Annotated in this window: 113 protein-coding genes, 3 tRNA genes and 1 pseudogene (1 of these 117 running past the window's edge); 97 read left to right on the top strand and 20 right to left on the bottom strand. The window is 71.2% G+C overall.

Going from position 1 to position 106,625, the window contains the following annotated elements:
* A partial coding sequence (locus ABZ801_RS26560; protein WP_360702527.1) for a transposase family protein occupies nucleotides 1–436 on the top strand: 436 nt, incomplete at its 5' end.
* Between the two features lie 353 nt (nucleotides 437–789).
* Here the strand turns inward: ABZ801_RS26560 and ABZ801_RS26555 are convergent.
* Nucleotides 790–957, bottom strand: coding sequence for a hypothetical protein (locus ABZ801_RS26555; protein ID WP_360702524.1), 168 nt, complete (start codon nucleotides 955–957; stop codon nucleotides 790–792).
* Nucleotides 958–1,165: 208 nt separating this feature from the next.
* On the opposite strand from ABZ801_RS26555, the gene ABZ801_RS26550 reads away from it, so the two are divergent.
* Both ABZ801_RS26550 and ABZ801_RS26545 read left to right on the top strand, forming a co-directional pair.
* Nucleotides 1,166–2,659, top strand: coding sequence for an alpha/beta hydrolase (locus ABZ801_RS26550; protein ID WP_360702521.1), 1,494 nt, complete (start codon nucleotides 1,166–1,168; stop codon nucleotides 2,657–2,659).
* Between the two features lie 83 nt (nucleotides 2,660–2,742).
* A pseudogene (locus ABZ801_RS26545) lies at nucleotides 2,743–3,226 on the top strand (transposase); the annotation flags it as partial.
* Between the two features lie 9 nt (nucleotides 3,227–3,235).
* On the opposite strand, the gene ABZ801_RS26540 reads toward ABZ801_RS26545, so the two are convergent.
* Nucleotides 3,236–3,796 carry a TetR/AcrR family transcriptional regulator gene (locus tag ABZ801_RS26540; RefSeq protein ID WP_360702518.1) on the bottom strand — a complete coding sequence of 187 codons (561 nt, stop codon included), beginning with the start codon at nucleotides 3,794–3,796 and terminating at the stop codon, nucleotides 3,236–3,238.
* An 85-nt stretch (nucleotides 3,797–3,881) separates the two neighbouring features.
* Here ABZ801_RS26540 and ABZ801_RS26535 point away from each other — a divergent pair, with 85 nt between their 5' ends.
* Entirely contained in the window at nucleotides 3,882–4,730 is an 849-nt protein-coding gene (locus ABZ801_RS26535; RefSeq protein WP_360702555.1) for a patatin-like phospholipase family protein, read from the top strand.
* Between the two features lie 170 nt (nucleotides 4,731–4,900).
* Here ABZ801_RS26535 and ABZ801_RS26530 read toward each other — a convergent pair whose 3' ends face one another.
* Nucleotides 4,901–5,251, bottom strand: a complete 351-nt coding sequence (locus ABZ801_RS26530; RefSeq protein WP_360702515.1) for a hypothetical protein — start codon at nucleotides 5,249–5,251, stop codon at nucleotides 4,901–4,903.
* A gap of 168 nt (nucleotides 5,252–5,419) precedes the next feature.
* Here ABZ801_RS26530 and ABZ801_RS26525 point away from each other — a divergent pair, with 168 nt between their 5' ends.
* The 9 genes from ABZ801_RS26525 (at nucleotide 5,420) to ABZ801_RS26485 (ending at nucleotide 11,101) form a co-directional block, all read left to right on the top strand.
* On the top strand, nucleotides 5,420–5,758 hold the full coding sequence (locus ABZ801_RS26525; RefSeq protein WP_360702512.1) for a hypothetical protein: 339 nt from the start codon (nucleotides 5,420–5,422) through the stop codon (nucleotides 5,756–5,758).
* A 58-nt stretch (nucleotides 5,759–5,816) separates the two neighbouring features.
* On the top strand, nucleotides 5,817–6,557 hold the full coding sequence (locus ABZ801_RS26520) for a protein phosphatase 2C domain-containing protein (RefSeq protein WP_360702509.1): 741 nt from the start codon (nucleotides 5,817–5,819) through the stop codon (nucleotides 6,555–6,557).
* 32 nt (nucleotides 6,558–6,589) lie between these two features.
* Nucleotides 6,590–7,717 (top strand): acyl-CoA dehydrogenase family protein, encoded by a 1,128-nt coding sequence (locus tag ABZ801_RS26515; RefSeq protein ID WP_344948823.1) that lies wholly within the window; start codon nucleotides 6,590–6,592, stop codon nucleotides 7,715–7,717.
* 129 nt (nucleotides 7,718–7,846) lie between these two features.
* Nucleotides 7,847–7,922: transfer RNA gene (locus ABZ801_RS26510), tRNA-Thr, on the top strand.
* 260 nt (nucleotides 7,923–8,182) lie between these two features.
* Nucleotides 8,183–8,256 (top strand) — tRNA-Met (locus tag ABZ801_RS26505).
* Nucleotides 8,257–8,395: 139 nt separating this feature from the next.
* Nucleotides 8,396–8,560, top strand: a complete 165-nt coding sequence (gene rpmG / locus ABZ801_RS26500; protein ID WP_285494312.1) for a 50S ribosomal protein L33 — start codon at nucleotides 8,396–8,398, stop codon at nucleotides 8,558–8,560.
* Between the two features lie 303 nt (nucleotides 8,561–8,863).
* A complete protein-coding gene (locus tag ABZ801_RS26495; RefSeq protein WP_344948827.1) occupies nucleotides 8,864–9,301 on the top strand; it encodes a MaoC family dehydratase N-terminal domain-containing protein in 438 nt (145 codons plus the stop codon).
* Nucleotides 9,301–9,726, top strand: a complete 426-nt coding sequence (locus tag ABZ801_RS26490; protein WP_344948828.1) for a MaoC family dehydratase — start codon at nucleotides 9,301–9,303, stop codon at nucleotides 9,724–9,726. Before ABZ801_RS26495 ends, ABZ801_RS26490 begins: the two co-directional genes overlap by 1 nt.
* Before the next feature lie 292 nt (nucleotides 9,727–10,018).
* Nucleotides 10,019–11,101, top strand: a complete 1,083-nt coding sequence (locus tag ABZ801_RS26485; RefSeq protein ID WP_360702504.1) for a UDP-N-acetylmuramate dehydrogenase — start codon at nucleotides 10,019–10,021, stop codon at nucleotides 11,099–11,101.
* Between the two features lie 140 nt (nucleotides 11,102–11,241).
* On the opposite strand, the gene ABZ801_RS26480 is transcribed toward ABZ801_RS26485, so the two are convergent.
* Nucleotides 11,242–12,393 (bottom strand): EamA family transporter, encoded by a 1,152-nt coding sequence (locus ABZ801_RS26480; RefSeq protein ID WP_360702501.1) that lies wholly within the window; start codon nucleotides 12,391–12,393, stop codon nucleotides 11,242–11,244.
* A gap of 620 nt (nucleotides 12,394–13,013) precedes the next feature.
* Here ABZ801_RS26480 and ABZ801_RS26475 point away from each other — a divergent pair.
* Nucleotides 13,014–13,736: a GntR family transcriptional regulator gene (locus ABZ801_RS26475; protein ID WP_360702498.1), complete on the top strand. Its 723-nt coding sequence runs from the start codon at nucleotides 13,014–13,016 to the stop codon at nucleotides 13,734–13,736.
* Nucleotides 13,737–13,869: 133 nt separating this feature from the next.
* On the opposite strand, the gene ABZ801_RS26470 is transcribed toward ABZ801_RS26475, so the two are convergent.
* On the bottom strand, nucleotides 13,870–14,976 hold the full coding sequence (locus tag ABZ801_RS26470; RefSeq protein ID WP_360702495.1) for an adenosine deaminase: 1,107 nt from the start codon (nucleotides 14,974–14,976) through the stop codon (nucleotides 13,870–13,872).
* A gap of 227 nt (nucleotides 14,977–15,203) precedes the next feature.
* Here ABZ801_RS26470 and ABZ801_RS26465 point away from each other — a divergent pair, with 227 nt between their 5' ends.
* From ABZ801_RS26465 to ABZ801_RS26455, 3 genes are all read left to right on the top strand, one after another.
* Entirely contained in the window at nucleotides 15,204–16,175 is a 972-nt protein-coding gene (locus tag ABZ801_RS26465) for a hypothetical protein (protein ID WP_360702492.1), read from the top strand.
* A 79-nt stretch (nucleotides 16,176–16,254) separates the two neighbouring features.
* Complete coding sequence (locus ABZ801_RS26460; RefSeq protein ID WP_344948843.1) at nucleotides 16,255–16,764, top strand: SigE family RNA polymerase sigma factor; 510 nt, start codon at nucleotides 16,255–16,257, stop codon at nucleotides 16,762–16,764.
* Nucleotides 16,765–16,767: 3 nt separating this feature from the next.
* Complete coding sequence (locus ABZ801_RS26455; protein ID WP_360702489.1) at nucleotides 16,768–17,529, top strand: hypothetical protein; 762 nt, start codon at nucleotides 16,768–16,770, stop codon at nucleotides 17,527–17,529.
* Nucleotides 17,530–17,651: 122 nt separating this feature from the next.
* Here ABZ801_RS26455 and ABZ801_RS26450 read toward each other — a convergent pair whose 3' ends face one another.
* The gene (locus tag ABZ801_RS26450; protein WP_344948848.1) at nucleotides 17,652–18,863 is read right to left on the bottom strand and encodes a pyridoxal phosphate-dependent aminotransferase; all 1,212 of its coding nucleotides are present in this window, start codon (nucleotides 18,861–18,863) and stop codon (nucleotides 17,652–17,654) included.
* A gap of 262 nt (nucleotides 18,864–19,125) precedes the next feature.
* Here ABZ801_RS26450 and ABZ801_RS26445 point away from each other — a divergent pair.
* From ABZ801_RS26445 to ABZ801_RS26185, 53 genes are all read left to right on the top strand, one after another.
* Nucleotides 19,126–19,198: transfer RNA gene (locus ABZ801_RS26445), tRNA-Trp, on the top strand.
* 111 nt (nucleotides 19,199–19,309) lie between these two features.
* Nucleotides 19,310–19,558 carry a preprotein translocase subunit SecE gene (secE, locus tag ABZ801_RS26440; protein ID WP_344948851.1) on the top strand — a complete coding sequence of 83 codons (249 nt, stop codon included), beginning with the start codon at nucleotides 19,310–19,312 and terminating at the stop codon, nucleotides 19,556–19,558.
* A 136-nt stretch (nucleotides 19,559–19,694) separates the two neighbouring features.
* The gene (gene nusG, locus ABZ801_RS26435; protein ID WP_344948854.1) at nucleotides 19,695–20,489 is read left to right on the top strand and encodes a transcription termination/antitermination protein NusG; all 795 of its coding nucleotides are present in this window, start codon (nucleotides 19,695–19,697) and stop codon (nucleotides 20,487–20,489) included.
* A 409-nt stretch (nucleotides 20,490–20,898) separates the two neighbouring features.
* Nucleotides 20,899–21,327 (top strand): 50S ribosomal protein L11, encoded by a 429-nt coding sequence (gene rplK / locus ABZ801_RS26430; protein WP_344948856.1) that lies wholly within the window; start codon nucleotides 20,899–20,901, stop codon nucleotides 21,325–21,327.
* 85 nt (nucleotides 21,328–21,412) lie between these two features.
* The gene (gene rplA, locus ABZ801_RS26425; protein WP_360702484.1) at nucleotides 21,413–22,129 is read left to right on the top strand and encodes a 50S ribosomal protein L1; all 717 of its coding nucleotides are present in this window, start codon (nucleotides 21,413–21,415) and stop codon (nucleotides 22,127–22,129) included.
* A gap of 161 nt (nucleotides 22,130–22,290) precedes the next feature.
* Entirely contained in the window at nucleotides 22,291–23,178 is an 888-nt protein-coding gene (locus ABZ801_RS26420; RefSeq protein ID WP_360702481.1) for a hypothetical protein, read from the top strand.
* 150 nt (nucleotides 23,179–23,328) lie between these two features.
* Nucleotides 23,329–24,171: an LppX_LprAFG lipoprotein gene (locus tag ABZ801_RS26415; protein ID WP_360702478.1), complete on the top strand. Its 843-nt coding sequence runs from the start codon at nucleotides 23,329–23,331 to the stop codon at nucleotides 24,169–24,171.
* A 189-nt stretch (nucleotides 24,172–24,360) separates the two neighbouring features.
* Complete coding sequence (locus ABZ801_RS26410) at nucleotides 24,361–25,257, top strand: LppX_LprAFG lipoprotein (RefSeq protein ID WP_360702475.1); 897 nt, start codon at nucleotides 24,361–24,363, stop codon at nucleotides 25,255–25,257.
* 364 nt (nucleotides 25,258–25,621) lie between these two features.
* Nucleotides 25,622–26,230: a 50S ribosomal protein L10 gene (rplJ, locus tag ABZ801_RS26405; protein ID WP_344948869.1), complete on the top strand. Its 609-nt coding sequence runs from the start codon at nucleotides 25,622–25,624 to the stop codon at nucleotides 26,228–26,230.
* Between the two features lie 76 nt (nucleotides 26,231–26,306).
* A complete protein-coding gene (gene rplL, locus ABZ801_RS26400; protein ID WP_360702472.1) occupies nucleotides 26,307–26,696 on the top strand; it encodes a 50S ribosomal protein L7/L12 in 390 nt (129 codons plus the stop codon).
* Between the two features lie 416 nt (nucleotides 26,697–27,112).
* On the top strand, nucleotides 27,113–28,249 hold the full coding sequence (locus ABZ801_RS26395) for an ABC transporter ATP-binding protein (protein ID WP_360702469.1): 1,137 nt from the start codon (nucleotides 27,113–27,115) through the stop codon (nucleotides 28,247–28,249).
* A 152-nt stretch (nucleotides 28,250–28,401) separates the two neighbouring features.
* The gene (locus ABZ801_RS26390) at nucleotides 28,402–29,100 is read left to right on the top strand and encodes an ABC transporter permease (RefSeq protein WP_344948022.1); all 699 of its coding nucleotides are present in this window, start codon (nucleotides 28,402–28,404) and stop codon (nucleotides 29,098–29,100) included.
* A gap of 3 nt (nucleotides 29,101–29,103) precedes the next feature.
* Nucleotides 29,104–29,952 carry an ABC transporter permease gene (locus ABZ801_RS26385; RefSeq protein WP_344947490.1) on the top strand — a complete coding sequence of 283 codons (849 nt, stop codon included), beginning with the start codon at nucleotides 29,104–29,106 and terminating at the stop codon, nucleotides 29,950–29,952.
* A 7-nt stretch (nucleotides 29,953–29,959) separates the two neighbouring features.
* On the top strand, nucleotides 29,960–31,318 hold the full coding sequence (locus ABZ801_RS26380; protein WP_344947493.1) for an MCE family protein: 1,359 nt from the start codon (nucleotides 29,960–29,962) through the stop codon (nucleotides 31,316–31,318).
* Complete coding sequence (locus ABZ801_RS26375) at nucleotides 31,315–32,382, top strand: MCE family protein (protein WP_360702467.1); 1,068 nt, start codon at nucleotides 31,315–31,317, stop codon at nucleotides 32,380–32,382. Before ABZ801_RS26380 ends, ABZ801_RS26375 begins: the two co-directional genes overlap by 4 nt.
* Complete coding sequence (locus tag ABZ801_RS26370; protein WP_360702464.1) at nucleotides 32,383–33,459, top strand: MCE family protein; 1,077 nt, start codon at nucleotides 32,383–32,385, stop codon at nucleotides 33,457–33,459.
* A gap of 33 nt (nucleotides 33,460–33,492) precedes the next feature.
* Entirely contained in the window at nucleotides 33,493–34,836 is a 1,344-nt protein-coding gene (locus tag ABZ801_RS26365) for an MCE family protein (RefSeq protein ID WP_360702461.1), read from the top strand.
* The gene (locus ABZ801_RS26360; RefSeq protein ID WP_360702458.1) at nucleotides 34,833–36,218 is read left to right on the top strand and encodes an MCE family protein; all 1,386 of its coding nucleotides are present in this window, start codon (nucleotides 34,833–34,835) and stop codon (nucleotides 36,216–36,218) included. Before ABZ801_RS26365 ends, ABZ801_RS26360 begins: the two co-directional genes overlap by 4 nt.
* Nucleotides 36,215–37,702, top strand: coding sequence for an MlaD family protein (locus ABZ801_RS26355; RefSeq protein ID WP_360702455.1), 1,488 nt, complete (start codon nucleotides 36,215–36,217; stop codon nucleotides 37,700–37,702). The genes ABZ801_RS26360 and ABZ801_RS26355 overlap by 4 nt, the downstream gene beginning before the upstream one ends.
* A 58-nt stretch (nucleotides 37,703–37,760) precedes the next feature.
* Complete coding sequence (locus ABZ801_RS26350; protein ID WP_344947510.1) at nucleotides 37,761–38,282, top strand: hypothetical protein; 522 nt, start codon at nucleotides 37,761–37,763, stop codon at nucleotides 38,280–38,282.
* Entirely contained in the window at nucleotides 38,279–39,370 is a 1,092-nt protein-coding gene (locus ABZ801_RS26345; protein WP_360702451.1) for a hypothetical protein, read from the top strand. The genes ABZ801_RS26350 and ABZ801_RS26345 overlap by 4 nt, the downstream gene beginning before the upstream one ends.
* Before the next feature lie 479 nt (nucleotides 39,371–39,849).
* The gene (rpoB, locus tag ABZ801_RS26340; protein ID WP_344947516.1) at nucleotides 39,850–43,317 is read left to right on the top strand and encodes a DNA-directed RNA polymerase subunit beta; all 3,468 of its coding nucleotides are present in this window, start codon (nucleotides 39,850–39,852) and stop codon (nucleotides 43,315–43,317) included.
* Nucleotides 43,318–43,337: 20 nt separating this feature from the next.
* A complete protein-coding gene (locus tag ABZ801_RS26335; RefSeq protein ID WP_344947519.1) occupies nucleotides 43,338–47,210 on the top strand; it encodes a DNA-directed RNA polymerase subunit beta' in 3,873 nt (1,290 codons plus the stop codon).
* A 446-nt stretch (nucleotides 47,211–47,656) separates the two neighbouring features.
* Nucleotides 47,657–49,225 (top strand): hypothetical protein, encoded by a 1,569-nt coding sequence (locus tag ABZ801_RS26330; RefSeq protein ID WP_360702447.1) that lies wholly within the window; start codon nucleotides 47,657–47,659, stop codon nucleotides 49,223–49,225.
* A 567-nt stretch (nucleotides 49,226–49,792) separates the two neighbouring features.
* Nucleotides 49,793–50,167: a 30S ribosomal protein S12 gene (gene rpsL / locus ABZ801_RS26325; protein ID WP_019632621.1), complete on the top strand. Its 375-nt coding sequence runs from the start codon at nucleotides 49,793–49,795 to the stop codon at nucleotides 50,165–50,167.
* Nucleotides 50,167–50,637, top strand: a complete 471-nt coding sequence (rpsG, locus tag ABZ801_RS26320; RefSeq protein WP_344947525.1) for a 30S ribosomal protein S7 — start codon at nucleotides 50,167–50,169, stop codon at nucleotides 50,635–50,637. The genes rpsL and rpsG overlap by 1 nt, the downstream gene beginning before the upstream one ends.
* 40 nt (nucleotides 50,638–50,677) lie before the next feature.
* Nucleotides 50,678–52,789 (top strand): elongation factor G, encoded by a 2,112-nt coding sequence (gene fusA, locus ABZ801_RS26315; RefSeq protein ID WP_344947528.1) that lies wholly within the window; start codon nucleotides 50,678–50,680, stop codon nucleotides 52,787–52,789.
* Between the two features lie 78 nt (nucleotides 52,790–52,867).
* On the top strand, nucleotides 52,868–54,061 hold the full coding sequence (gene tuf, locus ABZ801_RS26310) for an elongation factor Tu (RefSeq protein WP_344947531.1): 1,194 nt from the start codon (nucleotides 52,868–52,870) through the stop codon (nucleotides 54,059–54,061).
* Nucleotides 54,062–54,193: 132 nt separating this feature from the next.
* On the top strand, nucleotides 54,194–54,502 hold the full coding sequence (gene rpsJ, locus ABZ801_RS26305) for a 30S ribosomal protein S10 (protein ID WP_018657599.1): 309 nt from the start codon (nucleotides 54,194–54,196) through the stop codon (nucleotides 54,500–54,502).
* 14 nt (nucleotides 54,503–54,516) lie between these two features.
* Nucleotides 54,517–55,167 carry a 50S ribosomal protein L3 gene (gene rplC, locus ABZ801_RS26300; protein WP_344947534.1) on the top strand — a complete coding sequence of 217 codons (651 nt, stop codon included), beginning with the start codon at nucleotides 54,517–54,519 and terminating at the stop codon, nucleotides 55,165–55,167.
* Nucleotides 55,164–55,814: a 50S ribosomal protein L4 gene (gene rplD / locus ABZ801_RS26295; RefSeq protein WP_360702441.1), complete on the top strand. Its 651-nt coding sequence runs from the start codon at nucleotides 55,164–55,166 to the stop codon at nucleotides 55,812–55,814. The genes rplC and rplD overlap by 4 nt, the downstream gene beginning before the upstream one ends.
* Nucleotides 55,811–56,110, top strand: a complete 300-nt coding sequence (gene rplW, locus ABZ801_RS26290) for a 50S ribosomal protein L23 (RefSeq protein WP_344947540.1) — start codon at nucleotides 55,811–55,813, stop codon at nucleotides 56,108–56,110. Before rplD ends, rplW begins: the two co-directional genes overlap by 4 nt.
* A gap of 41 nt (nucleotides 56,111–56,151) precedes the next feature.
* Nucleotides 56,152–56,985 (top strand): 50S ribosomal protein L2, encoded by an 834-nt coding sequence (gene rplB / locus ABZ801_RS26285; RefSeq protein ID WP_344947544.1) that lies wholly within the window; start codon nucleotides 56,152–56,154, stop codon nucleotides 56,983–56,985.
* 12 nt (nucleotides 56,986–56,997) lie between these two features.
* A complete protein-coding gene (gene rpsS / locus ABZ801_RS26280) occupies nucleotides 56,998–57,279 on the top strand; it encodes a 30S ribosomal protein S19 (protein WP_344947547.1) in 282 nt (93 codons plus the stop codon).
* 32 nt (nucleotides 57,280–57,311) lie between these two features.
* Nucleotides 57,312–57,689: a 50S ribosomal protein L22 gene (gene rplV, locus ABZ801_RS26275; RefSeq protein WP_344947550.1), complete on the top strand. Its 378-nt coding sequence runs from the start codon at nucleotides 57,312–57,314 to the stop codon at nucleotides 57,687–57,689.
* On the top strand, nucleotides 57,689–58,528 hold the full coding sequence (rpsC, locus tag ABZ801_RS26270) for a 30S ribosomal protein S3 (protein ID WP_344947553.1): 840 nt from the start codon (nucleotides 57,689–57,691) through the stop codon (nucleotides 58,526–58,528). The genes rplV and rpsC overlap by 1 nt, the downstream gene beginning before the upstream one ends.
* Nucleotides 58,529–58,534: 6 nt before the next feature.
* Nucleotides 58,535–58,954, top strand: coding sequence for a 50S ribosomal protein L16 (gene rplP / locus ABZ801_RS26265; RefSeq protein WP_344947556.1), 420 nt, complete (start codon nucleotides 58,535–58,537; stop codon nucleotides 58,952–58,954).
* Nucleotides 58,954–59,211 (top strand): 50S ribosomal protein L29, encoded by a 258-nt coding sequence (gene rpmC, locus ABZ801_RS26260; protein WP_344947559.1) that lies wholly within the window; start codon nucleotides 58,954–58,956, stop codon nucleotides 59,209–59,211. The genes rplP and rpmC overlap by 1 nt, the downstream gene beginning before the upstream one ends.
* Nucleotides 59,204–59,482, top strand: a complete 279-nt coding sequence (rpsQ, locus tag ABZ801_RS26255) for a 30S ribosomal protein S17 (protein ID WP_344947562.1) — start codon at nucleotides 59,204–59,206, stop codon at nucleotides 59,480–59,482. The genes rpmC and rpsQ overlap by 8 nt, the downstream gene beginning before the upstream one ends.
* Before the next feature lie 84 nt (nucleotides 59,483–59,566).
* Nucleotides 59,567–59,935, top strand: coding sequence for a 50S ribosomal protein L14 (rplN, locus tag ABZ801_RS26250; RefSeq protein ID WP_067912161.1), 369 nt, complete (start codon nucleotides 59,567–59,569; stop codon nucleotides 59,933–59,935).
* Nucleotides 59,935–60,243, top strand: coding sequence for a 50S ribosomal protein L24 (rplX, locus tag ABZ801_RS26245; RefSeq protein ID WP_344947566.1), 309 nt, complete (start codon nucleotides 59,935–59,937; stop codon nucleotides 60,241–60,243). The genes rplN and rplX overlap by 1 nt, the downstream gene beginning before the upstream one ends.
* Before the next feature lie 5 nt (nucleotides 60,244–60,248).
* On the top strand, nucleotides 60,249–60,824 hold the full coding sequence (rplE, locus tag ABZ801_RS26240; RefSeq protein ID WP_344947569.1) for a 50S ribosomal protein L5: 576 nt from the start codon (nucleotides 60,249–60,251) through the stop codon (nucleotides 60,822–60,824).
* 2 nt (nucleotides 60,825–60,826) lie between these two features.
* Nucleotides 60,827–61,012: a type Z 30S ribosomal protein S14 gene (locus tag ABZ801_RS26235; protein WP_344947572.1), complete on the top strand. Its 186-nt coding sequence runs from the start codon at nucleotides 60,827–60,829 to the stop codon at nucleotides 61,010–61,012.
* Nucleotides 61,013–61,132: 120 nt separating this feature from the next.
* Nucleotides 61,133–61,531 carry a 30S ribosomal protein S8 gene (rpsH, locus tag ABZ801_RS26230; protein ID WP_344947575.1) on the top strand — a complete coding sequence of 133 codons (399 nt, stop codon included), beginning with the start codon at nucleotides 61,133–61,135 and terminating at the stop codon, nucleotides 61,529–61,531.
* 15 nt (nucleotides 61,532–61,546) lie between these two features.
* Complete coding sequence (rplF, locus tag ABZ801_RS26225; RefSeq protein WP_344947578.1) at nucleotides 61,547–62,083, top strand: 50S ribosomal protein L6; 537 nt, start codon at nucleotides 61,547–61,549, stop codon at nucleotides 62,081–62,083.
* Nucleotides 62,084–62,085: 2 nt separating this feature from the next.
* Entirely contained in the window at nucleotides 62,086–62,472 is a 387-nt protein-coding gene (rplR, locus tag ABZ801_RS26220; protein WP_344947581.1) for a 50S ribosomal protein L18, read from the top strand.
* Between the two features lie 40 nt (nucleotides 62,473–62,512).
* The gene (gene rpsE / locus ABZ801_RS26215) at nucleotides 62,513–63,136 is read left to right on the top strand and encodes a 30S ribosomal protein S5 (RefSeq protein ID WP_344948025.1); all 624 of its coding nucleotides are present in this window, start codon (nucleotides 62,513–62,515) and stop codon (nucleotides 63,134–63,136) included.
* Nucleotides 63,136–63,318, top strand: coding sequence for a 50S ribosomal protein L30 (gene rpmD / locus ABZ801_RS26210; protein WP_344947584.1), 183 nt, complete (start codon nucleotides 63,136–63,138; stop codon nucleotides 63,316–63,318). The genes rpsE and rpmD overlap by 1 nt, the downstream gene beginning before the upstream one ends.
* Before the next feature lie 2 nt (nucleotides 63,319–63,320).
* Nucleotides 63,321–63,803 (top strand): 50S ribosomal protein L15, encoded by a 483-nt coding sequence (gene rplO / locus ABZ801_RS26205; protein ID WP_344947587.1) that lies wholly within the window; start codon nucleotides 63,321–63,323, stop codon nucleotides 63,801–63,803.
* A 252-nt stretch (nucleotides 63,804–64,055) separates the two neighbouring features.
* A complete protein-coding gene (gene secY, locus ABZ801_RS26200) occupies nucleotides 64,056–65,363 on the top strand; it encodes a preprotein translocase subunit SecY (RefSeq protein ID WP_344948028.1) in 1,308 nt (435 codons plus the stop codon).
* Complete coding sequence (locus ABZ801_RS26195) at nucleotides 65,363–66,013, top strand: adenylate kinase (RefSeq protein ID WP_344947590.1); 651 nt, start codon at nucleotides 65,363–65,365, stop codon at nucleotides 66,011–66,013. The genes secY and ABZ801_RS26195 overlap by 1 nt, the downstream gene beginning before the upstream one ends.
* A 201-nt stretch (nucleotides 66,014–66,214) precedes the next feature.
* Nucleotides 66,215–67,036: a type I methionyl aminopeptidase gene (gene map / locus ABZ801_RS26190; protein WP_360702428.1), complete on the top strand. Its 822-nt coding sequence runs from the start codon at nucleotides 66,215–66,217 to the stop codon at nucleotides 67,034–67,036.
* A gap of 19 nt (nucleotides 67,037–67,055) precedes the next feature.
* On the top strand, nucleotides 67,056–67,487 hold the full coding sequence (locus ABZ801_RS26185) for a DUF1707 domain-containing protein (RefSeq protein WP_360702425.1): 432 nt from the start codon (nucleotides 67,056–67,058) through the stop codon (nucleotides 67,485–67,487).
* A gap of 46 nt (nucleotides 67,488–67,533) precedes the next feature.
* On the opposite strand, the gene ABZ801_RS26180 is transcribed toward ABZ801_RS26185, so the two are convergent.
* Together ABZ801_RS26180 and ABZ801_RS26175 are read right to left on the bottom strand one after the other, a co-directional pair.
* A complete protein-coding gene (locus ABZ801_RS26180) occupies nucleotides 67,534–68,346 on the bottom strand; it encodes a phosphodiesterase (protein WP_360702422.1) in 813 nt (270 codons plus the stop codon).
* A 295-nt stretch (nucleotides 68,347–68,641) separates the two neighbouring features.
* The gene (locus tag ABZ801_RS26175) at nucleotides 68,642–69,199 is read right to left on the bottom strand and encodes a hypothetical protein (protein ID WP_344947602.1); all 558 of its coding nucleotides are present in this window, start codon (nucleotides 69,197–69,199) and stop codon (nucleotides 68,642–68,644) included.
* Between the two features lie 343 nt (nucleotides 69,200–69,542).
* Here ABZ801_RS26175 and infA point away from each other — a divergent pair, with 343 nt between their 5' ends.
* The 8 genes from infA to truA all read left to right on the top strand — a co-directional run bounded on the left by infA (nucleotide 69,543) and on the right by truA (nucleotide 74,618).
* Nucleotides 69,543–69,764 carry a translation initiation factor IF-1 gene (gene infA / locus ABZ801_RS26170; RefSeq protein WP_067912209.1) on the top strand — a complete coding sequence of 74 codons (222 nt, stop codon included), beginning with the start codon at nucleotides 69,543–69,545 and terminating at the stop codon, nucleotides 69,762–69,764.
* Nucleotides 69,765–69,833: 69 nt separating this feature from the next.
* The gene (gene rpmJ, locus ABZ801_RS26165) at nucleotides 69,834–69,947 is read left to right on the top strand and encodes a 50S ribosomal protein L36 (protein ID WP_021596712.1); all 114 of its coding nucleotides are present in this window, start codon (nucleotides 69,834–69,836) and stop codon (nucleotides 69,945–69,947) included.
* 260 nt (nucleotides 69,948–70,207) lie between these two features.
* Nucleotides 70,208–70,588 (top strand): 30S ribosomal protein S13, encoded by a 381-nt coding sequence (gene rpsM / locus ABZ801_RS26160; RefSeq protein ID WP_344947607.1) that lies wholly within the window; start codon nucleotides 70,208–70,210, stop codon nucleotides 70,586–70,588.
* Nucleotides 70,589–70,660: 72 nt separating this feature from the next.
* Nucleotides 70,661–71,062, top strand: a complete 402-nt coding sequence (gene rpsK / locus ABZ801_RS26155) for a 30S ribosomal protein S11 (protein WP_067912217.1) — start codon at nucleotides 70,661–70,663, stop codon at nucleotides 71,060–71,062.
* 23 nt (nucleotides 71,063–71,085) lie between these two features.
* Nucleotides 71,086–71,715: a 30S ribosomal protein S4 gene (rpsD, locus tag ABZ801_RS26150; protein ID WP_360702417.1), complete on the top strand. Its 630-nt coding sequence runs from the start codon at nucleotides 71,086–71,088 to the stop codon at nucleotides 71,713–71,715.
* A 113-nt stretch (nucleotides 71,716–71,828) separates the two neighbouring features.
* A complete protein-coding gene (locus ABZ801_RS26145) occupies nucleotides 71,829–72,842 on the top strand; it encodes a DNA-directed RNA polymerase subunit alpha (protein ID WP_344947613.1) in 1,014 nt (337 codons plus the stop codon).
* Nucleotides 72,843–73,009: 167 nt separating this feature from the next.
* The gene (gene rplQ, locus ABZ801_RS26140) at nucleotides 73,010–73,525 is read left to right on the top strand and encodes a 50S ribosomal protein L17 (RefSeq protein ID WP_344947616.1); all 516 of its coding nucleotides are present in this window, start codon (nucleotides 73,010–73,012) and stop codon (nucleotides 73,523–73,525) included.
* Nucleotides 73,526–73,697: 172 nt separating this feature from the next.
* Nucleotides 73,698–74,618 (top strand): tRNA pseudouridine(38-40) synthase TruA, encoded by a 921-nt coding sequence (truA, locus tag ABZ801_RS26135; protein WP_360702413.1) that lies wholly within the window; start codon nucleotides 73,698–73,700, stop codon nucleotides 74,616–74,618.
* A 15-nt stretch (nucleotides 74,619–74,633) separates the two neighbouring features.
* On the opposite strand, the gene ABZ801_RS26130 is transcribed toward truA, so the two are convergent.
* The 3 genes from ABZ801_RS26130 to ABZ801_RS26120 form a co-directional block, all read right to left on the bottom strand.
* Complete coding sequence (locus ABZ801_RS26130; protein ID WP_360702411.1) at nucleotides 74,634–76,244, bottom strand: hypothetical protein; 1,611 nt, start codon at nucleotides 76,242–76,244, stop codon at nucleotides 74,634–74,636.
* Nucleotides 76,245–76,259: 15 nt separating this feature from the next.
* On the bottom strand, nucleotides 76,260–77,324 hold the full coding sequence (locus ABZ801_RS26125) for a hypothetical protein (protein WP_360702408.1): 1,065 nt from the start codon (nucleotides 77,322–77,324) through the stop codon (nucleotides 76,260–76,262).
* Between the two features lie 261 nt (nucleotides 77,325–77,585).
* A complete protein-coding gene (locus ABZ801_RS26120) occupies nucleotides 77,586–78,629 on the bottom strand; it encodes a CAP domain-containing protein (RefSeq protein WP_360702405.1) in 1,044 nt (347 codons plus the stop codon).
* Between the two features lie 478 nt (nucleotides 78,630–79,107).
* On the opposite strand from ABZ801_RS26120, the gene rplM reads away from it, so the two are divergent.
* The 3 genes from rplM (at nucleotide 79,108) to glmM (ending at nucleotide 81,862) form a co-directional block, all read left to right on the top strand.
* Entirely contained in the window at nucleotides 79,108–79,551 is a 444-nt protein-coding gene (gene rplM / locus ABZ801_RS26115) for a 50S ribosomal protein L13 (RefSeq protein ID WP_360702403.1), read from the top strand.
* Nucleotides 79,552–79,718: 167 nt separating this feature from the next.
* On the top strand, nucleotides 79,719–80,240 hold the full coding sequence (gene rpsI, locus ABZ801_RS26110) for a 30S ribosomal protein S9 (protein WP_344947634.1): 522 nt from the start codon (nucleotides 79,719–79,721) through the stop codon (nucleotides 80,238–80,240).
* Nucleotides 80,241–80,518: 278 nt separating this feature from the next.
* Nucleotides 80,519–81,862, top strand: coding sequence for a phosphoglucosamine mutase (glmM, locus tag ABZ801_RS26105; protein ID WP_360702399.1), 1,344 nt, complete (start codon nucleotides 80,519–80,521; stop codon nucleotides 81,860–81,862).
* 149 nt (nucleotides 81,863–82,011) lie between these two features.
* Here glmM and ABZ801_RS26100 read toward each other — a convergent pair whose 3' ends face one another.
* Together ABZ801_RS26100 and ABZ801_RS26095 are read right to left on the bottom strand one after the other, a co-directional pair.
* Nucleotides 82,012–82,356: a hypothetical protein gene (locus ABZ801_RS26100; protein WP_344947641.1), complete on the bottom strand. Its 345-nt coding sequence runs from the start codon at nucleotides 82,354–82,356 to the stop codon at nucleotides 82,012–82,014.
* Nucleotides 82,357–82,403: 47 nt separating this feature from the next.
* Nucleotides 82,404–83,102: an HNH endonuclease family protein gene (locus ABZ801_RS26095; protein WP_360702396.1), complete on the bottom strand. Its 699-nt coding sequence runs from the start codon at nucleotides 83,100–83,102 to the stop codon at nucleotides 82,404–82,406.
* Nucleotides 83,103–83,213: 111 nt separating this feature from the next.
* On the opposite strand from ABZ801_RS26095, the gene ABZ801_RS26090 reads away from it, so the two are divergent.
* The 5 genes from ABZ801_RS26090 to ABZ801_RS26070 are packed head-to-tail and all read left to right on the top strand — an operon-like array spanning nucleotide 83,214 to nucleotide 87,709.
* Nucleotides 83,214–84,167 carry a DUF389 domain-containing protein gene (locus tag ABZ801_RS26090; RefSeq protein ID WP_344947647.1) on the top strand — a complete coding sequence of 318 codons (954 nt, stop codon included), beginning with the start codon at nucleotides 83,214–83,216 and terminating at the stop codon, nucleotides 84,165–84,167.
* 41 nt (nucleotides 84,168–84,208) lie between these two features.
* Nucleotides 84,209–85,213, top strand: a complete 1,005-nt coding sequence (locus ABZ801_RS26085) for an ABC transporter ATP-binding protein (protein ID WP_360702393.1) — start codon at nucleotides 84,209–84,211, stop codon at nucleotides 85,211–85,213.
* Nucleotides 85,210–86,088, top strand: a complete 879-nt coding sequence (locus ABZ801_RS26080) for an ABC transporter permease (RefSeq protein ID WP_360702391.1) — start codon at nucleotides 85,210–85,212, stop codon at nucleotides 86,086–86,088. The genes ABZ801_RS26085 and ABZ801_RS26080 overlap by 4 nt, the downstream gene beginning before the upstream one ends.
* Nucleotides 86,085–86,996 carry an ABC transporter ATP-binding protein gene (locus ABZ801_RS26075; RefSeq protein WP_360702386.1) on the top strand — a complete coding sequence of 304 codons (912 nt, stop codon included), beginning with the start codon at nucleotides 86,085–86,087 and terminating at the stop codon, nucleotides 86,994–86,996. The genes ABZ801_RS26080 and ABZ801_RS26075 overlap by 4 nt, the downstream gene beginning before the upstream one ends.
* Nucleotides 86,993–87,709: an ABC transporter permease subunit gene (locus ABZ801_RS26070; protein WP_360702383.1), complete on the top strand. Its 717-nt coding sequence runs from the start codon at nucleotides 86,993–86,995 to the stop codon at nucleotides 87,707–87,709. Before ABZ801_RS26075 ends, ABZ801_RS26070 begins: the two co-directional genes overlap by 4 nt.
* Nucleotides 87,710–87,718: 9 nt before the next feature.
* Here the strand turns inward: ABZ801_RS26070 and coaA are convergent, their stop codons facing one another.
* Complete coding sequence (gene coaA, locus ABZ801_RS26065) at nucleotides 87,719–88,657, bottom strand: type I pantothenate kinase (protein WP_344947660.1); 939 nt, start codon at nucleotides 88,655–88,657, stop codon at nucleotides 87,719–87,721.
* Between the two features lie 153 nt (nucleotides 88,658–88,810).
* Here coaA and glmS point away from each other — a divergent pair, with 153 nt between their 5' ends.
* The 3 genes from glmS (at nucleotide 88,811) to ABZ801_RS26050 (ending at nucleotide 92,667) form a co-directional block, all read left to right on the top strand.
* Complete coding sequence (glmS, locus tag ABZ801_RS26060; RefSeq protein WP_344947663.1) at nucleotides 88,811–90,658, top strand: glutamine--fructose-6-phosphate transaminase (isomerizing); 1,848 nt, start codon at nucleotides 88,811–88,813, stop codon at nucleotides 90,656–90,658.
* Nucleotides 90,659–90,753: 95 nt separating this feature from the next.
* The gene (locus ABZ801_RS26055; protein WP_360702380.1) at nucleotides 90,754–91,698 is read left to right on the top strand and encodes an ABC transporter ATP-binding protein; all 945 of its coding nucleotides are present in this window, start codon (nucleotides 90,754–90,756) and stop codon (nucleotides 91,696–91,698) included.
* Nucleotides 91,699–91,701: 3 nt separating this feature from the next.
* Complete coding sequence (locus ABZ801_RS26050) at nucleotides 91,702–92,667, top strand: hypothetical protein (RefSeq protein WP_360702377.1); 966 nt, start codon at nucleotides 91,702–91,704, stop codon at nucleotides 92,665–92,667.
* 108 nt (nucleotides 92,668–92,775) lie between these two features.
* Here ABZ801_RS26050 and ABZ801_RS26045 read toward each other — a convergent pair whose 3' ends face one another.
* The 3 genes from ABZ801_RS26045 to ABZ801_RS26035 all read right to left on the bottom strand — a co-directional run bounded on the left by ABZ801_RS26045 (nucleotide 92,776) and on the right by ABZ801_RS26035 (nucleotide 94,488).
* A complete protein-coding gene (locus ABZ801_RS26045; protein WP_360702374.1) occupies nucleotides 92,776–92,982 on the bottom strand; it encodes a DUF397 domain-containing protein in 207 nt (68 codons plus the stop codon).
* A gap of 155 nt (nucleotides 92,983–93,137) precedes the next feature.
* Nucleotides 93,138–93,365 carry a DUF397 domain-containing protein gene (locus ABZ801_RS26040; RefSeq protein ID WP_344947674.1) on the bottom strand — a complete coding sequence of 76 codons (228 nt, stop codon included), beginning with the start codon at nucleotides 93,363–93,365 and terminating at the stop codon, nucleotides 93,138–93,140.
* A gap of 247 nt (nucleotides 93,366–93,612) precedes the next feature.
* Nucleotides 93,613–94,488: a helix-turn-helix transcriptional regulator gene (locus ABZ801_RS26035; protein WP_344947677.1), complete on the bottom strand. Its 876-nt coding sequence runs from the start codon at nucleotides 94,486–94,488 to the stop codon at nucleotides 93,613–93,615.
* 228 nt (nucleotides 94,489–94,716) lie between these two features.
* On the opposite strand from ABZ801_RS26035, the gene ABZ801_RS26030 reads away from it, so the two are divergent.
* From ABZ801_RS26030 to tsaD, 8 genes are all read left to right on the top strand, one after another.
* Entirely contained in the window at nucleotides 94,717–96,231 is a 1,515-nt protein-coding gene (locus ABZ801_RS26030) for an NAD(P)H-hydrate dehydratase (RefSeq protein ID WP_360702370.1), read from the top strand.
* Between the two features lie 242 nt (nucleotides 96,232–96,473).
* On the top strand, nucleotides 96,474–97,631 hold the full coding sequence (alr, locus tag ABZ801_RS26025) for an alanine racemase (RefSeq protein ID WP_360702367.1): 1,158 nt from the start codon (nucleotides 96,474–96,476) through the stop codon (nucleotides 97,629–97,631).
* On the top strand, nucleotides 97,624–98,724 hold the full coding sequence (locus ABZ801_RS26020; protein ID WP_344947686.1) for an alpha/beta hydrolase: 1,101 nt from the start codon (nucleotides 97,624–97,626) through the stop codon (nucleotides 98,722–98,724). The genes alr and ABZ801_RS26020 overlap by 8 nt, the downstream gene beginning before the upstream one ends.
* 26 nt (nucleotides 98,725–98,750) lie before the next feature.
* Entirely contained in the window at nucleotides 98,751–99,230 is a 480-nt protein-coding gene (gene tsaE, locus ABZ801_RS26015) for a tRNA (adenosine(37)-N6)-threonylcarbamoyltransferase complex ATPase subunit type 1 TsaE (RefSeq protein ID WP_360702550.1), read from the top strand.
* Between the two features lie 136 nt (nucleotides 99,231–99,366).
* Nucleotides 99,367–100,119 (top strand): hypothetical protein, encoded by a 753-nt coding sequence (locus ABZ801_RS26010; protein ID WP_344947689.1) that lies wholly within the window; start codon nucleotides 99,367–99,369, stop codon nucleotides 100,117–100,119.
* 53 nt (nucleotides 100,120–100,172) lie between these two features.
* The gene (tsaB, locus tag ABZ801_RS26005; RefSeq protein WP_360702364.1) at nucleotides 100,173–100,856 is read left to right on the top strand and encodes a tRNA (adenosine(37)-N6)-threonylcarbamoyltransferase complex dimerization subunit type 1 TsaB; all 684 of its coding nucleotides are present in this window, start codon (nucleotides 100,173–100,175) and stop codon (nucleotides 100,854–100,856) included.
* Complete coding sequence (gene rimI, locus ABZ801_RS26000) at nucleotides 100,853–101,356, top strand: ribosomal protein S18-alanine N-acetyltransferase (protein ID WP_344947695.1); 504 nt, start codon at nucleotides 100,853–100,855, stop codon at nucleotides 101,354–101,356. The genes tsaB and rimI overlap by 4 nt, the downstream gene beginning before the upstream one ends.
* Nucleotides 101,353–102,390 (top strand): tRNA (adenosine(37)-N6)-threonylcarbamoyltransferase complex transferase subunit TsaD, encoded by a 1,038-nt coding sequence (gene tsaD, locus ABZ801_RS25995; RefSeq protein ID WP_344947698.1) that lies wholly within the window; start codon nucleotides 101,353–101,355, stop codon nucleotides 102,388–102,390. Before rimI ends, tsaD begins: the two co-directional genes overlap by 4 nt.
* A 52-nt stretch (nucleotides 102,391–102,442) precedes the next feature.
* On the opposite strand, the gene ABZ801_RS25990 is transcribed toward tsaD, so the two are convergent.
* The 3 genes from ABZ801_RS25990 to ABZ801_RS25980 all read right to left on the bottom strand — a co-directional run.
* Complete coding sequence (locus tag ABZ801_RS25990; protein WP_360702360.1) at nucleotides 102,443–103,450, bottom strand: aminoglycoside phosphotransferase family protein; 1,008 nt, start codon at nucleotides 103,448–103,450, stop codon at nucleotides 102,443–102,445.
* Nucleotides 103,451–103,679: 229 nt separating this feature from the next.
* On the bottom strand, nucleotides 103,680–105,296 hold the full coding sequence (locus ABZ801_RS25985) for a hypothetical protein (protein WP_360702357.1): 1,617 nt from the start codon (nucleotides 105,294–105,296) through the stop codon (nucleotides 103,680–103,682).
* A 556-nt stretch (nucleotides 105,297–105,852) separates the two neighbouring features.
* On the bottom strand, nucleotides 105,853–106,625 hold the 3' portion of the coding sequence (locus ABZ801_RS25980) for an SAM-dependent methyltransferase (RefSeq protein ID WP_360702355.1). It continues 478 nt past the right edge of the window; only the last 773 of its 1,251 coding nucleotides appear in the window; its start codon lies off the right edge, out of view; the stop codon is at nucleotides 105,853–105,855.

Below are 106,625 nucleotides of genomic sequence, written 5' to 3'. Positions count from 1 at the left end.
GGTGCACGACCGGAAGGTCACCGCACAGTCCAAGAACTACCGGTACTCGGTGAACATGCAGGTCGTCATCGACGCCAACACCCGCCTGGTCGTGGTGGTCGGCCAGCCGGTGCCCGGCAACCACAACGACTGCACGGCATTCCGCGACTGGGGGGCCGGCCAGGCCTGCCGCGGTGCGCACGTCATGGCCGACGGCGGCTACCAGGGCAACCGGCAGGTCATCATGCCCTACCGGCGGCCCCGTGACGGCGGTGAGCTGCCCGCCTGGCAAGAGGAACTCAACGCCGTGCACCGCAGCGTCCGCGCCCGTGTCGAACACGCCTTCGCACAGATGAAGTTGTGGAACATCCTGCGCAACTGCCGACGCAAACGCGGTGGCGTCTACCACGCCACCCGCGGCATCGCCCTCCTGCGCAACCTGGCCATGGCCGGCTGACCGGCCTCCACGCCACGCCCGCCGCCGACGCTCTCCAGCACTTGTTGATCATTACGGGACAGCCTTTAGCGGCGGGGGCGGTCATGGCGCAGACCACCCTGAAGGGGTGACCGAAGGAGTAGTCGGCGCCGTGCGCAGATTCCAGTCCGAGTGGCATTCCGGGTGGGTGCCGCTGCTCGGTGTTTGGGCACCCTCGGGTGTTGCGTGTCTGTTCTTTTGCCGCGCCTGGTCAGCACGCTCGGATGTGCCTGCGCGAGCGGCGAGACGGTGTGACAGGCAGATTCGCGTGGACGAGTGCTGCGGCTCGCGGCGGGGGCGGGGGCCGCGGTTTCGTGTACGTCCCACCGACCTGGTCACTGCCAGGTATGAGGACACTCGTCACCTCCCGGTCGTCCGGCGATGGCGAGCCGCATCCGGTACCCGCCGCGCTGCAGCCGGGCGGCGGCGTCGAACATCTGCGCCGGGCCCGTGACGTCCAGCGGCTGGACGTCGTCGTACGCCGCGATCAGCACCTCCCGCATGCCGTCGGTCCACTCTGAGTGAGCGGTCGACGTGGACGGCTCTGCGCTGCAGAGGGAAGCGCCCACGCGGCGGCTCGGACGGCGCGTCCGGTATCACGGCTGGTCGGACGCCCGGTCTCCTCCTTGGGGCGGAGGACGACCGATACTGCAGAGCTATCTTTGCAGAAATATATTTGCAGACATATCTCTGTAAAGTAGGTTCTGGCGCATGCAGACCCCTCGAACCAAGCGCCGCGCGGGGCGCACGGCCGCCATGAGCCTCGGCGTGATCGCCGGACTCGCCGCGAGCGCCGCCGCCGTCACGGCGTTCGTCGCCGGCCCCACCGTGAAGGCCGAGCCCGTCGCTGCCCAAAGCCTGAAGTGGGTCTCGTGCGATGACCCGGAAAATCCCGGCGCGGAATGCGCCTCCCTGACGCTGCCGGTCGACTGGGGACGTCCGGACGGCCCGAAGTTCAAGCTGGCTCTGGCCCGGCGCAAGGCCACCGGTCCCGGCGAACGTGTCGGATCGCTGGTGTTCGGCCCCGGCGGCCCGGGCGACAGCGGCGTCGAACGCGTCGTGAAGGGCGTCTCCCGCTTCAGCCCCGAAATACGCCGCCGCTTCGACATCGTCAGTTTCGACCCGCGCGGTGTGGGCCGCAGCAATCCGATCACCTGCTCCGACGACCTGACCGCGCAGCGGCCCTCACCGAAGATCGAGGACCAGGCCGCCTTCGAGGCCACCCTCGCCTACAACGCCAAGCTGCGCGCCGACTGCCGCGAGCGCACCGGCCCGCTGTTCGACCACCTCGACACCGCGAGCACCGTTCGGGACGTGGAGGCGGTCCGCGTGGCCCTCGGCGAGCCCAAGCTGACCTTCCACGGCAGTTCCTACGGCACGATGCTCGGCGCGCAGTACGCCGAGACGTACCCGCACCGCGTCCGCGCCATGGTGCTGGAAAGCGTGATGGACCACAGCGTTCCGACCACCCGCGCCTTCCTGCGCGACCAGGGCGCCGCAGCCCAGGATTCCTTCGACGAGTTCGTGAAGTGGTGCACGGCCAGTACGGACTGTGCGCTGCGCGGCCGTGACGTCCGAGCGGTCTGGAAGAGCCTGCTGGCCCGTGCCGAACGCGGTGAACTGGAGAACCCGAACAGGCCCGGCACCCGCCTGTCCTCGATCGACCTGGTCAACGCGATCGCGTTCCGCGCGTTCTACAAGGCCGACTTCGCCGGCCTGGCCGAGACCATCGCCACGATGGACGAGAGCAGGCCGCTCCCAGCGGCGCCCGCCGCTCTCTCGCCCCTCCCGCCCACGGCCCCGATCTTCTGCTCCGACTGGCGCCTGCCCGTGCGCGACCACAGCGAGTACGCGTCACTCGTACGAACGCTGAACCGGGCCGCCCCGGACATGCCGTACCTGCTTCCCCTCCGCATGGTGGCCTCGTGCCTGGGCGCGCCCACCGCCAATCCCCAGCACCGTCTCAAGGTCGACGGCACCCCGCCGATCCTGCTGTCCAACGCCCGGCACGACCCCGCCACCGGCTACCCCTGGGCGCGATCAGTGGAACGACAGCTCGGCCGGAACGGAGTGCTCCTCACCTACGAGGGCAACGGCCACGGGAGCGTCACCAATGGGCCCTGCATGGAAAGCACCGTCAACGCCTACCTCACGGACCTGAAAGTCCCGGCCCGGGGCACCGCCTGCCCCGCCGAGACCTCCTGAGAACGCGCGCAGATAGGCGGCGTAGGGAGCAGGGTGGGCACAGGTCCTGGTGATGCGACGCTCTGTGATCACTGAGGGGACCTGTGCCCGTGCTTCCACCATGGCTGACCGACCCTGGGGCCAATTCGCAGCGCCGCTGCCCGAGCGTCCGGTGGCCGATCCGAACCATCCGCTGGGCTGCCACCGCCGTCGCAGCAACGACCGGATCGTGTTCGACAAGCTGCTCCGGCTGCTGCGGTCCGGCTGCTCCTGCCAGGCGATCGCCGACACGACCTTGTTCAGCGACCACGATCCGCAATCGCCGCGCCGAGTGGATCCGGCTCGGTGTCTTCGCCCGGATCAAGCAGATCGCGCTCCCGTCCTACGACCGGATCATCGGCCTCATGGTCGACCAGATCGCCATCGACGGCTCCATTACCAAAGCCCCAGGCGGCGGCGAGGTCGCCGGGCGGTCGCGGTAAGCAGGGCCTGAAACGCTTTGGTGTGACGGACGGTGATGGAATCCCGCTCGGCCGGGTCCTGGCCGGAGCGAACCGCCACGACTCCCCGCTGCTCGCCTCGACCCTTCTCGTGCATTCACTGTTTGAGGAGTTCAGCGAAGCGGTCCAGGGCACGATCGGTGCGGTGGCGGTCGCCGGTGGCTGTGAGATCGAACAGCAGGCCCCGGACAACGGCCATGACCAACGTTGGTGTCACGGTGTCGTCAGTACCGGTGCAGACGTCGCGGAATGTGGCACCGAGAGTGTCGAACCAGTCCGTGATCGCCTGCCCCTGGTCGGGGTAGTTCTCGGGGTGGACCAGGCCGTCGGCGTGCACCTCGAAGAACAGCCGGACGAACGGCGCACGTTCGTCTGCGCTGATCCATGCCCAGATGGCACGCAGCCGCTCCTGCGCGGAGCCCGTCTCGGGCGGAAGGTGCTCGGCCAGGCGCTCCGCACCTCGGCGACGGGCCTCGGCAAGGACCGCGGCGACCAACTCCTGTTTGCTGCCGAAGTCATAAAGCAGCATCCGTGGGCTGGTGTCCAGGGCCGCGGCCAGTGGTCGCAGGCTCAGCCCGGCCAACCCGTGCGCCAGCACGTAGTCGGTCGCCCGCGCCAGTGTGCGCTCGCGCCGGGCGGGATCTGCGGGTCGCCCCACGGTGGATCTCCTGTCGGCAACTCGGGACCCGAAACAGCGGCAGCGACTTTATGGTACGACTGTTTCAATAACTAGGGGGACCACCATGCACGCCTTCTACCGAGCACTCGTCCTGGGCCCCGGGGGTCACGTCGGCACGGCCTGGATGGCCGGACTGGCCTACGGGTTGCGCCGCCATGGCGTGGATCTGGGCGAGGCCGACCTGATCGTCGGAACGTCGGCCGGCGCGATCGTCGGAGCACTACTCGCCACCGGCCAGGACCCGGGGCGGCTCGCGACGTCGGATCGCCGGCCCGCTCACCGGCTCAAGACGGACCCCGCGCGGATGGGCGAGGTGTTCGCCGTGCTCGGCGACCGCAGCCTGGAACCCGGCGAGGCCAGGCGTCGCGTCGGCCGACTCGCGCTCCACAGCACCGACCCCGAAACCGATGAGGCGCTGCTCGCGGGGCGCGCCGCCTTGATCGGTGCGGACACCTGGCCGGAGCGACGACTGCTGATCACCGCCGTGGACGCGACCACCGGTGAGCCCGTGGTGTGGGACCGCGACAGCGGCGTGCCGTTGGTGCACGCTGTGGCGGCGAGCAGCGCCTTCCCCGGGGCCGCGCCGCCCGTCGCCATCGACGGCCGGCGGTACATGGACGGTGCGCTGCGATCGGGCCCCAACGCCGATCTCGCCGCCGGAGCCCGCACGCTGGTCGTGGTCGAGCCGATGGCCCACCTGTTTCCCCGCGAACCACTCGACCAGCAGCTGGCGACCGTGGGGGCGGACACCGTGGCGACCATCAGCCCCGATCCGGCCTCGGTGCGCGCTTTCGGCCCGGACATGGGCGACCTGGCAGCCTGGGAACCGGCCTACCAAGCGGGTCTTCGCCAGGCCGACGACGTCGGCGCGCGACTCCGCTCCACGTGGAGGACGGAAGCCAACGCGGACTGACCGCCGATCAGGTCGGTGATGCGTGGGCGGTGGCAGCCCAGCGGATGAGTCTCCGCGTAGGCCGACCCCGGCTGGCCGGCCGCCTGCTCGCCACCCTCGTGGCGAGCAAGAGCCTGGCGCGCGGTGATCGAAACGGGCCACCACGCGGCTGCGGCGTCCCACCACCCTGGTCACAGCCATCGCTTGGCTGCTTCGACACTGTCGCCCGGGCCGGTGTTGAAAGCGATCGCGGCCCCTGGTGCATGGCGTCGGACCAGGTTCACCACCTGCTCGAAGAGCGTCAGGAGGGGTTCAGGCTTGCGGACGCCGCCCCCGATGACGACGACGTCCCACGGGCGCTCTGTCAGCGCTGCGACCACGGTGGGCTCGGCTGATTCGTCCAGCGCTATCAGCGTCATGGACGCATCGATGCCATGCTCCTCAAATCGGGTCAGTTCCTTGTCGAGGACCGCGCGCACGGCGTCACCGTCCATGCCAGGAACTTTGTGCGGGTCGATACCGAGAATCAGTACGGAAGGCATGCCCGTACGACGATCAACCGGCCGTCCGGGTTCGGCCGCAGAGCCGCCACCGCCCGCCGGCCGCCGAGCGTTGACGGCGGTGGTTTCGGGAGCAGGCTCGGAGTAGGCGGGCGCCGTCCCGGACGTCGACGGCGGCGTGCACGGCAGGCGTTGCCGCAGGATTGGGGCATGGGTGTGTGGGTTTACGTGCGTGGGTGGCTGGAGTTTCACGGGCAGGAGGCCGAGGCTGAGCGGATCATTTCCGAGAACGGGGAAGGGTGGACCTTTCCCGAGGGGGGATGGCTGGACGCGGCCTGCTACGCGCGTGCCGTTCGCGCACAGCATGTGGACGAGCTGCTCGCGCAGATCCGCCGGGTCGCCGCCCTGCCGCCCAACGAGGACGGCGACCGTGTGTGCGGGCTCTTTCTCGCCTTTCACGAAGAGGAAGGGCAGTCCGAATGGCAGGTGCGGGACGGTCGCGTTGTCGTGGGGCCCGGGCCGGAGCGCTACGACTACCTGTGGCGGTAGCGCGCAAAGTGCTGGTCAGGTGACGAGCGTGTGGGCGGATCAAGGGTAGACAGGCTGGGTGCGGATCACCTACGCGAGCGAGGCGACACCGGGGCGGCTGAACGAGGACTACGTCGTCGCCGGGCCGGAATGGGTTGTGCTGCTGGACGGCGCCACGGCGGCGCCCGGAGTGGACAGCGGGTGCGGGCACGGCCCGGCCTGGCTGGTGCGGCGGCTGGCGGGAGGGCTGGCGGCGCGGCTGGCCGTGGAGGACGGCGCGCCGCTGCAGGACCTGCTGGCCGACACCGTCAAGGCGACCGGGGAGGCCCACGCCGGCACCTGCGACCTGGACAATCCCGACAGTCCGTCGGCGACCGTGGCGATGCTGCGGCGCCGCGACGGCGTCCTGGACTGGCTGGTGCTGGCCGACTCGCCGGTGCTGCTGCAGATGGACGGGCAGGTGCGGGTCGTCCACGACGACCGGGTCGACAGGCTGCCCGCGTACACGGTCGAGGCCGTGCGTGCGGCCCGTAACAGCCCGGGCGGGTTCTGGGTGGCGGGCAACCGTCCCGAGGCCGCCTACGAGGCGCTGACGGGCGAGGCGCCGGCGGAGCGGGTGCGGCGGGCGGCGGTGCTGAGCGACGGCGCGGCGCGGCTGGTGCAGATCTTCGGGCGCACCGACTGGGCGGGGCTGCTGGACCTGCTCGACGGCGCCGGGCCCGTGGAGCTGATCCGGCGGACGCGGGAGGCGGAGACCACGGCGACGATCCGGCGGGGCAAGCGCCATGACGACGCGACGGCGGTGCTGGTCCGCCCCTGACCCATCCTGGAACAGGATTCTAGAATGGGTTCATGGAACCTCAGGACTTCGCCGATGTGCTGGCCGCCGTGCGGACCTTCGTCCGCGAGCAGGTGATCCCCCGCGAGGAGGAGATCGAGGAGACCGACGCGATCCCGGAGGACCTGCGCCGGGCCGCCCGCGACATGGGCCTGTTCGGGTACGCGCTGCCGGAGGAGTACGGCGGGCTGGGCCTGTCGATCAGCGAGGAGGTCCGGCTGGCGTTCGAGCTGGGCTACGCCAGCCCCGCCTTCCGGTCGATGTTCGGCACCAGCAACGGCATCGCCGGGCAGGTGCTGGTGAACGCCGGCACCGTCGAGCAGAAGGACGCCTGGTTGCCCCGGCTGGCGTCCGGGGAGGTCGTCGGGGCGTTCGCGCTCACCGAGGCCGAGGCCGGATCCGACCCCAGCACCCTGAGCACACGCGCGGTCAGGGATGGCGACGAGTACGTCATCGACGGCGCCAAGCGGTTCATCACCAACGCCCCCGAGGCGGACGTGTTCATGGTGTTCGCCCGTACCGGCGGACCTGGCTCGCGCGGCATCTCCACGTTCCTGGTGGGCAGGGACGCGCCGGGCCTCAGGATCGGCCCGCCGGACGCCAAGATGGGCCAGCGCGGCGCCCACACCGCCGAGGTCTTCTTCGACGGCGTGCGCGTCCCCGCGTCCGCGATGGTCGGCCCCGAGGGGACCGGCTTCCGCACGGCCATGGCCTCGCTCGCCCACGGCCGGCTGAGCATCGCCGCCGTCTGCGTGGGGCTGGCCCAGCGGATCCTGGACGAGACCGTGGCGTACGCCAAGGAGCGATCGCAGGGCGGGCGCACGATCGGCGAGTACCAGCTCGTCCAGGCGCTCGTCGCCGACTCCCAGGCCGAGCTGTACGCGGGACGGTCCATGGTGCTGGAGGCGGCGCGCGCGTACGACGCGGGGGAGGACACCAAGCTCGGCCCGTCGTGCGCCAAGTACTTCTGCTCGGAGATGGTCGGCCGCGTCGCCGACCGGGCCGTGCAGGTCTTCGGGGGCATGGGCTACATGCGCGGCGTCCCCGTCGAGCGCTTCTACCGCGACGTCAGGCTGTTTCGGATCTACGAGGGCACCAGCCAGATCCAGCAGCTCGTCATCGGCCGCCATCTCCTGCGCTGACCTGCGGAGACGAAGGCCGGACCGGCTCGTCCCGGCCCTGCTCCCGGGGGCCGGGCGGGCGGTCCGGCCAATCGATTTCCTATCCGGCCCGCAAGCCGTGTATCGTTACAGCGCGTCGAAGGAACGCAGGCCCCTTTAGCTCAGTCGGCAGAGCGTCTCCATGGTAAGGAGAAGGTCTACGGTTCGATTCCGTAAAGGGGCTCCAGCAGCGGTCAGGAGTGGCGGTCCTGCGAGAGCAGGGCGCCGCTCCTTCGTTGTGTTGGGGGTACGGCCGTTGGCCGGTCCGCCGGCCGGTTCCGTCCCGGCGAAACGGGTTGGACAGGTCACCGATCCGCAGCGGTATCCTGGTGCCCGATGGCGTCGGCCACCGGAAACGCACGTCCCGGACCCCCGGGCCGGGCCCGGCGTTTTCAGACGCCGGTGAACATCCGGTATCCTTGCTTTCCGGTCGACACCGACCATCATGGCGGGGTAGCTCAGTCAGGCAGAGCAAGCGGCTCATAATCGCTGTGTCGCCGGTTCAAGTCCGGCCCTCGCTACTACCCGAGCGACTCTCGTCCCCGACCAGGGGACGAGAGCGCGCTGGGTCCTTCGCGCCGCACCGGCCGCCCGTACGGGCACGGCCGCGCGGCTCGTCGTACGAACGTCCTTGTCCCCAGCTCAGAAAGGCACTCCATCGTGGCTGCCACCGACGTCCGGCCGAAGATCACGCTGGCCTGCCAGGAGTGCAAGCACCGCAACTACATCACGCGCAAGAACCGGCGGAACGACCCGGACCGCCTGGAGCTCAAGAAGTACTGCCCCAACTGCCGGACGCACCGTCCGCACCGCGAGACCCGCTAGCCGGCTCGCGGCGGGCAGTGCCGCCGGTGCGGCCCGACCGCACGACCGGACCCGCTGACCAGCGCGTCTTCCGCCGCCATGGCGACCGCGACGCGCCCGGCGGCGCCGATCGGGGCGACCGCCGAGATCCCGCGGATACACGCGAGGCTTGCCCATCCGTCCAGCCCGTTCCCGCCGACCCGGCGAGGGCGGGCTGAACGTCGTTCTGTTACCGTCCGTGCGAGACCGCAGCGGGGCGGGCCCGGCGGCGCCCGGCGGGCCGGGGCGGGGCGGCCCCCGTTCGACCTGGAGGGAGCGGATCGCATGGCGATCAACCGTGATTTCATCGGGCGGACCTTCCCGCCCACCGAGCCGTACGAGGTCAGCCGGGTGAAGATCCGGGAGTTCGCCGACGCGATCGGCGACCCCAGCCCGCTCTACCGGGACGCCGAGGCCGCCAAGGCCGCCGGCCACCCCGACGTCATCGCGCCGCCCACCTTCCCCATCGTGGTCTCCCTCGGCAACCCGGCGCTGGCCGACCCCGAGCTCGGCATCAACTACGCGATGGTCGTGCACGGCGAGCAGCGTTTCGCCTACACCCGCCCGATGCGCGCCGGGGACGTGGTGACCTGCACGTCGACCATCACCGAGATCAAGTCGATCGGCAACAACGAGAAGCTGACGGTGGAGACCGACATCGCCACCGTCGAGGGCGAGCTGATCTGCAAGACCTACAACACGCTGGTGGAGCGGGGGGCCTGATGACCGCGCAGGTGAAGTACGCCGACGTCGAGGTCGGCACCGAGATCCCGGCGCAGACCTACCAGATCGACCGGGCCAACCTGGTGATGTACGCGGGTGCCTCGGGCGACTTCAACCCCATCCACTGGCGGGAGAGCTTCGCCAAGGCCGTGGGCCTGCCGGACGTCATCGCGCACGGCATGTACACCATGGCGCAGGCCGGCCGCTTCGTCACCGACTGGGCGGGCGACCCGGGCGCCGTCGTCGACTACGGCGTGCGCTTCTCCGCACCCGTCGTGGTCCCGGACGAGGGCGGCGCGACCCTGCAGGTCAGCGGCAAGATCGAGGAAAAGCTCGACGACAACAAGGTCGTGGTGGCGCTCACCGCGCGCGCCGCCGACCAGAAGGTCCTCACCCGGGCCAAGGCGGTCGTCCGCCTCGCCTGACCGGCCCCGCCGGCCCCGAGTACCACCTCATCGTGGTACGTGCCCGCCGGAAGCGTCGAGTCCGAGACGTTCCGGCGGGCACTCGGCCGTCCGGCCGGGCACGCGCCCGCCTCACCGATGCGGCCGCGGCCCGTGCGGCCCAGACGAGGCGCCCGGCCGCAGACGTTCATGATCTGTTCGGTGCGCCACCCCGATCGAATGTCTGTTCGGACGACTGGGGATGGCACGCTGGAGCGCGGGCGTCCCGCTGCACGGGACGGAGAGCGGCCCAACGTACGGGAGGGGAGACCGCGTGGCGGTGTTCGCTGAAGAGGTGAACCTGGCCGGATACACCACGCTGCGGCTCGGCGGCCCGGCGCGCCGGTTCGTGGAGGCGACGACCGAGGACGACCTGGTGTCCGTGGTGCGCGCGGCGGACCGGGACGGCGAGCCGGTGCTGGTGCTCGGCGGCGGCAGCAACGTGGTGGTCGCCGACGACGGCTTCCCCGGCACCGTGGTGCACGTCGGCACGCGCGGCACCGAGCATCTGCCGGACGAGCCCGGCCGGGTGCTGGTGCGCGTCCAGGCCGGCGAGGAGTGGGACCCCTTCGTCGCCCGCTGCGTCGCCGACGGGCTGGCCGGGGTCGAGTGCCTGGCGGGCATCCCCGGACGCGTCGGCGCCACCCCCATCCAGAACGTCGGCGCCTACGGCCAGGACGTCAGCGAGACGATCGCCGAGGTGCGCGCCTACGACCGCACCACCGGCAGGATCGTCACGCTGGACGCGGCGGCCTGCCGCTTCACCTACCGCCACAGCGTCTTCAAGGGCGACGACCGGTACCTGGTGCTGGAGGTGACCTACGCGCTGCGCGAGGCCGAGGAGTCGCAGCCGATCGCCTACGCCGAACTGGCGCGCGCGCTCGGCGTCGAACTCGGCGCCCGCGTCCCGCTGAAGGAGGCGCGCGACGCCGTCCTGGAGCTGCGCCGCGCCAAGGGCATGGTGCTGGACCCGTCCGACCCCGACACCCGCAGCGCCGGCTCGTTCTTCACCAACCCGATCCTGGACCCCGCGCAGCTCGCCGAGCTGGAGCGCCGCGTCGCCGAGCGGCTCGGCCCGGACGTGGCCTTCCCGCGCTACCCCGAGAGCCCGGGGCCGGACGGCTCGCCGCGCGTCAAGACGTCCGCGGCGTGGCTGATCGACCGGGCCGGGTTCGCCAAGGGGCACGCGCTCGGGCCCGTCCGCATCTCCGGCAAGCACACCCTCGCGCTGACCAACCCCGACGGGGCCAGCACCGCGGACCTGCTCGCGCTCGCCCGCCAGGTCCGCGACGGCGTCCGCGAGGTCTTCGGGATCGAGCTGGTCAACGAACCGGTGCTCGTCGGCGTCCGCCTCTGAATTCCCGGGCCTGAACAACCGGTCGGCGAACGCCCCCGTAAGAGTGCGGCGGGGAGGGTGTTCCCTCCCCGCCGCAGGGTCGGGGGCGACGCCTCTCGGCGCCGCCCAGGTGGAAGCGACACCTCCCGGTGTCGCTCAGTTCACGCCCTCGCGGGTCGGGGGCGCCGGTTCAGACGCCGGTGCCTGTCCGTACGACGCCGGTGCCTGTCCAGAGTCGCCCTCGTTGTAGCCGTAGTTCCGGGCCTGTAACGAACCGGTCGCCGGCGCGGGCCGCGTTTGGGGCGAGCGGAGCGGACGGCGCCCGCAAGGCCGACCGTGATGAGCACGATGCCCACGCACGGAAGCCAGCCGAGCGCCTGGTCCAAGAACACCCAACCCAGCACGGCCCCCAGGGCCGGTGTGAGACACGTCAGCAGGAGGATCATGCCGTCATCGATGTGCCTCATCGCCGCCAGCCGGGACAGGCTGGAGACGAAGAACACCACTCCGATGAGGGGCAGCACCCACAGGAGCGGTCCCCTCCACGCATCAGTGACGGTCTCCCCGCTGACCACCGCCCACACCGTGATCATGAGGGAGCTGGCCGCAGACACGATCAGGTTGGCGCGTGTCACGTCCCCCTTCCAGATGCGCATGTGGCGACGCAGCAACGGGCTGGACAGGGTCCTGGCCAGCGTGGCGACGAGTATCCACATCATGCCGGTGAGGCTGACGCTTCCCGTCCATACCTGCGTGAGCAATACGACTCCCACGAAGGTCACGAAAGACCACCGCAGCCTGTTCCAGTTGCCCCGCGCTTCGATGACGTTGAGGACCACCAACGGAAGGGCGTAAAAGATGCCCTGTCCAATGCTGACCTCAAGTCCGGCCCAGATGGCGAATCCGAAGCTCGCCGACATCGTGATGCTCATGACGGTGAGCCCAATTATTGAGGCGGTTTTGGTCTGCACTGCTTGGCAGACCCGTTTCTTGGACCGTCCGGCGACGCGCCCGATCGGACCCTGGGTGAGCCACCTCATGAGCCGTCCGGCGACGCGCCGGATCGGTCCTTGGTGAGCCGCCTCACGAGCCGCCCGGCGACGTGCTCGGGCGGGTGCTGTGAAGTACGACAGCATGAGGAGGAGCGCCGTGTAGAGGCCGCCCACTCCCGACATGGTGAGAGCCCCGACCAACGAGGACAACAACGTCTGGACGACGCTGACGCCCGCGGAAGCGGTCACGCCCACCAACGTCTGTGCCGTGCCGAGGACAGGCCGCTTCTTCGGCGGCCGCCCTCGTTTGTTGCTTGACATACCACGCTCCTAGTGCACAGGGCGCAAGGAGCACGGGTCGCTTGCCCGGCTCCTTGGCGCGCCAATGGATTTGACGCAACTCCAAACAGGAGCCGGGTTGGCTTGTTTGTAGTTGTGGTGCCAGCGTCGCTGAAGATCGTCACCGGCTAATTGCCGTATGGTAACGAAAAGATCAAGGGAGAGTGTCGGCCTGTGACGATGGTGTGACTGCGTGCTGGCAGTCGTTCGTGCCCCTCAGCGCGTGGGTGTTCGCTGGGGGCGTGTACGCGCTCCTCTCCCTGGGTGGCCACCTCACGTAGGACACTCGGTCGGCGCTCTGCGGGGCGCCGACCTCGGGGATGCGGCGGTCGTCGGGTGCGCTCCCGGAAGGGGCCGTGCCTGGCGGCCGCGGTTTCGGCTTCGGGCTGCCCCGTGCCGCTACTGACGCACCTGCTCAGCGTGTTGGCCGGGGCCACGCGCGGCGCCCCTCCGCCGGCCGAGCCGATCGATGCCGGGCCGCAATCGGTACTCCCGGTTTTTCCGGTTCCGCACGGGGCCGGTGGCGCGCATGATGAGATTCTCAGGCCCTTGGCTCCCGCGACCCCCGACGCGGGAGGGCCTCGACGGGGCGGAGTTGAACGGTGGCGAGTCTGCGACCCCAGCGGGGGCTCGGCCTGCGCCCCCAGCTCAGCGACGAGGTGGCGGCGCGAATCCGCGAGCTCATCCTGGACGGCCGGGTGCGGCCCGGGGAGTTCCTCCGGCTGGAACGGCTGGCACTGGAGTTCGGCATCAGCGTCACCCCCGTCCGTGAGGCGCTGCAGTCGCTGCGCAGCGAGGGATTCGTGCACCTGGAACCCCGGCGCGGCTTCGTGGTCGCGTCGCTGTCCAAACGGGACGTCGCGGACCTGTTCTGGGCGCAGGCCACGATCGGCGCCGAGCTGGCCGCGCGCACGGCCGAGCGCATGGGCCCCGACCTGCTGCAGCAGCTGATCGCACTGCAGCGGGCGCTGGAACAGGCCACGGACGCGGGCCGCCTCGACCTGGTGGAGGAGCACAACCACGCCTTCCACCGGACGATCAACCTGGCCGCCGACTCGGCCAAGCTCGCCTGGACGCTCGGTTCGGTGGTGCGGTACGTGCCGCGCGGGGTGTGGACCCGCCTGCCCGACTGGCCGGAAGTGGCCAGGGCCGATCACCGGCGCATCCTGCGCGCGCTGCGGCGCAAGGACGGCCCCGCGACCGGCGCCGCCATGCGCCAGCACATCACCCGGTCGGGCGAGCTGCTGGTCGCCCACCTGGAGCGGCAGGGCCTGTGGCGCTCCGCCCTCGACGACCCCGGCGACCAGCGGAACATCGGCGACTAGCAGCGGGGCAGGCGACCGGGCGCGAGGCGGGCGTCCGGGCGCGCCGACGACCGGCGCGAGGGTGCAGGCGCGAGGCGGGTGACCAGGAGATCGGCGACTCGCGCGAGGTCGGCGACCGGCGCGGCGCCGGCGACTAGCGCGAGGTCGGGGAGGCCGGGCGCCGGGCGCCGGGCACGGAGGCCTCGCCCGTCTGGGGGGCGTCGGCGGCGGGCAGGCGCAGCCAGTCGTCGATGCCCGCCAGCAGCCGCTTGCGGACGTCCTCGGGAGCGGCCGAGCCGAGCACCGACTGCCGGGCCAGCTCGGCCAGCTCGGCGTCGGAGAACCCGTGCTCGCCGCGGGCCAGCTCGTACTGCCGCGCCAGCCGCGAGCCGAACAGCAGCGGGTCGTCGGCGCCCAGCGCGATGCGCGCCCCTGCCTCGAACAGCGCGCGCACCGGGACGTCCGCCGCCGTCGCCGCCACGCCCAGCCCCACGTTGGACGCCGGGCACACCTCCAGCGTCACCTGGCGCCGCACGATCTCCTCCAGCAGCCGCGGGTCCTCCACCGCCCGCACGCCGTGGCCGATGCGGTCGGCCCGCAGCGTCTCCAGGCACTCGCGCACGCTCTGCGGGCCGAGCAGCTCGCCGCCGTGCGGGGCCGCCAGCAGGCCGCCGCGCCGCGCGATGCGGAACGCGCCGTCGAAGTCGTACGCCCGGCCGCGCCGCTCGTCGTTGGACAGCCCGAACCCCACCACGCCCTGGCCGGTGTAGCGGATGGCCAGCCGCGCCAGCGTCTTGGCGTCCAGCGGGTGCCGGGTGCGGTTCGCGGCGATCACCACGCCGATGCCGACCCCGGTCGCGGCGGACGCCTCCCGCGCGGCGTCCAGCACCAGCTCCACGGTCGGCGTCAGCCCGCCGAACCGTCCCGCGTACCCGCTCGGGTCCACCTGGATCTCCAGCCAGCCCGACCCCTCGGCGGCCTCGTCCTCGGCCGTCTCGCGCAGCAGCCGCCGCATGTCCTCGGGGGTCTGCAGCACCGAACGCGCGATGTCGTACAGCCGCTGGAAGCGGAACCAGCCGCGCTCGTCGGTGGCGTGCAGCCGCGGCGGCCAGTCCTCCACCAGGGCGTCCGGCAGGTGCACCCCGTGCCGCGCCGCCATCTCGACCAGGGTGGAGTGGCGCATCGAGCCGGTGAAGTGCAGGTGCAGGTGCGCCTTGGGCAGGGCGCGAATCGGACGCTCTGAAACGGGACGGGGCTCCATGCACAAATGTTGCCCGATCGCCGCCCGGCCCGCCGCCCCAGCCCCCCGCACCCCCCCGCGAGATCACCCGGCGAGGTCATGCCGCATGGCCCCAAACGACCACCCCGGGCGCCCCCCACCTGCGCCTTCGGGACGGCGAAAAAAACTCTGAGATCCCGTGCAACCCCTCTCCGTGGCCGCGCGTATACGAGGGGCGCAAGAGGCCAAAGGCGCAGAAGGGACACAACATGCTTTCTCTGAAGGTCGCCGCCGTCGCGGCATCCGCGGTGGGCGCCGTCGCCGTCGGCGGGGTCACGTGGGCCTCCGTCTCCCAGCCGGAGACGGACCTTCGCTCCGGGCACTCGCCGGTCGCCGACGCGGTCCAGAAGGCGAAGGACACCGCCCCGGCCCCCGTCGCCACGCCCACGTGCCTGCCCACCGGCAAGGCGCCCAAGGCGCCCGAGCCCGGCAAGCCCGCGGCGGGCGCGCCGAGCGTCCCGGCCGGTCCGAAGGCCCCCGAGGCGCCCGGCGCGCCCTCCGTCCCGAACGCGCCGGGCGTGCCGAACGCGCCGGGCGTGCCGGCGGTGCCGAACGCCGACGCCCCGGCGGTGCCCAAGCCCGCCACCCCCGAACTGCCCGACGCCGGGGCCGCCGCCGACGGCGCACTGGCGAAGGCCAAGGCCGCGCGGCCATCCACGCTGCCCGACTGCGACCGGCCGTCCACGGCGCCCAAGGCGAACGGCCACACCGCCCCGTCCGGCGCGCCGGCCGCGCCCAAGGCCCCCGCCGTCCCCGCGGTGCCGTCGTTCAGCTGCGCCGACCTCAGGCCCGCCGTGCCGGTCGGCGGCGCCGTCGAACGCGCCGTCATGCTGCCCAAGGGCCTGAAGTACGCCTCCAGCACCACCGGCGCCAAGGCGCACGAGGCCAAGAAGATCTGCACCGTCACGCAGAAGTGGGTCGGCAAGGCCGGGCAGTGGGTCACCGTCAAGCGGATCCAGACCGAGGCCGCGATGACCGAGAGCAAGCTGCGCCAGACCCTCGGCCTGCCCGCCGGCGGCCGTAAGGTCACCGTGGGCGGGCTCGCCGCCTGGCAGAGCCCCGCCGGCGACGGCGTCCTGGTCGTCGACCCGGCCGGCCACTCGGCGCTGCTGGTCAACGGCAGCCCGGTGTTCGCCACGAGCCTGCAGGACATCGCCGGCAAGCTGCACCAGGCCAAGTAGGCCCCGCGCGGACGGCCCCGAGGCGCGCGGGGCCGTCCGCCTTCGGACGACCGAACCACCCTGAGCCGGACGGAGCACCGTGGGGCGTCGAGACGAGGAGTCGTTCGCCGAGTTCGTGGCGACGCGTGGCACCGCCCTGTTGCGGACCGCCACGCTCCTGTGCGGGGCCAGGCAGGACGCCGAGGACCTGCTGCAGACCGCGCTGGAGAGGGCCTACCGGCACTGGGGCAGGCTGGACGCAGACGCCGATCCCGAGCCCTACGTGCGCCGCATCCTGGTCAACCTGGTGATCAGCCGGGCGCGGCGGTGGAAGGTGCTCAAGGAGATCCACATGTCCCGGCTGCCCGAGCGCGCCACCGCCTCGCCCGCGCACACCGTCGAACTGCGCGGCGCGCTGATCGACGAGCTGCGCCGGCTGGGGCCGCGCCAGCGGGCGGTGCTCGTCCTGCGCTTCTGGGAGGACCTCTCGGAGGCCGAGACGGCGCGGATCCTCGGCTGTTCGGTCGGCACGGTCAAGAGCCAGGCGTCCCGGGCGCTCGCCAAGCTCCGGGAGCGCCTCGACAGGCACGCGGCACCACTGGGGAGTTGAGCGATGGATCTGGAGAGCGAACTGCGCACGGCCATGGCCGAGCACACGGCCGGGACGTCGGCGCCGCCATCGCTCGCCGCGGTCGTCCGCCGCCGGCACCGCCGCCGCGTGGTGCGGATCCGCGTGACGGTCGGCGCGGCCGTGGCCGCCGCCGTGGCCGCGTTCGTGGTGACGCCCGCCTACAACTCGATGACGCATGTCGATCCCGCGGGCATGCGCGAGACTCCGGCCGGTTCGCCGACGGCGGCATCGCCGGACCGGCCGGTCCCGCCTCCCGCCCCGGGCCTTCCCGCATCGCCCCCGTCTGCGGAGAGGCCCGGGGCGGGGGCCTCAGGCAAGCCTGAGGCGGACCGCCCACCGGCCCCGGCGCACCGCGACGAGCCGGGCGGCGCACCGGGGCCGGTCAGGCGTCCCGACTGGGTGACGTACCTGCCCCCCGGGCTGAACGTGGACCGGCCGTGCGCCGAACGCGGCGGCGGCGGCGACCGGACCACGACGTGCCGCTGGAGCGGCGGTTCCGGCTGGGTGGAGATCCGCGTCGTGCGCGGCACGGGCCTGTCCGGCCCCGAGGACCTGGGCGGCGACGGCGCGCCCTCGATGCCCCGCCACACCTCGGTGCACGGGGTGCGAGCGGTCGTCAGCGACCGCCCGGACTCCGGACGCCAGGTCGCCTGGATGGCCCGTCCCGGCGTCGGCGTCGTCGTGGCGGCGGGCGGCTCGGCGCGCGACCAGCTCATGCGCGTCGCCGAGGGCGTCCGCGTCTGACCTCACGGCGCCCGGCCCGTGTGGCCCGCCCTGAGAAACCCGCCCCGGAGGGGGACGTCCGGTGGAAGCGCGGCCGCCGGACGATCCCCCGCCGGGGCGTCACGTCACGCGATGCGGCCGGCTCAGTGCGCCTCGGCCAGCAGCTTGGCGACCCGGGACACGCCCTCCACCAGGTCGTCGTCGCCGAGCGCGTACGACAGCCGGAAGTAGCCCGGGGTGCCGAACGCCTCGCCCGGCACCAGCGCCACCTCGGCCTCCTCCAGGATCAGCGAGGCCAGCTCCACCGACGACTGCGGACGGCGGCCCCGGATCTCCTTGCCGAGCAGCGCCTTGACCGACGGGTAGGCGTAGAACGCGCCCTCCGGCTCGGGGCACACCACGCCGGGGATCTCGTTCAGCATCCGCACCATCGTCTGGCGGCGCCGGTCGAACGCGGTGCGCATCTGCGCCACCGCCGAAAGGTCGCCCGTCACCGCGGCCAGCGCCGCCGCCTGCGACACGTTCGCGACGTTGGAGGTGGCGTGCGACTGCAGGTTGGCGGCGGCCTTCACCACGTCCTGCGGGCCGATCAGCCAGCCCACCCGCCAGCCGGTCATCGCGTAGGTCTTGGCGACGCCGTTCAGCACCAGCGTGCGGTCGGCCAGCTCCGGCACCACCACCGGCATGGAGTGGAACTCGGCGGCCCCGTACACCAGGTGCTCGTAGATCTCGTCCGTGATCACCCACAGGCCGTGCTCGTCCGCCCAGCGGCCGATCTCCTCGATCTGGTCGCGGGTGTAGACGGCGCCGGTCGGGTTGGACGGCGACACGAACAGCAGCACCTTGGTGCGCTCGGTGCGCGCCGCCTCCAGCTGGTCGACGCTCACCCGGTAGCCGGTGGTCTCGTCGGCCACCACGTCCACCGGCACGCCCCCGGCCAGCTTGATCGACTCGGGGTAGGTGGTCCAGTACGGCGTCGGCACGAGCACCTCGTCGCCCGGGTCCAGCAGCGCCGCGAACGCCTCGTACACCGCCTGCTTGCCGCCGTTGGTGACGAGCACCTGCGAGGCCTCCACCCGCAGGCCGGAGTCGCGGGCCGTCTTCTCGGCGATCGCCGCGCGCAGCTCGGGCAGCCCGGCGGCGGGCGTGTACTTGTGGAACCGCGGCTCCCGGCACGCGGCGACCGCGGCCTCGACGATGTAGTCGGGGGTCGGGAAGTCCGGCTCGCCCGCACCGAACCCGATGACCGGGCGGCCCGCCGCCTTCAGCGCCTTGGCCTTGGCGTCGACGGCCAGCGTGGCGGACTCGGAGATGGCGGCGATGCGCCTGGACAGGCGAGGACGATCGATGCTCATGCCTCCTATCGTTACAGACCCGCGGCGATGACTTCAGCGGTATATCCCCGCCGGTCGGACCGGGTGTCGGGGACGAGCCGGACGGCCGGTCGCGACATGGCGGCGCGGTCCGGTTCGACGCGGGCGGCTCTGGGACGTAGACTCACCGTCCTAGTGGCGACTCATGGCATACGGTCCTGTCCGCGAAAGGCCGTAAGCTATGAACGTCACGACCCGGCCGGGGACGGCCGGGGCATCTCCTTGCACGGGAGAGAAAAAGTGAAGGGCAGTGGCTCAATTGGTAGAGCTCCGGTCTCCAAAACCGGCGGTTGGGGGTTCGAGTCCCTCCTGCCCTGCGAGGTGCGGTGCGCGCACCCGTGCCTGCCAGGCGATGGCACGCCGCACGGTGAGCGAGCGAGTCAACCACAGGGTGGTTGGTCACGACCTATGAGGTGAACGGCGGCACAATGGCGACTGAGACGCGCGGCGAGGCCGCGGCCAAAGACGAAGGCAAGGGGAGGTCCCCGCGCAAGCGGACGTCTCCCGCTCTCTTCGTGCGCCAGGTGGTCGCCGAACTGCGCAAGGTCATCTGGCCGACCCGGCGTGAGCTGATCACCTACACGACCGTGTCCCTGGTCTTCGTGCTGATCATGCTCGCCATCGTCTCCGGCCTCGACTGGCTGCTGCAGCGAGGCGTGTTCTGGGTCTTCGGCTGAGCCACCGGCACCGGGCGGCCGTCTGCGGCCGCCGCCGTCGGCGTACCGCCGAGGGCCTGCCGGAGCCCCGTTAGGGCGTTCGCCCGCATCGCCCGGAAACTCCATCACCACCATCCGTACGAGGGAAAGAGTCGCCGTGTCCGAGTCCTCACAGCCCAACGACGAGGCCGTCGAACAGGCCCGGTCCGCTGAGGCTGCTGCGGCCGAGCCGTCGGGTGAGCCCGCCGGGGCGGATGTGCCCGCCGCCGGCGCCGAGCCGGTGGACACGGAGACCGAGGGCGACGCCGTCACCGAGACCGGCGAGAGCGCCGAGGCGGAGGAGACCGCCGAGGCCGAGCCCCCGGCCGACCCGTACGCCGACTTCAAGATGCAGCTGCGCATGCAGCCGGGCGACTGGTACGTCGTGCACTCCTACGCGGGGTACGAGAACCGGGTCAAGACCAACATCGAGACCCGCACCCAGACCCTGAACATGGAGGACTACATCTTCCAGATCGAGGTCCCCCAGCACGAGGTGACCGAGATCAAGGGCGGCAAGCGGCAGAAGGTCAACGAGAAGGTCCTGCCCGGCTACATCCTGGTCCGCATGGAGCTGACCGACGAGTCGTGGGCCGCCGTCCGCAACACGCCCGGCGTCACCGGCTTCGTCGGCCTCTCCAACAAGCCGTCCCCGCTGAGCCTGGACGAGGTCGCCTCCCTGCTCGCGCCCGAGCCGGAGGAGCCCGCCAAGGCCAAGGAGCAGGCCAAGGCCGCGCCGTCGGTGGACTTCGAGGTCGGCGAGTCCGTCACCGTCATGGACGGCCCGTTCGCCACCCTCCCCGCCACCGTCAACGAGATCAACGCCGAGCAGCAGAAGCTGAAGGTGCTGGTCAGCATCTTCGGCCGCGAGACGCCGGTCGAGCTGTCCTTCAACCAGGTCTCCAAGATCTGACGAGGCCGCTCCGGCCGGCGCGTATCCTGGACGGGTCGGCCCTGCGCGCGCAGGGCGGGTCCGCCCAGATGCTCGTGCCGGTCTCCGGCCGCGCGTCCGCGGATCGGCCCCGTGCCGCGCGGAGAGGTCCGGGTGCCCGGCAGGATCGTCGAGCGCGAGACCTTCGGCCCGCCCTTCGCGGGGATGGTCTGGTTCTCGTCTCGGCTCCGGACGGGAGACACGGCCGGCCCCCGCGTCCGCGGGGACGGCTCCGTCCAACTCCACGCTGGTCAGGCCACATCTGCGTCGGCCCCGCGTCCGCGGGGACGACGAAGCACAGCGGTTCCTACGTCGCGGTTGAGTCCCGGCCGCGACGTTGCCCGTGAAACGCGGGAACCGGAACCGAAGCACACGGGACGTAGGGGTGCAGATGCCTCCGAAGAAGAAGGTCGCCGCGATCGTCAAGGTCCAGCTGCAGGCCGGACAGGCGACCCCGGCGCCGCCGGTCGGTACGGCGCTCGGTCCGCACGGCGTCAACATCATGGACTTCTGCAAGCAGTACAACGCTGCCACGGAGTCCCAGCGCGGCAACGTCATCCCCGTAGAGATCACCATCTACGAGGACCGCTCGTTCACCTTCGTCACCAAGACCCCGCCGGCCGCGCAGCTGATCCTCAAGGCCGCGGGCGTGGAGAAGGGCAGCGGCGAGCCGCACAAGACCAAGGTCGGCTCGGTCACCCGCGACCAGATCCGGGAGATCGCGCAGACCAAGATGCCCGACCTGAACGCCAAGGACATCGACGCCGCCGAGAAGATCGTCGCCGGCACCGCCCGCTCCATGGGCATCGAGGTCAAGTAGGACCCTCGTACGGGACGTCCGTACGACCGTGGAAGGGCCTGGCGCGGCCCGCACCACGACCTCCTTTCACATCAGGGAGACAGACATGAAGCGCAGCAAGGCGTACCGCGCCGCGGCCGAGAGGATCGACCGCGAGCACCTGTACAGCCCGGCCGAGGCCATGCGGCTGGCCAAGGAGACCAGCGTCACCAAGTTCGACGCGACCGTGGAGGTCGCGCTGCGGCTCGGCGTGGACCCGCGCAAGGCCGACCAGATGGTGCGCGGCACGGTCAACCTGCCGCACGGCACCGGTAAGACCGCCCGCGTGCTGGTCTTCGCGGGCGGCGCCAAGGCCGAGGAGGCCCGCGAGGCCGGGGCCGACTTCGTCGGGTCCGACGACCTGATCGAGAAGATCCAGGGCGGCTTCCTGGACTTCGACGCGGTGGTGGCCACCCCCGACCAGATGGGCAAGGTCGGACGGCTGGGCCGGGTGCTGGGTCCGCGCGGCCTGATGCCCAACCCCAAGACCGGCACGGTCACCATGGACGTGGCCAAGGCGGTCACCGACATCAAGGGCGGGAAGATCGAGTTCCGGGTCGACCGGCACGCGAACCTGCACTTCATCGTCGGCAAGACCTCCTTCAGCGAGCGGCAGCTGGTGGAGAACTACGCCGCCGCCGTCGAGGAGATCCAGCGGCTCAAGCCGTCGGCGGCCAAGGGCCGGTACGTCAAGAAGGCCGCGGTGACGACGTCGATGGGGCCGAGCGTCCCGATCGACCCGAACGCCGTGCGGAACCTGACCGCCGAGCTCGACCAGGACTGACCGGCGACAGCCGGCAGTCGTGAAGGGCGTCCCCTTAGGGGGGCGCCCTTTTGCTTTGCGCGTCCGGTCCGAATGACGGCGCCTGTGGTGCCGGCGGAGCCGGTGGTGTTGAATCGATCTCCGCCCTCGCAGGGCTCGTCGACGTTACGGGACGGAGGACCGTGGACCGTCGTGCCGATCACCTGGTCGTGATGGCCGTCGTCACGGCCGCGGCCGTGGTGCCCGCCGCGATCGTGGCCGTCGTCAAGGCGGGGCCGGAGGAGTCCCGCGACACTCCGCGAACGCCCGTGGCGGCCGTTCAGAACGCCCCGGCCCCGGCCCCGGAGGCGGCCGGAGCGTCCCGCTCCCCGCTCCCCGAGAACGCGCCCAAGGCGGCGCCCACGGGCGGCACGTCGGCGACCGCCTCGTCCACGCCGGGGCGCACGTCCCGCGGAAGCGCCACGGACACCCCCACCGGACGCGCGTCCAGCGCCCGAACGCCGCTTCGCTCGTACGTCCGCGAGACCGAGGTGCGGCTGTCCGGTGCGGCGAACGGCGACTACGAGCACGCCACCGAGACCGCGCGCTTCACCGTGGCGCCCCGGTTCGCGCTGGACGCCACGGGCGTGCGGACGAGCGTGCGCGGCGGCGAGAAGACCACCGTCACCCAGAAGGCGATCGTCAAGGGCCGGACGCTGTCGGGCTTCGACGGCACCGGGTGGAGGCACCGCACGCTGACCGACGCCCAGCTCGCCAGGCTGCGGACCGGGTCCGATCCGCGCGAGTTCACCGGCCTGGTCCGGTCGCTGCCGGGCGTCGGCAGGTCGGCGCCCGACCGGTTCGGCTCGGTGCGCTACACGGCCGGGGTGTCGATCGGCGACCTGCTGTCGCTGCTGCCGGAGGCCGAGGCCGGACCCGCGGGGCGGGCGCTCAGGGCGGTGCCGCTCGGCATCGGGGTCTCCCTGGACATGTGGGTCGACGCCGACGGCCGTCCCACCTGGATCGGCCTGGGGGCGGCGGTGCCGGGCGGGCGGTTCGCCGGTTCGATGGCGTTCCGCTCCTACCGCTGAGAACGCCCGGGCGCCGTGTCGCGCAGTCCCGTACGGGTACGCCGCCGGTCGTACCGCGAAGCGCGGCATTCGTACCATCGGGGGATGTTCGCCCGCGTTCGCCGGACGAGACTGTGGTCATCGGTAGGCAACCAGGGAGGCTCAATCCTCATGAATCGCCGATTCGCCGTGGCCGCGGGAGGCACCGCCGTGGGCGCCGCGCTGCTGCTGTCCGGCTGCGCCGGTGACGGCTCGGGAAACGTGTCCACGGGCGCGATGAAGCTGAGCGCCGCCGAGGCGGTCCTGCAGTCGTCGCAGAAGACCGGGCAGGCCGACTCGTTCAAGGCCGACCTGACCGTGACCGACGCGCGGAACGGCGCGCACGTGCAGGCCACCGGCCGGTTCCGGCTGCGGCCGGAGCTGGTGTTCAGCGCGCAGCTGCAGAAGGTCGGCGGCGGCCGGGGCCTGGACGGCGTCGGCGGGCAGGCGATCTACACCGGTGACGTCCTGTACGCCAAGGTCCCCCAGCTCGCCCGGTTCGCGGCCGGCGGCAAGCCGTGGGTGAAGGTGGACGTGGCGCAGGTGGGGCGGCAGACCGGCTTCGACGTCGCCGGCCTCGTCGAGCAGGTGCAGAAGGTCAACCCGGCCGAGCAGACCAAGATGTTCACCGCGTCCAAGGACGTGCGCAGGGTCGGTGAGGAGACCGTCGACGGGGTGCGCACCGTCCACTACACCGGGACGGTGACCGTCCAGGAGGCGCTGAACCGGCTCGACCCCGAGGTGCGGCAGCGGGTGAGCCGCTGGTTCCCGCAGGGCGCGTCCGGCGAGAAGATCAGCTTCGACCTGTGGACGGACGGCGACCAGCTGCCCCGCAAGATCGTGTCCAAGGGGACGGGCGGCGACACCGGCTCGCTGACCGTGCGCTACAGCGACTACGGCAAGTCGTTCAGCGTGAACCCGCCCCCCGCCGACCAGGTCGGCGACCTGTCGCTGAACGGGCTCTTCGGTAACTGACCGCCGGGCTCCCCGGCGACCGCCGGAGCGCGCCGCGGGCCCGGCCCCACTCGCGGCGCCCGGCCCGCGGGTCCGGCGCCGTTCCGCCCCAGATCGGGATGAACCACGTGGATCTTCTCGGCGTCTGATTGACTGTGCGGCTTGTAGCCGCTCGGCGCGGCCGTTCGTTTCACAACCGAGGAGAACCATATGATTCGTCGCTTCGCCGCGGGCACCGCGGTGGCCACCGGCCTGGCCCTGTCCCTGACCGGATGCCTGGGAGGGGCGGAGGAGGCCGGTGACGCCATCAAGCTCACGGCCGCGCAGGTGCTGGGCAAGGCGGCGGAGAAGACGGGGCAGACCGACTCGTTCAAGGCCACCGTGTCGATGCGGATGAACGACCCGCAGAGCGGGGCGGTCAGCGCGGACGGCGAGATGCAGTACCGCACCAAGCCGGACCTCGCCTACTCCATGAACCTGGGCCAGATGAGCGTGGGCGGCCAGTCCATGGGCGGCATGGAGCAGGTGTTCGTCGGCAACACGATGTACATGAAGATGCCGATGCTGACCCAGATGGCGAGCCGGCTCGGCGGCAGTGCCGGGCAGCTGGGCGCCAAGCCGTGGCTGAAGATCTCCCTGTCGGAGATCGGCCGGCAGTCGGGCATCAACGTCGAGCAGCTGCTGGAGCAGTCGCGGCAGCTCGACCCCGTCCAGAACACCAAGATGCTCACCGCCTCCAAGGACGCCCGCGAGGTGGGCAAGGAGACGGTCGAGGGCGTGGAGACCACCCACTACACCGGCACCTACCGGCTGCAGGACGCGGTGGCCAAGCTGCCGGCCGAGCAGCGCGAGGCGTACCAGAAGTCGCTGGCGCAGACCGGCATGGACTCGATGACCTTCGACCTGTGGGTCGACAAGGACCAGCTGCCGCGCAAGCTGGCGATGAAGAGCGCGCAGGGCGCCAAGGAGGACATGACGATCTCCATGACCTACCGGGACTACGGCAAGCCGGTGCAGATCGCCGCCCCGCCCGCCGACCAGGTCACCGACTTCAGCGCGCTGATGAAGAACCTGCCCGGCGGCGGGCAGATGCCCACCGGCAGCTGACCGCCCCGACCGCCACGAGGCCGCACCCTTCGACCGGGGTGCGGCCTCGCCGCATGTCGTCCCCGGGAACGGCGAGCGGCGAGACCGCGCACTTTCCCCGGTTTCCTGGGGAAAGGATTTTGTGCGCGGCCGGACGAGCGCGTACTCTTGACAACTGCCGAAGACCGCCGGTCGTCGCCCCGTTCGGGGCGGCCGAAGGACCCGCGCCCGTGAGGGTGCCGGGCGGCCCGCGTAGGTGAGACGAGAGCTTCCGTGCGACCTCCGTGTCGTGCCCACGCCCCGTGCGCCTACGCCGGGGCGTTTCTGTGTTCTGGCAGAGCCTTTCGCCCCGGCGGCTTCCACCCAGGTAATCGGAAGGAGGCCCATGGCAAAGGCCGACAAGGCCGCGGCGATCGCCGAGCTCACGGAAGAGTTCCAGAGCTCCAACGGCGCCGTGCTGACCGAGTACCGCGGGCTGACGGTGGCGCAGCTGAAGGAGCTGCGCACCAATCTCGGCGAGAACGCCCGGTTCGCCGTGGTGAAGAACACGCTGACCAAGATCGCCGCGTCCGACGCGGGCCTGGACGAGGAGTTCAGGAACCTGCTGCAGGGCCCGTCCGCGATCGCCTTCGTCAAGGGCGACGTGGTCGAGGCGGCCAAGGGGCTGCGTGACTTCGCCAAGGCCAACCCGCTGCTGGTGATCAAGGGCGGCTACATCGACGGCAAGCCGATGGACGCCGCCGAGGTCACCCAGCTCGCCGATCTGGAGTCTCGCGAGGTGCTCCTCGCGAAGCTGGCCGGCGCGATGAAGGGCTCCATGGCCAACGCGGCCGCCCTGTTCAACGCGCTGCCGACCCAGGCCGCCCAGCTCGCCGAGGCGCTGCGCGCCAAGCGCGAGGAGGCCGGCGAGACCGCCGAGGCCCCGGCCGTCCAGGCCGACGCCGACGCGGCCGAGGCCGCCGACGCCGACACGGCCGACGCGCCCGCCGAGTGACCGGGGTCCCACCCGGACCGACCACCCGCGGTCGTATCGACGACCCATCTGCCAAGCCCTAGCGGAGGAAAACACCATGGCGAAGCTCAGCACCGACGAGCTGCTCGACGCGTTCAAGGAGATGACCCTCCTGGAGCTGTCCGAGTTCGTCAAGCAGTTCGAGGAGACCTTCGACGTCAAGGCCGCCGCCCCCGTCGCCGCCGTCGCCGCCCCCGGCGCCCCGGCCGCGGCCGAGGGCCCGGCCGAGGAGGCCAAGGACGAGTTCGACGTCATCCTCGAGGCCGCCGGCGACAAGAAGATCCAGGTCATCAAGGAGGTTCGCGCCCTGACGAGCCTCGGCCTGAAGGAGGCCAAGGACCTGGTGGACGGCGCTCCCAAGCCGCTGCTGGAGAAGGTCAACAAGGAGCAGGCCGACAAGGCCAAGGAGGCCCTGGAGAAGGCCGGCGCGACGGTCACCGTCAAGTAAGGCTTCTCAGGCTTCTCGAAGCGCTCGCTCCGGCGCGCTTCGACTCGCTTCGTACGAGGCGGTCATCCCACGACGGTGGGGTGGCCGCCTCGTCGCGTTCCCGGCGGCGTCCCGATGGTCGGTTATCGGGAGTGGAGGTGTTCCGGTCATGTCCCTTGAGACGGGTCATCCTGGACCAGTAGTCTCACCAGGCGCGTAAGTAACGATTCTCTTACGACCTCACTGGACAGCGGGTCCAACCGGGCGCCCCCTCTTCCATTTCCGCTCCGGGCCGCTACGGTAGTGGCACCCGCCACAGCTACCCGGCGGTAGCAACGGGAGTGGCGCGCTGAGTGACGACGACGCACGGAGTGCTACGACCACAGCTGCTCGGTCTTTGGTTCCGGATTCCCCCCGGCCTGGACGAAAGGTGACGAGTGGGCGTCGAGATCAGGGTCGAGGGACTGACCAAGTCCTTCGGCCGCCAGACCATCTGGCAGGACGTGTCGCTGACGCTGCCCGCGGGAGAGATCAACGTGCTCCTCGGGCCCTCCGGCACGGGCAAGTCGGTGTTCCTGAAGTCGCTCGTCGGGCTGCTCAAGCCGGACCGCGGCCACATCTGGATCGGCGACCGGGACCTGCCGCGCCTGCCGGAGGCGCAGCTGTACGAGACCCGCAAGCTGTTCGGGGTGCTGTTCCAGGACGGCGCGCTGTTCGGGTCGATGAACATCTACGACAACATCGCCTTCCCGCTGCGCGAGCACACCCGCAAGTCCGAGTCGGAGATCAAGCGGATCGTCCTGGAGAAGATGGACATGGTCGGCCTGATCGGGGCCGAGCACAAGCTTCCCGGTGAGATCTCCGGCGGCATGAAGAAGCGCGCGGGCCTGGCCCGCGCCCTGGTGCTGGACCCGGAGATCCTGCTGGTGGACGAGCCGGACTCGGGCCTGGACCCGGTCCGCACCGCCTACCTCAACCAGCTGATCGTCGACCTGAACGCGCAGATCAACGCGACGTTCCTGATCGTCACCCACGACATCAACACCGCGCGGACCGTGCCGGACAACATCGGCCTGCTGTTCCGCCGCGAGCTGGTGATGTTCGGGCCGCGCGAGATGCTGCTGTCCAGCGAGGAGCCGGTCGTCCGGCAGTTCCTCAACGCCCGCCGGGTCGGCCCGATCGGGATGTCGGAGGAGAAGGACGTCTCCGAGCTGGAGGCCGAGGCCAAGATGGGCCACGACCCCGGCAAGCTGCCGCCGATCCCGCCGCAGCTGATGCCCAGCGACGGGCGGGTGCGCACGGGCCAGCACGCTCCGGGCGCCTGGTGCGCCGCGCACGGCGTGACGCCGCCGCCCGGCTCGTTCATCGACGACCTGGGCCGCAACTGGGTCGAGGAGTGGCCGCGTTACGTCGCGTCCATGGCCGCCGTGCCCGCGGGCCAGGCGGCGCCGCCCCCGCCGGCGGCCCAGCCGGCGCCGCCCGCGCAGCCCGGCGCGCCCGGCGCGGGTGCGCCGCCGCCCCCCGGCGCCTGGCCGCCGCCGCCCACCTCGCCACCCCCCGGAGGCCGGCCCTGATGTCGTCTCCTGGTATCGGCGCGAACCAGCGAGAGGGCACCACCAAGAACGGCGCCTCCGACGTGTTCCGCAAGGTCGGGGACGGCGCGGTCAACGTCGCCGTCAAGGAGCCCGGCCGGTTCTTCGCCCTGTGCCTGGACACCTTCCGGGCGATGTTCGTGTGGCCGTTCCAGTGGCGGGAGTTCATCCAGCAGTCCTGGTTCATCGTCTCGGTCACCGTGATCCCGACGATGCTGGTGGCGATCCCGTTCGGCGGGATCCTGTCGCTGCAGGTCGGCGGGCTGATCCGGCAGCTGGGCGCGCAGTCGTTCACCGGCGCGACCGCGGTGGTGGCGATCGTGCGCGAGGCCAGCCCGCTGGTCACCTCGCTGCTGGTGGCGGGCGCGGCGGGCTCGGCGATGTGCGCCGACATCGGCTCCCGCAAGATCCGCGAGGAGATCGACGCGATGGAGGTGCTGGGCATCAACCCCCTGCACCGCCTGGTGGTCCCGCGCATGCTGGCCTGCGCGTTCGTCGCGCTGTTCCTCAACGGCCTGGTGTCGGTGGTCGGCCTGGTCGGCGGCTACACCTTCAACGTGCTGCTGCAGGACGGCACGCCGGGCGCCTACCTGGCCTCGTTCAACGCCATCGCGCAACTGCCCGACCTGGTGCAGGCCGAGATCAAGGCGTTCGTGTTCGGCATCACCGCGGGGCTGGTCGCGGCGTACAAGGGGCTGAACGCCAAGGGCGGCCCGAAGGGCGTGGGCGACGCGGTCAACCAGACCGTCGTCATCACGTTCATGCTGCTGTTCCTGGAGAACTTCCTGATCTCCACCCTGTACTTCCAGTTCGTCCCGCAGAAGGGCATGTAGACAATGGCCGCGCCAGGCAAGACGGGCAGGGCCGTCTCCCGGGTGGTCAACGCCCCGCTGGAACGGCTGGACGACTTCGGGCACCAGCTGTCGTTCTACGCGCGGGCGTTCGCGTGGGTGTTCCGCGTGCTGCGCCGCTACCGCACCGAGGTGCTGCGGCTGCTGGCCGAGGTCAGCCTCGGCACCGGCGGGCTGGCGGTGATCGGCGGCAGCGTGGTGATCGTCGGGTTCATGACGTTCTTCACCGGCAGCCAGGTCGGCCTGCAGGGCTACAACTCGCTGAACCAGATCGGCACGGCCGCGTTCACCGGGTTCGTGGCGTCCTACTTCAACACGCGCGAGATCGCGCCGCTGGTGTCGGCGCTGGCGCTGTCGGCCACGGTGGGCTGCGGGTTCACCGCCCAGCTGGGCGCGATGCGGATCTCCGACGAGATCGACGCGCTGGAGGTCATGGCCGTCCCGTCCATGCCGTTCCTGGTGACCACGCGGCTGCTGGCCGGGATGATCGCGGTGATCCCGCTGTACGTGGTGGGCCTGCTGGCCTCCTACGGCGCCACCCGGCTGATCGTGACGCTCTTCTACGAGCAGTCCACCGGCACCTACGACCACTACTTCCATCTGTTCCTACCGCCGTACGACATCCTCTGGTCGTTCGGCAAAGTGATCGTCTTCTCGATGCTCGTGATGCTGATCCACTGCTACTACGGCTACAACGCCAGCGGCGGACCGGCCGGGGTGGGCGTGGCGGTGGGCCGCGCCGTGCGCACCAGCATCGTCGTCATCAACGTGGCGGACCTGCTGCTCGGCATGGCCATCTGGGGCGCCACCACGACCGTGCGGATCGCGGGGTGAGCCGGCGATGACGTCCCTTCCGCAGAGCCCGTCGCGTCCGTTCGGCGGCATGTCGCAGAAGATCCGCCACCGGCTGCTCGGGCTGTCCATGCTGGTGGTGATCGTGCTGCTGCTGGCGTTGACGGTGGCGCTGTTCAACAAGGCGCTCACCCCCGTCGTCCGGGTGAAGGTGGACGCCGAGCGGGCCGGGCTGCAACTGCTGCCCCGCTCCGACGTCAAGGTGCGCGGGCTGATCGTGGGGGAGGTGCGCGGCACCCGCGCCACGTCCGACGGCGCGATCCTCGACCTGGCGATCGACCCGGACAAGGCCAAGCTGATCCCGCGCAACGTGCAGGCGCGGCTGCTGCCCAAGACGCTGTTCGGCGAGAAGTACGTCGACCTGCAGATCCCGGCGCAGCCCGGGCCGGTCGGGCTGCGCGGCGGCCAGGTGATCCGGCAGGACCGCTCGCAGGCCGCGGTGGAGATCGACCAGGTGCTGGACAACCTGCTGCCGCTGCTGGAGGCGGTGCCGCCCGCCAAGCTGAACGCCACGCTGAACGCCCTGGCCACCGCGCTGCAGGGCCGCGGCGACCAGATCGGCCGCAACCTGGAGCAGGCCGACGCGCTGCTGAAGAAGATCAACCCGGAGCTGGGCACGCTGGTCTACGACCTGCGGGCGCTGGCCGACACCGCCGACGTCTACGACCAGGCCGCCCCGGACCTGCTGCGGACGCTGCGCAACATCAACGTCACCAGCGACACCATCACGCAGAAGCGCGGCACGATCGAGGACCTCATCCCGCAGATCACCGGTTTCTCCACCAAGGGCGACCGGTTCATGCGCACCAACGGCCCCAAGATCATCGGGTTCAACATCGCCAGCCGGGACGGCCTGGCGCTGATCGCCCGGTACTCGCCCTCGCTGCCCTGCGTCACCGAGGGGATCATGAAGCTCAAGCCGCGCGCCGAGGAGGCGGGCGGCGGCCGCACCCCGACGTTCAACCTCACCATCGAGATCATCAAGCCGCGGCCGGGCTACAAGAACCCGCTGGACCTGCCCGAGGCCAAGGACCAGCGCGGGCCGCGCTGCTACAACCTGCCCAACCCCAAGGTCCCCTTCCCCGACTACCTGGCGCTGGACGGCACACAGGACGACCTGTGGTGGAAGGACCCGCACGACCCGAACCAGCCGCTGCCCCCGGGCCACGGCACCCGCGGCCGGGCCGCCTCGGGCGTGCTGGTCGACCCCGGCACCCAGATGAGCGACACGGAGAAGGTCAAGGCCATGGTGGGCCCGCTCACCCGGACCCCGTCCGACCAGGTCCCCGACGCGGCCCAGCTCCTGTTCGGCCCGCTACTGGACGGAGCGGTGGTGGAGGTCAAGTGAGCGCAGTCGTGGGTAGGACGACCAGTGCCGCGATCAAGCTGGGGATCTTCGTCGTCCTCACGTCCCTGGCGACCGGCGTGCTGGCGATGACGATCTCCAACGTGCGCTTCGCCGACACGCGCACCTACAAGGCCGTGTTCTCCGACGCGACCGGGCTGCTGTCCAACGACGACGTGCGGATCGCCGGGGTGCGGGTCGGGCAGGTCGAGGACGTCAAGCTGTACTCCGACCGCTCCGACGGCGGGAAGATGAAGGCGCTCGTCACGTTCAGCGTGCAGCGCGAGGGGGCGCTGCGGGCCGGGCTGCCGGAGTCGACCGGGGTGCAGCTGCGCTACCGCAACCTGATGGGGCAGCGGTACCTGTCGCTGAGCCAGGAGCAGCCGGGCCAGGTGAACGGCTTCCTGCGGCCGGGCGCGGTGATCCCCGACGCCAAGACCGAGGAGGCCCTCGACCTCACCGCGCTGTTCAACGGGTTCCGCCCGCTGTTCCGCGCCCTGGAGCCGCAGGACGTCAACAAGCTCGCCATGGAGATCGTCCAGGTCCTGCAGGGCGAGTCCGGCACCGTCAACAGCCTGCTGGCGCACCTGGCGTCGCTGACCAACACGCTCGCCGACCGGGACCGGGTGATCGGCAGTGTGATCACCAACCTGAACAACGTGCTGGGCGCGATCGACTCGCGGCACACCGAGATCAACAAGCTGATCGTCGACCTGCGCGGGCTGGTGAGCGGCGTCGCGGCGGACCGGGACGCGATCTTCGACTCGGTGGCGGCGCTGAACGGGCTGAGCTCCACCACCGCGGCACTGCTCAAGGACGTGCGTCCCGACGTGCGCGACGACATCGCGGGCCTGCGCCGGCTCACCGCGACCCTCAACGCCAACGAGAAGGACCTGGACAAGGCGCTCAAGCAAACACCGGACCGGATGGAGGGGCTGATCCACATCTCCTCCTACGGGTCGTGGTTCAACATGTACCTCTGCGGCCTCGACGCGCGGGTGCGGCTGCCGGGCGGCCCGGTCTACCAGACCCCGGCGATCGTGAACGAGAACGCGAGGTGCAAGTAGATGAGGATCCCGTTCCGGGAGCGCAACCCGGTTCCCATCGGCCTCACCGCGTTCGCGGTCATCGCCGTCGCGCTGCTGGTGGCGCTGAACCTGGAGAACCTGCCGCTGGTCAACGGGCAGCGCACGTACACCGCGGCGTTCGCCGAGGCCGCCGGGCTCAAGCCCGACGAGGAGGTGCGGATCGCCGGGGTCAAGGTCGGCAAGGTCACCGAGCTGGAGCTGGACGGCGACCACGTCAAGGTCACCTTCCGGGTGGACGACGAGGTGCGGCTGGGCTGGAAGACCACGGCCGCCATCAAGATCAAGACGCTGCTGGGCGCGCACTACGTGGAGCTGAAGCCGGACGGCACCGGACGGCTGAAGCACATCCCGCGCGCACGCACCAGCACCCCGTTCGAGGTCGTCCCCGCCATCGGCGAGCTGAGCCAGCGGGTCGACGACATCGACACCCGGCAGCTGGCCAAGTCGTTCGACGTGCTGTCGGACACCTTCGAGAACTCCCCGGACGAGATCCGGGCGGCGCTGCAGGGGCTGCGGCGGCTGTCGCACACGGTCGCGTCCCGCGACGACGAACTGCACGAGCTGGCCGACCGCGCCAAGGACGTCTCGCAGCTGCTGGCCGACCGCAACCAGGACTTCGTCAAGCTGCTGCGGGACGGCGACAAGATCCTGCAGGAGGTGCAGGCCCGCCGCGCGGTGATCCACCAGCTGCTGGTCAACACGGTCGCGCTGACCCAGCAGGTGAACGCGCTGATCAAGGAGAACGAGGCGCAGCTCAAGCCGATGCTGGCCAACCTGGAGCGGGTCAACAAGGTGCTGCTGCGCAACCAGGAGAACCTGGACCGCATGCTCCAGCTGTACGCGCCGTTCGCCCGGCAGTTCGCCGACGTCGCGGGCAGCGGCCGCTGGTTCGACGCCTACCTGCAGAACCTGCTGCCGATCCCGGCGTCGATCCAGAACCCGCCGGCGCAGAACGGCGGCAACGGCGCCCAGCGCGGCACCGGCACGCAGCAGGGGGGTCGGCCAGGGCAGTCAGGCCACCGGCAGGGCAACAGCGTGTTGCCGTTCCTCCCGTGAGTCCTCCCGTGAGCGAGCACCAGGCAGGCATCCGTGCGTAACCAAGGAACCATCCTCCGCCTCGGCGGCGTCGTCCTCGTCGTCGCCGTGCTGGCGGCCGTGCTCCTGTCGGTGTTGCGGGAGCCGGAGCAGAAGCACCTGACGGCGTACTTCACCCGGACGGTCGGCCTGTATCCGGGCGCCGACGTGCGGATCCTCGGCATCCCCGTCGGGAAGGTCACCGAAGTCACCCCGGTCGGCGGTTCGGTGCGGGTGAAGATGCGCTACGAGGCCAAGTACAAGGTGCCCGCCGACGCCCAGGCCGTCATCGTCAACCAGACGCTCGTGTCCGACCGGTACGTGCAGCTCACCCCCGTCTACAAGGGCGGCGCGGTGATGGCCGACGGGACGACGCTGGCGGTCAACCGCACGCAGGTGCCCGTCGAGGTCGACCAGGTCGGCTCCAGCCTGAACGAGCTGTCCAAGGCGCTCGGCCCGCAGGGCGCCAACTCGCAGGGCGCGCTGTCGCGGCTGCTGCAGGTCGGCGCGGACACCCTGGACGGCCAGGGCGAGGACATCCGGCAGACGATCTCCGACACCTCCGAGCTGCTCGGCACGCTCAGCGAGGACCGCGAGGACGTGGCGCAGACCATCGAGAACCTGCGGATCATCACCCGCGCGCTGAAGGACAACGACGCGCAGGTCAGGCAGTTCAACCGGCACCTCAGCGGGGTGTCGGCGCAGCTGGCGGCCGAGCGCGAGGAGCTGAGCGCGGCGCTGAACACGCTCGGCCCGACGCTGCGCAACGTCCAGCGGTTCGTCAAGGACAACCGCGAGCAGCTGTCGGACAACGTGCGGCAGCTCGCGCAGATCACCGGCGTGCTGGTCAAGGAGAAGGACGCCCTGGCCGAACTGCTGATCGCGGCGCCGCTGGCCATCAACAACGTGGGCCGCGCCTACGACCCGATCAGCGGCACCATCCACAACCGGGTGAACTTCCTGCAGTTCGACAACCTGGCCGACTGGGTGTGCTCGCTGGCCTACTCGGTCGGCACCCCGGCCAAGCAGTGCCTGGACTTCGTCACCCCCTACAACGGCATCGGCAAGGCGCTCGGCGGGCTGAGCCTGGACCTGTCCTGGATCACGGCGCTCACCACGCACTACGACCCCGAGCCGATCCCGCCGGACGCCTACGGCCCCAACGCGGGCGCGGGCTCGACCAAGAGCACGTCGAGCACGTCGTCCAAGGCGAAGAAGTCCAAGAACGCCAAGGCCGCGAGCGCCGGCGACGCCCAGAACGGTCAGAGCGGTCAGAGCGGCCAGAACGCCGGCGGGGCGGGCACCCGGCAGGACCCCCGCAAGGACTTCACGGCCCTGCTGCCAGGAGGTGGCCGATGATCAGGCGGCGAGCCGACGAGCACGCGACCCGTCCGGGCGGCCGGACGGGCGCCGCGGCCGTCCGGCGGCTGGGCGCCGTCGCGCTGGCCGCCGCGGCGGCGCTGTCGGGCTGCTCGTTCCGCGGCGTGGACTCGATCCCGCTGCCCGGCGGCCCCGACCTGGGCTCCGACCCCCGGACCATCAAGATCGAGTTCTCGAACGTGCTGGATCTGGTGCCGCAGTCGGTGGTGAAGGTCAACGACGTGTCGGTCGGCAAGGTCGACAAGGTGGACCTGGCCGGCGGCCCGGGCGGCTGGCACGCGGTGGTCACCGTCAAGGTGCGCCGAGACGTGAAACTGGCCGACAACGCCGTCGCCACGATCAACCAGACCAGCCTGCTGGGCGAGAAGTTCGTGGCACTGGCCAACCCGACGACCGAGGCGCCGCGCGGCGAGCTCGGCTCGGGCGACGTCATCCCGCTGTCGCGCACCCGGCAGGGCACCGAGGTGGAGACGGTGCTGTCGGCGATGTCGATGCTGCTCAACAACGGCGGCCTGGAGCAGATCTCCACGATCACCCACGAGCTGAACGCGGCGATGAGCGGCCGCGAGCCGCAGATCCGGTCCGTGCTGAACCGCGTCGACACCTTCGTCGGCACCCTGGACCGCAACCGCGCCGCGATCACCCGGGCGCTGGACAGCATCGACCGGCTGTCGGCCAAGCTGTCGGCCGAGCGGCGCACCATCACCGAGACCGCCGACCGCACCGGCCCGGCCATCGAGGTCCTGCGCCGCAACCGCGCCGACCTGACCAAGATGCTGGTCAGCCTGGACAAGCTCAGCCGCACCACCACCGACGTGCTGAACAAGTCGCACGCCGACCTGGTGGCCAACCTGCGCGACATCGACGAGATCCTGCGCAACCTCAACAAGGCGGGCGAGAACCTGCCCAAGTCGCTGGAGACCCTGCTGACGTTCCCGTTCCCGCCCACCTTCAGCAACGTCATCCGCGGCGACTACGGCAACGTCCGGCTCACCGTCGACCTGGACTTCGAGAGCATCGCCCACAACCTGTTCGGCGGCACCGAGCTGGAGAAGCTGGCGGGCAGCGGCCGCCGGATGCGTGACATGCTCACCGTCCCGAACGTGACGCTGCCGCAGACGCCGCTCGGCGTGCTGCCGCAGCTGCCCGGCGGCACCGGCGGTGGAGGCGGGGGCGGCGGGCTGCCCGGACTCCCGGCCCCCGGCAACGGCGGCCAGAACGGCCAGAACGGCGGCCAGAACGGCGGCCAGAACGGCGGCCGGACGGGCGACGGGCAGCCGGGCAGCGGGCAGAACCGGCCGGGGGCGATGGCCCCACAACAGCGTGATCTGGAGACCCTGATGACGGGGGGCCTGGCGTGATCCTCAAACCGGGCGTCAAGATCCAGCTGCTGGTCTTCGCGGTCATCACCGTGATCGGCGTGTACGTGGTGACGGTCAACTACATCGGGCTGGGCCGCGAGGTGTTCGACCGGCAGTACACCGCCTACGTCGACCTCACCGACTCCGGCGGCGTGTTCACCGGCGCCGAGGTGACCTACCGCGGCGTGGCGGTCGGACGGGTCGGCCCGATCCAGCTCACCCGGGACGGCATCCGCGTCAAGCTGGAGCTGAACCGGGGCCGCGACATCCCGCGCGACGGGCTGGTCGCCGTGGTGGCCAACCGGTCCGCGGTCGGCGAGCAGTACATCGACCTGCAACCCGCCCGCAACGGCCGTCCCTACCTGCACGACTACGTCGACGGCCGCCCGTACACGATCCCGCGGCAGAACACCCGGCTGCCGGTGTCCACCGCCGAGCTGCTGCGCAACGTCAACACGTTGATCGAGCGCAACAACCTCAGGCCGGAGAACCTGCGCACGATCGTCGACGAGCTGGACAAGGCGTTCTCCGGCTCGGCCGCCGACCTGCAGCGGATCCTGGACGACACCGACCGGCTGCTGAAGACCGCCGACGAGGCGTACCCGGCGACCAAGGAACTGCTGGACAACAGCCGCACCGTGCTGGACACCCAGCGCGCCCAGGGCGCCGACATCCGCGCCTTCGCCCGCAACCTCAACCAGCTCACCACCCAGCTGCGCCGCGACGACCCGGCCCTGCGCTCCACCATCGACGCGGCCCCGCCCGCGGTCGGCCAGCTCGACGCGACGATCGACGACCTGGCGCCGACCCTGCCGGTGCTGCTGGCCAACATGACCAGCACCGGGCAGGTCATCGCGTCCCGCCAGGACGGGCTGCGGTCGCTGTTCATCCTGTACCCGATCGCCGTGGCCGGGGCGTTCACCGTGACGCCGGGCGACGGCACCCAGCACCTCGGCCTGGCGTTCAACATCAACGCCCCGGCGCCGTGCACCAAGGGCTACGAGGTGACGCAGCGGCGCTGGCCGCAGTTCACCGGCCCCAAGGAGCCGCCGCTGACGGCCGGGTGCAAGGAGCCCGCGGACTCGGACAAGGTCGTCCGCGGCACCCGCAACTTCCCCAAGGACGCCATCCGCCCGTACCCGAAGGTCCCCGCGGGTGCCACCGACGGCGCCGGGTTCCCGCCCGGGGGCGCGGACGGCGGCTCCAGCGGTTCTGAGGGGGCGCGCAAGGCGTCCGGCGAGGAGAAGAAGACTGAGGACCCCAAGCGGGCCGCGGGGGACGACCCCGGCGTCCAGCCCCAGAGCGCCGTCTCCGTCCCGCTCGGCCCCACCCGCGTGGAACTCGCCGGGTACGATCCATCGACCGGATGGGTCTACGGGCCGGACGGCAAGCGTTACGGCATGGGCTGGACGGGCGGCCAGCAGCGTCTGCTCGGCGAGGCGGGCTGGAAGATGCTCCTGCTGGGCCCCCTTGGGCTGAACTGACCACCGAGCCTGTACCGACCACCGAGGCCGGGCTGATCCCTGTGAAGGAGGCGACGCGATGAGGTACGGCGCGACCGACGCGATCGACGCCAAGGCGTCGCGCGGCCGCCGGACCACCCTGACCGTGCTCGGCGTGCTGGCCGTGGGGCTGGCCGTGGCGACGGGGGTGTTCGGCTACCGGTACTGGCAGGCCCAGGACGAGGAGAAGCGGCGCGCGGCCGCCACCCAGGCCGCCCGGCAGACCGCCGTGAACCTGTCCAGCCTGGACTACCGCGACATCCAGAAGGGCATCGACCGGGTGCTGGCGGGGCTGACCGGCGACATCCGCAACCAGTGGGCCACCCAGGCCAAGACCGTCGCCGACGTCGCCACCAAGAACCAGTCGATGTCCCAGGTGCAGCAGGTGCGCGCCGGCGTGGTGTCGATGGATGGTGACTCCGCCGAGGTCATCGTGGCGATCACGTCGACCACCACCAGCCCGAAGGTGCCGCAGGGCGCGCCCCGGTACTACCGCTACTCGATGGATCTGACCCGTACCGACGGGCGCTGGCTCGTCTCGAACTTCGGGATTGTCCCATGACGATGCTCGGACGCAGGAAGCGCGAGGCCGCCGAGAAGGCCAAGAAGGCCGAGAAGGCCCGGCAGCGCGCCGAGGAGGCCGCGCGCAAGGCCCGCGAGGCCGCCGAGGCCGCCGAACGCGCGGCCCGCGAGGCGGCCGAGGCGGAGGCCGAGCAGGCGGAGGCCGAGCAGCGGGACGAGGCCGAGGCCGACACCGAGACCAAGGTCGAGACCAAGTCCAAGTCCAAGGCCGAGTCCAAGTCGAAGGGCAAGGACGCCCCGGAGGCCGAGGACGGCTCCGAGGCGTCCGACGAGCCGGAGAAGCCCGCTGAGGCGTCCGACGACGAGGGCGACTCCGAAGCCGGCGACGACACGCCCGAGACCGCCGAGGACGCCGACAGCGCCGAGGAGACGGACAAGAGCGGGTCTCGGGAGACCGACGCCGCCGAGGCCGACGCCGAGGAGACCGACGCCGAGGACGCCGAGGACGAGGACAAGCCCGTCCTCACCAAGGCCAAGGCGACCAAGACCAAGAGCAAGACGACCGAGGCCGAGGACGACGCCGAGCAGGCCGAGGACGACGACGAGGATGAGCGCGCCCCTGGACGGGCGCGGCGGTTTGTCGAGGCGGTAGCGTCCGCCGGTGCGCCCGGGTACGCGCTGATCGCCGTCAACGTGGCGCTGGCGGTGGGGCTGGCGTGGCTGGTGCTGGCCGTGAACCGGGCCGGTGACCAGGAGGCGGCCGCCGACCAGGTGAAGTTCGCCGCGTCGCGGGCCGCCGAGGACCTGTCGTCGTACGACTTCCGCACGATCGACGCCGACCTCAAGCGGGCCACCGGGCAGACCACCGGCGAGTTCAGGACCGAGTTCCAGCGGCTGACCGGGACGGTGCGGACGTCGGCCACCCAGCAGCAGGCGGTGGTCGAGGGCACCGCGGTCAAGACGGCCGTGGAGAGCGTCGACGGCGACCGGGCCGTCGCGCTGGTGTTCCTCAACCAGCAGACCGCCAAGGGCAGCAGCGGCCAGCGCACGCCGAGCCAGTTCTCGATGCGCCTGGTCATGCGCAAGATCGGCGACCGCTGGCTGGTCTCCGAGCTGCAGATGCTCTGACCCGGGACCCGCCTGGACCGGGCGAACGCGCCCGGCCGCGGCCCCCGGTTTCCGCACCCCCTGACGCGCCCCGCCTCCGCGGGGCGCGAGTTTGCTCTTGGCCGGGCTCGGTGGTTTCCTGGATCGCCGATCAGGACCCCGGGCGGCGCGGACGCGCTGGGCTACCGGCGGGTAGGGGGCCGAATCCTAAACTATGGCCTTCCTCACTGCAGGTCAGAGCCCGAAAAGTCCAAGTCCGCTCTTGACTCGGGGCCGCTGAGGAGCGATGCTCCATGGCAACTGTGATGCATACAGCGGCGCTAGACTTGCATGCGGTGTGGTGGTCGGCTACACTGCCCCTTTGCGCTGCCCTCTGACTATCCATGTGCTGAACATCCCCGTCATGTCCCGCTTGCGGGCGGTCTGCTCGGGTGTCCGGTACCTGGATCGTCTGGCGTGCGCGTCATCTGTTACGCCGCGAGCCCTCGGAAGGACCACTCTTGGCAGCCTCGCGCAACGCCTCGAATACCGCAACCGGTCCGCACCGCGTCTCCTTCGCGCGCATCAAGGAGCCGCTCGAAGTCCCGGACCTCCTCGCGCTGCAGACCAACTCGTTTGACTGGCTGCTGGGCAACGAGAGGTGGAAGGCCCGGGTCGAGGCGGCCCAGAAGGCCGGTAGTAAGAGTGTCCCGACGCAGTCGGGCCTTGAGGAGATCTTCGAGGAGATCAGTCCCATCGAGGACTTCTCCGGGACCATGTCTCTGTCGTTCCGGGACCACCGCTTCGAGCCGCCCAAGTACTCCGTCGAGGAGTGCAAGGACAAGGACATGACCTACTCCGCCCCGATGTTCGTCACGGCGGAGTTCATCAACAACACCACCGGTGAGATCAAGAGCCAGACGGTGTTCATGGGCGACTTCCCGCTCATGACGCCCAAGGGCACCTTCATCATCAACGGTACCGAGCGGGTGGTGGTCTCCCAGCTGGTCCGCTCGCCCGGCGTCTACTTCGACCGCGCCCTGGACAAGGCGTCCGACAAGGACATCTACGGGTGCAAGGTCATCCCCAGCCGCGGCGCCTGGCTGGAGTTCGAGATCGACAAGCGCGACAACGTGGGCGTGCGCATCGACCGCAAGCGCAAGCAGCCGGTGACCGTGCTGCTCAAGGCGCTGGGCTGGGACGAGGCCCGCATCCGCGAGCGGTTCGGCGGCTACGAGTCGATCAACGTCACGCTGGAGAAGGACCACACCTCCGGCCAGGACGACGCGCTGCTGGACATCTACCGCAAGCTGCGTCCGGGCGAGCCGCCGACCAAGGAGTCGGCGCAGACCCTGCTGGAGAACCTGTACTTCAACCCCAAGCGCTACGACCTCGCCAAGGTCGGCCGCTACAAGGTCAACAAGAAGCTCGGCCTGGACCTGGACATGAACGCCGGGACCCTGACCGAGGACGACATCGTGGCCACCATCGAGTACCTCGTCCGGCTGCACGCCGGCGAGGAGGAGGCCACCGTCGGCGTGGTGCCGGTGCCGATCGAGGTCGACGACATCGACCACTTCGGCAACCGCCGCCTGCGCACCGTCGGCGAGCTGATCCAGAACCAGGTCCGGCTGGGCCTGGCCCGTATGGAGCGGGTCGTCCGCGAGCGGATGACCACACAGGACGTCGAGGCGATCACGCCGCAGACGCTGATCAACATCCGGCCGGTCGTCGCCTCCATCAAGGAGTTCTTCGGCACCAGCCAGCTGTCGCAGTTCATGGACCAGACCAACCCGCTGGCCGGGCTGACCCACAAGCGGCGCCTGAACGCGCTGGGGCCGGGCGGTCTGTCCCGTGAGCGCGCGGGCATGGAGGTCCGCGACGTCCACCCGTCGCACTACGGCCGCATGTGCCCGATCGAGACGCCGGAAGGCCCGAACATCGGCCTGATCGGCTCCCTGGCCGCCTTCGGCCGCGTCAACCCGTTCGGCTTCGTCGAGACCCCGTACCGCAGGGTGGTCGACGGCCGGGTCACCGACGACATCGACTACCTGACCGCCGACGAAGAGGACCGCTACGTCATCGCGCAGGCCAACTCGCCGATGACCGAGGACGGCACCTTCGCCGAGGACCGCGTGCTGGTCCGCAAGAAGGGCGGCGAGGTCGAGCTGGTGCCGCCGGCCGAGGTCCAGTACATCGACGTGTCGGCGCGGCAGATGACCTCCGTGGCCACCGCCATGATCCCGTTCCTGGAGCACGACGACGCCAACCGGGCGCTCATGGGCTCCAACATGCAGCGTCAGGCGGTGCCGCTGCTGCGCAGCGAGTCGCCGCTGGTCGGCACCGGCATGGAGTACCGCGCCGCGACCGACGCCGGCGACGTGATCCTGGCCGACAAGGCCGGCGTGGTGGAGGAGGTCTCCGCCGACTACGTCACCGTGATGAACGACGACGGCACCCGCACCACCTACCGGGTCGCCAAGTTCAAGCGGTCCAACCAGGGCACCTGCTTCAACCAGAAGCCCATCGTGGACGAGGGGCAGCGGGTCGAGGCCGGGCAGGTCATCGCCGACGGTCCGTGCACCGAGAACGGCGAGATGGCGCTCGGCAAGAACCTGCTGGTGGCGTTCATGCCCTGGGAGGGGCACAACTACGAGGACGCGATCATCCTGTCCCAGCGCCTGGTGCAGGACGACGTGCTCAGCTCGATCCACATCGAGGAGCACGAGGTCGACGCCCGCGACACCAAGCTGGGCCCCGAGGAGATCACCCGGGACATCCCGAACGTCTCCGAGGAGGTGCTGGCCGACCTCGACGAGCGCGGCATCATCCGCATCGGCGCCGACGTCGTCCCCGGCGACATCCTGGTCGGCAAGGTCACCCCGAAGGGTGAGACCGAGCTGACCCCCGAGGAGCGGCTGCTGCGCGCAATCTTCGGTGAGAAGGCCCGCGAGGTCCGCGACACCTCCCTGAAGGTGCCGCACGGTGAGCAGGGCAAGGTCATCGGCGTCCGGGTGTTCTCCCGCGACGAGGGCGACGAGCTGCCCCCGGGCGTCAACGAGCTGGTCCGGGTGTACGTCGCGCAGAAGCGCAAGATCACCGACGGCGACAAGCTGGCCGGCCGGCACGGCAACAAGGGCGTCATCTCCAAGGTGCTGCCGGTCGAGGACATGCCGTTCCTGGAGGACGGCACCCCGGTCGACGTCATCCTCAACCCGCTGGGCGTGCCCGGCCGTATGAACGTCGGCCAGGTGCTGGAGACCCACCTGGGCTGGGTCGCCAGCCAGGGGTGGAAGATCGAGGGCGACGACGCCGACTGGAAGCGGGCGCTGCGGGAGCTGGGCGCCGAGGAGGCGCCGCCGTGGACCAAGACCGCCACGCCGGTGTTCGACGGTGCCCGCGAGGACGACGTCACCGGGCTGATCGAGAGCACCCTGCCCAACCGGGACGGCCGCCGCATGGTCGGCCCCGGCGGCAAGGCGCGGCTGTTCGACGGCCGCACCGGTGAGCCGTACAGGGACCCGATCTCGGTCGGCTACATCTACATCCTCAAGCTGCTCCACCTGGTCGACGACAAGATCCACGCGCGGTCGACCGGCCCCTACTCCATGATCACGCAGCAGCCGCTGGGCGGTAAGGCCCAGTTCGGCGGCCAGCGGTTCGGTGAGATGGAGGTGTGGGCGCTGGAGGCGTACGGCGCCGCCTACGCCCTGCAGGAGCTGCTGACCATCAAGTCCGACGACGTCCTCGGCCGCGTCAAGGTCTACGAGGCCATCGTCAAGGGCGAGAACATCCCCGAGCCCGGCATTCCCGAGTCCTTCAAGGTGCTCATCAAGGAGATGCAGTCGCTCTGCCTCAACGTCGAGGTGCTGTCCAGCGACGGCATGTCCATCGAGATGCGCGACACCGATGAGGACGTCTTCCGCGCCGCGGAGGAGCTCGGCATCGACCTGTCCCGGCGTGAGCCGAGCAGTGTCGAAGAGGTCTGATCAACTCAAGGGGAAAACTGTTGCTTGACGTCAACTTCTTCGACGAGCTTCGCATCGGTCTGGCGACCGCCGACGACATCCGCCAGTGGTCCCACGGCGAGGTGAAGAAGCCGGAGACGATCAACTACCGGACCCTCAAGCCGGAGAAGGACGGGCTCTTCTGCGAGAAGATCTTCGGCCCGACCCGGGACTGGGAGTGCTACTGCGGCAAGTACAAGCGCGTCCGGTTCAAGGGCATCATCTGTGAGCGCTGCGGCGTCGAGGTGACCCGCGCCAAGGTGCGGCGTGAGCGGATGGGCCACATCGAGCTGGCCGCGCCGGTCACCCACATCTGGTACTTCAAGGGCGTCCCGTCCCGGCTGGGCTACCTGCTGGACCTGGCCCCCAAGGACCTCGAGAAGATCATCTACTTCGCCGCGTACATGATCACCAGCGTGGACGCCGAGCGCCGCGAGCGCGACCTGCCCACGCTGGAGGCGCACATCTCGGTGGAGCGCCAGCAGATCGAGCAGGCTCGCGACGCCCAGGTCGAGGCCCGCCAGCAGAAGCTGGAGGCCGACCTGGCCGAGCTGGAGGAGGCCGGCGCCAAGGCCGACCAGAAGCGCAAGCTGCGCGACAGCGCCGAGCGGGAGATGAAGCAGCTGCGCGACCGGGCGCAGCGCGAGCTGGACCGCCTGGAGGAGGTCTGGACGAGGTTCAAGAACCTCAAGGTCCAGGACCTGGAGGGCGACGAGCTGCTCTACCGCGAGATGCGCGACCGCTTCGGCAAGTACTTCGAGGGCGGCATGGGCGCCGCGGCCATCCAGGCCCGGCTGCAGAACTTCGACCTCGACGCCGAGGCCGAGCGGCTGCGCGAGACGATCCGCACCGGCAAGGGCCAGAAGAAGGCCCGCGCGCTCAAGCGGCTCAAGGTCGTCTCGGCGTTCCTCAACACCCGCAACAGCCCGCTGGGCATGGTGCTGGACTGCATCCCGGTGATCCCGCCGGACCTGCGTCCGATGGTCCAGCTGGACGGCGGCCGGTTCGCCACCTCCGACCTGAACGACCTGTACCGGCGCGTGATCAACCGGAACAACCGGCTCAAGCGGCTGCTCGACCTGGGCGCGCCCGAGATCATCGTCAACAACGAGAAGCGGATGCTGCAGGAGGCCGTCGACGCGCTGTTCGACAACGGCCGTCGCGGCCGCCCGGTCACCGGGCCGGGCAACCGTCCGCTCAAGTCGCTGTCGGACATGCTCAAGGGCAAGCAGGGCCGGTTCCGCCAGAACCTGCTGGGCAAGCGCGTCGACTACTCCGGCCGTTCGGTCATCGTGGTCGGCCCGCAGCTCAAGCTGCACCAGTGCGGCCTGCCCAAGCAGATGGCGCTGGAGCTGTTCAAGCCGTTCGTGATGAAGCGCCTGGTCGACCTGAACCACGCGCAGAACATCAAGTCGGCCAAGCGGATGGTCGAGCGCGCCCGCCCGGTGGTGTGGGACGTGCTGGAAGAGGTCATCACCGAGCACCCGGTGCTGCTCAACCGCGCGCCCACCCTGCACCGCCTGGGCATCCAGGCGTTCGAGCCGCAGCTGGTGGAGGGCAAGGCCATCCAGATCCACCCGCTGGTCTGCACCGCGTTCAACGCCGACTTCGACGGCGACCAGATGGCGGTGCACCTGCCGCTGTCGGCCGAGGCGCAGGCCGAGGCGCGGATCCTGATGCTGTCCACCAACAACATCCTCAAGCCGTCGGACGGCAAGCCGGTCACCATGCCCACCCAGGACATGGTCATCGGGCTGTACTGGCTGACCACCGACGCCGAGGGCGCGCTCGGCGAGGGCCGCTCGTTCTCCTCGGTCGCCGAGGCGATCATGGCCTACGACCGCGGTGAGCTGGACCTGCAGGCGAAGATCTCGGTGCGGCTCAAGGACGTCCCGCCGCCGCGCGGCTGGCAGGCGCCCGAGGGCTACGAGCCGGGCCGGCCGTACCGGCTGGAGACCACGCTCGGCCGGTGCCTGTTCAACGAGACGCTGCCGAACGACTTCCCGTTCGTCAACTACGAGGTCGGCAAGAAGCAGCTGTCGGCGATCGTCAACGAGCTGGCCGAGACCTACCCCAAGGTCGAGGTGGCGGCGGCGCTGGACGAGCTGAAGAGCACCGGCTTCCACTGGGCGACCCGGTCCGGCACGACCATCGCGATCGAGGACGTGGTGGTCCCGCCGAACAAGCAGGAGATCCTGGTCACCTACGAGAAGCGCGCCGACAAGGTGCAGCGGGAGTTCAACCGCGGCCTGATCACCGACGACGAGCGCCGGCAGGAGCTCATCGAGATCTGGAACAAGGCGACCGCGGACGTGGCCGTCGACATGGAGGCGGCGTTCCCCAAGACCAACCCGGTCTGGATGATGATCCAGTCGGGCGCCCGGGGCAACCCGCTGCAGCTGCGCCAGATCGCCGGTATGCGCGGCCTGGTCTCCAACCCCAAGGGCGAGACCATCCCGCGGCCGATCAAGTCGTCCTACCGCGAGGGCCTGTCGGTGGTGGAGTTCTTCATCTCCACCCACGGCACCCGCAAGGGCCTGGCCGACACCGCACTGCGCACCGCCGACTCGGGTTACCTGACCCGGCGTCTGGTGGACGTTGCGCAGGACGTCATCGTCCGCGAGGAGGACTGCGGCACCGACCGCACCATCCCGTTCCGGGTGGCCGAGCGGGACGCCGCGGGCAACCTGGTCAAGCCGGTCAACTCCGAGACCAGCCTGGTCGGCCGGACCATCGCCGAGGACGTCGAGGTCGACGGCACGGTGATCGTGCCGGGCGGCACCGACCTGTCGGACTCGGTGCTGACCCGCCTGGTCGAGGCCGGCGTGGAGGAGGTGCGCACCCGCAGCGCCCTGGTCTGCGAGGCCAAGATCGGTGTGTGCGCCGCCTGCTACGGCCGCAGCCTGGCCACCGGCAACCGGGTGGACGTCGGCGAGGCCGTCGGCATCATCGCCGCCCAGTCCATCGGCGAGCCCGGCACCCAGCTGACCATGCGCACCTTCCACACCGGTGGTGTCGCCGGTGCGGACATCACGCACGGTCTGCCGCGTGTGCAGGAGCTGTTCGAGGCCCGCATCCCCAAGGGTGTGGCCCCGATCAGCGAGGTCGCCGGCCGCGTCAAGATCGACGAGACGGAGAAGACCCGCAAGGTCGTCATCGTCCCCGACGACGGCTCCGACGAGATCGCCTACCCGGTGCCGATGCGTTCGCGCCTGCTGGTCAAGGAGGGCGAGCACGTCGACGTCGGCCAGAAGCTGATCGCCGGTGTGGTCAACCCGCACGAGGTGCTGCGCATCCTCGGCCCGCGCGCCGTGCAGCTGCACCTGGTGCAGGAGGTCCAGGACGTCTACCGCTCGCAGGGCGTGTCGATCCACGACAAGCACATCGAGGTGATCGTCCGCCAGATGCTCAAGCGGGTGAACATCCTGGAGTCGGGCGACACCGAGCTGCTGCCCGGCGACCTGGTGGAGCGTCCGCTGTTCGAGGAGACCAACCGCAACGTGGTCGCCGAGGGCGGCACGCCCGCCGCGGGCCGTCCCGTCCTCATGGGCATCACCAAGGCCTCGCTGGCCACCGAGTCGTGGCTGTCGGCGGCCTCCTTCCAGGAGACCACCCGGGTCCTCACCGAGGCGGCCATGCACGCCAAGAGCGACCCGCTGCTGGGCCTGAAGGAGAACGTCATCATCGGTAAGCTCATCCCGGCCGGTACCGGCATGCCGCAGTACCGCAACGTCCGGGTCGAGCCGACCGAGGAGGCCAAGGCGGCGGTGTACTCCGTCGGCTCCTACGACGACGGCGCCGAGTACGCCTTCGGTCAGGGCTCCGGCGAGGCCGTCCCGCTGGAGGAGTACGACTTCGGCCAGTACAACCGGTAACGGCCGCACGGCCGTCGGAGGCCGCCCCGATCCACGATCGGGGCGGCCTCCGCCTTTTCCGGCCGAGCGCGGCGGCCCCCACGGTGAGGTTCGACCGGCGGCGGGCCGGTACCCAGCGGGGGAGATGCTTGGGGCGCGTGCGCGGATTAGGATCGTGGCCTCCGGTGCGCGACCGGAATCCGGGGCGCTGTTTGCTCGCGGCGCGGTGCTCCGGTGCTGTTGTCGTGAAGGCCGTCTCGTCGGGTCCCGGCGGGGCGGCCTTCACCGTGGTCGGTGGCGGTGTGCGACGCCTGTGCCACGGCGGGTGGTGGTGATTTGCGATAGACCGGCCGATCGGGGCAGGCTGGGGGCGGAAAGGCCCGGGCGCGGTCGAACGGCCACGTCCGGGAGCGCGGAGAGGTCCGGGCGTGGAGGTCCGGGACGACGGCACTGAAGGAGCCCCCACGATGACCGAGCATGACGGCACGCAGGGACCGCAGCCGCCGTCGCCGGGCGACGACGAGTCGCCCGAGGCGCCGGGCGGACGGTCCGAAGGGCAGCAGCCACCGCGGTCGATGGGCGACCGGACCGTGGTGTTCGGCGCACCGCAGCTCGGCGGCGCCGCCGGAGGCGGCCGCCACGCCGCACCCCAGCCCCCCGACCAGGGGCAGCAGCCCCCCGCGCAGCAGCCGCAGCCCCAGCAGCCGCAGCAGGGCGGCACGCCCCCGCCTCCGCCGCCGACCATGGTCGAGCCGCTGCAGCAGTACGGACAGGGCCAGGAGCCGCCGCAGGGGCCGTACGGCCAGCAGCAGCCCGCCCCCGGCCAGCAGCAGCACCAGCAGTCGCCGTACGGGCAGCAGGCCCAGGGGCCGGGCGGGTACACCCCGCCTCAGGCGCCGCCGCAGTCCCCCTACGGCCAGCAGCCGTACCCGCAGCAGCCGTACGCCCAGCAGCAGGGCTACGGGCAGCAGCCGGAGCAGCAGCAGTACGGGCAGCCGCAGTACGGCCAGCAGCAGCCCGCGTACAACCCCGCGCAGGACCTTTACGCCCCGCCGCCGCAGGTGCAGCAGCAACAGCAGCAGGCGCCACAGCAGGCACCGCAGCAGCCGCAGCAGGCGGAGGGCGGCGAGGGCGGCGAACGCACCCTGATCGTCCCCGGTCCGGGCGCCGGCGTGCCCGAGGCCGACAGGCCCCGGCCCGTCGTCGACGACCAGGCCACCACCGCGTGGTCGCCCGGCACCGACATCCCCGTGGCGACGGGGCCCGAGCGCAGGCAGCCGGAGCCGCAGGGCGAGCCGTGGCAAACGCCGACGCCGCCGTCCACCCCCGAGCCGTGGGCGGCCCAGGACGACCAGCAGGGCGTCGACTCCGGCCGCACCCTGATGGTGCCGCCTCCCGAGGCCGGTGCGGGCACCGCCTCGTCGGGTGAGGAGCACCCGCCCGCGCCGTACGGCGCGTCCCACGGGCAGCACGAGCAGCCCGGCGCCGAGGACGCGCGGTCGACGCAGGCGTTCAGCAACCCCGCCGGTGGCGGCACCGACGGCGCCACGCGCATGGACATCGGCCAGCAGCCGTGGGCCCAGCAGGGCGGCCAGGCCCAGCAGGGCCAGCAGGGTCAGGCCCAGCAGGGGCAGTACGGCCAGCAGGGTTACGGGCAGGGCGAGCAGCAGCAGTACGGTCAGCAGTCCCCGTACGGTCAGCAGCAGAGCCCGTACGGCGGTCAGCAGCAGAACCCCTACGGGCAGCCGGAGGGGCAGCAGCAACAGCAGTACGGGCAGCACGCCTACGGCCAGCAGCACGGCCAGCAGCAGGGCCAGCAGGCTCAGCAGGGCCAGTACGGCCAGCAGGCCCCCGCCCAGTACGGGCAGCAGGGCCAGTACGCCCAGCAGCAGGGCGGCTACCCCGGCTACGGCGCCGCGTCCGGCACGAGCGGTTCGGACGAGAAGAGCGGCAAGGGCGGCAAGACGCTCTACATCGTCGGCGGCGTGGTCGCCCTGGTGATCATCATCGTGCTGATCGTCGCCTTCGTGATGTAGCGGACGCCGCGGCGACCGGCGTCGGGATGCCGACGCGGATACCCCGCGGCTTCCGCCGCTCCCCCCAGGGGGTGCCTCCCCTGGAGGGAGCGGCGGACGAAGACGAACAGGCGGGAACAACTCGTCGGCATTCCGACGTTTTACCTACGCCTGGACGGTTACCCATAACGAGAATCGCCGTGCATGTCACACCGGTTCCGGCGCTCCGGTACTTGCGCCGGAGGGGGCCGACGCGATAGTGCGGTGCTCGCTTTGCACTTTGGCGCGGGGCTGGGTAATCTCTTTCTTCGTGCCCGCCGGTGTGCGGGCCGATCCGCGTGCGCACCGGCAAGGCCCAGGTGCCAGGGCCGGCGCCGCGAATACTCCCCGGCTTGTTTCGGCCCTGTGGGGCCGGGCGGTTGCGCGTGTGGCCCGGCAGAGTGCGACACGCCCGACCGCGTGGGTCGGAGAGGTCGGGAAACCGGCAGGTCACAGCCTCGTCAGAGGTGGTGATGACGGGTCTCGCGTGAGTGGGATCCACCCCAGAACGAACACATACCGGCTCGGTACGAGGAAGACGGAGACGCGGTGCCCACGATCCAGCAGCTGGTCCGCAAGGGCCGCCAGGACAAGGTGACCAAGAACAAGACGCCCGCGCTGAAGGGCAGCCCGCAGCGCCGGGGTGTCTGCACGCGCGTCTACACCACGACGCCCAAGAAGCCGAACTCCGCGCTTCGCAAGGTCGCTCGTGTCCGGCTGACCAGCGGGATCGAGGTCACCGCCTACATCCCCGGGGTCGGCCACAACCTGCAGGAGCACTCCATCGTGCTCGTGCGCGGCGGCCGTGTGAAGGACCTCCCGGGCGTTCGGTACAAGATCATCCGCGGCTCGCTGGACACCCAGGGCGTGCGGAACCGCAAGCAGGCGCGCAGCCGCTACGGCGCGAAGAAGGAGAAGAGCTGATGCCGCGCAAGGGCCCTGCTGGCAAGCGCCAGCTCATCGCCGACCCGGTGTACAACTCGCCGCTGGTCACCGCGCTCATCAACAAGGTGCTCCTGGACGGCAAGCGTTCGCTGGCCCAGCGCATCGTCTACGACGCCCTGGAGGGTTGCCGCGAGAAGACCGGCAACGACCCGGTCGTGACGCTCAAGCGCGCCCTGGACAACGTCAAGCCGACCATCGAGGTCAAGAGCCGCCGGGTCGGTGGCGCGACCTACCAGGTTCCGGTGGAGGTGCGGCCGGCGCGCAGCACCACCCTGGCGCTGCGGTGGCTGGTGCAGTACTCCCGGCAGCGCCGCGAGAAGACCATGACCGAGCGGCTGATGAACGAGCTGCTGGACGCGAGCAACGGCCTCGGCGCCTCGGTGAAGAAGCGCGAGGACACGCACAAGATGGCGGAGTCCAACAAGGCGTTCGCCCACTACCGCTGGTGACCGCGGTCACCGACCCACTACGACTTACGCGAGGACGACAGTGGCTACCAAGACCGGTGTAGACCTGGCCAAGGTCCGCAACATCGGGATCATGGCCCATATCGACGCGGGCAAGACCACGACGACCGAGCGGATCCTGTACTACACGGGAATCAGCTACAAGATCGGCGAGGTCCACGACGGCGCCGCCACGATGGACTGGATGGAGCAGGAGCAGGAGCGGGGGATCACCATCACCTCCGCCGCGACCACCTGCACCTGGCCGGTCAACGACGTCAAGCACACCATCAACATCATCGACACCCCCGGCCACGTCGACTTCACCATCGAGGTGGAGCGGTCGCTGCGCGTCCTCGACGGCGCGGTCGCGGTGTTCGACGGTGTCGCGGGCGTCGAGCCGCAGTCCGAGACCGTCTGGCGTCAGGCCGACCGCTACGGCGTCCCGCGGATCTGCTTCGTCAACAAGCTCGACCGGGTCGGGGCCGAGTTCCACCGTTGCGTCGACATGATCCGGGACCGCCTGCAGGCCACCCCGCTGGTCATGCAGCTGCCGATCGGCGCCGAGGCCGACTTCAAGGGCGTCATCGACCTGGTCACGATGAAGGCCCTGGTCTGGAACGAAGAGGCCAAGCTGGGCGAGATGTACGACGTCGTCGACATCCCCGGCACCCACACCGATGCCGCCCGCGAGTGGCACGACAAGCTGATCGAGACCCTGGCCGAGAACGACGACGAGATCATGGAGCTGTACCTGGAGGGCGTCGAGCCCACCGTGGAGCAGCTCTACCCGGCCATCCGGCGCGCCACCATCGCGGGCAACCTGACCCCGGTGCTGTGCGGCACGGCGTTCAAGAACAAGGGCGTGCAGCCGCTGCTGGACGCGATCGTCCGCTACCTGCCCTCGCCGCTGGACGTGGAGGCCATCGAGGGCCACGCGGTCCGCGACGAGGAGACCACGCTCAGCCGCAAGCCCAGCGAGGAGGAGCCCTTCTCCGCGCTGGCCTTCAAGATCGCCTCCGACCCGCACCTGGGCAAGCTGACCTTCGTCCGCGTCTACTCGGGCGTGCTGGAGTCCGGCTCCCAGGTCCTGAACTCCGTCAAGGAGCGCAGGGAGCGGATCGGCAAGATCTACCGGATGCACGCCAACAAGCGTGAGGAGATCGAGCGCGTCGGCGCCGGCGACATCGTCGCGGTGATGGGTCTCAAGCAGACCACCACCGGCGAGACGCTGTGCGACGAGCGCGACCCGATCGTCCTGGAGTCGATGAACTTCCCGGCGCCGGTCATCGACGTGGCGATCGAGCCGAAGACCAAGGCCGACCAGCAGAAGCTGTCCACGGCGATCCAGCGGCTGGCCGAGGAGGACCCCTCCTTCCGGGTCCGCACCGACGAGGACACCGGCCAGACCGTGATCGCCGGCATGGGCGAGCTCCACCTGGAGATCCTCGTCGACCGGATGAAGCGGGAGTTCAAGGTCGACGCCAACGTCGGCAAGCCGCAGGTGGCCTACCGCGAGACGATCACCAAGAAGGTCGAGAAGGTCGAGTACACCCACAAGAAGCAGACGGGTGGCTCCGGCCAGTTCGGCCGCGTGATCATCGACCTGGAGCCGCTGGGCGAGGGCAGCGACGGTTACGAGTTCGAGAACAAGGTCACCGGTGGGCGCATCCCGCGGGAGTACATCCCGTCGGTGGACGCCGGTTGCCAGGAGGCGGCCGAGTTCGGCGTCCTCGCCGCCTACCCGATGGTGGGGGTGAAGGTCACCCTTCAGGACGGCGCCTACCACGAGGTCGACTCCTCGGAGATGGCCTTCAAGGTCGCCGGTTCCATGGCGTTCAAGGAGGCCGCCCGCCGGGCGGGGCCGACGCTGCTGGAGCCGGTCATGGCGGTCGAGGTCACCACGCCCGAGGAGAACATGGGCGACGTGATCGGCGACCTCAACAGCCGACGCGGGCAGGTCCAGGCCATGGACGAGCGCGCGGGGATGCGGGTCGTCAAGGCGCTCGTGCCCCTCTCGGAGATGTTCGGCTACGTGGGCGACCTGCGCAGCAAGACCCAGGGCCGGGCGGTCTTCACGATGCAGTTCGACTCCTACGCGGAGGTTCCCAAGAACGTCGCGGAGGAGATCATCGCCAAGGCGCGGGGCGAGTAGCACCCGAGCCCGAGGTCACCAGCCAGCAGCATCAGGCGGCCGGTCCAGCCGGCCGAGGATCGCAACAAGGAGCAACCAGTGGCGAAGGCCAAGTTCGAGCGGACCAAGCCGCACGTAAACATCGGCACCATCGGGCACATCGACCACGGTAAGACCACGCTTACCGCGGCGATCACCAAGGTGCTGCACGACGAGTACCCCGACCTCAACCCGTTCACGCCCTTCGAGGACATCGACAAGGCCCCCGAGGAGCGCGAGCGCGGTATCACCATCTCCATCGCGCACGTCGAGTACCAGACCGAGGCTCGGCACTACGCGCACGTGGACTGCCCGGGTCACGCGGACTACATCAAGAACATGATCACCGGTGCCGCCCAGATGGACGGCGCGATCCTGGTCGTGGCCGCCACCGACGGCCCGATGCCGCAGACCAAGGAGCACGTGCTGCTGGCCCGTCAGGTCGGCGTGCCCTACATCGTCGTCGCCCTGAACAAGTGCGACATGGTCGACGACGAGGAGATCCTGGAGCTGGTCGAGCTCGAGGTCCGCGAGCTGCTCAGCGAGTACGAGTTCCCCGGCGACGACGTCCCGGTCATCCGCGTCTCGGCCTTCCAGGCCCTGCAGGGTGACGCCAAGTGGGCCGAGTCCATCAAGGAGCTCATGAAGGCCGTGGACGAGAACGTCCCCGAGCCGCAGCGCGACACCGACAAGCCGTTCCTGATGCCGATCGAGGACGTGTTCTCGATCACCGGTCGCGGCACCGTGGTGACCGGCCGCATCGAGCGCGGCGTGATCAACGTCAACGAGGAAGTCGAGATCATCGGCATCAAGGAGGAGTCGTCCAAGACGACTGTCACCGGTGTCGAGATGTTCCGCAAGCTCCTCGACCAGGGCCAGGCGGGCGACAACGTCGGCCTCCTGCTGCGCGGCGTCAAGCGCGAGGAGGTGGAGCGCGGCCAGTGTGTCATCAAGCCGGGCACCAACACCCCGCACACCGAGTTCGAGGCGCAGGTCTACATCCTGTCCAAGGACGAGGGCGGCCGGCACACGCCGTTCTTCAACAACTACCGTCCGCAGTTCTACTTCCGGACCACGGACGTCACCGGCGTCGTCAACCTGCCCGAGGGCACCGAGATGGTCATGCCGGGCGACAACACCGAGATGCGCGTCGAGCTGATCCAGCCCGTCGCCATGGAGGAGGGCCTGAAGTTCGCCATCCGTGAGGGTGGCCGGACCGTGGGCGCGGGTCGCGTCACCAAGATCATCAAGTAGTCAGTCGTTGAGGCGGCGGCCCGGCCGCAGGAGGGCCGGGCCGCCGCGTCACGACTCCGGCAGATTCCCCACGCAAGTGGGGGTGGACCACACAACCCAGCGGCACTACCAGCAAAGGACACCGAGGCCACCATGGCGGGACAGAAGATCCGCATCCGGCTCAAGGCCTACGACCACGAGGTCATCGACACCTCCGCGAAGAAGATCGTTGAGACGGTGACGCGGACGGGCGCCAAGGTCGCGGGCCCGGTGCCGCTGCCGACCGAGAAGAACGTGTACTGCGTCATCCGCTCGCCGCACAAGTACAAGGACTCGCGCGAGCACTTCGAGATGCGCACGCACAAGCGGCTGATCGACATCATCGATCCCACGCCCAAGACGGTCGACTCGCTGATGCGGCTCGACCTTCCGGCCGGCGTTGACATCGAGATCAAGCTCTGAGGGACGCACCGAAGATGAGTAGGAACAGGAAGGGCGTCCTGGGCGAGAAGCTCGGCATGACCCAGGTCTTCGACGATGAGGGCCGGATCGTTCCGGTGACCGTCGTCCAGGCCGGGCCGTGCGTCGTCACCCAGATCCGCACCCAGGACACCGACGGCTACACCGCCGTGCAGCTCGGGTACGGCCAGATCGACCCGCGCAAGGTGAACAAGCCGCGCACGGGACACTTCGATAAGGCCGGCGTGACCCCGCGCCGCTACCTGGCCGAGGTCCGGACCGACGACGCCACCGAGTACGAACTCGGCCAGGAGATCACCGTCACGGTCTTCGAGGCCGGACAGAAGGTCGACGTCACCGGCACCAGCAAGGGCAAGGGCACCGCGGGTGTGATGAAGCGCCACGGCTTCCGCGGCCTCGGCGCCTCGCACGGCACCCAGCGCAAGCACCGCTCGCCGGGGTCGATCGGCGGCTGCGCGACCCCGGGTCGCGTCTTCAAGGGCCTCCGCATGGCGGGGCGGCACGGCAACGCCCGGACCACCGTGCAGAACCTGACCATCCACGCCATCGACCCGGAGAAGAACCTGCTGCTCATCAAGGGCGCGGTTCCCGGCCCGAACGGCGGGCTGGTCATGGTGCGCGACGCAGTGAAGGGAGCGGGCAAGTGACCAGCAAGCTGGACCTCGACCTGCCTGCCGAGATCTTCGACGCCAAGACCAACGTGCCGCTGATCCACCAGGTCGTGGTGGCGCAGCAGGCCGCGGCGCGGCAGGGCACGCACGCCACGAAGACCCGCGGGGACGTCCGCGGCGGCGGCAAGAAGCCGTACCGGCAGAAGGGCACCGGCCGGGCCCGTCAGGGCTCGACCCGCGCGCCGCAGTTCGCCGGCGGTGGCACCGTCCACGGGCCGCAGCCCCGCGACTACACCCAGCGGACCCCGAAGAAGATGAAGGCCGCCGCGCTGCGCGGCGCCCTGTCGGACCGGGCCCGCCACGGCCGGGTCCACGTGGTCGACCACCTGGTCGAGGGCGACACGCCCAAGACCAAGACGGCGCTGACCGCGCTGCGCGGCGTGACCGAGGCGCAGCGGGTGCTGGTGGTGCTGGACCGCGAGGACGAGGTCACCTGGAAGAGCCTGCGCAACGAGCCCAGCGTCCACATCCTGGTGTCCGACCAGCTCAACACCTACGACGTGCTGGTGAACGACGACGTGGTCTTCACGAAGGCCGCCTACGACGAGTTCATCGCGCGCGCGACCAAGAAGACCGGTGCTCCCCGCGCAAGCGGGGGTGTTTCGGAGGCGGTGGCCGAATGAACAAGATCGCCGACCCTCGCGACATCATCATCGCGCCGGTCGTCTCGGAGAAGAGCTACGGGCTGCTGGACGAGAACAAGTACACGTTCGTCGTCCGCCCGGACGCCAACAAGACGCAGATCAAGCAGGCCGTCGAGGAGGTGTTCAACGTCAAGGTGACGAACGTGAACACCATCAACCGGCCGGGCAAGCGCAAGCGCACGCGGTACGGCTGGGGCAAGCGCAAGGACACCAAGCGCGCCATCGTCAGCCTCGCCGAGGGCGACCGGATCGACATCTTCGGGACCCCGGCCTGACGGCCGGGATCGCCGGAGCAGACAAGGGATGAACGAAAAAGATGGGCATCCGTAAGTACAAGCCGACGACGCCCGGCCGTCGCGGTGCGAGCGTGTCCGACTTCGTCGAGATCACGCGCACCGAGCCGGAGAAGTCGCTGCTGCGCCCCCTGCCGAAGAAGGGCGGGCGCAACAACCACGGTCGCATCACCACGCGGCACCAGGGCGGCGGTCACAAGCGCGCCTACCGGATCATCGACTTCCGGCGGGACGACAAGGACGGCGTGCCGGCGAAGGTCGCGCACATCGAGTACGACCCGAACCGCACCGCCCGCATCGCGCTGCTGCACTACGTCGACGGCGAGAAGCGCTACATCCTGGCCCCGCAGGGACTCAAGCAGGGCGACCGGGTCGAGAACGGCCCGGGCGCCGACATCAAGCCGGGCAACTGCCTGCCGCTGCGCAACATCCCGACCGGTACGGTCGTCCACGCCATCGAGCTGCGGCCGGGCGGCGGCGCCAAGATCGCCCGCAGCGCGGGCGCGGGCGTCCAGCTGCTGGCCAAGGAGGGCAAGTACGCCACGCTGCGCATGCCCTCCGGTGAGATGCGCATGGTGGACGTGCGCTGCCGCGCCACCGTGGGCGAGGTCGGCAACGCCGAGCAGTCCAACATCAACTGGGGCAAGGCGGGCCGCATGCGCTGGAAGGGCAAGCGCCCGACCGTCCGCGGTGTGGCCATGAACCCGATCGACCACCCGCACGGTGGTGGTGAGGGCAAGACCTCCGGCGGCCGGCACCCGGTCAACCCCAAGGGCAAGAAGGAAGGCCGCACCCGCCGGGCCAACAAGCCCAGCGACCGGCTGATCGTCCGTCGGCGCACGAAGAAGAAGCGGTAGGAGTCGCTCGTCATGCCACGTAGCCTTAAGAAGGGCCCCTTCGTGGACGACCACCTTCTGAAGAAGGTGGAGCAGCAGAACGACAAGGGGACCAAGAACGTCATCAAGACGTGGTCGCGGCGCTCCATGATCATTCCCGAGATGATCGGGCACACGATCGCGGTGCACGACGGCCGCAAGCACGTCCCGGTGTTCGTCACCGAGGCGATGGTGGGGCACAAGCTCGGCGAGTTCGCGCCGACGCGCACGTTCCGCAGCCACGTCAAGGAAGACCGCCGCAGCCGTCGCGGCTGAGCGCAGGCAGTTAACGGAGAGAGGAACTAGCGATGGAAGCCAGGGCCCAGGCGCGGTACATCCGCGTCACGCCCAGGAAGGCCCGCCGCGTGGTGGACCTCATCCGCGGCCTGCCGGCCACGGAGGCTCAGGCGGTGCTGCGGTTCGCCCCCCAGGCTGCGAGTGAGCCGGTGGGCAAGGTGCTGGCGAGCGCCATCGCCAACGCCGAGCACAACTTCAAGCTCGACACCGACACGCTGGTCGTGAGCCGCGCGTGGGTGGACGAGGGGCCGACGCTGAAGCGCTTCCGGCCTCGCGCCCAGGGCCGGGCTTACCGCATCAACAAGCGCACGAGCCACATCACCGTGGTGCTGGAGTCGCGCGACGAGGCTTCGGCGGGCGGCGGCAGGAAGCAGAGGAGGGCCCGGTAGTGGGTCAGAAGATCAACCCGCACGGGTTCCGGCTCGGCGTCACCACCGACCACAAGAGCGTGTGGTTCGCCGACAAGCTCTACAAGGACTACGTCAAGGAGGACGTCCAGATCCGGCGCATGCTCTCCAAGGGCATGGACCGGGCGGGCATCTCCAAGGTGGAGATCGAGCGGACCCGTGACCGCGTCGAGGTCAACATCCACACCGCCCGGCCGGGCATCGTCATCGGCCGCCGCGGCGCGGAGGCCGAGCGGCTGCGCGGCGACCTGGAGAAGCTGACCGGCAAGCAGGTCCGGCTGAACATCCTCGAGGTCAAGAACCCCGAGGTGGACGCGCAGCTGGTCGCGCAGGGCGTGGCCGAGCAGCTGTCCAGCCGGGTGGCGTTCCGCCGCGCGATGCGCAAGGCGATCCAGTCGGCGATGAAGTCCGGCGCCAAGGGCATCAAGGTGCAGTGCTCCGGCCGTCTCGGCGGCGCGGAGATGTCGCGGTCGGAGTTCTACCGCGAGGGCCAGGTGCCGCTGCACACGCTGCGCGCCGACATCGACTACGGGTTCTACGAGGCCCGGACGACGTTCGGCCGCATCGGCGTCAAGGTGTGGATCTACAAGGGTGAGGCCGCGCAGACCCGCGCCGAGCGCGAGCAGCAGGCCGCCCAGCAGCGCGCCGCCGGTGGCGGCGGCGGCCGGGAGCGTCGCGGCGAGCGCCGCGGGCGCGGCGGCCGCGGTCGTGGCGGCGGTCAGGGCCAGGGCGGCGGCGAGCGCGCGCCCAAGCAGCAGCAGCAGAGCCAGGAGCAGTCGGCGCCGGCCGCCGAGTCCGCTCCCAGCGGTGAGGGGAGCTGATCGACCATGCTGATCCCCCGGAAGGTCAAGCACCGCAAGCAGCACCACCCCAAGCGTCGGGGTGTGGCCAAGGGCGGCACCAAGGTGACCTTCGGCGAGTACGGCATCCAGGCCGTCGAGGGGTCGTACGTCACCAACCGGCAGATCGAGGCCGCGCGTATCGCCATGACCCGGCACATCCGGCGTGGCGGCAAGGTGTGGATCAACATCTTCCCGGACCGTCCGCTGACCAAGAAGCCCGCCGAGACCCGGATGGGTTCCGGTAAGGGCTCGGTCGAGTGGTGGGTGGCCAACGTCAAGCCGGGCCGGGTGATGTTCGAGATCTCCTACCCGAACGAGCAGGTGGCCCGGGAGGCGCTGCAGCGCGCCATCCACAAGCTGCCGATGAAGTGCAAGATCGTGAAGCGAGAGGTCGGTGAGGGCTGATGGCCAAGGGTCTTACCGCCGACGAGCTGCGTACCGAGCCCCAGGATGAGCTGGTCAAGAAGCTCAAGGAGGCCAAGGAGGAGCTCTTCAACCTCCGCTTCCAGGCCGCGACCGGTCAGCTGGAGAGCCACGGGCGGCTGCGCACCGTCAAGCGTGAGATCGCCCGCATCTACACCGTGATGCGGGAGCGTGAGCTCGGCATCGTCACGGTCACCGAGGAGACGGAGTCCGCGGAGGGCAAGGGCGACGATGACTGAAACCACGACTGAGCAGACGCAGCGCGGCACCCGCAAGGTGCTGGAGGGCCTGGTGGTCAGCGACAAGATGGACAAGACCGTGGTCGTGTCCGTCGAGGACCGCGTCAAGCACCCCAAGTACCACAAGGTGATCCGGCGCACGAAGAAGTACAAGGCGCACGACGAGGCCAACGCGTGCGGCGTCGGCGACCGCGTCCGCCTCATGGAGACCCGTCCGCTGTCGGCGACCAAGCGCTGGCGCGTGGTGGAGATCCTCGAAAAGGCCAAGTGATCGAGGCCAGGTAAACCCATTGGTTCCGCCAGGCTCCTCCGGGCTCGTCCTGGAGGAGAACCGGTGTGACGAACAGGAGTTGACGTGATCCAGCAGGAGTCGCGACTCAAGGTCGCCGACAACACGGGTGCCAAGGAGATCCTGTGCATCCGCGTGCTCGGCGGCTCGGGTCGGCGCTACGCGGGAGTCGGCGACGTCATCGTCGCGACGGTGAAGGACGCCCTTCCCGGCGCGGGCGTGAAGAAGGGCGACGTCGTCAAGGCGGTCGTCGTGCGCACCCGCAAGGAGCGCCGGCGCCCGGACGGCTCCTACATCCGCTTCGACGAGAACGCGGCCGTGCTCATCCGGGACGGCGGCGACCCCCGCGGCACCCGTATCTTCGGCCCGGTGGGCCGCGAACTGCGCGAGAAGAAGTTCATGCGGATCATCTCGCTCGCGCCGGAGGTGCTGTGATGAAGATCAGGAAGGGCGACGAGGTCATCGTCATCGCCGGCAAGGACAAGGGCGCGACCGGCAAGGTCCTGCGCGTCCTCCCGCGCGAAGAGCGCGTCGTCGTCGAGGGCGTCAACCTCATCACCAAGAACGTCAAGGCCGACCAGGCGCGTCCGGGCAAGGAGACCGGCCGTGTGACGGTCGAGGCGCCGCTGCACGTCAGCAATGTCGCGCTCGTCGAGGACGGCAAGCCGGTCCGGGTCGGGTACCGCATCAACGACGACGGCACGAAGGTCCGGATCTCGCGCCGCAGCGGTAAGGAGATCTGATTTCGATGACCGAGACCGTTACCGAGCGGCCCGTGCCGAAGCCGCGGCTGAAGCAGCGCTACCGGGACGAGATCGCCCAGGCGATGCGCGAGCGCTTCGGCTACGAGAACGTGATGCAGATCCCCACGCTGACCAAGATCACGGTCAACATGGGCGTGGGCGAGGCGGCGCGTGACGCCAAGGTGATCGAGGGCGCGATCCGCGACCTGTCGCTGATCACCGGGCAGAAGCCGAAGGTGAACCGGGCGCGCAAGTCCATCGCGCAGTTCAAGCTGCGCGAGGGCATGCCGATCGGCGCGCACTGCACGCTGCGCGGCGACCGGATGTGGGAGTTCCTCGACCGCCTGCTGACGCTGGCGCTGCCGCGCATCCGCGACTTCCGCGGACTGTCGCCCAAGCAGTTCGACGGCAACGGCAACTACACGTTCGGGCTCACCGAGCAGGTCATGTTCCACGAGGTCGACCCCGACAAGGTCGACCGGCAGCGGGGCATGGACATCACCATCGTGACCACCGCCACGAACGACGAGGAGGGCCGCGAGCTGCTCAAGCTCCTGGGCTTCCCCTTCAAGGAGAGCTGAGGATGGCGAAGAAGGCACTGATCGCCAAGGCGGCCCGTCGGCCCAAGTTCGGGGTGCGCTCGTACACCCGGTGCTCGCGCTGCGGACGTCCGCGTTCGGTCTACCGGAAGTTCGGCCTGTGCCGGGTGTGCTTCCGGGAGATGGCGCACCGGGGCGAGCTGCCCGGCATCACCAAGTCCAGCTGGTGACGACCACCAGCCCGTAATAACCACCGGGCGCCCGCGGCAGCGCGGGTGTCCACGACCACGCCAAAGGTCCACGTGTTCGGGCGAACAGAGGAAACCGTGGCGAGGGAGGGCCAGTAGGCCATGACGATGACCGACCCGATCGCAGACATGCTGACGCGTCTGCGTAACGCGAATTCGGCGTACCACGACAGCGTGGCGATGCCGTACTCGAAGATCAAGGCGCACATCGCCGAGATCCTGCAGCAGGAGGGCTACATCTCCGGCTGGCAGGTGGAGGACGCCGAGGTCGGCAAGAAGCTCGTGATCGAGCTGAAGTTCGGCCCGACCCGGGAGCGTTCGATCGCCGGCATCAAGCGGGTGTCCAAGCCGGGTCTGCGGGTGTACGCCAAGAAGGACAACCTGCCGAAGGTCCTGGGCGGCCTGGGCGTCGCGATCATCTCGACGTCCTCGGGCCTCATGACGGACCGGCAGGCGGCTAAGCGCGGCGTGGGCGGCGAAGTCCTCGCCTACGTCTGGTGAGGGGGGTTTAACGACATGTCGCGTATCGGACGTCTCCCCATCACCGTGCCCAGCGGCGTCGAGGTCAGGATCGACGGCCGGGAGGTCACCGTCAAGGGGCCCAAGGGTGAGCTGCGGCACACCGTCGCCGAGCCCATCGAGGTGAAGCTGGAGGACGGCAAGGTCACCGTGACCCGGCCGAACGACATCAACACCGTCCGGGGTCTGCACGGCCTGACCCGCACGCTGATCAACAACATGGTGGTCGGCGTGACGGAGGGCTACCGCAAGACCCTGGTCATCCAGGGCGTGGGCTACCGGGTGCAGCAGAAGGGCACGGACCTGGAGTTCTCCCTGGGCTACAGCCACCCGATCAACGTCGCTCCGCCGGAGGGCATCACCTTCCGCGTGGAGAAGCCGACCCAGCTGGTCGTCGAGGGCATCGACAAGCAGAAGGTCGGCGAGGTCGCCGCCAACATTCGCAAGCTGCGCAAGCCCGACCCGTACAAGGGCAAGGGCGTGCGGTACGAGGGCGAGCAGATCCGCCGCAAGGTCGGAAAGGCTGGTAAGTGATCATGGCGGGCACCAAGACCCTGGCCAGGAAGAACACCGCGGCGCGGCTGAAGTCCCGGCGGCGCCGGCACCTGCGGGTCCGCAAGAAGGTCGTCGGCACCGCCGCGCGGCCGCGCCTCGTCGTGACCCGGTCCAACCTGCACATCCGGGCGCAGGTCATCGACGACGACCGGGGGCACACCCTGGTGTCGGCGTCCACCATGGAGGCCGACCTGCGCGCCGACTCCGGCGACAAGAGCGCCAAGGCCCGCAAGGTGGGCGAGCTGGTCGCCGCCCGTGCCAAGCAGGCCGGGATCACCGCCGTGGTCTTCGACCGTGGCGGCAACAAGTACCACGGTCGCATCGCCGCCCTGGCGGACGGTGCGCGCGAGGGCGGGCTGGAGTTCTGAGACTCATGGCCCACGAACCGCAAGACGAGAAGAGGTACCACTGATGGCAGCGCAGAGGCGCGGTGGCGGTCAGGGTGGCGACCGTCGCGACGGCCGCCGCGACGACCGCCGCGGTGGCGCCGACAAGGGCCAGTCGTACATCGAGAAGGTCGTGGCGATCAACCGGGTCGCCAAGGTCGTCAAGGGCGGCCGGCGCTTCAGCTTCACCGCCCTGGTGATCGTCGGTGACGGCAACGGCACGGTCGGCGTCGGATACGGCAAGGCCAAGGAGGTGCCCGCGGCGATCGCCAAGGGTGTCGAGGAGGCCAAGAAGCACTTCTTCAAGGTGCCGCGCATCCAGGGCACCATTCCGCACCTGGTGCAGGCGCGGGACGCGGCGGGCGAGGTCCTGCTGCGGCCGGCCAGCCCGGGTACCGGTGTGATCGCCGGTGGCCCGGTGCGCGCGGTGCTGGAGTGCGCCGGCATCCACGACGTGCTGAGCAAGTCGCTGGGCAGCGACAACGCGATCAACATCGTGCACGCCACGATCGCCGGGCTCAAGCAGCTCAAGCGGCCCGAGGAGATCGCGGCCAAGCGCGGCCTGCCGATCGAGGACGTGGCCCCGGCCGCCATGCTGCGGGCGCGCGCCGCCGGCAGCGAGCCGCGTGCGGAGGTGGCGTCGTAATGGCCCAGGTGAAGATCACCCAGGTCAAGTCGGTGATCAGCGAGAAGCAGAACCAGCGTGACACGCTGCGCACGCTCGGTCTGAAGAAGATCGGGCAGAGCGTGGTCCGGGAGGACTCGCGGCAGCTGCGCGGCATGATCCGGACGGTGAACCACCTGGTCGCCGTCGAGGAGGTCGACTGACCATGGCGACCGATCTGAGCAAGGACTCGGCCGGTACCGAGGGCGCTCCGCTCAAGGTGCACGACCTGCGTCCGGCGCCCGGCGCCAACCGCCGCAAGACCCGCAAGGGCCGCGGTGAGGCGTCCAAGGGCAAGACCGCCGGTCGCGGCACCAAGGGCACCAAGGCCCGCGACACCGTGCCCGTCGGGTTCGAGGGCGGTCAGATGCCGCTGATCCGCCGGGTGCCGAAGCTCAAGGGCTTCAAGAACCCGAACCGGGTCGAGTTCCAGGTGGTGAACCTGGACAAGCTGGCCGAGCTGTACCCGCAGGGCGGCGAGGTGACCGCCGACGACCTGGCGGCCCGGGGCGCGGTGCGCCGCGGCCGTCCGGTCAAGGTGCTGGGCGAGGGCGACATCTCCGTGGCCGTCCAGGTCCGGGCGCACGCCTTCTCCGCTTCGGCCAAGGAGAAGATCGAGGCGGCCGGCGGGTCCGCCGAGACGCTGTAAGAAGGACACCGGCACAGTGACACCGGGGCCGTTGACGACGCGGCCGAGCATTCCGCGGGGGGACCAACCCCCGCGGACCCCCGGCCTTCGGGACAGGGGCGACCTTCGGGTCGATGTGGTCGGCGACACGGCCCCGGTGTCGTGTGCTGTTAGAGTCGGGGCGACGGCGGTGGTATCTTTCGGCGTCCGCCGTCTACGACCTGTAACCGGCCCCTCGGCGGCCATGGATTCACCAGTCGCGCAGGAGGAATGGTGCTGACCGCGTTCGCTCGGGCATTTCGTACGCCTGACCTGCGTAAGAAAATACTCTTCACGCTATTCATCATCGTGGTCTTCCGCATCGGGTCGGTGCTGCCGTCCCCGGGCGTGAACACCGAGGTCCTGCGCGAGACCGCCGACCAGGCTAAGCAGAGCAACCAGCTGTACGGGCTGGTGGACCTGTTCAGCGGCGGCGCGCTGCTGAAGCTGTCGGTGTTCGCGTTGGGCATCATGCCCTACATCACCGCGAGCATCATCCTGCAGCTGCTGACCGTCGTGATCCCCAAGCTGGAGGCCCTCAAGAAGGAGGGCCAGGCCGGCACCACGAAGATCACCCAGTACACCCGGTACCTGACCGTGGGGCTGGCGATCCTGCAGGCGACCGGCATCGTGGCCATGGCCAGTACCGGGCAGCTGTTCCAGGGCGTGTCGGGGGGCGGTGACGTCCTCTACAACAACGACCTCGCCACGATCATCACGATCGTGATCTGCATGACCGCGGGCACCGCGGTCATCATGTGGCTGGGCGAGCTGATCACCGACCGCGGCGTCGGCAACGGCATGTCCATCCTGATCTTCACCCAGGTGGTCGCGGTGTTCCCGGCCCAGTTCTGGGCGATCTACCAGGGCCAGCCGGAGGACCGCCGGATCTTCGTGTTCGCGCTGGTGATCCTGGTGGGTCTGGCGATCATGGCGGGCGTCGTGTTCGTCGAGCAGGCCCAGCGCCGCATCCCGGTGCAGTACGCCAAGCGGATGGTCGGGCGGCGGATGTACGGCGGCACGTCCACCTACATCCCGCTGAAGGTCAACCAGGCCGGCATCATCCCGGTCATCTTCGCCTCGTCGCTGCTGTACCTGCCGGTCCTGGCCACGCAGCTGTGGCCGAACACCAAGTGGCTCCAGAACGTCCAGCCCTACCTGCAGCAGGACAACCCCTGGCACATGGCGGTGTTCTTCGCCTTCATCATCTTCTTCACGTACTTCTACGTCGCCATCACCTTCAACCCCACCGAAGTGGCCGACAACATGAAGAAGTATGGTGGGTTCATCCCAGGTATTCGTCCGGGCCGGCCGACCGCCGAGTACCTCGACTACGTGCTCACCCGGATCACCACGCCCGGCGCGTTGTACCTGGGGCTCGTCGCCCTCATCCCGATGGTGGCGTTCTCGCTGTTGAACGCCACCCAGGACTTCCCGTTCGGGGGCACGAGCATCCTCATCGTCGTCGGCGTGGGACTGGATACCGTGAAGCAGATCGAAAGTCAGCTCCAGCAGCGCAACTACGAGGGCTTCCTCCGGTAGTGCGTATCGTCCTGGTGGGCCCCCCTGGTGCGGGTAAGGGGACGCAGGCCCAGTTCATCGCATCGCATCTGTCCATCCCGAAGATCTCGACAGGTGACATCTTCCGGGCGAACGTCAGCAACGGCACCGAGCTGGGCCGTAAGGCCAAGGCGTACATGGACCGCGGCGACCTGGTGCCGGACGAGATCACCATCGCCATGGTGCGCGACCGGCTGGCGCAGGACGACGCCCGGGACGGGTTCCTGCTGGACGGCTTCCCGCGCAACGTCCCGCAGGCCGAGACGCTCAAGAAGATCCTGGCCGAGTGGGACGCCCGCCTGGACATCGTCCTGGAACTCGTGGTCGACGAGGACGAGGTGGTGCGCCGCCTGTCGGGCCGGCGCACCTGCTCGCGCTGCGGCCGCATCTGGCACGTCGACTTCGACGACAAGCAGGACGACATCTGCGACGACTGCGGCGGCGAGCTGTTCCAGCGCGACGACGACCGCGAGGAGGTCGTCCGGCACCGCCTGGAGGTCTACCAGCAGCAGACCTCGCCGCTGGTGCAGTTCTACGCCGACGAGGGCATCCTGGTCGGCATCGACGCCACCGGGCCGATCGAAGAGGTGACCCACCGGGCGCTGGCGGCGCTGCGCCCGCTGGAGCGGTGACCTCCGGGTCCGGCATTACGCGCGGTTCAGGCGTACGCGCGCGTCCGTCGCAGCGGTGACGCGCGCGTACGCTGGACGCACGGCCTCGATGTGATCGAGGGCGGTCGACGGGGACGGCGGCCCGGCCCGGCACCGGCGGGCGCCCCCCACAGGTAGGCAGGCCGCGCGCGGGCGGTCCCGGCGCGCGGTACAGGGAGTGGCATGTTCCGACGGCGTAGGCCCGCGATCCAGATCAAGACGCCCGAGCAGGTGGAGCTGATGCGGGAGGCGGGCCTGCTGGTGGCCCGCACCCTGGAGCTGCTGCGCGAGGCGGTCAAGCCGGGCATCACCACGATGGACTTGGACGTGCTGGCCGAGACGCACATCCGCGACCACGGCGGCGTGCCGTCGTTCAAGGGCTACCACGGCTTCCCGGCGACGATCTGCGCGTCGGTGAACGAGGAGATCGTGCACGGCATCCCGCGGGCCGACAAGGAGCTGCGGGACGGCGACGTGATCTCCATCGACTGCGGCGCGATCGTGCAGGGCTGGCACGGCGACTCGGCGGTGACCGTCCCGGTGGGGGAGATCTCCGCCGAGCGGCGGCGGCTGCTGGAGGTCACCGAGGCGTCCCTGTGGGCCGGTCTGGCGGCCGGAGTGGTCGGGGCGCACCTGACCGACATCTCGCACGCGATCGAGTCTCACATCCGCTCTCAGGGCCGCTACGGCATCGTCGAGGGGTACGGGGGGCACGGCATCGGCACCGAGATGCACATGGACCCGCTGATCGCCAACCACGGCGCCCCGGGGTACGGGCCGGTGCTGGAGCCGGGCATGTGCTTCGCGGTCGAGCCGATGGTCAACCTCGGCGGCAAGGACACCCTGGAGCTGGCCGACGGCTGGACGGTGGTCACCGTCGACGGCAGCGTGTCGGCGCACTTCGAGCACACCTTCGCGGTGACGCCGCAGGGCCCGCGCGTGCTGACGGCCATTGACGAGGGGCGGGAGTGGCTTGCCAAGTTGACGGGTAGTAGTTCCTCCTGAGAACCGCGAAGGGGCTGGCATGCCGCCGAACCCTGACATCCGTGCCTCCGACGCCGACCGCGACAGGGTGGCCGAGCTGCTGCGCGAGCACTGCGCGCAGGGCCGCATCACCGTGGACGAGCTGAACGAGCGGCTGGAGACCGTCTACGCGTCCAGGACGCTGGGGCAGCTGCAGGACGTCACCGCGGACCTGCCCGAGGAGGACCTGTACGAGCTGCCCGTCCCCGCGTCGCAGCGCGCCACCGTGGAGCCCGTGCGCGGCCGGGGCGTCCTGGAGCGGCGCGGCCGGGAGGTGTGGGCGACGTGGGCCGCCGTCAGCGCGGTCAACCTGGGGATCTGGCTGATCCTGGCGGTCACCGGCACCATGGTCTACCCGTGGTGGATCTGGGTGGCGGGGCCGTGGGGCGCGGTGCTGCTCATCGGTACGGTGCTGGGGACGCGGCGGCGCTGAACCCGACGCCCGAGTTCACCGCCCCCGAGTTTCATCCCTCCCGAGGTCATTCCACCTGCATGAGCGGCCGGTAGTTGCCGGTCGGCACAAAGTGCGTGGTGGCCGTTCCGTCGGCGACCAGGTGCACGGCGAATCCGGCGGGTTCCCCGGTGAGCGCGGCGCGTCCCGGACGGGTCATGTCCAGGAACAGCTGCCGGTAGGTGCTGGGGCAGGTGGTGCCCACCGTCCCGGCCAGCGACCCGACGGTCCCTCGGTGCACGTGCCCGCTGACGACGCGCACGACCTGCCGGTGCCGGGCGATGATGTCGGCGAACGCGGCCGCGTCGGTGAAGCGCATGTCGTCGACGAAGCGGATGCCGATCGGGTACGGCGGGTGGTGCGTGGCCACGATCGTGGGGGTGTCCGGCATCTCGGCCAGGGTGCGGTCCAGCCAGGCCAGGCGCCCTTCGTCCATGGACCCGTGCGACTTGCCCGGGACGCTGGTGTCGCAGCACACCAGGCGCGTGCCGGCCACGTCCACGGCGTACTGGACGGGGGCCTGGGGCTCCCCTCCGGTGGCGGCGACGGCGGGATGGTCGCGGAACGCCGCGCGCAGGGCGTCGCGGTCGTCGTGGTTGCCGGGCAGCGGGTAGACGGCCATCGGCAGGGGCGACAGCAGCGCGTGCAGCCGTTCGTACTCGGCGGGCCGCCCGCCGTCGGCCAGGTCGCCGGTCAGCACCACGGCGTCGGGCCGTGCGGGCAGCGACAGCAGGCTCGACACCGCCGTCCGCAGCGCCCGCACCGGGCCCGAGGCGTCGTCGACCACGCCGTCCCGGCCCGCCGCCAGGTGGATGTCGCTGAGCTGCGCGATGATCGCCATGGATCTCCCCCTCCTTCCGGCATACCACGAAGCGCCCGGACGGCCCTGCGGCGTCCGTCTCCCGTGCCGGCCCTGTGTTGATCTTGGCTGCCGCTCGGCCGCCCTGTCGACTCGCCTCCGGGAGACGTGAGTCATCCCACCGCGTGACCGCCGCGTGGCCGTCCTGCCGGGTTGGCGCCGGACGTCCGGCGACGGCCTGGGCGAACGTCCGGCGTGCACCGGGCGGGCGGCGGTCGGCCTGCGGACGGGCGCGGGACGTGCGTCAGGGACGCGGGCGGTCGGGCGGTGGCGCTCTTCAAGCGACCTGGGCGATCACGGCCGAAAGCGCGGAGGTGACGTCCTCGGGGGCGGGGGCCACGTCGGGCACGATGTCGCGCAGGGCCAGCCAGCCGTTGATGGCCTGGGCGGTCGGCCGGGCCTCGCGCAGCTGCGGGTCGTCCACGCCGTACCAGGCGGCCACCTTCGACCAGCGCCACAGCCGGTGGCCGGCCGAGGACATCTCCGCGGCGGGGAATCCGCCGGGGCCGCGCGCGCCGGTGATCGACAGGCGCACCGAGTCGGGGGAGCGGCCGACCCGTTCGGCGATGTCGCGGATGGTCAGCAGGGGGTCGGCCTCGACCCGCTGCACCCGCGCGCCCGGGGCGGCCTCCTCCACGTGCGCCACCACCTCCATGATCGCGGCGGCCAGCGTGGGGCCCTGCCAGGTGCACTGCGCGTTGCCGGGCCGGTCGGCGTGCTGCGGCTCGGTGATGATGGACACGGTGACCAGCCCGCGGGTCCGGTCGAACAGCGGGTCCAGCTCCTCCTCGTAGAGGGGACGGCTCAGGACCAGCGCGAAGTCATAGCCCGGCATGCCGAGCCCCTCTCTGTGCTCCGCGCGCCTGCTGTCACGACCGACGCTCCTTCGAACCCCGCCCACCAGCCCCCATCAACGGACGCCTCCCTCAAGGATCCCTCATGGAAAGGTACAACGCGCGGGCGGCGATATGCTTGTGCGGGAGCAGTGTCGGGGCCCCAAACGCGCGCTCGTTTCGCATTCACGGCCCCAGTGCCGTAGACTCCTTTGTCGGTCCACCATCCGGCCGCCTTTCACCCATGCCTCAGTGCCCCTGGCGCCCTGGCGACGGGCCGCGGTCGTGCGTCGCGCGGCGACGCCGGGCCTTATCCGATGAACCGATCAGCAAAGCGCGGAGGACATGCCCAAGAAAGAAGGGGCCATCGAGATCGAGGGCACCGTCGTCGAGTCCCTCCCGAACGCCATGTTCCGAGTGGAGCTGGACAACGGGCACAAGGTGCTCGCCCACATCAGCGGCAAGATGCGGATGCACTACATCCGGATCCTGCCGGACGACCGCGTCGTCGTGGAGCTGAGCCCCTACGACCTCACGCGCGGTCGGATCGTCTACCGCTACAAGTGAACCAGTCCCACTGAGGTTGCCTCTCCCGCGTGTGGCGGCGCGGGGGTGACCCTGGCAATAGGAGACCCAGTGAAGGTCAAGCCGAGCGTCAAGAAGATCTGCAACAAGTGCCGGGTGATCCGGCGCCACGGCCGGGTCATGGTCATCTGCTCCGACCCGCGCCACAAGCAGCGTCAGGGCTGACGTCCCGGGCGTGTCGCCCCGCTCGCCGGGGGGCCACGCGCGAGGAACAGTCCACATCTGAAGACAGCGCAGCGCGAGCCTTCACACTCCACGCCGTACGTCTCGCCGGGACGCTCCCCCTGGGAGCTCCCTGGAGGGTCGTACGGCATGGTCGTGTGAAGGGACCCACCCCCGGACGGAGGCCGGGGCCGCCACCCGGGCAGGGTGTGAGCGGGCCGCGATGCGTCGACACCTCCGCTACATGAAGGGAACTGCCCGAGATGGCACGCCTGTTGGGCGTCGACCTCCCGCGCGACAAGCGCGTGGAGATCGCTCTCACCTACATCTTCGGCATCGGCCGGACGCGCGCGCAGGAGACCCTGCGCGCCACCGAGATCAACCCGGACCTGCGCGTCCACCAGCTCGGCGACGAGGAACTGGTCAAGCTGCGCGACTGGATCGAGGCCAACTACAAGATCGAAGGCGACCTGCGCCGGGAGATCCAGGCCGACATCCGCCGGAAGATCGAGATCGGGTGCTACCAGGGCATCCGGCACCGCCGCGGACTGCCCGTGCACGGCCAGCGCACGCAGACCAACGCGCGCACCCGCAAGGGCAAGAAGAAGACCGTGGCCGGGAAGAAGAAGGCCGGCAAGAAGTAACAGCCGTCCGGGTCCCCGTCCCCTCGCCGGGCCGGGAGTCCGGGTCGATGACCTCAGGAGTAGAGAGAGCAGATGCCTCCCAAGAGCCGAGCCGGCGCCAAGAAGGTGCGCCGCAAGGAGAAGAAGAACGTCGCGCACGGTCACGCGCACATCAAGAGCACGTTCAACAACACCATCGTTTCGATCACCGACCCGAACGGGAACGTGATCTCCTGGGCCTCCTCGGGCCACGTGGGCTTCAAGGGTTCGCGCAAGTCGACCCCGTACGCCGCCCAGCAGGCGGCCGAGGCCGCCGCCCGCCGCGCCATGGAGCACGGCATGCGCAAGGTGGACGTGTTCGTCAAGGGCCCGGGTTCGGGTCGTGAGACCGCCATCCGGTCGCTGCAGGCCACCGGCCTGGAGGTGGGCTCGATCCAGGACGTCACGCCCGTTCCGCACAACGGCTGCCGGCCGCCCAAGCGCCGCCGCGTCTGAGCCGGTAGAGGAGATCAGGAGAGATGGCTCGTTACACCGGCGCCGACTGCAAGCTCTGCCGGCGCGAGAAGATGAAGCTGTTCCTCAAGGGCAGCAAGTGCGAGGGCCCCAAGTGCCCGATCGAGATCCGGCCCTACCCGCCGGGTGAGCACGGCCGGGGCCGTCCCAAGGAGACCGAGTACCTGCTCCAGCTGCGCGAGAAGCAGAAGGCCAAGCGCATCTACGGCGTGCTGGAGCGGCAGTTCGGTAACTACTACGTCGAGGCCAACCGGCAGGGCGGCAAGACGGGTGAGAACCTGCTGCGCCTGCTGGAGCGCCGCCTCGACAACGTGGTGTTCCGGGCGGGCTTCGCCAAGTCCCGGGACATGGCCCGGCAGATGATCCGCCACGGTCACTTCCTGGTCAACGGCAAGAAGGTCAACATCCCCTCGTACCAGGTCAGCGAGGCCGACATCGTCGAGGTCCGGCAGAAGTCGCTGCCGATGGCCCCGTTCGAGGTCGCCCGCGCCGAGGCCGGCGAGCGCCAGGTTCCGGCCTGGCTGGGGGTGCAGACCGACGGCCGGATGCGGATCTTCGTGCACTCGCTGCCGGTCCGCCAGCAGATCGACGCTCCCGTCCAGGAGCAGCTGATCGTCGAGCTCTACTCCAAGTAAGGGCTCACCCCGGATTCGCGCCGGGCCCGCAGGCTCGGCGCGAATCCGGACAAACGGGGTACAACTCCATCGCGGTCGTCAAATAGCGGGCACCGCGGAAAGAAGGTTCCATCATGCTCATCGCTCAGCGTCCCACCCTCACCGAGGAGCAGGTCGACGAGTACCGGTCGCGGTTCACCATCGAGCCGCTGGAGCCGGGCTTCGGCTACACCATCGGCAACTCGCTGCGCCGCACCCTGCTGTCCTCGATCCCCGGCGCCGCCGTCACCAGCATCCGCATCGAGGGCGTGCTGCACGAGTTCTCCACCGTCCCGGGGGTCAAGGAGGACGTCACCGACATCATCCTTAACCTCAAGGAGCTCGTCGTCTCCTCCGAGCACGACGAGCCGGTGGTGATGTACCTGCGCAAGCAGGGCCCGGGTGAGGTGACCGCGGCCGACATCGCGCCGCCGGCGGGGGTCGAGGTGCACAACCCCGACCTGCACATCGCCACGCTGAACAACAAGGCCAAGCTGGAGATGGAGCTGACGGTCGAGCGCGGCCGCGGCTACGTCTCGGCGGCCCAGAACAAGCAGCCGGGCCAGGAGATCGGCCGGATCCCGATCGACTCGATCTACTCGCCCGTCCTGAAGGTCACCTACAAGGTCGAGGCGACCCGAGTCGAGCAGCGCACCGACTTCGACCGGCTCATCCTGGACGTGGAGACCAAGCAGGCCATGCTGCCGCGCGACGCGGTGGCCTCGGCCGGCAAGACCCTGGTCGAGCTGTTCGGGCTGGCCCGCGAGCTCAACGTCGAGGCCGAGGGCATCGACATGGGCCCGTCCCCGACCGACGCGGCCCTGGCCGCCGACCTCGCGCTGCCGATCGAGGAGCTGAACCTCACGGTCCGCTCCTACAACTGCCTCAAGCGCGAGGGCATCCACTCGGTCGGCGAGCTGGTCGCCCGCAGCGAGCAGGACCTGCTCGACATCCGCAACTTCGGCGCCAAGTCCATCGAGGAGGTCAAGCAGAAGCTGGCCGACATGGGCCTGTCGCTGAAGGACTCCCCGCCCGGATTCGACCCGAGCGCGGCCGCGGACAACTACGGCGACGACGACACCAGCTACGCCGAGACCGAGCAGTACTGATCCGCGAACGACCCCCGTCGCGACGGGGTGGGACGCGGGTCCGCCCGCCCGGGCGGACCCGCGTCCCGTGAACAACGAGTAACCGACACGATGATCCCGCCGCGTGCGTCACGACGGCGGGCGACTGACGCCGGTACCTGATACGGCCGGCGCAGGAAGGACACGCGATGCCCAAGCCCACCAAGGGCGCTCGCCTCGGCGGCGGCCCCGCGCACCAGCGGCTGATCCTGGCCAACCTGGCCACCCAGCTGTTCGAGCACGGGCGCATCACCACCACCGAGGCCAAGGCCCGGCGGGTGCGTCCGCTGGCGGAGAAGCTGATCACCAAGGCCAAGCGCGGTGACCTGCACAACCGCCGGCAGGTGCTGCGCGTCATCCGGGACAAGAGCGTGGTGCACGAGCTGTTCACCGAGATCGCTCCGCGCTACGAGAACCGTCCCGGCGGCTACACCCGGATCACCAAGATCGGCCCGCGTCGCGGCGACAACGCGCCGATGGCCGTGATCGAGCTGGTGCAGGAGCCGCTGGCGGCGTCCACCGGCACCGCCCCGGCCGCCGAGACCGCCGCTCCGGCGGAGGAGGCCGAGGAGAAGACCGACCTCACCAAGGGCGAGGCCGAGGCGGCGGAGTCCGCGGACGAGGCGAAGGCCGAGGCCAAGGACGACGAGGGCGACGCCAAGTAGGCCGTCCCTGAACCACGTCGGTGACGATTTCGATCGACACCACCGGGGCCCGCCGTCCCGCTACGGGACGGCGGGCCCGATCTTTGCCAGACTGGATCTATGGTCAGGTCAGGAGAGCGGCGGCCCACAGGGAGATGGAGCAACGACGTTGGAGAAGGGCAGCTTTCCTGACATGACCGCATTGGTACGGCTCCGCCTCGACATCAGCTACGACGGGGGCGAGTTCGCGGGCTGGGCCCGTCAACCGGGGCAGCGGACCGTGCAGGGCGTGATCGAGGACGCTCTGGCGCGCGTGCTGCGCCTGGACCCGGCCCCGGTGCTGACCGTCGCCGGCCGCACGGACGCGGGAGTGCACGCGCGCGGCCAGGTCGCCCACGTCGTCGTCCCGAGCGCCGCCTACTCCGCCATCAACGGCACGCTGCCGCGCCGGCTCGCGGGCGTGCTGCCGCCGGACGTGCGCGTCCGGCGCATCGCCCCGGCGCCCGACAGCTTCGACGCGCGGTTCTCGGCGCTGTCGCGTCGCTACGAGTACCGCGTGTGCGACGACCCGGTGGGCGTGGAGCCGCTGCGCCGCCGCGACGTGCTGTGGCACCCGCGTCCGCTGAACCTGGACCGGATGAACGCCGCCGCCGCCGGACTGGTGGGCGAGCACGATTTCGCCGCGTACTGCCGCAGGCGGGAGGGCGCCACGACCATCCGGCGGCTGCTCCGGTACGAGTGGGCACGCGAAGAACGCCACATCGCGGTGGCCACGGTCGAGGCGGACGCCTTCTGCCACTCCATGGTGCGCGCCCTGGTGGGGGCGCTGCTGATGGTCGGCGACGGGCGTCGTGACATCGAGTGGCCCGCCCAGGTGCTGGCGGCCGGGGTGCGCGACTCCGCGGTGAACGTCGCGCCCGCGCACGGGCTGTCCCTTGAGGAGATCCGGTACCCGGACGACGACGGCCTGGCGCGGCGCGCCCAGGAGACCCGGCGCGTCCGCACCCTCAACGCCACCGGCGGCAACGGTGCCACGACCGGCAACGGCGGCTCGGGGGAGACGGCCGGTGAGGGCGCCGACGCGAACGAGTCGTCCTCGGCGGGCGTTTCCTAGCCGCCCCCGGCGCCGTCACGGGCGTTGCTTGGCGCGTGCGTCGACGGGACGTACGCCGTAGTCGATGAACTGCCGCGCCACGTTCTGCAGCGCGTCCCCGGGCTGGGGGCGCCTGCCGTTGGCGTACTGGGCGTACGAGTAGACGATGTAGCGGCCGCGCACCGTGCTGGCGGCGTATCCGCCCGCGCGGTCGATGTCCTTGGTGCGCGAGCCCGCCATGCCGCGAAACCATTCGTACTTGCTCGGGTCACCGGCACGGCTCGCCCTCAGCGCGGCGTCGCGGTCGGGCAGCACGGCGATGCCGGACGTGACGGCCACCGACCGCTCCTTGTCCAGGAACGTGACGCGGACGACGCTGGTGCAGCCTTCGCGCTGCAGGGCCTGTGCCATCGCGCCGCGCGCGGTCAGGGCGCACTTGTGGTTGACCGACGCCCTGTCCCGTACGTAGGAGCGGCCGCCCAGGGTGACGTTGTTGGCGGGGAACGCCTCGACCAGTGCCAGCGGCTTGGGGTCGGTCTTGGCGCTGTTGATGCTCGCCTGCGGCGGCAGGGACGGGGCGGGAACCGTGGTGGCCCGCGTGGGCGTGGGCGCCGGCGGCTGCTGGGCGGACGCGGGCGTGCGTCCGGCCGGGGTCGCCTCGCGGTCGTCGCCAGACCCGGCACCGATCAGGACGTACGCGCCTGCGGCGATGACGAGCGCGCCCGCGACGCCACCGGCGGCCAGCAGGCCCTTGCGGTTGCCGCGGGTCTTCCCGCCCGGCGCGGGCGCGGCGGTGGCGCCGTGGGCGGCGGGGAACGACTGCGTCGGCCCGTTGTACTCGGGGCCGCCGAACGGCACCGGGCTCTCGGAGCGGTACAGCGGCGTGGCCACCGTGGGCTGGTCGGCGGGTGCGGCAGGGCCGGGTGCGGGCGCCGGCGGGGGCGGGATCTCGGTTCGGGGGAGCGGCGCGGTGTCGTCGTCTGACGGCTCGGTGTCCGCGGGCTTGCCGGCCGACGGCTCGGTGCCGGCGGGCTTGTCGCCCGGCTGGTCGACGTCGGCGGGCCTGGCGTCCGCCGGCCTCGCGTCCGTCGCGGAGTCGTCGTCGAGACGGACGACGGGGATGCCGTCGGGGTCGGTGTCGGCGGCGGGCGGCGTGGACGGCGGGACGAGCGGCCGGACGGGGACGGCGCCGCGCGTGTCCACGCTCGGCACACCGACGCCCGCCACCAGCGTGCCCGGCGTCGGAGCCGGGAGTGGACCGGTCCCAACGGGGCGCTCGGACGGCTCGGGCGTCTCGGCTTCGACCTTCGTGGGTTCGGCCTCGGGCGCGGGCTGCTCGTCACGCCCGCTCTCGGCGCCGGCGTCGGGCGCGGTCTGCGGCTTGTGCTCCGGGTCGTCGTCCTCGTCGGTGGCCCACCAGGGACGCTGGAGCATGAACGGGGGCAGCCCGACGGTGTCGGGCTTGTCGGCGGGAGCTTCCTCGGAAGTTTCCGGGGAGGTCTGCGCGGACGGTCCGGCGGGCTCGCCGCCGGCGGGCTCGTCGTTGGCGGGGCCCGCGTTGCCGAAACTGGGCGGCGCCTCGGAGGCGGGGCCGGAGGACGCCCCCGGCTCCTCGGCGGAGTCCCTGGTCTCGTTAGGTCCAGACATAAGAAGTGAGGGTATTCAGTTTCCGAAGGGTTTCCCCTCGGTCTCCCGGTAGGCCAGCGCGAAGCTGAGGTTGCTGCCCTTGATGACCTGGCGTCCGAACGTGGTGACGGCCTTGTAGGACGCCTCCGGGATCTTCTTGCCGTCGGGGCGCTGGATCCAGGTGATGACCAGGTAGTGGCCGCGCGCCTCGACGGTGCCGAGCGCCTCGCCCTTGCCGATGTTCTTGGTGATGCCCGGGCCGGGCAGCGGCCGCAGCGCGGCGCTCTTGGCGCCGGCGGCCTTGACGGCGGTCTTGGCGGCGGTCTCGGTCCGCAGGTTGAACACGCCGACCGAGCCGATGAGCGCGCCGTCGCCGCGCACGTAGGTGGCGCGCAGCGCCTGCGAGCAGCCGCCCTTGCGCAGCGCGTTGACCAGCGCCGTCCCGGCCACCGTGCCGGTGCAGCCGCGCTTGGAGTGCCAGGCCACCCGGCTGTACTTCATCCCGCCCGCCTTGAAGGAGCGCTTGCCGAAGATCTCCTTGAGCGTCAGCGGGGTGGGGTCGGTGGTGCGGCTCTTGAGCTTGACCGGCTCCAGCGCCGGGACCGTGGGGGACGGGGTCGGCGACGGGGCGGCCTGCGTCGGCGTGGCCGAGGCGGTGGCGGGCTTGGCGCCGCCGTCGTCCTCCAGCATCGAGGACACCACGAAGCCGCCGCCGACCAGCAGCAGCCCGGCGGCGGCCGCGCCGCCGATGATCAGCGCGAGGTTGGGCCGGCGCTGCCGTGGCGCCTCCTGCCCGTCGGTCCCGTCGGGCGGTTCGGGGCCGTCCGGCCCGCCGGCGCCGGGCCCGCCGGGACCGGGGCCGAAGTCGGCGAACTCGCCGTTCGGACCCGGTCCCGGCGCCTGCCCGAACTCCGGGCCGTAACCCTGCCCGAAGCCCTGTCCGTAGCCCGAGTCGTAGGTCTGGGTCTCTCCCGGGGCGCCGTGCCCTCCCGGGCCGTCCGGAGCCTGGCCGAAGGACGGCGTGACCGCCTGGGTGCCGGACGGTCCTTCGTGGGCGGACGCCGCGGCGTGCCGCGGCCTCTCCTCCCACGGGTCCCCCAAGGAGGGCCCTCCGTGCGGAGCCTCCTCGGGCCGTTCCGGTGCGGGACCGTACGGCGCGGACGGTGGCTGCTCGGAAGGCCAGCCGCCGGTTTTGCCTTGATCGCCCGGATAACCCATGGCTTGGACCTTACCGTTCCTTCGCTGTGACTCTGGATCTTCGGGAAGTGCTCGGGACCTTCGGATCACCCACCTTGACATGGGGCGGAACCGGACGCCGCCGGTTTGCGGAAGGTCGTCCGGCGGGCGGACGAAGGGTGACTGCTACCGGCCGAAGTCCTGCGTCCAGTACAGGCCGCGGTCGCTCTTGGCCACGCCGACACCGATGGTGCGCAGGTTGCAGTCGAGGATGTTGCGCCGGTGCCCGTCGCTGTTCATCCAGCCCTTCATGACCGCGTCGGGGGAGGAGTACCCCATGGCGATGTTCTCGGCCGCCGGGTCGGGGTATCCGGCCGCCTTCATGCGGTCGAACGGGTCGTCGCCGTTCTGGGAGTTGTGGGAGAAGTAGTTCTTCGCCGCCATGTCCTCCGAGTGCTTGCGCGCGGCGGTGACCAGCCGGTCGTCCACCTTGAGCGCGCTGCAGCCCGCCTTGGCCCGCTCCTCGTTGGTGAGCTTCACCACGGCGGACTCCTCGCTGGTGGACTTGCCCGAGTCCGAACCCGAGTCCGAACCGGAGCCCGAGTCCGAACCGGAGTCCGAGCCCGAGTCCGAGCCCGAGTCCGAGCCCGAGTCCGAGCCTGAGCCGGAACCGGAGCCGGAACCGGTGTCAGAACCAGAACCCGAGCCGGTGTCAGACCCCGAGCCGGAGCCCGCCCCGGTGTCGGAACCGGAGCCGGAGCCAGAACCGGAGCTGGAGCCCGAGCCGGTGTCAGAACCGGAACCGGAGCCAGAGCCCGAGCCGGTGTCAGAGCCCGAGCCGGAACCCGAACCCTTGCCCCAGTCCCAGCCCCAGTGGGAATGCGAATCCGAGTCCGAGCCGGAGCCGGAGGAGTCCGAGCCGGAACCGGACGGGGGCGTGCTGCTGTCGTCGTCCGGCGAGGAGGACGGTTGCGGCTTGGGCGACCAGGTGTGCTTGGGCCAGTCGCCGTGCATCCGCTTGAGCGACGGCGTGTCGCGGTTCCACCTTCCCTGCCACTGGTCGGGCGAGGGGTTCTGCTGCCGCCCGGACTGGGGGGACGGCGTGAAGTTGCTCGACGCGCTGGCCGGCTCGGCGTCCAGGCCGGGCAGGGCGGCGCGGTCGAGCGCGAAGCCCGTGCCGACGGCGAGCGCCGAGGCGGTGAGCGACGCGGTGACGACCGCGAACTTCATGCCCCGGGTGCGTCCGCCCTTCCGGCGGTGCTTGGGGGTGTGAGGGGTGCTTGCCTTTTCTGTTGAGCGGGGAGTGTTCAGCGGGGGCTCCCTGGGTCGGGCCGGCGGTGCCGGCGGGACGTACCAGTGGCACGGCACCTTAGCCCCATAAAAACGGACAAGTCTTCCTAAAGCGGGCAGATTTTACCTGTTCACGCCGGGTAGGGTGATCGACACGGGCCTCCGCGGCCCCCTGGGAAGGCGTCCCGAAGCCCGGCCGCGCGGGGCCTGTCGACGCCGTCCGTGCGGCCGAAACGGTCGAGACACCTTCGCGCGTAGGGCATACTGGAGGGTGGCGGGGCTGCACGACGTTCCCGCTTTGACCCGTGCCCGCGAGGCTCGATATTCTGCGGGTTCGTTGTGTCTTTGCTTGCGTCCGTCTTCCATGGCGGGCGATCGCAACCGCTAGAAGTCGACGAGGAAACGAAGGTCTACGACCGTGCGCACGTACACCCCTAAGCCCACTGACGTCGAGCGTCAGTGGTACGTCATCGATGCGACCGATGTCGTGCTGGGTCGGCTCGCCAGTCAGGTCGCGCAGCTGCTTCGGGGTAAGCACAAGCCGATCTACGCGCCGCACCTGGACACCGGTGACTTCGTCATCGTCGTGAACGCCGACAAGGTCGCGCTGACGGGCAGCAAGCGCGAGCAGAAGCGCGCCTACCGGCACTCCGGTTACCCGGGCGGGCTGCGCTCGATCGCCTACAGCGACCTGCTGGACAAGCACCCCGAGCGCGCGGTCGAGAAGGCGATCAAGGGCATGCTGCCCAAGAACTCGCTCGGCCGGAAGATGTTCGGCAAGGTCAAGGTGTACCGCGGCCCCGAGCACCCGCACCAGGCGCAGAAGCCGATCCCGTTCGAGATCACGCAGATCGAGCAGTGACCCCCGGCCGTCCGGCGTCCGCCGGACGGTGACGCACACCCAACACGGTGGATGCCGGCCACGCGCGCGGCTCCGCCGGTCGGTCGCCGAAACCATTTCCGTGGCCGCCGGGGCACCCGAAGACCGACCGGGCCCGCCGCCCTGGCCAGAAGACCCTTGGAGAATCCGTGGACGAGTCCACCGGCATGGAGACGCCCGCCGAGGGCGTCGAGTACGACTCCTACGACGAGGAAGCCCCGTCGGAGTACAGCACCGAGACGCCGCAGGCCGTCGAGACCGGCTACCTCGGTCAGCCGGTGGCGACCGGCCCGGCCGCCGGCACCGGCCGCCGCAAGCAGGCCATCGCGCGGGTGCGGATCGTCCCCGGCAACGGCACCTGGAAGATCAACGGTCGGACCCTCGACCAGTACTTCCCGAACAAGGTGCACCAGCAGATCGTGAACGAGCCGTTCGTGCTGCTCGGCCTGGACGGGCAGTTCGACGTGCTGGCCCGCGTCAACGGCGGCGGCGTCACCGGACAGGCGGGCGCGCTGCGCCTCGGCATCTCCCGGGCGCTGCAGGTGGCCAACCCCGACCACCGTCCGGCGCTGAAGAAGGCCGGCTTCCTGACCCGCGACGCGCGGGTGATCGAGCGCAAGAAGGCCGGTCTGAAGAAGGCCCGCAAGGCGCCGCAGTACAGCAAGCGCTGATCGTCAACGGTGCGAGCCGTCGCACCCCGCGCACGAGGTCCGGTGCGCGACCCGGAGGCACCGGGTCGCCCGGCCGCGCGGGGGCGGCGGCTCGTCCGCGTTTCCGGGTCGTCCGTCCCGCCCGTGCCCGCGCCGCCGGATCGCGACGCGACGATCTTGAAGGTGGCGGAGCGGCTGCCGTGGGCGGGCCGGCGCACTACATTTGACCGCGCGGAGCGACGGGGTGCGGCCCCCGGTCGCGGGCCGCGCGGTCTTCTTTCTCATCGGGAGTGGAAACTGTGGGTCGTCTCTTCGGGACCGATGGCGTACGCGGGCTCGCCAACCGCGATCTGACCGCCCCGCTGGCCATGGACCTGTCCGTCGCCGCGGCGCGGGTCCTCGGCGAGGCCGGCGCCTTCACCGGGCACCGTCCGGTGGCCGTGGTCGGGCGCGATCCGCGGGCCTCGGGCGAGTTCCTGGAGGCCGCGGTGGTGGCCGGGCTGGCCAGCGCTGGCGTGGACGTGCTGCGGCTGGGGGTGCTGCCGACGCCGGCGGTCGCCCACCTGACCCACGCGCTCACCGCCGACCTGGGCGTGATGCTGTCGGCTTCGCACAACCCCGCTCCCGACAACGGGATCAAGTTCTTCGACCGCAGCGGCCACAAACTGCCCGACGAGATCGAGGACCGCATCGAGGGCAGCCTCGGGCTGGCGTGGGAGCCGCCGACCGGCGCGGGCGTCGGCCGCGTCCGCGAGGCGCACGGCACCGTCGAGCACTACGTCGCGCACCTGATCTCCACCCTGCCGGTGTCGCTGGCCGGGCTGCGCGTGGTGGTGGACTGCGCGCACGGCGCGTCCTGGGAGGTGGCGCCGGAGGCGCTGCGCCGCGCCGGCGCGGAGGTGATCACCATCGGGGTGGCGCCGGACGGGCTGAACATCAACTCCGGCTGCGGCTCCACCCATCTGGACGCGCTGCGCGCGGCGGTGCTGGAGCACGGCGCCGACGCCGGGATCGCCAACGACGGCGACGCCGACCGCTGCCTGGCCGTCACCGCGTCCGGTGAGGAGGTCGACGGCGACCAGATCATGGCGATCCTGGCGCTGGAGCAGCGTGAGGCCGGGCTGCTGGCCGCCGACACGGTGGTCGCCACGGTCATGTCCAACCTGGGCTTCCGGCTGGCCATGCGGGAGGCCGGGATCACCGTCGTGGAGACGGCGGTCGGCGACCGGTACGTGCTGGAGGCGATGAAGGAGGGCGGCTACACGCTGGGCGGCGAGCAGTCCGGCCACGTGATCATGCGCCACCACGCCACCACCGGCGACGGCGTGCTGACCGGGCTGCACCTGCTGGCGGCGATGGCGCGGCGCGGCGTCTCGCTGGACGAGCTGGCCAAGGTGATGACGCGGCTGCCGCAGGTGCTGATCAACGTCCGGGGTGTGGACAAGACGCGGGCCAAGACGTCCCCGGAGCTGGCCGGGGCGATCGCCGAGGCCGAGTCGGAGCTGGGCGACACCGGGCGGGTGCTGATCCGTCCGAGCGGCACCGAGCCGATGGTGCGGGTGATGGTCGAGGCGGCCTCGCAGGAACAGGCGCAGGCGGTCGCCGAACGGCTGGCGGGCGTCGTCCGCACGGCCCTGGGCTGACCCGGGCCCTCGAAAGACGGAGCCTTCGCGTCCCCGGCCCTCAAAAGGTGGCCGGGGACGCGGCTTTTCTCATGGCGCGCGCCGCGGACGCGCCGGACACGCCGGACACGCCGGACGTTTCGCGCACCGGACGCGTCGCGCGCGGCGGGTCAGCCGTCGGTGATGTCCAGGCGGCCGACCTTCAGGTGCCTGATCTCCACGGTGCCCGCCTGGAGATGCTCGATGACGGCCCGCTTGACGGCCAGCCGGCCGATGGCGACCGCGCCGATCGCGATGGCGCCCAGCACCATCGAGCCCAGCGCCAGCGACCCGACGGCGTTCCCGGCGCGCAGCGTCAGGCCGGTCGCCGAGGCGCCGGTGACCTCGGCGCCGGTGGCGCGGGCCCCGAAGGCGCGTTCGGTGCGGACGCGCGGCTTGTCCTCCCGCGCGTGCTCGTCGTCGTTCGGTGCCTGCCCGTTGGACGGGGCGGTGTGCTCGTTGGGGTCGCTGCTCATGGAGTTCACCCTATTGCCGCCGTTCCCGCGCCGCGCCGGGCTCGGCCCTAACAGCGGTCGAGGAAGCCGCGCAGCGCGTCGCGGTCGGCGCGGGTCACCGGCAGGGAGTACTTGCGGGCGACCGAGACGTACCTGATGCCGTACTCGCAGCGGAACGCCTCGTCCGGCTTCCACTCCGCGGGGCCCGAGTCGCTCTTCTCCCGGTTCGGCACGCCCCACACCGCCAGGAGGTTGTCGGGGTCGTTGGCGAACCGCTCGCGCCGGTCCTCGCTCCAGCGGGAGGCGCCCATCCGCCAGGCCAGCGCCAGCGGGTAGACGTGGTCGATCTGCACCTCGGCGGGCTTGGACCGGTCGAAGGTGATGTCCCGACCGCTGTAGGGGTCGCGCAGCCGCCCGGAGGTCACGACGCAGTCGTCGCGCTTGCGCACCTGCCGCAGGTCGCGGGCGAGGATGTCGTTGCGCTGGTCGCAGCCGTTGCGGTCGGTGTCCTTCCATCGGCCGCCGAACCGTTCGCGCGAGTAGCCGTCCCCGTCGCTCTGGGACGTGACGCGCAGCGCGCCCAGGTCGTCGCGCGCCTGGGCGACGTTGCGCTCGGCGGGCCGCGAGGCTCCGCCGGACGGCCGCGCCGACGAGGAGGGCCCCGACACGCGGACGTCCGCCTCGCATCCCGTCGCGACCGTCGCGAGCAGCGCACACGCCAGTCCCGCCGCCGACCGCCGCACGCCCCGACGCCGCCGCCACGCCATTCCGCCACCGCTTTCTAGTTTTGACTTGCTATGCACCTATTTACCGGTATTTGACGGTCCGAGGTTACGGGTGGGCGCCCTCCGCCGCGACGGGTGCGGCACCATGTGTGCGTGCTTCATCTGAGAGCGATCGTCCCCGCGGACCGCACCGACGCCGTGTGCGCGGCCCTGGCCGGCAACCCCGGGGCGACCAACGTGGTGGTGCTGCCGGGCGCCGCCCGGTCCCCGGCGGGGGACCTGGTCACCTGCGACGTCGCCCGCGAGGCGGCCAACGAGGTCATCGCGGGCCTGCAGCGCCTGGGCATCGAGCGGGACGGCTCGATGGCGATCGAGCAGATCGACCTGTCGCTGTCGGATGTGGCCGACCGCGCCGAGGCCCGCGCCCCCGGCTACGGCGACGACGCGGTGGTGTGGGAGGAGCTGGAGGAGCGGATCTCCGGCGACTCCCGGCTGACCTGGACGTTCCTGACGTTCCTGGCGCTGGCCACGCAGCTGGCGGGCATCGCCGCGCTCATCGACTCGCCCATCCTGGTGATCGGCGCGATGGTGCTCGGCCCCGAGTTCGCCGCCGTCGCCGCCATCAGCTACGGCCTGGTGTTCCTGCAGCCCGCGCGGATCGTGGCGGCGCTGCGCACGCTGGTCGTCGGATTCGCCGTCGCGATCGTGGTCACCTACGTGTGCGCGCAGGTCAGCCTGTGGATCCACGTCATCGAGCCGGGCATGCTGGACCGGCCGCGCCCGCTGACCGCCTTCATCTACAGCCCCGACCGCTGGTCGTTCATCGTGGCGCTGCTGGCGGGGATCGCCGGGGTGCTGTCGCTGACCGCCGCCAAGTCGTCCGCCCTGGTCGGGGTGTTCATCTCGGTCACCACCGTGCCCGCAGCGGGCAACCTCGCCGTCGCGCTGGCCGTCCGGCACGTGGACGAGATCCGCGGCTCGCTCCTGCAGCTGGGCGTCAACCTCGCCGGCATGATCATCGCGGGAGCCGTCACCCTGGTCGTGCAGCGGGCGGTGTGGGCGGTGGTCCTCCGCAGGAGGGAGCGGGCGCCCGGACGTAGAACCTGAGGGGGACGTGCCGCGCCGCGCGAGCCACTAGGTTCGTACGCATGCCGATCATCGCCACGCAGGGACTGACGATGCGCTTCCCGCGGGTGACCGCCCTGGACGACCTCACCGTGGCCGTGGAGCCCGGCGTCGTCGGGCTGGTCGGCGCCAACGGCGCCGGCAAGTCGACGCTCATCCGCATCCTGCTCGGCCTGCAGCGCCCCACCGCCGGGCGGGCCAGCGTGCTCGGCCTGGACATCGCCCGCGACGGCGCGCGCATCCGCGAGCGGGTCGGGTTCATGCCCGAGTACGAGTGCCTGCCGCCCGACGTGTCGGCCACCGAGTTCGTCGTGCACATGGCGCGCATGTGCGGGCTGCCGCCCAGCGCCGCCCGTGAGCGCGCCGCCGACACGCTGCGGCACGTCGGCCTGTACGAGGAGCGGTACCGGCCCATCGGCGGCTACTCCACCGGCATGCGGCAGCGCGTCAAGCTGGCGCAGGCCCTCGTCCACGACCCGCAGCTGCTGTTCCTGGACGAGCCCACCAACGGACTGGACCCGGCCGGCCGCGACGAGATGCTCGGCCTCATCCGGCGCATCGGCGCCGAGTTCGGCATCAGCGTGCTGGTCACCTCCCACCTGCTGGGCGAGCTGGAGCGGATCTGCGACCACGTCGTGATCATCGACGGGGGGCGGCTGCTGCGCTCCCAGGCCGTCGAGGCCTACACCGCGGCCAGCGGATCGCTGACCGTCGAGGTCGACGAGGGCCGCGACCGGCTCGGCGCGCTGCTGGCCGAGGCGGGACTGACGGTGCGGGACGAGGGCCGGTCCCTGGTCGTCGACATCGCCGGCGAGACCACCTACGACCTGATCCGCGACGGCGTCGCCGACCTCGGCCTGCGGCTGATCCGGCTGGAGCAGCGCCGGCACCGCATCGAGGAGGTCTTCGCCGCCGGATCGCAGCAGGCCGCCGCGCCCCCGCCGCCCGGCGCCCCGCCCGGCCTCCCGCCGGGACCGCCGGGCCCGCCGGTCCAGCCCGGGGCGTACCCGTACGGAGGACCCCGATGAGCACCAGCATGATCCACGACATCGGGTACCGGCACTACGAGGGCCGCCGCCTGGGCCGCGCGTACGTGCTGCGCTCGCTGTACGTGCACAACCTGCGCGCCGCCTTCGGCCTCGGCCGTCCGGCCCGCGCCAAGGTCATGCCGTTCCTGCTCGCCGCGATCATGCTGCTGCCCGCGGTGGGCGCGGTGGCCGCGGTCGGGCTGGCCGACCTGACCGATCCGCCGATCCGCTACGCGCAGTACGCGATCAGCCTGCAGGTCATCATCGCGATCTTCCTGGCCACGCAGGCGCCGGTGCTGGCGTCCCGGGAGCTGCGCCACCGCGTGGTGCCGCTGTACTTCTCGCGTCCCGTGGACCACCTGGACTTCGTGCTGGCCAAGCTGGCGGCCCTGGCCACCGCGCTGTTCGGGCTGATGGCGGCGCCGGTCACGCTGATGTACGTCGGCAGCCTGGTCAACAAGATGCCGCACGCGTCCCGGCACCTGGCCGACTACCTGGCCGCGCTGGCCGGCTGCGTGCTGTTCGCGCTGGTGCTGGCGGCGATCGGGACGGTGGTCGCCGCGTTCACCCCGCGCCGCGGCTTCGGCGTCGCGGCCGTCGTGGCGGTTTACATGCTCAGCGCCACGTTCGTGCTGATCCTGCAGGGGCTGGCCGAGATGCGCACCGAGTTCGCCCTCGCCGGGTGGATGGGGCTGTTCACGCCGTTCAACCTCGTCGACATCGTGCAGGTGCGGCTGCTGGGCGCGGAGCAGTCGGCGGTCGCGGTGGCGCCCGGCCCGTTCGGCGGCCTGGTCGCGCTGCTGCTGTGCGTCGTGCTGGTGGCCGGCTCGGTCCCCGTCCTGTACCAGCGGTTCCGGAAGGCGGGTCTCTCGTGAGCGAGCTTCGGCTGGAGAACGTGTCCCGCTGGTACGGCAACGTCGTCGCCGTCAACGGGGTCTCGATGACGATCGGCCCCGGCGTGACGGGTCTGCTGGGGCCGAACGGGGCGGGCAAGTCCACGCTGATCCACATGATGGGCGGCTTCCTGGCGCCCTCGTCCGGCACGGTCGAGCTGGACGGGCAGCCCGTCTGGCAGAACCCGGGCGTCTACCGGTCGCTGGGCCTGGTGCCCGAACGGGAGACCGCCTACGACTTCCTCACCGGCCGCCAGTTCGTCGTCGCCATGGCCAAGCTGCACAAGCTGCCCGACCCGGCCGCCGCCGCGCGCCGCGCCATCGCCCTGGTGGAGATGGAGTACGCGCAGGAGCGCGCCATCGGCACCTACTCCAAGGGCATGAAGCAGCGCATCAAGATGGCCTCCGCGCTGGTGCACGACCCGCCCGTGCTGCTGCTGGACGAGCCGTTCAACGGCATGGACCCGCGGCAGCGGCTGCAGCTGATGGACCTGATCCGCGGCATGGCCGCCGAGGGCCGCACCATCCTGTTCAGCTCGCACATCCTGGAGGAGGTGGAGCGGCTGGCCGGGCACATCGAGGTGATCGTGGCGGGCCGGCACGCCGCCTCCGGCGACTTCCGGGCGATCCGGCGGCTGATGACCGACCGGCCGCACCGCTTCCTGGTCCGCTCGGCCGACGACCGCCGGCTGGCCGCCGCGATCATCGCCGACGGGTCGTCCCGCGGCGTCAACCTCACCGACCAGGGCCTGGAGGTGGAGGCCGTCGACTTTCAGCGCTTCACCTGGCTGCTGCCCCGGGTGGCGCGGGACGCGGGCGTGCGCCTGCTGGAGGTCTCCCCGTCCGACGAGTCCCTCGAAAGCGTCTTCTCCTACCTGGTGGCCCCATGAACGCGACGATTGCGGCGATCACGTTTCGCGCCATGCTGGGGCGGCGCCGCGCCCTGTTGCTGCTGGCCCTGCCGTTCCTGCTGCTGGCGCTGGCGGTCGGGCTGCGCGCCGCCGACGTCGCCGACCTGGACGTGTCGGTGGGCGTGCTGCAGCGGTTCGGGCTGGCCACGCTGCTGCCGCTGCTGGCGCTGATCGCGGGCACGGGCGTGATCGGCCCCGAGATCGACGACGGTCAGATCATGTACGTGCTGACCAAGCCGATCCCCCGGCGGGTGATCGTGTTCACCAAGCTGGCGGTGGCGATCGTGCTGGTGACGGCGTTCGCGGTGCTGCCGACGCTGCTGGCCGGGCTGGTGCTGACCGGCGTCACCGCCCAGGTCGCCGTGGCCTTCACCGTGGGGGTGCTGGCGGGCGGTGTCGCCTACACCTCGCTGTTCGTGGCGCTGGCCGTGCTCAGCCGCAACGCCGTGACGATCGGCCTGCTGTACGCGCTGGTGTGGGAGGCGTTGCTGGGCAGCGTGGCGCCGGGGGCGCGTTCGGCGTCGGTCCAGCAGTGGGCCATGTCGGTCACCGACGCGCTGACCGACGCGTCGGTGGTGACGTCCACCGTGCGGCTTCCGGTGGCGCTGGGGCTGCTGGCGGCGGTCGCCGTCGTGGGCTGCGTGCTGGCCGTCGGCCGCCTGCGCACGTTGCCCGTGGCCGGGGCTGAGTAAGCGCGCGGCTCAGATGCGGCGCAGGCGGACGCGTTGCACGCTGTGGTCGCGGGCCTTGTGCAGGACGAGCGTGGCGCGGCCGCGGGTCGGCAGGATGTTGGACACCAGGTTGATCTCGTTGATGTCGCGCCACACGCGCTGCGCGAACGCGGCGGCCTCGTCCTCGTCCAGTTGGGCGTACCGGTGGAAGTACGAGCGGGGGTCGCTGAACGCGGTGCGGCGCAGCGCGAACAGCCGCTCCACGAACCAGTGCTGGATGTCCTCGACGCGGGCGTCCACGTAGATGGAGAAGTCGAAGAAGTCGGCGACGGCGAGCGTCCCGGCGGGGGAGGGCTGCAGCACGTTGAGGCCCTCCACGATGAGGATGTCGGGACGCCGCACGGTCTGCCGGGCGTCGGGCAGGATGTCGTACTCCAGGTGCGAGTACACCGGGATGTCCAGCTCGGCGGCGCCCGCCTTCATCGACGACACGAACCGCACCAGCGCCCGCCGGTCGTAGGACTCGGGGAACCCCTTGCGGTCCATCAGCCCGCGTTCGGTCAGCACCGCGTTGGGATACAGGAAGCTGTCGGTCGTGACGAGTTCCACACTGGGGTGCTCGGGCCAGCGCGCCAGCAGCGTCCGCAGCAGCCGCGACGTGGTCGACTTGCCCACCGCCACGCTGCCCGCCACGCCGATGATGAACGGGGTGGGCCGCACCGGCTCGCCCAGGAACCCGCCGACGGTGTCGCGCAGCCGCCCGTCGGCCATGAAGAACAGGTTCAGCAGCCGGGACAGCGGCAGGTAGACCTCCTCGACCTCGGTGATGTCGATCGGGTCCCGGACGCCGCGCAGCGCGTCCAGCTCGCCGGGGGTGAGGGGCAGCGGGGTGTTCTCGCGCAGCGCCCGCCACTGCTCCCGGGAAAGCTCCACGTAGGGGCTCGGCACGGCGTCCCATCCGCTCGTCATGGGCTGACACCCTAGCCGTGAACGTCACGTGCCGCCCCGCCGGGGGCGAGCCGGGAGGGGTCTCCCACAGTTCACCGTCCGTACACGCTGTAGCCGTTCACTTTGGCATTCGCTGGTGGGGCCCATGAGCCGGCACCCAATAGGCTTGCCGCCATGTGCGGAATCGTTGGGTACGTCGGCGACCGGCCGGCGTTGGACATCGTGGTCGAGGGGCTGGCGCGGCTGGAGTACCGCGGCTACGACTCTGCCGGTGTGGCCGTGCTCGCCGACGGGAAGCTGGCCACGGCCAAGCGCGCCGGCAAGCTGGTCAACCTGCGCGGAGCCCTGGAGAATGACCCGCTGCCCGACGGGACGCTGGGCATGGGGCACACCCGGTGGGCGACGCACGGCCCGCCCAACGACCGCAACGCCCACCCGCACACCGACTGCGCCGGGACGGTCGCGGTCATCCACAACGGGATCATCGAGAACTTCGCCCGGCTGCGCGCCGAGCTGGACGAGGGCGGGCACGCCCTGGACTCCGACACCGACACCGAGGTCGTCGCGCACCTGCTGGAGGACGAGCTGCCGCGCGCCGGCGGCGACCTGGCCGAGGCGATGCGCCGGGTGTGCCGCCGCCTGGAGGGCGCGTTCACGCTGGTGGCGGTGCACGCCGACGACCCCGGCCTGGTGGTGGGCGCGCGCCGCAACTCGCCGCTGGTCGTCGGTGTCGGCGACGGGGAGAACTTCCTGGCCAGCGACGTGGCGGCGTTCATCGCCCACACCCGGGACGCGATCGAGCTGGGCCAGGACCAGGTGGTGGAGCTGCGCCGCGACGGCGTGACCGTCACCGACTTCGACGGCCGTCCGGCCGAGATCCGCGAGTACCACGTCGACTGGGACGTGTCGGCCGCCGAGAAGGGCGGCTACGACTACTTCATGCTCAAGGAGATCGCCGAGCAGCCGCGGGCGGTCGCCGACACCCTGCTCGGCCGGATCGGCGCGGACGGGCGCCTGGTGCTGGACGAGATGCGGCTGACCGACGAGCAGCTCCGCGAGATCGACAAGATCATCATCGTGGCGTGCGGCACCGCCTACCACGCCGGGCTGATCGCCAAGTACGCCATCGAGCACTGGGCGGGGCTGCCCTGCGAGGTGGAGCTGGCCAGCGAGTTCCGCTACCGCGACCCGATCCTGACCCGCACCACCCTGGTCATCGCGATCTCCCAGTCCGGCGAGACCATGGACACGCTCATGGCGGTGCGGCACGCCCGCGAGCAGCACGCCAGGGTGCTGGCGGTGTGCAACGTCAACGGCTCGACGATCCCGCGCGAGTGCGACGGCGTGCTCTACACCCACGCCGGTCCCGAGGTCGGCGTCGCGGCCACCAAGACGTTCCTGACCCAGCTCGTCGCGGTGTACCTGATCGCGCTGTACCTGGGGCAGGTGCGCGGCACCAAGTGGGGCGACGAGGTGTTCGCGATGATCCAGCTCCTGGAGCGGATGCCGGAGAAGGTGGAGAAGGTCCTGGAGACCATGGAGCCGGTGCGCGAGCTGGCCCGCTCCCTGGCGGACGGCCACTGCGTGCTGTTCCTCGGCCGGCATGTCGGCTTCCCGGTGGCGCTGGAGGGCGCGCTCAAGCTCAAGGAGCTGGCGTACATGCAGGCCGAGGGCTTCGCCGCCGGTGAGCTCAAGCACGGCCCGATCGCGCTCATCGACAAGGACCTGCCGGTCGTGGTGGTGGTGCCGCCGCGCGCCCGGGCCGTCCTGCACGACAAGATCGTCTCCAACATCCAGGAGATCCGCGCCCGCGGCGCCCGCACCATCGTGATCGCCGAGGAGGGGGACGCGTCGGTGGAGCCGTACGCCGACACGCTGATCCGCGTTCCCGCCGTGCCGACGCTGCTGCAGCCGCTGGTGACCACCGTGCCGCTGCAGGTGTTCGCGTGCGAGCTGGCCACCGCCAAGGGCCACGACGTCGACCAGCCGCGCAACCTGGCCAAGTCCGTCACCGTGGAGTGAATCGGATCACAGTCCGGTAACACCGCATATCACCCGAAACTCCCCGTTGTCGGGTCGCGTCGCAGTGGACGTCACGGTGAGGCGGGGAGGTGGCGGTGCGACCGGACGTCGATTCGGGGCACGCGGTCGAGGCGTACGGGGTCACCCGGTACTTCGGGGAGGTCGCCGCGCTGCGCGGCCTGGACCTGACGATCCCGTACGGCCAGGTGACCGCGCTGGTCGGCCCCAACGGGGCGGGTAAGACGACGCTGCTGCTCGTGCTGGCGACGCTGCTGGCGCCGGACGCCGGTCAGGTGCGCGTCGCCGGGTACGACCTGGCGACCCACGCCGACCGGGCGCGCGGCGCGCTGGGCTGGATGCCCGACACGTTCGGCGTCTACGACCAGCTCACCGTCGACGAGTACCTGGCGTTCTTCGCCGACGCCTACCGGGTGCCGCGCGAGGAGCGGTCGCGCCGCATCCGCGCACTGCTGTCCCTGGTCCGCCTGGAGGAGTACCTGGGCCGGCCGGTGCACGTGCTGTCGCGCGGGCAGAAGCAGCGGCTCGGCGTGGCCCGCGCGCTGGTGCACCGGCCGCGCGTGCTGATGCTGGACGAGCCCGCGTCCGGCCTGGACCCGCGCTCGCGCGTCGAGCTGCGCGACCTGCTGCGGTCGCTGGCCGCCGACGGCGTGGCGGTGCTGGTGTCCAGCCACATCCTCAGCGAGCTGGAGGAGATCGCCGACCGGGTGGTGCTCGTCGACCGGGGCGGCGTGGTGGACGTGCACGGCATGACCGAGCTGACCGCCGCCGGGCCGTCCGGCCGCACCCGCTGGCGGGTGCGGGCCCAGGATCCCGCCGCCCTGGCCGCGGCGCTGGCCGGGCGGCCGGACGTCGGTGAGATCAGCGACCTGCCCGGCGGCGCCGAGGTGGGCCCGCTGACCGAGGACCAGGCGGCCGACCTGCTGGCCGCCCTGGTCGCCGGGAACGTCCGCGTGACCGGGTTCGCCCCGGCGGCCGGCGCCCTGGAGGCGACCTACCTGGCGATGACCGAGGACGGGTGAGACATGACGGTTGCGGGCGTCGGGCTGGTGGCCCGTCAGGAGATCCGGACCCGGCTGCGCACCGGCCGCTGGCGGGTCCTCATGGGCGTGTGGTTCGCGGTCGTCAACGGCCTGGCGGTGCTGTTCCGGCTGGCGATCGAGGCCGACCAGAGCCCCGGCGAGGACAGCGCGGGCGTGCCGATGTTCGGCGGGGTGCTGCTGGCGGTGCTGGTGCTCGTCCTGCTGGTCGCCCCGTCGCTGAGCGCGCAGTCGGTCAACGGCGACCGGGAACGCGGCACCCTGGCCGCGCTGCAGGTCACCCGGCTGACCGCGGGCGAGATCGCCACGGGCAAGCTGGCCGCGTCGTGGGGGACGGGCCTGGTGGTGCTGCTGCTGACCATGCCGTCCGTGCTGTGGCCGGTGCTGGAGGGCGCGGTCGGCGTGGGGCACGCGGCCGTGGTGCTGACCGTGATGGTGCTGCTGATCGGGATCGTGTGCGCGGTCTCGCAGGGCTGGTCGGCGCTGGTGGCGCGCAGCATCACCTCGGTGCTGCTGTCGTACGTGACGGTGTTCGCGCTGCTGGTGGGGACGCCGCTGCTGTACACGCTGGCGCTGCCGCTGAGCGAGGGCTTCGACGGAGACGACCACTCCGAGCGGGTGTGGTGGCTGCTGGCGCCCAACCCCGTGGTGGTGCTGGCCGACGCCGCCCCGCGCCTGCCCGAGCGCCGGATCTACCTCAACGACAGGGTCATCACGCAGCCGCGGTCCGACGACCTGCTGGGCTCGATCGGCCACGAGGTGCGCCGGGCCCGCCTCGGCGACCAGCCCGTCGACGGGTTGCCGGGGGCGTGGCGCGTGCAGGAGGGCGGCCCGGTGTGGCCGTACGGCCTGGCCTTCGACCTGGCCCTGGCGGGCGGCGCGCTGTGGATCAGCGCCCGTCGCCTGCGCACCCCGATGTACCACGTGCCACGCGCCGTCCGCATAGCCTGACCCGCCCGCGAGCCGCCTGACGCGCCGGAGTGGCCTGACGCCCGCGGGAGTGCCCTGACCCGCCTGGCGGAGTGGCCTGACGCGCGTGGGGGTGGTGCGGGGCGTGGGTCAGGGTTCGGCGGCCGATTTGATTCTGGCGGCGAAGGCGCGCCACTCGGCGGGGGCGAACCTCAGCACGGGTCCCGACGCGCCGAGGACGCTGTCGCGGACCCCGATCGCGCCGCCGTCGAGGCGGGCGACTTCGACGCACGTTCCGTTGCCGCCGCAGCGGCCGCTTTTCCTCCAGTGCGCCGTCGCCCCCTGCTGCTGCCCCATTACGCCTCCCGGCGAACATCCTCATCAGGGCTGGCGGCCACATTGCCGACATTGCCTTATATACCCTTTGATATACGACATGTCGCCGGGCGGGCGGGACAGAAAGCTGTGTCCTGCCGGTGCCGCCGTACACGCCGACGGCACCGGCCATGCGATCAGCGGGCCTCGACGCCCCGGGTGAGGTCGAAGCGCCCCCGCTTGACCTCCGTGACGAACGAGCCCCACGCGGCCGCGGAGAAGCTCAGCTCCGGGCCGCCGTCGCGGGCGGAGTCGCGGGCGCCGATCACCCCGCCGGGCAGCGCGGCGACCTCGACGCAGGTCGTGCTCCCGCCACAGCGCGAGCTTTTCCGCCAGCTACCCCAGTTGCTATTACCTGACGCCACTTTGCGCCTTTCAGAATTTATGTCCGTTTCGATGTAGGGCGGTTCGCGAATCCGCGTCGAGCGCCGCAGCGTCCGTCGCGGTGAACGGACCGGGAACTGCGCGGCTCGATGTCCGGAGGTGTGCTGCCGGACGCCAGACACGGCGACCCTAGCAGAAATGTTCAGTGGTCTTCATGATGCCCGCGGGTAACGGCCGCGGATTTGACCATTGTTTCGGAATCCCATGCTGACCTGCGTGGACGCCGGGTCAGGCGCGGCTGCTCCACATGTCCCTGGCGGCCGCGAGGTGGATGCGGGATTCCGTCGGGTCGAGCGCGTCCTCGGCCATTTGCCGGTGCGCCAGCCGGGCCCGGAAGGTGACCGACTCGTCGGTCAGGTAGTCCATCGTCAGCGTCTCCGAGTAGACGATGTCAGGGAACTGCACGTCGTAGATATCGGAGAACTCCAGCAGGGTGAAGGACGGCTCCATGATGGCATGAAATCCATCCAGCGGCAGAATGCGCAAAGAAATGTGCGGCAACTCGGCCGAGCGGCGCAGATGTTCCATCTGCTCGGCCATCACCGCCGCGTCGCCGACCCGGCGGTGCAGGACCGCCTCGTCCAGCACCAGCTCCAGCCGCATCGGGTCGGGCCGCCGCAGCACCTCCTGGCGGCGGATGCGCAGCTCGATGCGGCGTTCGATCTCCTGGGGGGAGATGCGGCGGTCCAGGTAGTTCCAGCCGCCCACGACGTGCCGGGCGTACGACTCGGTCTGCAGCAGGCCGGGCACCACCACATTCTCCCACTGCAGCTCGGCGTCGGCCTCGGTCTCCAGTGAGATCAGCTGCGCGTACCCGGGGTCGAGCCAGGGATAGTCCTCCCACCAGCCGCGCTGCGCCGCGTCGCGGGCCAGCGCGATCAGCTCGGCGCGGCGCCGCCCGTTCACCCCGTACAGCTCCAGGAGCATCTCGACGTCGCTCAGCCGCGCGCCGGTGCGGGCGTTCTCCAGCCGGCTGACCTTGGCGGTCGACCAGGACAGGCGGTCGGCGACCTCGTCGCCGGTGAACCCGCTCAGCGCACGCAACCGGCGCAGCTCGGCGGCGAGGCGTTGCTGCCGGACGGACGGACGTGGGGTTGCGCTCATGCTGCGTTTACTCCGCCCCAACGAAGACCCCGAAGACCTTTTGCCATTGCAGTCTGCCTCACCGGGCGCCTCCAGGGCAGCGGCCGGGCCGCATTCCGGGCCTCATGGCAGTCTTGGAAGTGATCGTCGGAGTGGGCGGCGCCCCAGGATGGTGATCAGGACGCGCGTAGGGGGCAGTGGTACTCGGGGACGGCGGGTTTTCCGGCGAGGGCGGAGAGGAAGCTGGGGATGAGGTACGCGCACGAGGTCGGCAAGGTTCGCGCCGCGGAAGGGGCCCTGATGGCCCGGCTGCCCGAGGGCGCGCTCATGCAGCGCGCCGCCGCCGGGCTGGCCGCGGTCTGCGCCCGGATGCTGCCGCGCGTGTACGGGGCGGACGTCGTGCTGCTGGTCGGCGGGGGAGACAACGGCGGCGACGCCCTGTACGCGGGCGCCCGGCTGGCCCGCCGGGGCGCCCGGGTGACCGCCGTGCCCGCCGGTTCCCGGACCCACCGGGGCGGGCTGGCCGCGCTGCGCGCCGCCGGCGGCCGCGTGCTGGACCGGGTGGACGGCGAGGCGGTGTCCCCGTCCGCGGCCGCGGTGATCGAGACGGCCGACCTGATCATCGACGGGCTGACCGGGATCGGCGGGACGGGCGGCCTGCGCGAGCCGCACGCGACCCTGGCCGTGCTCGCCTCCCAGGCGACCGGCGTCGTGGTGGCCTGCGACGTGCCCAGCGGGGTGGACGCGAGTTCCGGCCGGGTGGACGGCGTGGCCGTGCACGCGGACGTGACCGTCACGTTCGGCACCTACAAGCCCGGCCTGCTCATCGACCCCGGCGCGGCCTGCTGCGGCGTGGTGGAGCTGGTCGACATCGGCCTCGGCCCGGACCTGCCCGACCCCGACGTGGTGGCGGCCTGGCCGGTGGACGTGCAGCCGCCCGAGCCGCGTCCGGAGTCCGACAAGTACCGGCGCGGCGTGGTGGGGATCCTGGCGGGCGGCGAGGACTTCACCGGCGCGGCGGTGCTGTGCACGGGCGGGGCGGTGCACGGCGGTGCGGGCATGGTGCGCTTCGCCTCCGTCGAGCATCCCGTGGAACTGGTGCGGCACCGTTGGCCCGAAGCGGTCACGACCGTGCTTCCCCCTGGGAGCGGCGGGGTCAAGGCGCTCGAACGCATCGGCCGCGTCCAGGCGTGGGTGGTGGGGCCGGGGCTGGGCACCGGGGCCGAGGCCGAGTCCCTGCTCGAAGCGACCCTGGGCACCGACCTTCCCGTCCTGGTGGACGCCGACGGGCTGACCGTCCTGGCCCGCCGCCGCGACCTGTTGCGGCGTGAGGCCCCCACCGTCCTCACCCCCCACGCCGGGGAACTGGGGCGGATCCTCGGGGTGGAACGGGAGCTGGTCGAGGCGCGGCGTCTGGAACACGCCCGGCGGGCCGCCTCCGAACTGTCGGCCACGGTGCTGCTGAAGGGGTCGACCACGCTCGTCGCCGAGGAGGACCGTCCCGTACGGGTGAATCCCACCGGCACCCCCCGGCTGGCCACGGCGGGCACGGGGGACGTGCTGTCCGGGCTGATCGGCGCGCTGCTGGCGGGCGGGATGTCCGGGCTGGACGCCGCCGCCTCTGGGGCGTACCTGCACGGCCTGGCGGCCCGCATCGCCTCCCGGGGCCCGGTCAGGGCCGGGGCGGGCCACCCCTCCGAGGCGCCCATCAGCGCCTACGACGTCATCGGCGCCCTGCCCGAGGCCTTCCGCGCCCTGTCCTGAGCGCTATCCTGAACTGTAATTCCTGAATCGCAGGTCATGGGCGAATCGGCCGACCGGGCGTAGACGTCCCTATGGGGGTAGAAACCCCATAGGTGTTCGCGACAGGTGTTTCGCTGGAACGCGCCCGGCGCCGTCGCCGGGCGAGAACGGAACGCAGGATGCCGCCGTACAGGGCCGTGAGCAGGCAGGAAGGGCAGCGATATGGTCCGGCCACGGCCGCCGGCGCGGCAGACTGGGGAACCATGAGGATTCCAGCGCAGGCACGCATCGACCTGGAGGCCATCGGCGCGAACATCGCGCTGCTGCGCGAGCACGCCGGCGGTGCCGAGGTCATGGCCATGGTGAAGGCCGAGGCGTACGGCCACGGCCTGGTGCCCGCCGCCCGGGCGGCGCTGGCGGGCGGGGCCACCTGGCTGGGCGTGGCCAAGCTCGACGAGGCGCTGCGACTGCGGGACGAGGGCGTGACCGGGGTCCGGACGCTGGTCTGCCTCTGCGTGCCGGGCGAGCCGTTCGAGCAGGCGGTCGCCGCGGACGTCGACCTGGCCGCCGGGAGCGTCCGGCTGGTCCGGGAGATCGCCGAGGCGGCGGTCCGGGCCGGGCGTCCCGCCCGCGTCCACCTCAAGGCCGACACCGGCATGTCCCGGGGCGGCGTGGGCCCCGACGACTGGCCCGCCCTGGTGGACGCCGCGCTGGCCGCCGAGGCGGCCGGGCGCCTGCGCGTGGTCGGGCTGATGTCGCACCTGGCGTGCGCCGACGAGGTCGGCCATCCCTCCGTCGCCCGCCAGGTCGCCCTGTTCCGCGAGATGGTGGAGCACGCCGAGAAGGCGGGGGTGCGGCCCGAGGTGCGGCACCTGGCCAACTCCGCGGCCACGCTGACGCTGCCGGAGGCGCGCTTCGACCTGGTCCGTCCCGGCATCGCCACCTACGGGCTGACGCCGGTGCCGCAGCTCGGCGGCTTCGGGCTGCGGCCCGCCATGACGCTGGTCGCCGACGCGGCCCTGGTGAAGCGGGTTCCGGCGGGCAGCGGCGTGTCGTACGGGCACACCTACGTCACCGAGCGGGAGACCACCCTGGCCGTCGTCCCGGTCGGGTACGGCGACGGCGTCCCCCGGCACGGCTCCAACGTGCTGGAGGTGCTGGCGGGCGGGCGGCGGCGCCGCATCGCGGGCCGGGTCTGCATGGACCAGTTCGTCATCGACCTGGGCGACGACGAACTGGCCGCCGGGGACGAGATCATCCTGTTCGGGACCGGCGACCGGGGCGAGCCGACCGCGCAGGAGTGGGCGGACGCGCTCGGCACGATCTCGTATGAGATCGTCACCCGCATCGGTTCCCGGGTGCCTCGGGTGTACGCGGGGCGGCCCGCGACTCGGCCGCACGAAGGGGTCAGGCATGGGTAGGAGACGAAGGCTGGGCATCGCCGGTACCGTCGCGGGCGTCGGCGCGGCGGGCGTGGGCGCCGCGGTGGGGCTGCGGCAGCTGGCCGTGGGGCGCCGCCGTCTGCGGCCCGATCCCGACGCCGGCGAGCCGTTCGGCGAGCTGCGCGGCCGTCCGCTGACCGTGCTCGCCGACGACGGCCTGCCGCTGTACGTGGAGGTCGACGGGCCGGAGGACGCGCCGCTGACCGTGGTGTTCTGCCACGGCTACACGCTCAACCAGGACTCCTGGCACTACCAGCGGCGCGACCTGCCCACGCCGCGTCCGGGGCTCGGCCGGCCGCGCATGGTGTTCTGGGACCAGCGCAGCCACGGCCGGTCCGGGCGCAGCAAGCCCACCCACGCCACGATCGCGCAGACCGGCGAGGACCTGTACGCGGTGCTGCGCGCCACCGTCCCGGCGGGCTCGCCGGTGGTGCTGGTGGGCCACTCCATGGGCGGCATGTCGATCATGGCGCTGGCGGACCGGCACCCGCAGATCTTCGGCGCCCAGCGCGGCAGGCTCCGCGTCGCCGGGGTCGCCCTGATCAACACCTCCTGCGGCGACATGGCGGAGATGACGCTGGGGCTGCCCCTGGTGCTGGCCAAGGCGCTGCGCCCGCTGGCCAACGGCGCGATACGCAACCTCGGCCGCCAGGCCCAGCTGGTCGACCGCGCCCGCGGCCTGGCCGGCGACCTGACGTTCGTGGTGACCCGCAAGATGGCCTTCGCCGACAAGCACGTCAGCCCCACGGTGGTGGACTTCCTGGAGCAGATGATCCGCGCCACCCCGATCGACGTGATCGCCCAGTTCTACCCGGCGCTGATGGCGCTGGACGAGGTGTGCGCGCTGGAGCCGATCGGCCGCGTCCCGGTGCTGGTGCTGGCCGGCGGGCAGGACCGGCTCACCCCGCCCGAGCACTCGCGCCGCATCGCCGAGGCGCTGCCGGACGCCGAGCTGATCGAGGTCGGCGACGCCGGGCACGTGCTGCCGCTGGAGTATCCGGGCGTCGTCACCGGCGGGCTGCGCCGCCTGCTCGAACGCGCCCACCCCCAACGCGAGGAGCGAACCGCGTGAGCGAGCCGGAAGGGCGCGAGGCGCCGATGAACGCCACGGTGACGGTGCGGGTGCCGGGCGCGGAGGACATGCGCGAGCTGGGGCTGCGCCTGGCCGGGGGGCTGCGCGCCGGGGACCTGCTGGTGCTGACCGGCGACCTCGGCGCGGGCAAGACCACCCTGACGCAGGGCGTCGCCGAGGGGCTGAAGGTGCGCGGCCCGATCACCTCGCCCACGTTCGTGATCGCGCGGGTGCATCCGTCGCTGGCCGGGGGGCCGCCGCTGGTGCACGTGGACGCTTACCGACTGGACGGTTTCGCCGAGCTTGATGATCTTGATCTGGACGCCGAGATCGCCGAATCGGTGACCGTCGTGGAATGGGGGCGGGGGCTGGCCGAGGGGCTGGCCGACGACCGGCTGGAGGTCGTCATTTCCCGTGCCGACGACACCGAGGAACGCACCGTGACGATCACCGGGGTGGGCGCACGCTGGACGTCCGTGATCGGCGATCTTGTTGACGGAAGTTGACAACATCGGTCGGCGGTGAAAGGTGGCCCTTTTTCGATAAGTGGGGGTCGACCACTTTCGGGGCGGATGTCGTACTCTTCGGTAACGAACTCTCCATCGCGACTGACAGCTTTCCTTCGTTCGGGAGTGGGTGCCGGTGAGTGGTAGCCATCGCAGCGGCAATCACCGCGCGGGCAGCGGCAGCCACCGGCGCGTCGGCCGCGAACGCCGCCCCGGACGCCGACTGGCGGCCCTGCTGGCGGGCGTGGCGGCGGGCGTCGGGGTGTGCGTGCTTGCGGCGTTCGCCATCTTCAGCGGCCTCGGCGTGGGCCGCGACGGCGGCGAGTCCGGCGAGGTGATCGGCAGCGGCGCCGCCGAGACCACCCCGGCCCGCGGCGAGCGCAACCACGTCCCGGACGCGTGCGAGGTGCTGAGCCGCGAGATCGCCGACCGGCTCGCCCCCGGCGCCCAGAGCAACCCGGCCGACAACTACCAGGCCAGCGACCAGCAGAGCCAGTGCGTGTGGGGCGCCTACAACGGCGAACGCAAGCGCCAGCTCACCGTGGAACTGCGGGCGATCACCGACGGCCAGGGCGGGCCCGTCGAGGCCGCCCGGCGCACGTTCGCCGACGAGCGCGCCGCCGACGAGTCCGGCAAGGCGCTGCTGGCGGGGCAGGAGCTCACCGAGAAGCGCGACGTCGAGGGCGTGGGCGAGGAGGGCTACGTCGTCTACAGCGTCGACAAGGGCCAGGGCTCCGGCGAGGCCATCGCCAACGTGCGGCTGGGCAACGTGCTGGTCACCGTGCACTACGGGGGCGGGGACGACGGCGACGCGCTCGGCTCCTCCGCCGCCATGGACGGCGCCGAGGAGGCCGTCAAGGGCGCCGTCGACGGCCTCAACGCGAGCTGATCCGGGCGCCGACCCCGCACACCTCCGCCCGGAACGCACTACGCTTACAGTCCGTGCTGGTCTTGGCTTTCGACACCGCCACCGCCGCGGTGACCGTCGCGTTGTACGAGTGGTCCCCGGGCGAGGGAGTCGTCCGCCGTGGCGGCGCGGAGGCCGTCGACCGGCGCAGGCACACCGAGCTGCTCACCCCGTGCATCGCCGAGACGATGGCGGAGGCGGGCGTCACCCCCGACGACCTGCACGCCATCGCCGTGGGCGTCGGCCCCGGCCCCTACACCGGGCTGCGCGTCGGGCTGGTCACCGCGCGGGCGATGGGCGAGGCGCTGAAGATCCCCGTCCACGGCGTGTGCACGCTGGACGTCATCGCCTGGGAGTCGCGGCGCGAGGAGCCGTTCGCCGTCGCCACCGACGCCCGCCGCAAGGAGGTCTACTGGGCGCGGTACGACACGGCCGCGGCGCGCGTCACCGAGCCCGCCGTCGGCCCCCCGTCCGACGTGCTCGCCGGGCAGCCGTCCGACCTGCCGGTCATCGGCGAGGGCGCCGCCCTGTACCCCGACGTCCTCGGCGCGCGCGACCGTGAGCCGCTGCCGCTGCTGCCGAGCGCCGACGCGCTGGCCGAGCTCGTGGTGGCCCGGCTGTCGGGCGCGCCCGGCCCCGACCTGCTGCCGCCCGAGCCGCTGTACCTGCGGCGTCCCGACGCCCGCGAGCCCGGCCCGCGCAAGAGGGTGTCGCAGTGACCGGCGTCCGGCTGCGCGTCATGACCGCCGCCGACCTGCCGGCGGTGATGCGGCTGGAACGGCTGCTGTTCCCCGAGGACGCCTGGAGCGAGGAGATGCTGCGCGGCGAGCTGGCCGACCAGCCCCGCACCCGCCACTACGTGGTCGCCGAGGACGACGACGGCGCGGTCGTCGGGTACGCGGGCCTGGCCGCCGCGGGCGGGCAGGCCGACGTGCAGACCATCGCCGTGCTGCCCGAACGGCAGGGCGAGGGCGTGGGCGCGGCGCTGCTGACCGAGCTGCTGGACGAGGCCGACCGGCGCGGCGGCGAGGCGGTGTTCCTGGAGGTGCGCGCCGACAACGACCGGGCCCGCCGCCTGTACGAGCGGTTCGGGTTCCGGCGGGTCGGGCTGCGCAGGCGCTACTACCAGCCGTCCGGCGTGGACGCCATCGTCATGCGCCGCCTGCCGCACGGCGGGCCGCCGGCCGGTTTCGGCCCGGAAGGAGGGCGAGACAGGTGATCCGTGACTCCGAGCCCCTGGTGCTGGGCATCGAGACGTCCTGCGACGAGACCGGGGTGGGCATCGTCCGCGGCACCACGCTGCTGGCCGACGCGATCGCCTCCAGCGTCGACCAGCACGCCCGGTTCGGCGGCGTGGTGCCCGAGGTGGCCTCGCGCGCGCACCTGGAGGCGATGACCCCGACCGTGGAGCGCGCCCTCGCCGACGCGGGCGTCGCGATGCGGGACGTCGACGCGCTCGCCGTGACCGCCGGGCCCGGCCTGCCGGGCGCGCTGATGGTCGGCGTGGCCGCGGCCAAGGCGTACGCGCTGTCGCTGGGCAAGCCGCTGTACGGGGTGAACCACCTGGCCGCGCACGTGGCCGTCGACCAGCTCGAACACGGGCCGCTGCCGCGTCCGTGCGTGGCGCTGCTGGTGTCGGGCGGGCACTCGTCGCTGCTGCTGGTGCCGGACGTGGCCAGCGACGTGCGGTCGCTGGGCGCCACCGTGGACGACGCGGCGGGCGAGGCGTTCGACAAGGTCGCCCGCGTCCTCGACCTGGGCTTCCCCGGCGGCCCCGTCATCGACCGGCGCGCCCGCGAGGGGGACCGCGACGCGATCCCGTTCCCGCGCGGCAAGTACGACGACGGCACCTACGACTTCTCGTTCTCCGGCCTGAAGACGGCCGTGGCGCGCTGGGTGGAGGCGAGGGAACGCGCCGGCGAGCCCGTGCCGGTCGCGGACGTGGCCGCCTCGTTCCAGGAGGCCGTGGTGGACGTCCTCACCCGCAAGGCGCTCAAGGTCTGCCGCGACAACGACGTGCACGACCTGCTCATCGGCGGCGGGGTGGCGGCCAACTCGCGGCTGCGGGCCCTGGCGCAGGAACGCTGCGACGCCGCCGGGGTGCGGCTGCGGGTGCCGCGTCCCAAGCTGTGCACCGACAACGGGGCGATGGTCGCCGCGCTGGGCGCCGAGATGGTGTCGTCCGGGGTGGCGCCGTCCGACCTGAGCCTGCCCGCCGACTCCAGCCTGCCGATCGAGTCGATCCGGATCTGAGGACCCCGGCCGCCCAGGGCCGGCCGCCCAGGGCCGGCCGCCCAGGACCGGCTCAGGACTTGGCGGAGACGCCGAGCTCGGCCAGCCGGGCGGCCAGGTAGTCCTCGAACAGGGGGACGTGCGCCTCGTCCATGATCCGTCCGGCGCCCTCGGGCAGCAGGTCGAGCAGGGTGCGCACGTCCCAGTACGGGTCGTGCGGGTAGCCGCCGGACACCTGGTCGAACGACGACAGGAACCGGTCGGCGGCGGCCGTGCCGTACCGCAGCGCCATGTGCAGGCGCATGTGCGCGATGTCGATGGCGATCGGGCCGTAGGAGGCGTCCGACCAGTCGACCACGCCGGTCAGCCGCCCGTAGGACCACAGGGTGTTGTCGGGCTGGTAGTCGCGGTGGATGAACCTGGACGGCGCTTCGGGGGCCGGGCCGGACGCCACGTCGAACGCCCGCTCCCACAGCACCGGACGCTGCGCGTGCACGGGCGGCCGGCGCACGTCGAGCCGGTTGTACGGAACGTACGGCGGCATGGTGGACGCGCCGTTGACCGCGTGCACCGACAGCAGCGCGGCCGCCATCTGGATCAGGTACTCGGGCAGGTCGCCGGGCGACGGCCGCGGCGGATGCCCGGTCAGCCGTTCGATGATCAGCGCGGGCGCGTCGCAGTAGGCGCCGGCCGGGTCGGCCGCCACCAGCGACGGCGTGGGGACCTCGCAGCCCGCCAGCAGTGCCAGCGCGGCGATCTCGCGCTCGGGGGAGAACTCGGCGCCCACGCCCGGCACGGCGGGCCGCGCGGCGGCGCCCTCGGCGGTCTCGGCGTCGGCGTCGGCGGCGTGCGCGGGCGGCGCGTACGGCAGCCACCGCCGCAGCACCAGCCGGTGCGCCTCCCCGGAGCCGCTCTCGACCAGCAGCGCGTGGTTGACGTGGGCGGCCCCGCCCGGCAGCGGACGCACCATCTTCACCACGGCGCCCCGGCCGAAGCACTCCTGCACCCAGCGCAGCGTGGTGCTGTCGGGCGGGGTGCCGACGGGAGGTCGGGGAGCCGGAGAGTGGGTCACGGGAACCATGAAAACCGATTCGGGCATGGGTTGGGAGTGATTTTGCGAAGACGGAACGTAACAAAAAGCACGTCATCGGCATGCGTCGCCGCGACGCCTTGCGGCGCGCGAACGGATTCGGTGGAGGAAACGCGTGTGCGGGGGGCGGGGCGGGGCGCCGTGGGCGCACGGGAGCGGGCGGGCGCCCCGCCGCACGAGCCGATCCTGACGGCCGGTCGCGGCCTTCCGCGGCCCCCGGCTAGTCCTTGCTCTCGCGCCGGGGACGCAGCAGCGCCTCGGCGAGCGCCAGCATCGTCTCCTCCAGCGTGGACAGCCGCTTGAGCACGTCCTCGTGCACCGCGTTGACCTGCTTGGAGACGTCGCCGTGCACCGAGTCGACCTTGCGGCCGACCTCCTCCTGCACGTCGTCGAACCGGCGGCCCAGCTCGGCGTGCACCGCTTCGGTGCGCCGGGCGACCTCCTCCTGCCAGCCGTCGACGCGCTTGGCGAACGCGTCCTGCAGGCCGCCGACCCGCCTGGTGACGTCCTGGTGGATGACGTCGACCTGCTTGGTCACGTCCTCGTGGACGTCCTCGATCCGCTTGGTCATGTCCTCGTGCACGCCGCCCACCTGCCGGGCCACCTCGGTGTGCACCGACTCGACCTGCTTGGTGACGTCCACGTGCACCGACTCGACCCGGCGCGAGACGATGTCGACCTGCGTGGTGAACTCCTCCAGCGCGCCGTCGACCTTGCGGGTGACCTCCTCGTGGATGCCCTCGATGCGTTTGCGGACGTCCTCGTGCAGGCCCTCGAACCGGCGGGAGAACTCGTCCATGCGCTTGGCCACGTCGCTGTAGGCGGTCTCGGCGATCTGCGACATGGCGGCCTTGACCTCGTCCCGGTCGGGCCGGGCGCGCAGCTCCTCGATCAGCGGGTGGACCGCGTCGGCGAGGTGCTTCTCCAGCGCGTCGAACCGGTCGCCGTGGTCGATCACCGGCCGCTGCGCCAGCTCGGCCAGCTTGCGGTGCAGCTCGCCGACCTCCAGGGTGGCCGGCAGCCGGTCCAGCCGCTCGCCCAGCGAGCCGATCCGGTCGTCGATGCCCTCGAACCGCCCGTCCAGGCCGTCCAGCTTGCCCGACAGCCCCTCGAGTCGGCCATCGAGCCCGTCCAGCCGTCCGTCCAGGCCGTCCAGCCGCCCGCCGACGCCCTCGACCCTGCCGTTGACCGCCTCCAGCCCCTGCTCCACCCGGTCGGCCATCTCACCGAGCGACTGGTCGACCCGGGCGGTGATCCCGTTGATCGAGTGCTCCAGCTTCTCGGCCCGGTGACCGAGCTCGGCCAGGGACTTGTCCAGCCGGTTGAACCGGACGGAGGCCGCCTCCATGCTGCCCTGCAGCTTGTCCAGCCGCTTGGTCATCTCCTCCATGCGCTGCGACGCCTGCTGGGTGGCGTCGTTGATGTGCTGCGCGGAGTCGAGCACCGCCTGCAGCCGGGTCAGCCCCTCGTCGACGTTCTCGGCGACGACGCCCACGTCGGCCCACAGCGCGGGCAGCTCGGCCACCGGCTTGACCCGCTCGCCCACCGCCTCGATGTGCTCGGCCAGGCCCTCGGCCCACTCCGGCGGCTTGCCCGCCAGCTCCTCGACCTGCCCCCGGACTCCGTCGAGCTGCCCGGTCAGCCCGCCCAGCTCCCGTTCCCGGACCTCGCGCAGCAGCCATTCCATCCCTTCCAGCCGCTGGCGGATCTCGTCCAGGACCTGACCCTGTGAGCGCTGTTCGTAGACGTGGTCCTGCGCCGCACGGGCGAGCAACTCCCGCATCCGATCCGAGACCGGTTGACCCCCCGTCTGCAGGAAGTTGTGATTCGTTTCCACCCGATGCTCCTTCGTGTGCCGACGCGACGAAATGGCGTGCGGCATTGAATCGTGAACGCCTCACTGTAGTGGTTGCGCGGCGCCGCGATAAAGCGAACAGGAAACATTGCGAGTTCTGTGGAATGCACTTGCTTTTCCGAGTGGCCGGAAAGGGGGCGATCATCCTGGGCATGGGCATTTCCGACGGTTCGCGGGCGAGCCGGGCGGGCGGGCGCCGCGGACGCCGCGGCGCAGGGCCTACCGGCCTGTGGGCGCACAGTCTGCCGGTCCGGCGGACGCGGCGCGGACCGGCGCGCCGGGCCGCCCCCTCGCCCGTCAATTCCGGGTGCCGCCCGGCCGTCGCCTTTCTCTCGGCCGCCCGCGATTCCGAGTGTCATAGGCGCGGTCCGGGATCGGCGCAATCCTTAGCGAACGCAATGCCGCAATGTGTGCAACATTTGCTGTGCGCTGGCGCGTCTCCCGGATCCGCTTGGGGTCATTCAGCGGCGTGGAGATCTTCGCCGATTCTCCGGCGCACGGCGGAGGCCGGCCGGCCGCGACGGCGGCCGCTTTCCGATCACGCCGTGGCCGGCGGCGCGGCGGCGACCGGGCGGGCGAGCAGCGCGACCGGCGCCCGGCCCACGCGGGTGAGCACGACGGTCGACTCTCTCCCGCCGCCCCTGCGCGCCCTGGGCGTGAACCCGAGGTCGCGGCGCAGGCGGTCCACGTCCACCGCCGAACCGCGCTTCTTGATCGTCAGTATGCCCACGTCACGGCGGCGCAGCTCGCCGCGCAGCCGCTTGACCGAGAACGGCAGCACGTCCTCGATCTCGTAGGCCGCCGCGAACGGCGTCGCCACGGCCGTGTCGGCGGTGACGTAGGCGATCCGCGGGTCGGCCAGGCCGCCGCCCACCTGCGCGGCCACCTCGGCGACCAGGTGCGCGCGGATCACCGCGCCGTCCGGCTCGTACAGATAACGCCCCCACCCGCGCACGTCCGGCGCGTCCAGGCCGGGGTCGGGCGTGAGCGTCGCGGCGGGGGCGTCCGGGTCGTCCGACCGGATCACCGTCGCGCGACGGCCCGCCGTCCCGGCCAGCCCGCCCAGCCACAGCGCGGCCTCCTTGACGTCCCCGCCGACGGAGACCCACTCGGCCTCCGCGCCGTCCGGGATCGCCTCGTGCGGGATGCCCGGCGCCACCTTGACGCACCCGGCGGGCGCCCGCGCGGCCAGTTCCAGGACGGTGTCGAGCGGCGGCTCGTACGCCCGGGGATCGAACACGCGCCCTCGGCCGGTGCGCCGCCCCGGGTCGGCGAAGACCGCCGCGTACCCGGCGGGATCCTCCTGGGTGG

The organism is Actinomadura sp. NPDC047616 (genome assembly GCF_040642915.1).
Taxonomy (GTDB): domain Bacteria; phylum Actinomycetota; class Actinomycetes; order Streptosporangiales; family Streptosporangiaceae; genus Spirillospora; species Spirillospora miaoliensis.
This window is presented reverse-complemented; position numbering and strand designations above follow the sequence as displayed.

Excerpts from the sequence above, each read along its gene's own strand:
- infA (WP_067912209.1), top strand. The coding sequence starts at position 69,543 with ATGCCCAAGAAAGAAGGGGCCATCGAGATCGAGGGCACCGTCGTCGAG.
- rplF (WP_344947578.1), top strand. The coding sequence starts at position 61,547 with ATGTCGCGTATCGGACGTCTCCCCATCACCGTGCCCAGCGGCGTCGAG.
- ABZ801_RS26085 (WP_360702393.1), top strand. The coding sequence starts at position 84,209 with ATGCCGATCATCGCCACGCAGGGACTGACGATGCGCTTCCCGCGGGTG.
- rplE (WP_344947569.1), top strand. The coding sequence starts at position 60,249 with ATGACCGAGACCGTTACCGAGCGGCCCGTGCCGAAGCCGCGGCTGAAG.
- ABZ801_RS26050 (WP_360702377.1), top strand. The coding sequence starts at position 91,702 with ATGACGGTTGCGGGCGTCGGGCTGGTGGCCCGTCAGGAGATCCGGACC.
- truA (WP_360702413.1), top strand. The coding sequence starts at position 73,698 with ATGACCGCATTGGTACGGCTCCGCCTCGACATCAGCTACGACGGGGGC.
- rplB (WP_344947544.1), top strand. The coding sequence starts at position 56,152 with ATGGGCATCCGTAAGTACAAGCCGACGACGCCCGGCCGTCGCGGTGCG.
- ABZ801_RS26515 (WP_344948823.1), top strand. The coding sequence starts at position 6,590 with ATGGAACCTCAGGACTTCGCCGATGTGCTGGCCGCCGTGCGGACCTTC.
- rplP (WP_344947556.1), top strand. The coding sequence starts at position 58,535 with ATGCTGATCCCCCGGAAGGTCAAGCACCGCAAGCAGCACCACCCCAAG.
- ABZ801_RS26145 (WP_344947613.1), top strand. The coding sequence starts at position 71,829 with ATGCTCATCGCTCAGCGTCCCACCCTCACCGAGGAGCAGGTCGACGAG.
- rpsH (WP_344947575.1), top strand. The coding sequence starts at position 61,133 with ATGACGATGACCGACCCGATCGCAGACATGCTGACGCGTCTGCGTAAC.
- ABZ801_RS26480 (WP_360702501.1), bottom strand. The coding sequence starts at position 12,393 with ATGTCAAGCAACAAACGAGGGCGGCCGCCGAAGAAGCGGCCTGTCCTC.
- ABZ801_RS26530 (WP_360702515.1), bottom strand. The coding sequence starts at position 5,251 with ATGCCTTCCGTACTGATTCTCGGTATCGACCCGCACAAAGTTCCTGGC.
- ABZ801_RS26550 (WP_360702521.1), top strand. The coding sequence starts at position 1,166 with ATGCAGACCCCTCGAACCAAGCGCCGCGCGGGGCGCACGGCCGCCATG.
- ABZ801_RS26330 (WP_360702447.1), top strand. The coding sequence starts at position 47,657 with ATGACCGAGCATGACGGCACGCAGGGACCGCAGCCGCCGTCGCCGGGC.
- ABZ801_RS26045 (WP_360702374.1), bottom strand. The coding sequence starts at position 92,982 with ATGGGGCAGCAGCAGGGGGCGACGGCGCACTGGAGGAAAAGCGGCCGC.
- ABZ801_RS26370 (WP_360702464.1), top strand. The coding sequence starts at position 32,383 with ATGAGGATCCCGTTCCGGGAGCGCAACCCGGTTCCCATCGGCCTCACC.
- ABZ801_RS26100 (WP_344947641.1), bottom strand. The coding sequence starts at position 82,356 with ATGAGCAGCGACCCCAACGAGCACACCGCCCCGTCCAACGGGCAGGCA.
- rplJ (WP_344948869.1), top strand. The coding sequence starts at position 25,622 with ATGGCAAAGGCCGACAAGGCCGCGGCGATCGCCGAGCTCACGGAAGAG.
- ABZ801_RS26095 (WP_360702396.1), bottom strand. The coding sequence starts at position 83,102 with ATGGCGTGGCGGCGGCGTCGGGGCGTGCGGCGGTCGGCGGCGGGACTG.
- ABZ801_RS26185 (WP_360702425.1), top strand. The coding sequence starts at position 67,056 with ATGCCGCCGAACCCTGACATCCGTGCCTCCGACGCCGACCGCGACAGG.
- ABZ801_RS26490 (WP_344948828.1), top strand. The coding sequence starts at position 9,301 with ATGACCGCGCAGGTGAAGTACGCCGACGTCGAGGTCGGCACCGAGATC.
- rplQ (WP_344947616.1), top strand. The coding sequence starts at position 73,010 with ATGCCCAAGCCCACCAAGGGCGCTCGCCTCGGCGGCGGCCCCGCGCAC.
- ABZ801_RS25990 (WP_360702360.1), bottom strand. The coding sequence starts at position 103,450 with ATGGTTCCCGTGACCCACTCTCCGGCTCCCCGACCTCCCGTCGGCACC.
- rplC (WP_344947534.1), top strand. The coding sequence starts at position 54,517 with ATGAGTAGGAACAGGAAGGGCGTCCTGGGCGAGAAGCTCGGCATGACC.
- ABZ801_RS26495 (WP_344948827.1), top strand. The coding sequence starts at position 8,864 with ATGGCGATCAACCGTGATTTCATCGGGCGGACCTTCCCGCCCACCGAG.
- ABZ801_RS26360 (WP_360702458.1), top strand. The coding sequence starts at position 34,833 with ATGATCAGGCGGCGAGCCGACGAGCACGCGACCCGTCCGGGCGGCCGG.
- rpsG (WP_344947525.1), top strand. The coding sequence starts at position 50,167 with ATGCCGCGCAAGGGCCCTGCTGGCAAGCGCCAGCTCATCGCCGACCCG.
- ABZ801_RS26020 (WP_344947686.1), top strand. The coding sequence starts at position 97,624 with ATGGGTAGGAGACGAAGGCTGGGCATCGCCGGTACCGTCGCGGGCGTC.
- ABZ801_RS26535 (WP_360702555.1), top strand. The coding sequence starts at position 3,882 with ATGCACGCCTTCTACCGAGCACTCGTCCTGGGCCCCGGGGGTCACGTC.
- rpsQ (WP_344947562.1), top strand. The coding sequence starts at position 59,204 with ATGACTGAAACCACGACTGAGCAGACGCAGCGCGGCACCCGCAAGGTG.
- ABZ801_RS26350 (WP_344947510.1), top strand. The coding sequence starts at position 37,761 with ATGAGGTACGGCGCGACCGACGCGATCGACGCCAAGGCGTCGCGCGGC.
- map (WP_360702428.1), top strand. The coding sequence starts at position 66,215 with ATGTTCCGACGGCGTAGGCCCGCGATCCAGATCAAGACGCCCGAGCAG.
- ABZ801_RS26070 (WP_360702383.1), top strand. The coding sequence starts at position 86,993 with ATGAACGCGACGATTGCGGCGATCACGTTTCGCGCCATGCTGGGGCGG.
- rplK (WP_344948856.1), top strand. The coding sequence starts at position 20,899 with ATGCCTCCGAAGAAGAAGGTCGCCGCGATCGTCAAGGTCCAGCTGCAG.
- rplW (WP_344947540.1), top strand. The coding sequence starts at position 55,811 with ATGAACAAGATCGCCGACCCTCGCGACATCATCATCGCGCCGGTCGTC.
- ABZ801_RS26130 (WP_360702411.1), bottom strand. The coding sequence starts at position 76,244 with ATGTCTGGACCTAACGAGACCAGGGACTCCGCCGAGGAGCCGGGGGCG.
- rpmD (WP_344947584.1), top strand. The coding sequence starts at position 63,136 with ATGGCCCAGGTGAAGATCACCCAGGTCAAGTCGGTGATCAGCGAGAAG.
- ABZ801_RS26555 (WP_360702524.1), bottom strand. The coding sequence starts at position 957 with ATGCGGGAGGTGCTGATCGCGGCGTACGACGACGTCCAGCCGCTGGAC.
- ABZ801_RS26345 (WP_360702451.1), top strand. The coding sequence starts at position 38,279 with ATGACGATGCTCGGACGCAGGAAGCGCGAGGCCGCCGAGAAGGCCAAG.
- rpsD (WP_360702417.1), top strand. The coding sequence starts at position 71,086 with ATGGCTCGTTACACCGGCGCCGACTGCAAGCTCTGCCGGCGCGAGAAG.
- ABZ801_RS26390 (WP_344948022.1), top strand. The coding sequence starts at position 28,402 with ATGTTCGTGTGGCCGTTCCAGTGGCGGGAGTTCATCCAGCAGTCCTGG.
- glmS (WP_344947663.1), top strand. The coding sequence starts at position 88,811 with ATGTGCGGAATCGTTGGGTACGTCGGCGACCGGCCGGCGTTGGACATC.
- ABZ801_RS26470 (WP_360702495.1), bottom strand. The coding sequence starts at position 14,976 with ATGGAGCCCCGTCCCGTTTCAGAGCGTCCGATTCGCGCCCTGCCCAAG.
- alr (WP_360702367.1), top strand. The coding sequence starts at position 96,474 with ATGAGGATTCCAGCGCAGGCACGCATCGACCTGGAGGCCATCGGCGCG.
- ABZ801_RS26450 (WP_344948848.1), bottom strand. The coding sequence starts at position 18,863 with ATGAGCATCGATCGTCCTCGCCTGTCCAGGCGCATCGCCGCCATCTCC.
- rplX (WP_344947566.1), top strand. The coding sequence starts at position 59,935 with ATGAAGATCAGGAAGGGCGACGAGGTCATCGTCATCGCCGGCAAGGAC.
- rplA (WP_360702484.1), top strand. The coding sequence starts at position 21,413 with ATGAAGCGCAGCAAGGCGTACCGCGCCGCGGCCGAGAGGATCGACCGC.
- rplV (WP_344947550.1), top strand. The coding sequence starts at position 57,312 with ATGGAAGCCAGGGCCCAGGCGCGGTACATCCGCGTCACGCCCAGGAAG.
- ABZ801_RS26120 (WP_360702405.1), bottom strand. The coding sequence starts at position 78,629 with ATGAAGTTCGCGGTCGTCACCGCGTCGCTCACCGCCTCGGCGCTCGCC.
- rpsM (WP_344947607.1), top strand. The coding sequence starts at position 70,208 with ATGGCACGCCTGTTGGGCGTCGACCTCCCGCGCGACAAGCGCGTGGAG.
- rpsK (WP_067912217.1), top strand. The coding sequence starts at position 70,661 with ATGCCTCCCAAGAGCCGAGCCGGCGCCAAGAAGGTGCGCCGCAAGGAG.
- rpmC (WP_344947559.1), top strand. The coding sequence starts at position 58,954 with ATGGCCAAGGGTCTTACCGCCGACGAGCTGCGTACCGAGCCCCAGGAT.
- ABZ801_RS26175 (WP_344947602.1), bottom strand. The coding sequence starts at position 69,199 with ATGCCGGGCTATGACTTCGCGCTGGTCCTGAGCCGTCCCCTCTACGAG.
- rplL (WP_360702472.1), top strand. The coding sequence starts at position 26,307 with ATGGCGAAGCTCAGCACCGACGAGCTGCTCGACGCGTTCAAGGAGATG.
- rplO (WP_344947587.1), top strand. The coding sequence starts at position 63,321 with ATGGCGACCGATCTGAGCAAGGACTCGGCCGGTACCGAGGGCGCTCCG.
- ABZ801_RS26035 (WP_344947677.1), bottom strand. The coding sequence starts at position 94,488 with ATGAGCGCAACCCCACGTCCGTCCGTCCGGCAGCAACGCCTCGCCGCC.
- tsaE (WP_360702550.1), top strand. The coding sequence starts at position 98,751 with ATGAACGCCACGGTGACGGTGCGGGTGCCGGGCGCGGAGGACATGCGC.
- ABZ801_RS26415 (WP_360702478.1), top strand. The coding sequence starts at position 23,329 with ATGAATCGCCGATTCGCCGTGGCCGCGGGAGGCACCGCCGTGGGCGCC.
- ABZ801_RS26525 (WP_360702512.1), top strand. The coding sequence starts at position 5,420 with ATGGGTGTGTGGGTTTACGTGCGTGGGTGGCTGGAGTTTCACGGGCAG.
- ABZ801_RS26030 (WP_360702370.1), top strand. The coding sequence starts at position 94,717 with ATGAGGTACGCGCACGAGGTCGGCAAGGTTCGCGCCGCGGAAGGGGCC.
- rpsS (WP_344947547.1), top strand. The coding sequence starts at position 56,998 with ATGCCACGTAGCCTTAAGAAGGGCCCCTTCGTGGACGACCACCTTCTG.
- rpsJ (WP_018657599.1), top strand. The coding sequence starts at position 54,194 with ATGGCGGGACAGAAGATCCGCATCCGGCTCAAGGCCTACGACCACGAG.
- ABZ801_RS26380 (WP_344947493.1), top strand. The coding sequence starts at position 29,960 with ATGACGTCCCTTCCGCAGAGCCCGTCGCGTCCGTTCGGCGGCATGTCG.
- secE (WP_344948851.1), top strand. The coding sequence starts at position 19,310 with ATGGCGACTGAGACGCGCGGCGAGGCCGCGGCCAAAGACGAAGGCAAG.
- coaA (WP_344947660.1), bottom strand. The coding sequence starts at position 88,657 with ATGACGAGCGGATGGGACGCCGTGCCGAGCCCCTACGTGGAGCTTTCC.
- ABZ801_RS26455 (WP_360702489.1), top strand. The coding sequence starts at position 16,768 with ATGGATCTGGAGAGCGAACTGCGCACGGCCATGGCCGAGCACACGGCC.
- ABZ801_RS26465 (WP_360702492.1), top strand. The coding sequence starts at position 15,204 with ATGCTTTCTCTGAAGGTCGCCGCCGTCGCGGCATCCGCGGTGGGCGCC.
- ABZ801_RS26080 (WP_360702391.1), top strand. The coding sequence starts at position 85,210 with ATGAGCACCAGCATGATCCACGACATCGGGTACCGGCACTACGAGGGC.
- rplR (WP_344947581.1), top strand. The coding sequence starts at position 62,086 with ATGGCGGGCACCAAGACCCTGGCCAGGAAGAACACCGCGGCGCGGCTG.
- ABZ801_RS26385 (WP_344947490.1), top strand. The coding sequence starts at position 29,104 with ATGGCCGCGCCAGGCAAGACGGGCAGGGCCGTCTCCCGGGTGGTCAAC.
- ABZ801_RS26180 (WP_360702422.1), bottom strand. The coding sequence starts at position 68,346 with ATGGCGATCATCGCGCAGCTCAGCGACATCCACCTGGCGGCGGGCCGG.
- ABZ801_RS26235 (WP_344947572.1), top strand. The coding sequence starts at position 60,827 with ATGGCGAAGAAGGCACTGATCGCCAAGGCGGCCCGTCGGCCCAAGTTC.
- ABZ801_RS26410 (WP_360702475.1), top strand. The coding sequence starts at position 24,361 with ATGATTCGTCGCTTCGCCGCGGGCACCGCGGTGGCCACCGGCCTGGCC.